General features: G+C 65.2%; 73 protein-coding genes (1 of these 73 only partly in view). 44 read left to right on the plus strand and 29 right to left on the minus strand.

Annotated elements, in window-relative coordinates; all coding sequences use genetic code 11:
• The 5 genes from GSQ83_RS04695 to GSQ83_RS04715 form a co-directional block, all read right to left on the minus strand.
• A protein-coding gene (locus GSQ83_RS04695; protein WP_158801720.1) for a phasin family protein crosses the window boundary here: on the minus strand, window positions 1-327 show its 5' portion. 51 nt of this gene lie to the left of the window's left edge; the window shows 327 of its 378 coding nt (coding positions 1-327); its start codon is at window positions 325-327; its stop codon lies off the left edge, out of view.
• A 213-nt stretch (window positions 328-540) separates the two neighbouring features.
• Complete coding sequence (locus tag GSQ83_RS04700; RefSeq protein ID WP_158801721.1) at window positions 541-1,200, minus strand: TetR family transcriptional regulator; 660 nt, start codon at window positions 1,198-1,200, stop codon at window positions 541-543.
• A 30-nt stretch (window positions 1,201-1,230) separates the two neighbouring features.
• Window positions 1,231-2,055: a pyrroline-5-carboxylate reductase gene (gene proC, locus GSQ83_RS04705; RefSeq protein ID WP_158801722.1), complete on the minus strand. Its 825-nt coding sequence runs from the start codon at window positions 2,053-2,055 to the stop codon at window positions 1,231-1,233.
• A gap of 67 nt (window positions 2,056-2,122) precedes the next feature.
• The gene (locus GSQ83_RS04710) at window positions 2,123-2,626 is read right to left on the minus strand and encodes a YbjN domain-containing protein (protein ID WP_254065504.1); all 504 of its coding nucleotides are present in this window, start codon (window positions 2,624-2,626) and stop codon (window positions 2,123-2,125) included.
• 190 nt (window positions 2,627-2,816) lie between these two features.
• A complete protein-coding gene (locus GSQ83_RS04715; RefSeq protein ID WP_158801724.1) occupies window positions 2,817-3,197 on the minus strand; it encodes an accessory factor UbiK family protein in 381 nt (126 codons plus the stop codon).
• Window positions 3,198-3,367: 170 nt separating this feature from the next.
• Between GSQ83_RS04715 and lgt the strand changes: the two genes are divergently transcribed.
• From lgt to GSQ83_RS04755, 8 genes are all read left to right on the plus strand, one after another.
• Complete coding sequence (lgt, locus tag GSQ83_RS04720) at window positions 3,368-4,195, plus strand: prolipoprotein diacylglyceryl transferase (RefSeq protein ID WP_158801725.1); 828 nt, start codon at window positions 3,368-3,370, stop codon at window positions 4,193-4,195.
• Complete coding sequence (locus GSQ83_RS04725; protein ID WP_158801726.1) at window positions 4,192-5,172, plus strand: class I SAM-dependent methyltransferase; 981 nt, start codon at window positions 4,192-4,194, stop codon at window positions 5,170-5,172. Before lgt ends, GSQ83_RS04725 begins: the two co-directional genes overlap by 4 nt.
• Window positions 5,169-5,942 (plus strand): peptidoglycan editing factor PgeF, encoded by a 774-nt coding sequence (gene pgeF / locus GSQ83_RS04730; RefSeq protein WP_158801727.1) that lies wholly within the window; start codon window positions 5,169-5,171, stop codon window positions 5,940-5,942. The genes GSQ83_RS04725 and pgeF overlap by 4 nt, the downstream gene beginning before the upstream one ends.
• The gene (locus GSQ83_RS04735; RefSeq protein ID WP_158801728.1) at window positions 5,939-6,868 is read left to right on the plus strand and encodes a hypothetical protein; all 930 of its coding nucleotides are present in this window, start codon (window positions 5,939-5,941) and stop codon (window positions 6,866-6,868) included. The genes pgeF and GSQ83_RS04735 overlap by 4 nt, the downstream gene beginning before the upstream one ends.
• A gap of 94 nt (window positions 6,869-6,962) precedes the next feature.
• Window positions 6,963-7,895: a ribose-phosphate pyrophosphokinase gene (locus GSQ83_RS04740; protein ID WP_158801729.1), complete on the plus strand. Its 933-nt coding sequence runs from the start codon at window positions 6,963-6,965 to the stop codon at window positions 7,893-7,895.
• A 41-nt stretch (window positions 7,896-7,936) separates the two neighbouring features.
• Window positions 7,937-8,521, plus strand: a complete 585-nt coding sequence (locus GSQ83_RS04745; protein ID WP_158801730.1) for a histidine phosphatase family protein — start codon at window positions 7,937-7,939, stop codon at window positions 8,519-8,521.
• Window positions 8,522-8,533: 12 nt separating this feature from the next.
• Window positions 8,534-9,373, plus strand: a complete 840-nt coding sequence (locus tag GSQ83_RS04750) for an SDR family NAD(P)-dependent oxidoreductase (protein WP_158801731.1) — start codon at window positions 8,534-8,536, stop codon at window positions 9,371-9,373.
• A gap of 100 nt (window positions 9,374-9,473) precedes the next feature.
• On the plus strand, window positions 9,474-10,094 hold the full coding sequence (locus GSQ83_RS04755) for a hypothetical protein (RefSeq protein WP_158801732.1): 621 nt from the start codon (window positions 9,474-9,476) through the stop codon (window positions 10,092-10,094).
• 75 nt (window positions 10,095-10,169) lie between these two features.
• Here GSQ83_RS04755 and GSQ83_RS04760 read toward each other — a convergent pair whose 3' ends face one another.
• The 3 genes from GSQ83_RS04760 to GSQ83_RS04770 are packed head-to-tail and all read right to left on the minus strand — an operon-like array spanning window position 10,170 to window position 13,497.
• Window positions 10,170-11,381: a cyclopropane-fatty-acyl-phospholipid synthase family protein gene (locus GSQ83_RS04760; RefSeq protein WP_158801733.1), complete on the minus strand. Its 1,212-nt coding sequence runs from the start codon at window positions 11,379-11,381 to the stop codon at window positions 10,170-10,172.
• A 2-nt stretch (window positions 11,382-11,383) separates the two neighbouring features.
• Window positions 11,384-12,148, minus strand: a complete 765-nt coding sequence (locus GSQ83_RS04765) for a DUF1365 domain-containing protein (RefSeq protein ID WP_158801734.1) — start codon at window positions 12,146-12,148, stop codon at window positions 11,384-11,386.
• The gene (locus tag GSQ83_RS04770) at window positions 12,145-13,497 is read right to left on the minus strand and encodes an NAD(P)/FAD-dependent oxidoreductase (RefSeq protein WP_158801735.1); all 1,353 of its coding nucleotides are present in this window, start codon (window positions 13,495-13,497) and stop codon (window positions 12,145-12,147) included. Before GSQ83_RS04770 ends, GSQ83_RS04765 begins: the two co-directional genes overlap by 4 nt.
• Window positions 13,498-13,611: 114 nt before the next feature.
• Between GSQ83_RS04770 and GSQ83_RS04775 the strand changes: the two genes are divergently transcribed.
• Genes GSQ83_RS04775 through GSQ83_RS04790 form a run of 4 tightly spaced genes read left to right on the plus strand, consistent with a single transcriptional unit; the run spans window position 13,612 to window position 16,962 of the window.
• A complete protein-coding gene (locus GSQ83_RS04775; RefSeq protein ID WP_158801736.1) occupies window positions 13,612-14,514 on the plus strand; it encodes an alpha/beta hydrolase in 903 nt (300 codons plus the stop codon).
• A 29-nt stretch (window positions 14,515-14,543) separates the two neighbouring features.
• Window positions 14,544-15,341, plus strand: coding sequence for a DUF1295 domain-containing protein (locus tag GSQ83_RS04780; RefSeq protein ID WP_158801737.1), 798 nt, complete (start codon window positions 14,544-14,546; stop codon window positions 15,339-15,341).
• Window positions 15,338-16,372 (plus strand): cyclopropane-fatty-acyl-phospholipid synthase family protein, encoded by a 1,035-nt coding sequence (locus GSQ83_RS04785; RefSeq protein ID WP_158801738.1) that lies wholly within the window; start codon window positions 15,338-15,340, stop codon window positions 16,370-16,372. Before GSQ83_RS04780 ends, GSQ83_RS04785 begins: the two co-directional genes overlap by 4 nt.
• Window positions 16,373-16,410: 38 nt before the next feature.
• Window positions 16,411-16,962 (plus strand): hypothetical protein, encoded by a 552-nt coding sequence (locus GSQ83_RS04790; protein WP_216849932.1) that lies wholly within the window; start codon window positions 16,411-16,413, stop codon window positions 16,960-16,962.
• Between the two features lie 769 nt (window positions 16,963-17,731).
• Here the strand turns inward: GSQ83_RS04790 and choX are convergent.
• On the minus strand, window positions 17,732-18,694 hold the full coding sequence (gene choX, locus GSQ83_RS04795; protein ID WP_158801740.1) for a choline ABC transporter substrate-binding protein: 963 nt from the start codon (window positions 18,692-18,694) through the stop codon (window positions 17,732-17,734).
• 26 nt (window positions 18,695-18,720) lie between these two features.
• Complete coding sequence (betC, locus tag GSQ83_RS04800; RefSeq protein WP_158801741.1) at window positions 18,721-20,244, minus strand: choline-sulfatase; 1,524 nt, start codon at window positions 20,242-20,244, stop codon at window positions 18,721-18,723.
• Window positions 20,245-20,338: 94 nt separating this feature from the next.
• Here betC and GSQ83_RS04805 point away from each other — a divergent pair, with 94 nt between their 5' ends.
• Window positions 20,339-21,280: a choline sulfate utilization transcriptional regulator gene (locus GSQ83_RS04805; protein ID WP_158801742.1), complete on the plus strand. Its 942-nt coding sequence runs from the start codon at window positions 20,339-20,341 to the stop codon at window positions 21,278-21,280.
• On the opposite strand, the gene GSQ83_RS04810 is transcribed toward GSQ83_RS04805, so the two are convergent.
• The 4 genes from GSQ83_RS04810 to argH are packed head-to-tail and all read right to left on the minus strand — an operon-like array spanning window position 21,277 to window position 26,658.
• Window positions 21,277-23,685 carry a DUF4175 domain-containing protein gene (locus GSQ83_RS04810; RefSeq protein ID WP_158801743.1) on the minus strand — a complete coding sequence of 803 codons (2,409 nt, stop codon included), beginning with the start codon at window positions 23,683-23,685 and terminating at the stop codon, window positions 21,277-21,279. The two genes, GSQ83_RS04805 and GSQ83_RS04810, sit on opposite strands and share 4 nt — an antisense overlap.
• A gap of 52 nt (window positions 23,686-23,737) precedes the next feature.
• On the minus strand, window positions 23,738-25,075 hold the full coding sequence (gene lysA / locus GSQ83_RS04815; protein WP_158801744.1) for a diaminopimelate decarboxylase: 1,338 nt from the start codon (window positions 25,073-25,075) through the stop codon (window positions 23,738-23,740).
• A 3-nt stretch (window positions 25,076-25,078) separates the two neighbouring features.
• Window positions 25,079-25,222 carry a hypothetical protein gene (locus GSQ83_RS29590; RefSeq protein ID WP_174246622.1) on the minus strand — a complete coding sequence of 48 codons (144 nt, stop codon included), beginning with the start codon at window positions 25,220-25,222 and terminating at the stop codon, window positions 25,079-25,081.
• A gap of 8 nt (window positions 25,223-25,230) precedes the next feature.
• On the minus strand, window positions 25,231-26,658 hold the full coding sequence (gene argH / locus GSQ83_RS04820; protein WP_254065505.1) for an argininosuccinate lyase: 1,428 nt from the start codon (window positions 26,656-26,658) through the stop codon (window positions 25,231-25,233).
• Between the two features lie 13 nt (window positions 26,659-26,671).
• On the opposite strand from argH, the gene GSQ83_RS04825 reads away from it, so the two are divergent.
• Complete coding sequence (locus tag GSQ83_RS04825; RefSeq protein WP_158801745.1) at window positions 26,672-27,265, plus strand: TlpA disulfide reductase family protein; 594 nt, start codon at window positions 26,672-26,674, stop codon at window positions 27,263-27,265.
• Window positions 27,266-27,398: 133 nt separating this feature from the next.
• Window positions 27,399-28,019 (plus strand): hypothetical protein, encoded by a 621-nt coding sequence (locus GSQ83_RS04830; protein ID WP_158801746.1) that lies wholly within the window; start codon window positions 27,399-27,401, stop codon window positions 28,017-28,019.
• 50 nt (window positions 28,020-28,069) lie between these two features.
• On the opposite strand, the gene GSQ83_RS04835 is transcribed toward GSQ83_RS04830, so the two are convergent.
• The 8 genes from GSQ83_RS04835 to GSQ83_RS04870 form a co-directional block, all read right to left on the minus strand.
• Window positions 28,070-28,798, minus strand: a complete 729-nt coding sequence (locus GSQ83_RS04835; protein ID WP_174246623.1) for an MgtC/SapB family protein — start codon at window positions 28,796-28,798, stop codon at window positions 28,070-28,072.
• Between the two features lie 3 nt (window positions 28,799-28,801).
• The gene (gene mctP, locus GSQ83_RS04840; protein WP_254065506.1) at window positions 28,802-30,355 is read right to left on the minus strand and encodes a monocarboxylate uptake permease MctP; all 1,554 of its coding nucleotides are present in this window, start codon (window positions 30,353-30,355) and stop codon (window positions 28,802-28,804) included.
• Window positions 30,352-30,579 carry a DUF3311 domain-containing protein gene (locus tag GSQ83_RS04845; RefSeq protein WP_158801747.1) on the minus strand — a complete coding sequence of 76 codons (228 nt, stop codon included), beginning with the start codon at window positions 30,577-30,579 and terminating at the stop codon, window positions 30,352-30,354. Before GSQ83_RS04845 ends, mctP begins: the two co-directional genes overlap by 4 nt.
• 45 nt (window positions 30,580-30,624) lie before the next feature.
• A complete protein-coding gene (locus GSQ83_RS04850; protein WP_158801748.1) occupies window positions 30,625-32,031 on the minus strand; it encodes an MATE family efflux transporter in 1,407 nt (468 codons plus the stop codon).
• Window positions 32,032-32,313: 282 nt separating this feature from the next.
• The gene (locus GSQ83_RS04855; protein WP_158801749.1) at window positions 32,314-33,243 is read right to left on the minus strand and encodes a hypothetical protein; all 930 of its coding nucleotides are present in this window, start codon (window positions 33,241-33,243) and stop codon (window positions 32,314-32,316) included.
• Window positions 33,244-33,575: 332 nt separating this feature from the next.
• Complete coding sequence (locus GSQ83_RS04860) at window positions 33,576-34,925, minus strand: AarF/ABC1/UbiB kinase family protein (protein ID WP_158801750.1); 1,350 nt, start codon at window positions 34,923-34,925, stop codon at window positions 33,576-33,578.
• A complete protein-coding gene (locus GSQ83_RS04865; protein ID WP_158801751.1) occupies window positions 34,918-36,771 on the minus strand; it encodes a M3 family oligoendopeptidase in 1,854 nt (617 codons plus the stop codon). The genes GSQ83_RS04860 and GSQ83_RS04865 overlap by 8 nt, the downstream gene beginning before the upstream one ends.
• Before the next feature lie 102 nt (window positions 36,772-36,873).
• Window positions 36,874-37,809: a crotonase/enoyl-CoA hydratase family protein gene (locus GSQ83_RS04870; protein WP_158801752.1), complete on the minus strand. Its 936-nt coding sequence runs from the start codon at window positions 37,807-37,809 to the stop codon at window positions 36,874-36,876.
• 350 nt (window positions 37,810-38,159) lie between these two features.
• Between GSQ83_RS04870 and GSQ83_RS04875 the strand changes: the two genes are divergently transcribed.
• The 4 genes from GSQ83_RS04875 (at window position 38,160) to GSQ83_RS04890 (ending at window position 45,713) form a co-directional block, all read left to right on the plus strand.
• Window positions 38,160-40,325 carry an EAL domain-containing protein gene (locus GSQ83_RS04875; protein WP_158801753.1) on the plus strand — a complete coding sequence of 722 codons (2,166 nt, stop codon included), beginning with the start codon at window positions 38,160-38,162 and terminating at the stop codon, window positions 40,323-40,325.
• 254 nt (window positions 40,326-40,579) lie between these two features.
• Window positions 40,580-43,057, plus strand: a complete 2,478-nt coding sequence (locus tag GSQ83_RS04880) for a hybrid sensor histidine kinase/response regulator (protein WP_158801754.1) — start codon at window positions 40,580-40,582, stop codon at window positions 43,055-43,057.
• A 198-nt stretch (window positions 43,058-43,255) separates the two neighbouring features.
• The gene (locus GSQ83_RS04885; protein ID WP_158801755.1) at window positions 43,256-44,908 is read left to right on the plus strand and encodes a Na/Pi cotransporter family protein; all 1,653 of its coding nucleotides are present in this window, start codon (window positions 43,256-43,258) and stop codon (window positions 44,906-44,908) included.
• Window positions 44,889-45,713, plus strand: coding sequence for a hypothetical protein (locus GSQ83_RS04890; RefSeq protein ID WP_158801756.1), 825 nt, complete (start codon window positions 44,889-44,891; stop codon window positions 45,711-45,713). Before GSQ83_RS04885 ends, GSQ83_RS04890 begins: the two co-directional genes overlap by 20 nt.
• A 61-nt stretch (window positions 45,714-45,774) precedes the next feature.
• Here GSQ83_RS04890 and GSQ83_RS29775 read toward each other — a convergent pair whose 3' ends face one another.
• Complete coding sequence (locus tag GSQ83_RS29775; RefSeq protein WP_216849933.1) at window positions 45,775-46,329, minus strand: hypothetical protein; 555 nt, start codon at window positions 46,327-46,329, stop codon at window positions 45,775-45,777.
• A 276-nt stretch (window positions 46,330-46,605) separates the two neighbouring features.
• Here GSQ83_RS29775 and GSQ83_RS04900 point away from each other — a divergent pair, with 276 nt between their 5' ends.
• The 6 genes from GSQ83_RS04900 (at window position 46,606) to GSQ83_RS04925 (ending at window position 54,071) form a co-directional block, all read left to right on the plus strand.
• On the plus strand, window positions 46,606-49,059 hold the full coding sequence (locus tag GSQ83_RS04900) for a DUF6600 domain-containing protein (RefSeq protein WP_158801757.1): 2,454 nt from the start codon (window positions 46,606-46,608) through the stop codon (window positions 49,057-49,059).
• A gap of 184 nt (window positions 49,060-49,243) precedes the next feature.
• Window positions 49,244-50,239 (plus strand): phosphogluconate dehydrogenase (NAD(+)-dependent, decarboxylating), encoded by a 996-nt coding sequence (gnd, locus tag GSQ83_RS04905; protein ID WP_158801758.1) that lies wholly within the window; start codon window positions 49,244-49,246, stop codon window positions 50,237-50,239.
• Complete coding sequence (gene zwf, locus GSQ83_RS04910) at window positions 50,236-51,768, plus strand: glucose-6-phosphate dehydrogenase (protein WP_158801759.1); 1,533 nt, start codon at window positions 50,236-50,238, stop codon at window positions 51,766-51,768. The genes gnd and zwf overlap by 4 nt, the downstream gene beginning before the upstream one ends.
• Before the next feature lie 147 nt (window positions 51,769-51,915).
• Window positions 51,916-52,710: an ROK family protein gene (locus GSQ83_RS04915; RefSeq protein WP_158801760.1), complete on the plus strand. Its 795-nt coding sequence runs from the start codon at window positions 51,916-51,918 to the stop codon at window positions 52,708-52,710.
• 11 nt (window positions 52,711-52,721) lie between these two features.
• The gene (locus tag GSQ83_RS04920) at window positions 52,722-53,219 is read left to right on the plus strand and encodes a cupin domain-containing protein (protein ID WP_216849934.1); all 498 of its coding nucleotides are present in this window, start codon (window positions 52,722-52,724) and stop codon (window positions 53,217-53,219) included.
• 126 nt (window positions 53,220-53,345) lie between these two features.
• Window positions 53,346-54,071, plus strand: a complete 726-nt coding sequence (locus GSQ83_RS04925) for a hypothetical protein (RefSeq protein WP_158801761.1) — start codon at window positions 53,346-53,348, stop codon at window positions 54,069-54,071.
• 6 nt (window positions 54,072-54,077) lie between these two features.
• Here GSQ83_RS04925 and GSQ83_RS04930 read toward each other — a convergent pair whose 3' ends face one another.
• Window positions 54,078-55,424 carry a UDP-glucose/GDP-mannose dehydrogenase family protein gene (locus GSQ83_RS04930; RefSeq protein WP_216849935.1) on the minus strand — a complete coding sequence of 449 codons (1,347 nt, stop codon included), beginning with the start codon at window positions 55,422-55,424 and terminating at the stop codon, window positions 54,078-54,080.
• A gap of 146 nt (window positions 55,425-55,570) precedes the next feature.
• Window positions 55,571-57,082, minus strand: coding sequence for a TSCPD domain-containing protein (locus tag GSQ83_RS04935; protein ID WP_158801762.1), 1,512 nt, complete (start codon window positions 57,080-57,082; stop codon window positions 55,571-55,573).
• A gap of 42 nt (window positions 57,083-57,124) precedes the next feature.
• Here GSQ83_RS04935 and GSQ83_RS04940 point away from each other — a divergent pair, with 42 nt between their 5' ends.
• The 5 genes from GSQ83_RS04940 (at window position 57,125) to GSQ83_RS04960 (ending at window position 61,500) form a co-directional block, all read left to right on the plus strand.
• A complete protein-coding gene (locus tag GSQ83_RS04940; RefSeq protein ID WP_371417965.1) occupies window positions 57,125-57,646 on the plus strand; it encodes an NADH:ubiquinone oxidoreductase subunit NDUFA12 in 522 nt (173 codons plus the stop codon).
• A gap of 1 nt (window position 57,647) precedes the next feature.
• The gene (mlaD, locus tag GSQ83_RS04945; RefSeq protein WP_158801763.1) at window positions 57,648-58,184 is read left to right on the plus strand and encodes an outer membrane lipid asymmetry maintenance protein MlaD; all 537 of its coding nucleotides are present in this window, start codon (window positions 57,648-57,650) and stop codon (window positions 58,182-58,184) included.
• Window positions 58,185-58,215: 31 nt separating this feature from the next.
• The gene (locus GSQ83_RS04950; protein ID WP_158801764.1) at window positions 58,216-58,773 is read left to right on the plus strand and encodes a DUF2155 domain-containing protein; all 558 of its coding nucleotides are present in this window, start codon (window positions 58,216-58,218) and stop codon (window positions 58,771-58,773) included.
• Window positions 58,774-59,091: 318 nt separating this feature from the next.
• A complete protein-coding gene (locus GSQ83_RS04955) occupies window positions 59,092-60,171 on the plus strand; it encodes an OmpA family protein (protein WP_158801765.1) in 1,080 nt (359 codons plus the stop codon).
• 228 nt (window positions 60,172-60,399) lie between these two features.
• Entirely contained in the window at window positions 60,400-61,500 is a 1,101-nt protein-coding gene (locus tag GSQ83_RS04960) for an OmpA family protein (protein ID WP_158801766.1), read from the plus strand.
• A 253-nt stretch (window positions 61,501-61,753) separates the two neighbouring features.
• On the opposite strand, the gene GSQ83_RS04965 is transcribed toward GSQ83_RS04960, so the two are convergent.
• Window positions 61,754-62,368, minus strand: a complete 615-nt coding sequence (locus tag GSQ83_RS04965; protein ID WP_158801767.1) for a hypothetical protein — start codon at window positions 62,366-62,368, stop codon at window positions 61,754-61,756.
• 339 nt (window positions 62,369-62,707) lie between these two features.
• Here GSQ83_RS04965 and GSQ83_RS04970 point away from each other — a divergent pair, with 339 nt between their 5' ends.
• The 7 genes from GSQ83_RS04970 (at window position 62,708) to gabT (ending at window position 72,271) form a co-directional block, all read left to right on the plus strand.
• Window positions 62,708-64,066 (plus strand): circularly permuted type 2 ATP-grasp protein, encoded by a 1,359-nt coding sequence (locus GSQ83_RS04970; protein ID WP_371417967.1) that lies wholly within the window; start codon window positions 62,708-62,710, stop codon window positions 64,064-64,066.
• Window positions 64,063-65,160, plus strand: coding sequence for an alpha-E domain-containing protein (locus tag GSQ83_RS04975; protein WP_254065507.1), 1,098 nt, complete (start codon window positions 64,063-64,065; stop codon window positions 65,158-65,160). The genes GSQ83_RS04970 and GSQ83_RS04975 overlap by 4 nt, the downstream gene beginning before the upstream one ends.
• Window positions 65,161-65,515: 355 nt before the next feature.
• The gene (locus tag GSQ83_RS04980) at window positions 65,516-66,166 is read left to right on the plus strand and encodes a hypothetical protein (protein WP_158801768.1); all 651 of its coding nucleotides are present in this window, start codon (window positions 65,516-65,518) and stop codon (window positions 66,164-66,166) included.
• Window positions 66,167-66,752: 586 nt separating this feature from the next.
• Window positions 66,753-67,334 (plus strand): bifunctional precorrin-2 dehydrogenase/sirohydrochlorin ferrochelatase, encoded by a 582-nt coding sequence (locus tag GSQ83_RS04985; RefSeq protein WP_158801769.1) that lies wholly within the window; start codon window positions 66,753-66,755, stop codon window positions 67,332-67,334.
• Window positions 67,335-67,345: 11 nt separating this feature from the next.
• Window positions 67,346-69,160 carry a sulfite reductase flavoprotein subunit alpha gene (locus GSQ83_RS04990; RefSeq protein ID WP_158801770.1) on the plus strand — a complete coding sequence of 605 codons (1,815 nt, stop codon included), beginning with the start codon at window positions 67,346-67,348 and terminating at the stop codon, window positions 69,158-69,160.
• Between the two features lie 11 nt (window positions 69,161-69,171).
• Window positions 69,172-70,902, plus strand: coding sequence for an NADPH-dependent assimilatory sulfite reductase hemoprotein subunit (locus tag GSQ83_RS04995; RefSeq protein WP_158801771.1), 1,731 nt, complete (start codon window positions 69,172-69,174; stop codon window positions 70,900-70,902).
• A gap of 82 nt (window positions 70,903-70,984) precedes the next feature.
• Window positions 70,985-72,271 (plus strand): 4-aminobutyrate--2-oxoglutarate transaminase, encoded by a 1,287-nt coding sequence (gabT, locus tag GSQ83_RS05000; protein ID WP_158801772.1) that lies wholly within the window; start codon window positions 70,985-70,987, stop codon window positions 72,269-72,271.
• 172 nt (window positions 72,272-72,443) lie between these two features.
• Here the strand turns inward: gabT and GSQ83_RS05005 are convergent, their stop codons facing one another.
• From GSQ83_RS05005 to GSQ83_RS30325, 3 genes are read right to left on the minus strand one after another with little or no spacing between them, the layout of a single operon-like run.
• On the minus strand, window positions 72,444-72,944 hold the full coding sequence (locus GSQ83_RS05005) for a CinA family protein (RefSeq protein WP_158801773.1): 501 nt from the start codon (window positions 72,942-72,944) through the stop codon (window positions 72,444-72,446).
• A gap of 16 nt (window positions 72,945-72,960) precedes the next feature.
• Window positions 72,961-73,425, minus strand: a complete 465-nt coding sequence (locus GSQ83_RS05010) for a phosphatidylglycerophosphatase A (protein WP_254065508.1) — start codon at window positions 73,423-73,425, stop codon at window positions 72,961-72,963.
• The gene (locus GSQ83_RS30325; RefSeq protein WP_158801775.1) at window positions 73,413-75,395 is read right to left on the minus strand and encodes a lytic transglycosylase domain-containing protein; all 1,983 of its coding nucleotides are present in this window, start codon (window positions 75,393-75,395) and stop codon (window positions 73,413-73,415) included. Before GSQ83_RS30325 ends, GSQ83_RS05010 begins: the two co-directional genes overlap by 13 nt.
• 398 nt (window positions 75,396-75,793) lie before the next feature.
• Between GSQ83_RS30325 and dapA the strand changes: the two genes are divergently transcribed.
• The 7 genes from dapA to GSQ83_RS05050 form a co-directional block, all read left to right on the plus strand.
• Window positions 75,794-76,672 carry a 4-hydroxy-tetrahydrodipicolinate synthase gene (dapA, locus tag GSQ83_RS05020; RefSeq protein WP_158801776.1) on the plus strand — a complete coding sequence of 293 codons (879 nt, stop codon included), beginning with the start codon at window positions 75,794-75,796 and terminating at the stop codon, window positions 76,670-76,672.
• A gap of 1 nt (window position 76,673) precedes the next feature.
• A complete protein-coding gene (gene smpB / locus GSQ83_RS05025; RefSeq protein ID WP_158801777.1) occupies window positions 76,674-77,165 on the plus strand; it encodes an SsrA-binding protein SmpB in 492 nt (163 codons plus the stop codon).
• Entirely contained in the window at window positions 77,162-77,821 is a 660-nt protein-coding gene (locus tag GSQ83_RS05030) for a phosphatase PAP2 family protein (RefSeq protein ID WP_158801778.1), read from the plus strand. Before smpB ends, GSQ83_RS05030 begins: the two co-directional genes overlap by 4 nt.
• Window positions 77,818-78,984, plus strand: coding sequence for a bifunctional diaminohydroxyphosphoribosylaminopyrimidine deaminase/5-amino-6-(5-phosphoribosylamino)uracil reductase RibD (ribD, locus tag GSQ83_RS05035; protein ID WP_158801779.1), 1,167 nt, complete (start codon window positions 77,818-77,820; stop codon window positions 78,982-78,984). The genes GSQ83_RS05030 and ribD overlap by 4 nt, the downstream gene beginning before the upstream one ends.
• Window positions 78,981-79,706, plus strand: coding sequence for a GTP cyclohydrolase II (ribA, locus tag GSQ83_RS05040; RefSeq protein WP_174246624.1), 726 nt, complete (start codon window positions 78,981-78,983; stop codon window positions 79,704-79,706). The genes ribD and ribA overlap by 4 nt, the downstream gene beginning before the upstream one ends.
• Window positions 79,707-79,821: 115 nt before the next feature.
• Window positions 79,822-80,706 (plus strand): formyltetrahydrofolate deformylase, encoded by an 885-nt coding sequence (gene purU / locus GSQ83_RS05045; RefSeq protein ID WP_158801780.1) that lies wholly within the window; start codon window positions 79,822-79,824, stop codon window positions 80,704-80,706.
• 8 nt (window positions 80,707-80,714) lie between these two features.
• A partial coding sequence (locus GSQ83_RS05050) for a tetrahydrofolate dehydrogenase/cyclohydrolase catalytic domain-containing protein (protein WP_158801781.1) occupies window positions 80,715-81,429 on the plus strand: 715 nt, incomplete at its 3' end.

Here is an 81,429-nt window from a genome sequence, read left to right on the forward strand (position 1 = left end):
GGCCAGGAAGCGCTTGTGGACCATGTCGAGCGCCTCGGTGCTGGAGTTGCGCATCAGATCCTCGAGTTCGCGGGCATCGCCTACGCTCTTCTCATAGGCTGACTTGACCAGCTCGGTCTGCTTGACGGCCTTGTCCTGAGGGCCGCCGGGAGCTGCCAGCGTCTTCGCCGCTTCGCTCAGATCCGAAACCTGGCGCTGCATGAGCTCCATCTGACGCTGCACGATCGCCTGCGCGCCCTCGAACATCATCTTATTGGCGGCCGCCAGGGTCGCGAGGTTGCGGCGGTGCATGTCGAGCAATGCCGTCGCTTCCGGGATCGCCGGCATCTTCAGGTTCGAGAATAGGCGCGAGATATCCGGATTCATTGCTCCGCTTCCGAAACGATAGGGAGTGTCCTTCGGACCGTCAGACATCGTCGTCTCCTCCTTGTCATTGGGCTGGCCGCCACTGGAGGGGCCATGCCCCCACAGAATTTGCACCGGCATCGCCGCTGCACCAGGGGCTAGAACGTGAAAAGGTTCCGCGAAGCGCAGAAAGCCTCAGATGGGTGGCACCGCCCCGTTCGCGGGCACCGGGGGCGGTTCATCCGGCGGCATGGTGTCTGATGCGCTTTCCGGGTCTGGAGGGGCATTGTCGTCGGACTCGCCCAGCCACCGGGCCACCTGAGCCGCGCGGTCTAGCGCCTGATCGAGCGCGCTCATCGTCGTCGCCAGGTCGGTACTGTCATCATTCCGCCAGGCGCGAACAACCCAAAGCCACACCGCGAGCAGGCCGCGCTTATGCCCCGCGCCGCGTAGCCCGGTCGTCGAAACCTCGGCCGCCTCCAAAAGCCAGCCCATGCTGCGCAGGCTGAGCCGGCTTAGCATCAAGCCGAGCAGCGGATCTCTCGGCGCGGCTTCTAGTACCGCGAGCACACCGGCACGATGCGCCTGCAGCACATCGATGCGGCGCATGATCATGTCGAAGAGCCGGTCCTTGATGGGGCCACTCGGCGGGGCCGCTTCCAGCGCCGCGCGGTCCGCCATCGCGCCGAAGCGCATGAGGACGGCGATGCGAGACGGGAAGCGGGTTCGGGTGCGGGCGACATCGAGTCCGGCATCGCGCGCCGCCTGGACCAGACTAACACTCCGCCACCCTCGGTCTCCCGCCTGCGCGAAAACCGCGGCAACTAACGCTTCGTCAAACTCTGCATCATTCATAAGCATATCTTTATGTGTTTATGCGTGGCGTCAGCCGGAAAGTTCACGAGAGCGGCGGGTGGCAGCCGTCACCGCTTCGTCGATGGCATGCGGCCACGCCTCGGGAGCCATTAACACCGCGAGAGCGGCTTCTGTGGTGCCTTTCGGGCTGGTTACCGCTCGCCGAAGATCAGCAGCATCCTCCGGACTAGCAGCCAAGAGCGCGCCGGCGCCAATCACCGTTTGCCGCGCCAACCGGCGCGCGAGGTTAGCGGGCAAGCCCTGTGCGACTGCCGCCGCTTCCAGCAGTTCGGCGAGCAGAAACACATAGGCAGGGCCACTGCCGGAAACCGCTGTCACCGGATCGAGCAGCGCCTCGTCCGTGGTCCAGGCGACCTCGCCGATCGCCGTCAATAACCGGTCACAGAGCGCACGTTCCGCATCGGCCACGCCCGCACCGGCGACGGCCACCGTTATGCCTTGACGAACGGCGGCGGGCGTATTGGGCATGGCGCGCACCACCCGGGCCTCGGCACCGAGCATGGCAACAACATCCGCCGCCGTCTTTCCCGCCATGATCGTGAGAAAAACCGCGCCGGAAGCGAACCGGCCATACAGCGGAAGTACGGTCGGAGCCATCTGCGGCTTCACGGCCAAAATCACGGCGGATGGAGCGAAATCTCGCGGTATCGCTTCCGGGCCGGCGAGTACCGTGACCTCGGCACTCGCGGCACTTGCTGCCTCCGGACTCGGATCAACGACGATCGAGGACGCGAGGCCGACCTCGCGCCAACCAGCCAGCATCGCGCGCCCCATCTTCCCGCCGCCGACGAGAAGAACGGAGGGCAGTTTGCCGCGGTCGCCTGGGACGGTCATTGGCGCGCTCCCCTCCCTGCAGGGAGGGGAGACCTGACCCGCTTGCTAAAATGCAACCCGGGAAGACTCACGCCTCGCCGACGCATTCCAGCATCGAGGCGGTCAGCGCCTCGGCCGGGGTCTTGCCGCCCCATAGGACGAACTGGAAGGCCGGATAGAAACGCTCGCACTCGGTAATGGCGATATCCACCATATCCTCCAGGCTCTCGGCCGAGGCGGCGCGGGCGCCGCGGAGCAGGACCGCATGGCGGAAAACCGGCATGCCGTCATCCGCATCCAGACCGAAATGGCCGATCCAGAGATGCGTATTGGCCAAGGCGAGCAACTCGTGCAGCGCGGCGCGGCGCTTCTCCGGCACCTTCATGTCGAGGGCGCAGGTGAAGTGCATCGCCGAGATTTCATGCGACCAGTTGAAGAACAACCCGTAGTCGCACCACCGACCAGGGGCCTCGGCGGCCATTTCGGCGTCGTTGCGACGCTCAAAGATCCATTCGTTTGAGGAGATTATCTGCTCGACCACGTCGAGCGGATTGGCGACGTCGGTCTCTGCGGCGAGGGAAAGATGGGTCACGCGAGGTCTCCTCGGGGCTGGAGGAAGGCCGGACATCGGGCGAAGCCGTCAATTGACGCCGGCTCCTCCTATACGCAGGAGCGGGCGGTGCGGATCGCCGAATCCGCGGGTTAGGCTTGGTCGCGAGGTCATTTGGCCGCAACCAAGCCTACTGTAGCAAGAGTCTAAGCGATGACCTTCGAACGAAAGTCTAACCGCCGGAGCCTAAAACGCCGGAAGCGGCATCTCCAAGGTCCGTCCGGACCTCAGTTGGGGGCGGCATGGCGATTGGCGGCTCCGTAGTGGCGCCGATTTTTGGCGCCGCCGCGCCAAGCCGCGCTTCAAGCGCCGCGACTCGGTCGGTGAGGGCGGCGAGCTTGGCTTCCGCCGCCTCCTGCGCCGCGCGGGCATTGGCCGCCATCTCCTGCACCGCCGCGAATTGCTCGCCGCGCACGAGGTCGAAGCGCTGGATGGCGTCATCGATGCGGGCACGCATCACGGCTTCCGCCTCGTCTCGCACGCCGGCGAAAGCGGACATCGCGCCCTGCGCGACTCCCGCCAGATCGTCCATGAAGCGGCTGCGCTCCTTCATCCCGTCCTCCTGCCTTCCGTGCCTGCGAGCGGTTGCGTATAAGCCCGGCCCATGCTTCCGGTCACTGTCTCCGCCGAGCGCCACGCCGCGGCTCCCGCATCATCATGCCATGATATGGGCGTGGCACAGCGTCCAACCAATGCGGCGCCCTGCGGGGAGCAGGAGACGGCATGAGCCATGTGTTGATTTTCCCCGATTTTGACCCGGTCCTGGTGCGTCTCGGCCCTTTCGCGATCCATTGGTACGCCATCGCCTATATCGCGGCGCTCGTCCTAGGATGGCGTCTCGTGCGGCGGATGGCGCTTTGGACCCCGGCCGTGGCGACGCCGGTTCTGGTGGATGATTTTCTTTCATGGGCGACGCTCGGCGTCGTGCTCGGCGGCCGGATCGGCTACGTGCTGTTCTACCAGCCGGGCAATTTCCTGCATCATCCGCTGAGCATCATCGCCGTCTGGCAGGGGGGCATGAGCTTCCATGGCGGCATGCTCGGCGTCACGGTCGCCATCATTGTTTTCTGCCTGCGCCACCGCATCCCCATCCTGGGCTTCGCCGACCGTATCGCGATCGTCGCCCCCATCGGGCTGGGCTTCGGGCGCATCGCCAATTTCATAAATGGCGAGCTGTGGGGCCGCCCCGCCCCGCCCGGCTGGCCCTTCGCGATGATCTATCCCCGCGTCGATATGCAGCCGCGCTTCCCGAGCGAGATCTACCAGGCTTTCCTGGAAGGGCTGGTGCTGCTGCTGGTGATGCTCTTCCTCGCGCGGTCGGAGGCACGCCGCGCCCGCTTCGGATTGCTCACCGGCTGCTTCCTGATCGGCTATGGCATCGCGCGCATTATCGGCGAGTGCTTCCGCCAGCCGGACGCGTTCCTCGGCTTCCTCTGGTCCGGCGTCACCATGGGTCAGGTACTGTCGCTGCCGATGATCATCGTCGGGCTGGGTTTGGTCTTCTACGCCCGGCTCCGCTCGCCGCGGCTCACCGGTGCCTTCGCGGCGTGACGAACACGGCGGAACGGCTCGACCGCTTCATGGCACGAGCCAATGCCGCCTATTACGCGAACCACGACCCCTTCGCCGATTTCACCACCTCTCCCGAGATCAGCCAGATCTTCGGCGAGCTTATCGGCGCCTGGGCCGCGGTCTGCTGGGACATGCTGGGTCGCCCTACCCCTGTGCTATTCGCGGAGGCAGGCCCGGGGCGCGGCACGCTGATGGCCGACGCGACCCGCGTGCTCGCCCGCGTGGCCCCTGCCTTCACCGAGGCGATGACAGTACATTTCATCGAAACCTCGCCCCGGCTGCGTGCCGAGCAGGCGATACGGGTTCCGATGGCCGCCTGGCATGACGCGCTAGAGGGGCTACCGTCCGGCCCTGTGATCCTGATCGCCAATGAGTTCCTCGACGCCCTGCCGGTCCGCCAGTTTCGCCTCGTCGCCGGCCGCTGGGTCGAGCGGTTCGTGCAGGATGGCGCTTTCGTCGAACGCCCGGCCTTCCCGCCGGAGAATGCGGAGGACGACCGCAGCGAGATCGAGATCAACGAAGCCGCCGACGCCTTCTGTGCCGACCTTGCCGCGCGGATCGTCACTGATGGCGGTCTCGCCCTGATCCTGGATTATGGCCGCGACGGCAATGCCGGCAACAGTCTGCAAGCACTACGCGATGGCGCGCCCACCGACCCGCTGGCCGAGCCCGGATCGGCGGATCTCACCGCCCATGTCGATTTCGCCGCCATCGCTCGCGCGGCGCGAGGCCAGGGCGCCGAGGTGCAGGGACCGGTGATGCAGGGTGTCTTCCTCCAGCGCCTCGGCCTCTTCGAACGCGCCGAACGTCTGGCGCGAGGCAGGTCCGAAACCGAGGCCGCGACGGTGATGGGTGCCGCGCGACGCCTGGCCGAGCCGCGTGGTATGGGCAGTCTGTTCGTGGCGCTTGCCATCGCCGCGCCCGGCACCCCCCCTCTTCCCGGATTCGCCGCATGACCCTCCCAAGCTTCGTCTCCGTTCCAGAACTGCGCGCCGCCCACGGCTTCTTCACGCGGGAGGGCGGGGTTTCCGCTGGCGCCTATGCCAGCCTCAATTGCAGCATTTCCGGCGGCGATGATCGCGCGGCGGTCACCGAGAATCGGGCGCGTGTCGCCCGCGCCTTGGATGTGGCGCCGGAGCAGCTCGTGGGGCTGCATCAGGTCCACGGACCGGACGTCGAGACCGTCCTAGCACCCTGGATCGCTGGTGCCGGTCCGCGCGCCGATGCGATGGTGACGGCGGTGCCCGGCATCGCCCTCGGCGTCGTCACCGCCGACTGCGCGCCCGTGCTCTTCGCGGATACCGAGGCCCGGGTCATCGGCGCCGCCCATGCCGGCTGGCGCGGTGCCGTCGCGGGCGTGCTGGAGGCAACCGTAGAGGCGATGGCCGCGCTCGGCGCGCATCCGGGGCGGATCATCGCCGCTATCGGGCCCTGCATCCGCCAGGACTCCTACGAAGTGGCGGGCGATCTGCGCGGCTCGGTGCTCGATCAGAATGCCGAGGATGAGCGCTTCTTTCTCCCCGGCCGCCCTGAGCGCTGGATGTTCGACCTCGCCGGCTATTGCGAAGCCCGCCTCGTCGCGGCCGGGGTCGCCAAGGTCATCATCGCCGAGGGCGATACGGCGGCGGAGCCCGATCGCTTCTTCAGCCACCGCCGCCGCACGCTCGCCGGTGGCGGCGCGATCGGCCACCAGATGTCGGCGATCGTTCTTGGAGCGCGCCTATGATCCGCCTGACTCGTCTCGCTTTCCTGGCGCTCGCCTTGCTGCCTGCCGCTTGCGGCGACTTTCCCCAACCCATGCTGGGCAATCCCGGCCGCATGGGCGCCCTGCTGGCGCATCCGCCGCCGCAGCGCATCGTGGTGCCGACGCCGCATGACGCACTGCTCGACGATCAGGCCGCCAAGCTTTTCGCGACCGACCTCGCCAATGCCCTCGTCAACCAGACCATTCCCGCCTTCGCCGCCCGTCCGCAGCGGGGGGATTGGGTGCTGGGCGTCCATGCCGTTCTGCAAGGCGACAGCGTGGTGCCGAGCTACACCATCACCGATCCGCGCGGCCACAAGCAGGGCAACTACTCAGGCCCGGCGGTATCGAGCGCATCCTGGGCCGCCGGTGATTCCGCGGCGCTCACCGATGCCGCCAATGCGGCGAGCCCCGGCATCTCCGACCTGCTCTCCAATATCGACGCGGTGCTGAAGCAGAACGACCCGAACAGCCTGTATAACCGTCCGCCCCGGGTGGCCTTCTCGGGTGTCACCGGCGCGCCGGGCGACGGCAACCAGTCGCTCGCGAAGGAAATCGGGCGGGATCTGCCGGGCATGGGCGTGGTCATGGTGCAGCAGAAAGACCAGGCGGATTATCTGCTCAGCGGCAAGGTAAAAAATTCGACGGTGAACCCGCAGACGCAGCGCGTCGAACTCACCTGGGTCGTCACCACCCCCGACGGCAAGGAGACCGGCCGCGTCTCCCAGGTCCATGACATCCCGACCGGCTCGCTCGACAGCTATTGGGGCGACGTGGCGGCGGCCGCAGGGAGCCAGGCCGCCTTGGGGATCAAGGAGGTCATCGACAATGCGATCGGCAAGCGGGTTCCGAAATCGGCCAGCGCGCCTCCGTCCAAAGCGACCACGACATCGGGCAAAACGTCATGAGCCGGAGAGTTGACATCCTTTACGCTGCGTGGACACCCCGCTTACGGGTTGATAGAAGCCGCCCCGCCGACCCGCACGCTCCGGAATCCGCCCAATGAAAATCGTCGCCTGCAACAGCAACCGCGCCCTCGCGGAGGCTGTGGCCGCCGCGCTGAACCTGCCGCTGACCAAGGCCTCCGTCCGCCGCTTCGCGGATATGGAGATCTTCGTGGAGATCCACGAGAACGTCCGCGGCGAGGATGTCTTCGTGGTGCAGTCCACCTCCTACCCCGCCAATGACAATCTGATGGAACTGCTGATCACCCTGGACGCGCTGCGGCGCGGCTCGGCCCGGCGGGTGACGGCGGTGATCCCCTATTTCGGCTATGCGCGGCAGGACCGGAAATCGGGTCCGCGCACGCCGATCAGCGCCAAGCTGGTCGCCAATCTGATCACTGAGGCCGGGGCCAATCGCGTGCTGACGATGGATCTGCATGCCGGGCAAATCCAGGGCTTCTTCGACATCCCCGTCGATAACCTCTACGCCGCCCCGCTTTTCGCGCGCGACGTGAAGGAGCGTTACGCCGGGCGCGATCTGATGATCGTCTCGCCCGATGTCGGCGGCGTGCTACGCGCCCGGTCGCTCGCCAAGCGGCTCGATGTCGATCTCGCCATCATCGACAAGCGGCGTGAGCGGGCCGGCGTTTCGGAAGTGATGAACGTCATCGGTGAAGTGGCCGGCCGCGACTGCATCCTGGTCGATGACATCGTCGATTCCGGCGGCACGCTGTGCAACGCCGCCGCCGCGCTGATCGCCGAGGGCGCGCGTTCCGCCAGCGTCTATACCACCCATGGCGTGCTCTCGGGCGGCGCGGTCGCGCGCATCGCCTCCTCGCCCATCGAGATGATGACGATCACCGATTCGATCCTGGCGACCGAGGCCGTGCGGCTGGCAAGCAATCTGCGCCAGGTCACCATCGCGCCGCTTCTGGCCGAGGCGATGCGCCGGATCTCCGACGAGAGTTCGGTCAGTTCGCTGTTTGATTGAGGGGCGCGCGGTCGCTTGCTCGGCTTTGTGAAGGACCACCGATGACGCTCATTACCCCGACCGCCTTCTGGTTCCTCCGCCATGGCGAGACCGACTGGAACGCTCAGGATCTGAGTCAGGGTGACATCGACATTCCGTTGAACGCAAAGGGCCGGGAGCAGGCGCTATCCGCCGCCGCCCTGGTGAAGGGCCATAAGATCGCGACCATCATCTCATCTAGTCTGTCTCGCGCGCTCGATACGGCGCAGGCGGTGTCGGATGCCATCGGCGTGCCGGTCCAGAGCGATGACGGGCTGCGCGAGGTGAAGTTCGGCGAGCAGGAAGGCAAGCCGATGGGCGACTGGTACGACGACTGGATCGCCGGAACCTATACGCCGGAGCGCGCAGAGCCTTTCGCCGTGCTGCGCGAGCGCGCAGTCGTCGCCGTCAATCGCGCCTTGGACAATCCGGCGCCGGTCCTGGTGGTGGCGCATGGCGCGCTGTTCCGGGCGCTGCGCTCCGCCATGGGGTTGCAGCCGAATGTGCGGACGGCGAATGCCGTGCCGATTTACTGCGAGCCGCCCGCCGCCGCCGGCCAGCCCTGGACGCTGCTGCCGGTGAACTCGGCCGGACCGGCCAAGAGCTGAGGGAGAGACTTCATGGCGCATGTAGCGATCGCGGCCGGCAAGACCGCGGTCATCACGGGTGCCGCGAGCGGCATCGGCCTGGCCGCCGCGCGGCGTTTCGCGCGGTTGGGGATGAATGTCGTGCTGGCGGACCTCCCTGGCGAGGCGCTGAACCAGGCGCACGCGGCGGTGTCCGATGAGGCCGCCGGCTCGGAAATTGTGGCGATTCCTACGGACGTGTCGCGCCCCGACGACGTGGAGGCGCTGCGCGAAGCGGTGGAGGCGGGTTTCGGGTCCGTAAGCCTGCTGATGAACAATGCCGGCTCCGGCGCCAATCCGGGGCGGTCCTGGGAGAATCCAGAGGGCTGGCGCAGGCTGCTCGACACCAATCTTTGGGGCGTGATCAACGGTGTCCAGGCTTTCCTGCCAGGCATGATCGGCTCCGCTGAGCCGGGTCTCGTCATCAATACTGGCTCGAAGCAGGGCATCACCTTGCCGCCGGGCAATAGTGCTTACAACCTGTCCAAGGCCGGGGTGCGCGCCTTCACCGAAAGCCTTGCGCATGAGTTGCGGAACACCGACGGCGCGCGGATCAGCGCGCACCTGCTCATCCCCGGCTTCACCCATACGGGCATGACAGGGGGCGCCACGAAGCCCGACGCAGCCTGGACGCCCGATCAGGTGGTCGATTTCATGCTGGCGAGTCTGGAGCGCGGGGATTTCTACATTCTCTGCGCTGACAACGCGGTGCCGCGCGCGGTGGACGAGAAGCGCATGCAGTGGATGGCCGACGACATCATCCGCAACCGTCCGGCGCTGTCACGCTGGCATCCGGACTACGCAGCGGAATTCTCGGCTTTCGTCGAATCGTAAAGGTGGAGTTCTCTCGGGCGGAACGATTCGGCTGAGATTTCAGCCCGGATTAACTTTGACTGCGTAGACCCTCCGACCTCAGCTTGGTCGGGAGGTTGCGGTGGCTATTGGTGGAACTGGCAGGGCGAATGCTCCGACTAAGCAACCATTGAAACTTGACGGTACTGCCAAAAATTTTCAGCCCGGCTCACCTTCTGGAATAAATGAGAAGGACGGGATACATCGATTTCACGACCCATTAGGCAAGCCCACGCCGCACTCCAGCCGCAGGGGTGCCGAGCATGCCATGAAGGAAATGGCCAAGACCACCCGGCAGAATTGCCTAAAGATTGTGCCCAAACCTGGATCGAGCGCTATCCTGGAAGACGGCCTGAAGCTTCTGCATACATTGCCATTTCCCGATGTGAACCAGTTTGGATCGAAAGCTCCGTATCGGGTGAGCCATGAACTCGATGGCAGTCTCAAGTTTACCTCGGCTAAAGCAGCGCCACCGGGTGAGAAAAACGATACCCTCACGCTCAAACCCGATGGTGAGATCAGTTATGCGGCCGGCCCTCATCGAATGGATCCCAAACTCAATCCTGCCCAAAGGGATCTGAATGCGAAACACAACATGCTGAGAATGTTTTGTGCCGCGACAAACAGGAAAGTCGCCGAGCCGACTGGGATATTCAGATTGGGCGCAGCACTGCAGGGGCTAGGACGGAAATTCCGGAAGTAGGGCTCCCACTCAAAATTCCTCAGGCCTGAAGAGCGTTCCCGCGGTCGTGGGCCAGCGAGCGATTTTCGTCGGCGTCTACGCCGGATTCGTCACCCGGTATAGCGCGACGTCGATCGCTCCCGCGCGGAAACCAGCCTCGCAATAGGCGAGATAGTAGTCCCATTTGCGGCCGAATATCTCGTCCAATCCAGAGGCGCGCAGCCGGGGCCAGGCATCGTGGAAGCGGCGGCGCCACTCGGCGAGGGTGCGGGCGTAGCTAAGGCCGAAGGTCTCCACCGTGTCGAGCGATAAGCCGGCGCCACCGATTTGTCTTTGCATGATCGAGGGTGTCGGCAGCATGCCGCCGGGGAAGATATAACGCTGGATGAAGTCGGGACTCCGTAGATAGGCGCTGAACTTTTCATCGGCGATGGTGATGACCTGCAGCACGGCAACGCCACCGGGCGCCAGGCAAGCGCGCAGCTTGGCGAAATAGGTCGGCCAATATTTCACCCCGACCGCCTCCAGCATCTCGATCGAGACAATGCGGTCGTAGACAGTGTTCACGTCCCTGTAGTCCTGGAGCCGTATTTCCGCTTTCGGACCAGGAGTGGAGAAGCGCCGTTGTGCATAGTCGAGCTGGGCTGGCGACAAGGTGATGCCCGTCACATCACACCCGCGCGCACAGATCCGTTCCGCGAGTCCGCCCCAGCCGCAGCCGATTTCCAGCACGGTCTCGGCACCCGTCACACCCAGGTGGCGCAACACGCGGTCCTGCTTGATTTCCTGCGCTTCCTCCAGGGATTGATGCGGGTCCGTAAAGAGTGCTGAGGAGTAGCTCATGCCACGATCAAGCCAGCTCTCGTAGAAGTCGTTGCCGAGATCATAGTGAGACACGATGTTCCGCCGGCTGCCACGTTTCGTATTCGCGTGCCACCGATGCATCACACGATTCAACAGACGCATCGCGGTGGTTCCAGTGATGCTATCGCCGAGCGCATCCTGGTTGCGTGCCGCAAGCTCGATGAGCGCGGGCAAATCCGGGCTGGACCAGTCTCCGTCCATGAAAGCCTCGGCGAAGCCTACATCGCCGCCGAGCACGAGTTGCCGCAGCGCGCGCCAGCGATGCAGGAAGAGCGTCGCTTCGGGTCCCGACCCTGCGCCGGCGCCGACAAGCTCCTCGCCGGACGGCAGCCGCACGGTCACTTGTCCCAGTGCGAGCTGGCGCAGCAACCGGGTGAGGAACAAGCGGCCGATCCAGTCGCCACGCACCGTAGGAGCGGATCCGAGAATTGCTGTTTGAGACATGCTCAGGCGCCTACGAAAGTCACAGCCGCGACAGGCGCCGCGGGGCGTGGGTGATAGCCGGCGCGCTTGCGCCAGATCCGCAATGCTTCCCAATGAATGCCAGTCACAACCTTGAACCCGAGGAGCGGCGCACGCACAAAGGCCCTCAGCAACGAACGGTCGGTAAGGGGTTCGCGGCGGCCTGACAGGCTGGCGGTAATGAGCCGTCCCTGAGCACCGATCCCCTCGATGGAGACGGAAACGAGAGGGCCGGGCGGGAGAACGCGGAAACGATATTCCATCTCCATCGGCATGAAGGGTGAGACGTAGAATACCTTGCGGCAGCTCTGGCGAATGACGCGGTGAGCGCCCTCGGTGGGGATGAGATAGGCGTGCCGCTGGCCGAAGGTGTTGTTCACCTCGTAAAGAACGGCGACGATCGCGCCGTCCGACCCATGGCAGAAGAAAACACTTAGCGGATTGAAGGCGTGGCCCAGGACGCGCGGCATGGCCAGCACGCAGATCGCACCGTCGGCCGCTAGACCCGCCAAGGCACATTGGCCGCGCACCCAATCGGCGAGACCGGTCCGCGTCCCGGCGCCGTGGTCGCTCTGTCGAAAGCTGAAGAGGTTGAACCGGTCGACCGAGAACAATTGCAAACCGTGATCGAGATCCGCCAATTCGTCGAGATCGAGCAGCAGCGAGAAGATGCGGTAGCGCAGCCGGTGCAGGCGCGGCCTGAAACGCTGGTGGATGACGAGCCCGGCATAAAGCGCGGAGTGGCTCATGATATGCCTGCCGCGACAGGCGTTTTCGCCTTTAGACGAATGCGGCCGGATTCATCGTCACACGCCCAAGGCCGTCGAACGTTGCCGAGGGCTTCGGCCACGGCGAGGCCCGCTTGCAGACCATCCTCATGGAAGCCCGCGCCGAACCAGGCGCCGCAGAACCAGGTGCGCCGGACGCCTTGCAGACTCCACAAGTCGCGCTGCGCCGCGAGCGCCGCGCGGTCGAAAAGCGGGTGCGTATATTGCTCGGTATGGAGAATCGTTCCGGCGGCGGGCGGTCGCGGCGGGTTGAGTGTGAGGAAATAATCGCACGGTCCGGGCAGCGCCTGGAGCCGGTTCATCCAATAAGTGACGAAGGGCGGCCCGCCTGCATCACCCGATTCCATGAAATTCCAGCTCGACCAGACGCGCCGGCGGCGCGGCATCAGCGTCGCATCAGTGTGCAGCACCGCGAGGTTGCGCGTATGGCCGAAAGCACCGAGCAGCGCGGTCTCTCGCTCATCGGGATCCGCCAGCATGGCAAATGCCTGATGAGCGTGGCTCGCGATCACAACATGGTCATGCCATGCGACCTCTCCGGCGATATCCTCGATCCGCACCGCATCCTGGGTGCGCGCCACGGAGCCAATCCGCCGCGCGAGATGGATTGGGCCCGAGACGCCATCGACAAGCCAACGCAGGTAGTTGCGCGCGCCGCCAGCAACGGTGCGCCATTCCGGCCGTCCCGAAACGCGCAACAAACCGTGATTGGCGCAAAAGCGGATAAAGGCGGCGGCGGGATAGTCACCGATCGCGGCGGTCGGTGTCGACCAGATGGCAGCGGCCATCGGCAGCAGATGGTCGTCACGGAAGGCAGCGCCATAGCCGCCTTCGATCAAGTATTCGTCGAGGGTGAGATCGAGCGCTTCCATCCGGGCGATATCGCGTGGCGCCTGGCGGTAGAAGCGCAGCAGGTCGCGCATCATCGCCCAGAAGCGTGGCCGGATCACATTTGCCTTTTGTGCGAGAAGCCCGCCGAGATCGGTGCCTGCATATTCGAGCGCGCCCGCGTGACGCGAGACGGCGAAGGACATCTCCGAGGGCTGCGACGCGACGCCAAGATGCGCGAGGAGTGCTGTGAAATTCGGATAGGTCGCCTCGTTATAGACGATGAAACCAGCATCGACGGCGATGCCGGGCGCGCCGCTGGGCGTCAGCGTATTGGTGTGGCCGCCGAGGCGATCGGCGCCCTCGTAGAGCGTCACGCGATGACGTTTGGACAGCAGCCAGGCGCAGGAAAGTCCTGCGATGCCCGAGCCGATGACGGCGATGTCCAAAGGGCTGTCATGAAGGCCGGGGCCAAGTTGCATCCATCCATCCTGCCGCTAACCACCTGACTACGGCTTGGAGGCTGCTTCGGATGCATGTGGTGTCGGCGCGAGAACTTGCTCGTTATCCCCGTCTCGCGGCCTATCTCTGGTCCCATGGCAATCGATACAGATACGGCGCCGCCGACCCGTGGCCGGATTGGCCGGCGGATCCTGACACTTGGCGGCCTTGGCGGCCTTGGCGCCGCGCTGAGTGCTTGTTCGCCGTTAAAGGTTCTGAACGGGCTGGCGCCGGGGCGGCGCGTCGCGCAGGGGTTGCCTTTTGGAGCTGGGCCGCGGCGGACGCTCGATGTCTACAGCCCAGCACGGCGAGACCCGGCGCCGATCGTCGTCTTCTTCTATGGCGGCAGTTGGGATAGCGGCGCGAAGGAGATGTATCGCTTCGTCGGAGGCGCTCTCGCCGCCCGGGGTTGCGTCGTGGTGATCCCCGACTATCGGGTCTATCCGGCAGTCCGCTATCCCGACTTTCTGGAAGACTGCGCCGCCGCTTTCGCCTGGGCCGCGACGAACGGCCATGCCTATGGCGGCGCTGGCAGCCCCTTCCTTATGGGCCATTCCGCCGGCGCGTATAACGCGGCGATGCTGTCTCTTCAGACAGACTACCTGGCGGCAGCGGGCGCGCCGGTTCCGGCCGGTATGATCGGCCTCGCCGGGCCATACGACTTCCTGCCGCTGCATGACGCGGAGCTGGAGAAAATCTTCGGTCCGAACCCCACCCCGCCCGCGACTCAGCCGATCAACCATGTCGACGGCCGCAATCCGCCGATGCTGCTGCTTGCCGGCACCAAGGACACGGATGTCCTGCCGCGCAATACGACGCGCCTCGCCGCGCGCATCCGGGCCGCTGGCGGGCCGGTGGCGGATCGGCTCTATCCCGGGGTCGATCATCGCGAGATCGTCGGCGCGATCGGCCAGCCCTTTCGCTTTTTGGCGCCGACCCTGCGAGACAGTCTCGCCTTCATCGCCGATCCTGCATCCGTAGCGCGCCGCGCCGCGTAGGCTGGGCAACTTGTGAGTTCCTGAATTTCATGACGATTTTACTAGTCGCGGTGCTGGTCGCCTGCAGCCTGGCGATGGTTTTCGCCTGGGTTGTCCAGCAAAGAAGCGGCAATAGCAGCTGGGTCGATGTCACCTGGACCTTTGGCACTGCTCTTGCGGGCATCGTGCTGATCCTGGGGCCCACCGCGCCTAGCCATTGGACGACGCGGCAATTGGTGGTGAGCGCCATAGCGGCGGCTTGGGCGGCGCGCCTCGGCGGCCATATCCTGCGGCGCGCGCTGCAGGGCCACGACGATCCGCGCTATGCGCAGCTCAAGAAGGATTGGGGGCCGAGCTACCGCTGGAAGATGTTCGGCTTCTTGCAGATGCAGGCTGCGAGCGTGTTCGTTCTCGGTGTCGTCATCATGCTCGCCGGACGGAATCCCGCGCCTGGTTTTGACTGGCTCGACTCCGATGCCGTTCTCCTTGCCGTCGCCGCGATCCTCGGCGAGGCGATGGCGGACCGGCAGGTTCATCGCTTCCGCCAGGATCCGGCCAACAAAGGCCGCATCTGCGATGTCGGCCTCTGGGGCTGGTCGCGCCATCCCAATTATTTCTTCGAGTGGCTGATCTGGGTCGCCTATGCGCTATTCGCGGTGGCGGGCCTCGGCTGGGCCTGGGGCTGGCTGGCCTGGATCGGGCCGGTGGCGATGTATCTCGTGCTGGTGCATGGTTCGGGCATTCCGCCAACCGAGGCCCATATGCTGCGCTCCCGCGGCGACGCATTTCGGGACTATCAGCGGCGGGTGAGCAAGTTCCTCCCGCTGCCACCGAAAGTCCGCGCATGAGCCTCGCCACATTCGCCGCCAGCGCCGCCGAGCGATGGCCGCTGCCTGATGCGCTGAGCCGCCTCGGTATCAGCATGATGGTCGGCCGCACGCGCCGCAAACTGGCAGTCATTGGCGATCGCGATGCTACTTTTGCCGCTCGGATGGGCGCCTTCCCGATCGCCGAACATGCCGACGCCGCCAATACGCAGCATTACGAGGTTCCGGCCGCGTTCTTCGCCGAGGTGCTGGGGCCGCGGCGCAAATATTCGAGCTGCCTCTACCCCACCGGGCGGGAGACTTTGGCCGAGGCTGAGGAGCGCGCTTTAGCCGAAACCTGTGCGCATGCGGCGCTGGTCGATGGGCAAGAGATTCTGGAACTGGGTTGCGGCTGGGGATCGCTCACGCTTTGGATGGCGGAGCACTATCCGGCGGCGCGCATCACCGCCGTTTCCAATTCGGCCTCCCAGCGCGCGTATATCGAGGCGGAAGCGGCGCGGCGAGGTTTCTCGCATGTCCGCGTCATCACCGCCGATATGAACGACTTCGCGCGAGATTTCGCGCCCCTCGCCAAATTCGACCGCATCGTCTCGGTCGAGATGTTCGAGCATATGGCCAATTGGCGCCCGCTCTTCGCGGCGATGCGGCGCTGGCTGCGGCCGGAGGGGCGGGCGATGATCCATATCTTCGCCCATGCCCGCGCGCCCTATCGCTTCGAACTCGGCGACAAGGCGGACTGGATCGCGCAGCATTTCTTCACCGGCGGCATCATGCCGAGCCATGGCCTCATCCGGCAATTCCCCGACCTCTTCGCGGTCGAGCGCGAATGGCAGTGGAGCGGGACCCATTACCGCCGCACGGCGGAGGATTGGCTGGCCAATTTTGATCGCAACCGCGCGAAGATCGAGGCGATCCTGCGGCCGGTCTATGGTGCCGACACCGCGCTGTGGCTTCGCCGGTGGCGGCTGTTCTTCCTCGCGACCTCCGGGCTTTTCGGCCATGACCGAGGCCGTCCCTGGGGCGTCAGCCACTACCTGCTGCAACCGGCATAACCGCTCCGCACAGGGCGAGCCCGACTGGGTTCACGTTTATGCTGCACTGCGATAAACTCGCGCGGATGAGAGTTGCGATTCTTTCCCTGCTTCCGCTCCTGGCGCTCGCCGGCTGCGGTTACGGCAATGCCCGGACGGCCCATGCGGCGCAGAGTGCCATGGTCGGCATGTCCTCGGCCGATCTCTTCGCCTGCGCCGGTCCGCCGGACAAGGTCACGCGGCTCAGTCCGTCCGCCGAGATCGACAGTTACGATTACAAGCCGCCGACCTCGACCGGCCTCGGCGTCACGTTGCCGCTTAGTCTCGGCGGGTTGACGCTTGGCAGCAGCGGAGGCGCCTGCTCGGCGATCATGCGAGTCGTGAACGGGCATGTGACCGAAGTGCACTATGCCGGCAGCACGGACGAAGCGGTCGGCCAGGATGGCACTTGCGCGCCGGTGGTGCGCGGCTGCATGAGGCAGCCTGAACCGACGATGAAGCCGTTGGAGCAGGTTTACGATCAGGCGTCGGCCTATCATTCTCCAGCGGTACCGCCACAGCCACCGGCCGCCGAAATCGTGACGCAGCCGGCGTTGACGACTTCGCCTTGAGCATCGCGCTCATCTAAGGCTCGTTTAATGTCCGTCACAGACAGTTCGAGGTCCCCGGACTGTCTCAGCAAGTCCCTTATCAACTGATCAAGTACGCTCTTCGGAAATGTGTAGCGCCCGAATGGGAGCGTCGCAACAAAACCCGCGGCTCGCGATCGTGCGACGAATGACGGCGCCCGGGGGATTCAAGTTCGACCTGGCCAGCACCATATCCTGGAAGAGCAAAGGCGGGACGTACACACCCGGCAAGATCTCGAACTCTTGGCCACAGTGCCGCCCGGTAATTGCACTCATCTCGAGTCGCTCCTTGTTCGACTGCCGACGCCATGCGCCGTGCTGACGGCCGCTCGCTTGCCGAATGGACTCCGTGGCGACGCCGTCAGCCAGCAAGAAACGCTTGTTAGATTGTCGCTAATAGTATGGACGTCCCAATATTCTCGAACATCTCCTTGTTAGGACCGCGCTAGCGCGTGATGACTTAATATCGAGCCGCGCCCCTACGATCCCGTCATGGCACGCGAAGGCGTGCCATCCACGTCTTCCTTTGGCGCCTTACGCAGAGGCGTGGATGCTCGGCCTTCGAGCATGACGTGGAGGAATGAGCACGGTTTAGACCGAAGGCAACGCCCGCGTTCGACACCGATCCCGGCGAAACTACCCGCCGTAGCGGGCCAGCAACGCGTAGACCACTAACAGCATCACACTGACGAGGATCGCCGCGACGATGGCGCCGAAGCGGGGCTCGGCGCCTTTAATGTTCGGTCTCACATCACCCACCAATGCCAAGTGAGGTTTTTACCGCCGGCAGTCCTGGCTTGCCGTCCTGCGTGGTGACGCCATCGAGCCAAGTCGCGAGCAGCTCGGGATGCGCCTTGAGATAGGCCGCCGCCGCTTGGGTTCCCGTTTGTCGCTCGTTATCGATTGCGTTCATCATCATGTTTTCAGCCGGGATGCTGAAAGTAAGCTGGCTGAAGAGATGGGCGAGATTGGGGCAGGCCTGCGCGAAGCCGCTGCGTGTTACGGTATTGACGGTCGCGCCGCCGAAGTTGGGGCCGAAATAGTCGTCGCCGCCCGCGAGATAGGTGAGGTTGAACTTCGTGTTCATCGGATGCGGCGCCCAGCCGAGGAACACGACCCAGCGCTTATGCGGCACGTCGCGTGAAACCTCAGACAACATGCCCTGCTCGGAGGACGGCACGACCTTCCAGCCGCTCAGCTTGAGCGCCGGGTTGTCGATCGCCTTCTGGATGTTCTGGTTGCCCGGCGAGCCGGCGTCGATGCCGTAGATCTTGTGGTGAAATTCCTCGCCATGCGCCGCGAGATCCGCGAAGCTCTTCACGCCGCCGGCCGCGACATAATCGGGCACCGCCAAGGTGTATTTCGCACCATCGAGATTCTGGTGCAGCACGTCGATCTTATTGGCCGCCACGAGCGGTTTCGTGAAGTGATCCTGCGCCGGTGCCCAGTTGCCGAGGAAGACATCGGACTGGCCGTTGCTCAAAGCCTGATAGGTGATCGGCACGGAGAGAGTCTCGATCTGCTGCTTGTAGCCGAGGCCCGTCAGCAAAAGCTCCGCGATTCCGTTGGTGGATTGGATATCGCTCCAGCCCGGTGTCCCCATGCGCACGGTCGTGCAACTCGCCGGATCCGCTGCGCGCGCCGAACTGGAAGCGACCGCCGCGACACCGAGAGCGGCGAAAGCAGTAGAAGCGAGCAGGCGAGAAAGGCGCATCGCGGATCTCCTGTTCGTGTTGTGCGTCAGTTGGTCGCAGGTGTGACACGCGGGAAGCGCGCCATGGCTTCGAGATCATCAAGCTTCATGTGGTTCCGCATATAGGATTGGCTGGCGTCGCGTTTCGGTTCGAAATCCCAGGGGTGGTATTGGCCCTGGTTCAGCGCATCCGACACCAGCCGCCGCCGCTTCTGGCTTGCGAGCACATCCTGTCGCAGCGTTTCCAGATTCCACCGGCGCGCGATTTCCTCACGAAAACCGGCAACGCGCGGATCTTGGGGTGCCAGGTTGTGGCGCTCGTCTGGGTCGGCCACGAGATCGTACAGCTGGTCAGGATCGGTCGGGCAGTGGATGAATTTGAGCGCGCCACGGCGGATCATCACCATCGGCGCGGTGACGCCCTCCGCACAGTATTCGCCAATGGCCTCGCCCGCATCGTCCGGCGCACCCTCGCAGTAAGGCAGCAGGCTGCGACCATCAGGCGTAGTCGCATATTCGGGCTCCCGCCCCTCCCCCGCGATGGCCGCCAAGGTCGGCAACACGTCGAGGAGAGAGACCGCGGCCTTTACGCGCCGCGCGGTGAAACGACCGGGCGCATGGACAATCATCGGAATGCGAGACGCACCCTCGTGGAAGTTCATTTTGAACCAGAGACCGCGCTCGCCAAGCATCTCGCCGTGGTCAGCGAGAAGCATGACGATCGTATCTTCCGCCAGCCGCGCGTCACGCAGCGCCACGAGAAGTGCGCCGACGTGATCGTCGAAATAGGAGACAGCGCCGTAATAGGCATGACGCGCGTCGCGGATCTGCGCCTCGGTCACATCCTGCAAATCCTGACCACATACATGGCGCAGCCGCGCCGCATGCGGATCGCGCTCGGAATTGGCAGCCGGGACGCGCGGCATGTCGATTTCTTCGCGGCGGTACCGTGACCAATACGGGTCGGGGATCGTGAAGGGATCATGCGGATGGGTCATCGAAACGACCATGCAGAACGGCCGGTCGTCGCGATCCCGCGCGATGTCATAAAGCTTCTGCCGCGCGGCGAAGCCGACCTCCTCGTCGAAATCCATCTGGTTGGTGCGCACGCAGAGACCGGCCTGCGTCACGCTGTCCATGCTGTGATACCAGTCGGGCCGCTCCTCCGGCCGCGTCCAGTCGGGGGTCCAGCCGAAATCGGCGGGGTAGATGTCGGTCGTGAGCCGCTCCTCGAAGCCGTGGAGCTGGTCGGGGCCGCAGAAATGCATCTTGCCCGCGAGGATCGTACGGTAGCCGTCGGCCCGCAGGTAATGCGCGAAGGTCGGCATCTGGGAGGGGAACTCGACGGCATTGTCGTAGGCGCCGGTGGAGGAAGGGAACTGCCCGGACATCAGGACGGCGCGTGAGGGCGCACAGAGCGGGCTGTTGCAATAGGCCGCCTCGAAGACCACGCCCTCGGCGGCGAGCCGGTCGAGGAAAGGCGTGCGCGCAACTCCGTTGCCATAGGCGGGAAGCGCCCCGGCTGTCAGCTGGTCGGCCATTAGGATGAGGATATTTGGCCGCTTCCGCACACTTTTGCCCTGTCGTCTCGAAACGCTGCACTATCAGCCACAAGCAACCGTTTGGTGAAGTCAACCATTACTTATGGTGATATAAGCACCACTGATGCCAAGCCGCCGGGCCCTACCACCCCTGCATCGCCTCGCGGCTTTCGAGGCGGCCGCCCGGCTGCTCAATTTCAGCCTGGCGGCGCAGTCGCTCGGCATGACTCAGTCGGCGGTGAGCCAGCAGGTGCTTTCGCTGGAGGAAGCTCTCGGCCGCCCGCTGTTCCAGCGGCTGCACCGCGGCGTGCGGCTGACCGAGGCGGGAGCCACACTCCTGGAAGCTGTGACCCGTAGTTTGGATGGGATCGCCGATGTCATCGCTATGCTGCGCCAGGAAGTGGCGCGCTCGACGCTCACCATCGCGACGGATTTCGGCTTCGCGTCATTCTGGCTAATGCCACGGCTACACGCCCTCGCAGACGCCCTGCCCGGCGTCGAGGTGCGGATCGTGACGTCACAGCTCGCGCCAAACGCACCAGCGGAAGATGCCGATATCACGATCCTCTTCGGCGATGGCGAGGGCCGCGGCGTCGTCATGCTATTCGGCGAGAGCGTGCGCCCGGTCTGTAGCCCGGCCTTCCTGGCGCAACATGGCGGAACAGGCCGGGATTGGCGGATGCTCGATTGGTCCCGCTTGCCGCTGCTCCATCTCGATGCACCGGACCCTGTCCGTTGGCTACGCTGGGCGGACTGGTTCGCGGGCCACGGTCTACCGCCTCGGAGTAGCCGGGACCGGTCGCTACGCTTCAACACCTATCCGCTGGTGGTGGAGGCGGCGCTGCTCGGCGAGGGTGTGGCGCTGGGGTGGGAGCCACTGGTCGACCGGTTGTTGAACTCGGGCGCCCTGGTGCCGGTGATGACGGAAGCGGTAGTGACCGGCCGAGGCTATTGCCTTGCCGAAGCGCCGCGCGGGAGAAGCAACCCCGCGACGCTCGCCTTCCGCGCCTGGCTGCTGACGGAATGCGCGGCGGGAATCAAAGCCTCGGCGCATGCACGCCCTTAGAAAGGCTGAAGTAGCCGGTCGATGTAGTCGAGTTCGGGCTGCGGGCGATCGTGCTCGCCGGCGCGGCGGCGGAGATCTTGGAGAATGGCGCGCAGTTGGGCCTCCGGCGACCCCTGCGGCAGGTTGAGATCGGCGCCAAGGCTCACGCCAGCGCCGGTCTGAAGGGGCCGCCCAAAAGGATCGGTCGGGCCGGAGGCGCCCCCGAAGCCTTCCTCCGGCAGGTCGCCCGGCTGCGAACCCATGGCTCCCTGGCCGGCGCCGCTGATCACCGTGCCGCCGGATTGCGCCGCCAGTTGACGGCCCAGGCGGCCGATCGCGCTTTGCAGACCTCGCATCGCCTGACCCTGGTCATTCGCGGCAATGCCATCGGCGCCCCCTTGCAAGGCGTGGGTCGCATCACCCATCGCGTGGCCGGCGGCGCCGAGGCTGGGGTCGCGGCGGCCAGCAAGCAACGATTGCAGCGCATGGTGCAGAGCGTCCTGTGCCGTCGCATCCTGGTGCTGGCCGTGCGTGTCGTTGCTTTCGGATTCGGCGCGGCGATTGGCGCGATCCATCAGCCCCGCCTGGCGATGCAGCATGGCCTGCAGCGCCGCCAAATCATGCTCCGCCCGGCGCCGCGCCGCTTCGCGCGCGGGATCCGGAGGCTGAACGCGGGCTTGTTCGAGCGAGCGCAGACTACGCTCCAGCGACGCGAGCGACTGGCGCATCGCCTGCGCGTCACCGGCACGCGCCGCCGCCTCCATCTGCCGCAGGGTCTGCGCCAGGGCGCCCATGTCGAGGCGCGGCGAATCGGGCGGCGTGGTGATCTCGCCGCCCTGCCGCTGCGCCATCTGCATGAGCGCCGAAAGATGTTGCAGCAAGGCGGCGCGCACCGCCTGCATGAGCTTCGACAGCTCTGTCGCGTTGGGAGCATTCTTGGCCTGGAGCGCTTTGCGCAAGGCGTCCTCGGCGGCGCGGAGCGATTGCGCGGTCTCGGCGGCGGGCCCCTGCTCGAAATGCAGCGCCACCTGCCACAGCTCGTCGGTCACGCGATTGATCTGGCTGGTGCTGGTGTCGAAGCGTAGCGCCCAGCCGACATCGGCCAGCGCCAGCGACCCGGCGGCCGGGCGGCCGGCCACCGCGGCGGCGGCACCGACCTTGAGTGCGGCCTCTCCCACCGTCGAAGCGTGCTCCGGCGCCGCGACCAGCAGGCGGCGCAGCGCCGCCGCCTGGCGCGCGAAGGGATCCGAGAAGCGCCGCTCCGGCAGGATCAGCATCACATTGCCCGTCGAGCCGGCCTGGCCGAGCGCGTCCTTCGCCACGAGACGGAGGGAGACCGGCAGGCCGGCCCAGCTGTTGGTCGAGAAGTCGATCGACTGCACGCCCTTTGGCGCCGTGGCCGAGCCATCGGGCAAGGCGATCGGCACCACCAGAGGCGGCGCTTGCGGCCGTGTCGCCAGCCGGGCCTCGAATTGCAGCGAGGTAACGCCGTAGTCATCCCCCCCGCGCCAAGCCAGACGCAAAGCGGTGGGGTTGTCGGTATCCGCTACCGGCGGCGCGACGAAAGCCACGTTCGGCGGGCGGTCGGGTATGACCTCGAGCTGCCATCGGGCCAACCGATCCCCGTTGCCGCGCAGAAGCAGCGGGCCGCTGGCCGCCAACATGGTCTCCGCCTGATAGGCGCCGGTGTCGAGGGCGCGGAAACCGGCGACCGGCGACCCGTCGCGGCGCAGCACCGGCGGCTTGCGGGTTCCCGCGACCGTCACTGTCAGGCGCGAACCGGCGGGCGCGGCGAAGGCGAGGATCTGCGGCGACACGAGGAAGGGCGCACGGCCCGTATAGGCGGGCGGCGTAACCCAGGCGGTGACGGTCGGCGGCGGCCCGCCGAAATGGGCGAAGGCAAAGTCGAGCGTGAAGGCGCGGCCCAGCCGTCCGGTGATCTGCGGTCCTGCAATAACCACGGCGGCGACAAGGGCCACGACAAGGGCGCCGCGCAAGGCCATGTGGTCGCGCGCTGCCAGGCCGGGACGCGGCAGGCCCAGCCGCAGGCGGCGGAGTTCGCGGCGGCTCCGGGCCTGATGCGCCAGCCACAAAGCTTCCGCCACGCGGTCCTGTTGCGCGGGACGGTCACGGAGGGCGGCCATCGGGGAGTGGCGCAGACCGGAGTCTCGCTGGAGCCGCGCCTCAGCCTGCGCGCGTCCCGGCCAGCGGAAGCGTCGGAGGCCCCAGCCTAGAACGCCAAGCGCGACAATCGCGCACACTAGAAGAAGGAGCGTGTTGAGCGATGGGCCGAGACGTTGCGGCAGATCGAGCAATGCGGCCAAGAGATACAGGCCGAGGATCCCGGCGGGTGGCCATAGAACGGGCCAGAGCCGCTCGAAGATGAGCACGGCCTGTGCGCGGCGCCGCCAGCCTCCGGGGCTCACGCTTCGAGGCTCCGCTTTGGAGCCGGCAGAATTAGGGGCGGGGCTGCCCGCGTCACCGCTCGCCCGCTATCCAATCGGGCACAGTTTCGCGCGACCACAAGTCGGCGATCTGCTGGCGGGGCGTGATCACGCTCCAGCGCGGGCCATCGACCAGGGCGGCGGCGGCGAAGGGGCGCGCGTTGTAGGTCGAGCTCATCACCGCACCATAGGCCCCGGCATCGAGGATCGCCACGAGATCGCCCGCTGCGAGCGGCGGCAGCGCACGGTCACGCGCGAAAGTGTCGCCGCTCTCGCAGACCGGCCCCACGACATCGACCAAAGCGAGCGGCGCCGTTTCGGGCGTCACCGGCACGATCGCGTGCCAGGCCTCGTACATCGCGGGGCGGATGAGGTCGTTCATTGCGGCATCCAGGACCACGAAACGGCGCGTCCCGGTCTGCTTCACCAGCACCACGGAAGCGAGCAGCAGCCCCGCCGGTCCCACCAGCCAGCGGCCCGGCTCAACCATGAGATCAAGGCCGAGGCCACCAAGCTGTTCGGCCAGCACCGCGGCGAAGGCATCCAGCGGTGACGGTGTGGCGGCGCCATAGGCGATCCCAAAGCCGCCGCCACAATCGACACGGTTGACCGCGTGACCACCTTGCCTAAGCGCCCGAACAAGGTCGGCGACGCGCCGATAGGCGGCGGCATAAGGCGCGGGCGAAAGGATTTGGCTGCCGATATGAACGGCGAGACCGACCGGATTGAGACCCGGCAGCGCGGTCGCGCGGGCATAGGCGGCGGGGGCATCCTCCCAGGCGATGCCGAATTTATTGTCGGCACGGCCGGTGGTGATCTTGGCATGGGTCGCCGCATCGACATCCGGATTGACCCGCAGCACGACATCGACCTGGCGGCCCTGCTCGGTGGCAACCACAGAAAGCATCGCGAGTTCTTCGACGCTCTCGGCATTGATCTGCGCGATCCCCTCGCCCACCGCGAGGCGAAGATCGGCGAGGGTCTTGCCGACGCCGGAGAAAACGATGTGGGCCGCAGGAATCCCAGCGTGACGCGCGCGAATCATCTCCCCCGCGCTCACCACGTCGGCGCCAGCACCCGCCTGGGCGACAAGCGTCAGGATCGCCTGATGGTCGTTCGCCTTCACCGCATAGTGAATCTTGGCTGCGGACAGCCCCGCCCCGTCGAGCGCGGCGCGCAGCGTGGCGAGGCGGTCGCGGAAGGTGCCAGCGCCATAAACCCAGGCCGGCGTGCCGAGTTCGGCCGCGATCTCGGCCAAAGCGACGCCCTCGAAATGTAGCCCCGCCGCGCTCAAGTCCCGCAGGGGCGGCCGGGTGGCGATCAGGGCGGCGCGATCCGGTTGGCCGGGCTCGGGCTGGTCGATATCGGCCATCGGCTAATCCGAGGGGTAAAGGTGCGGGTAGAAAATCTTGTCGGGCGGGCCCGGCGGCGAAGGCGAACCCATCTTCCCGCAAGCGGCGAGAGCCAGCAGCGCCACACCCCCCAGCACCAACGCGATGCGTCTCGCCTGAACCGTCATCCCCGACCTCACCCCAGGATCTCCTGCCACCGAGCGGCTTGCCTCGCGACATTGGCCGGCGCCGTGCCACCAAAGCTCGTCCGCGAGGCGACCGAAGCGGCCACCGTCAGCACGCCATAGACCGCCTCGGTTATCCCAGGCTCAACAGATTGCATATCGGCGAGGTCGAGTGCGGCGAGATCGATGTCCCGCGCCTCGGCCAGCGCCACCAGCCGGCCGGTGACGTGATGGGCTTGGCGGAAGGGTAGTTTCAGCGTCCGCACCAGCCAGTCGGCGAGGTCGGTCGCGGTCGCGTAGCCCTGCCCGGCGGCCGCCGCCATGCGCGCAAGCTCCGGCGTCATGTCCCGCACCATCCCGGCGCTGGCGGCGAGGCTGAGGGCGAGTGCGTCGGCAGCCTCGAAAACCGGCTCCTTATCTTCCTGCATGTCCTTGGCATAGGCGAGCGGCAGGCCTTTCATCACCGTCAGCAGAGCCACCAGAGAGCCCGCCATGCGGCCGGTCTTCGCCCGCACCAATTCGGCAGCGTCCGGATTGCGCTTCTGCGGCATGATCGAACTGCCGGTGGTGAAGGAGTCCGACAGGCGGATGAAGCGGAAAGGCGCGCTGCACCAGATCACAACCTCCTCCGCGAAGCGCGACAGGTGCATGGCGCAAATCGCGCCCGCCGCCAGGAACTCCAGCGCGAAATCGCGGTCCGAGACGGAATCGAGCGAATTAGCGGTCGGGCGGTCGAAGCCGAGTTCGGCGGCGGTCTCCTCCCGGTCGATCGGGAAGGAGGTGCCGGCGAGGGCCGCGGCACCCAGCGGGCATTCGTTGAGGCGGCGGCGGCAATCCGCCAGCCTGCCGCGATCACGCGCCAGCATCTCGACATAGGCCAAGAGGTGATGGCCCAGCGTCACTGGCTGCGCCGTCTGCAAATGGGTGAAGCCCGGCATGGGGTCGGCCGCGTGTTCAGCCGCGCGCCCCGCCAGCACCCGCATGAGGTCCTCGACTTGCAGGGTCAGCCCATCGATGGCGTCCCGCACCCAAAGGCGAAAATCTGTCGCCACCTGGTCGTTGCGGCTGCGGCCGGTATGGAGGCGACGGCCGGCATCGCCGATCCGGTCGGTCAGCCGCGCCTCGATATTCATATGGATATCCTCGAGCGCCGCCTCGAACGGGAACCGCCCCGCCTCGATCTCGGCGGCGATGGCATCGAGCCCGCCGGCGATGGCGCGCTCATCGGCGGAGGAAATGACCCCCGCGCGGGCCAGCATCGCGGCATGCGCGCGTGACCCGCGAATATCCTGGCGCCACATGCGTTGATCGAAACCGATCGAGGCATTGATGTCGCTCATGATCCGCGCCGGCCCCTCGGCGAAGCGGCCGCCCCATTGGGCATTGGCCTCCGATCCGTGCGAAGCTTGGTGCGGTCGCGGCTGAGTGCTGTCGTTCAAGGAGCCTGATCCAATGCGCTTGAAGGTTTCGCGCCGCGCGGCGCTTCGTCTCGGCGGCTTGCTGGCCGGCGGTGTCGCCGGGGGGTTTAGCACGCGCCCGGCCGCCGCACAGTCGCTCGGCGATATCTCTGGGCTGGAGACCGTGCCGCCCGGCCAGTCGCTGCCGCCCTTCCAGTTCTACACGGCCGACAACAAGGTGCGGACGCTGGCCGATTACCGCGGCCAGGGGGTGGTGATCAATCTATGGGCGACCTGGTGCGGCCCCTGCACCGCCGAGCTGCCCACCATGGACACGCTGGCGCAAACGCTGGCGAAGGACGGCATCGTGGTGCTGCCGGTCTCCTCCGATATCGGCGGAGCGACGGCGGTGCAGGGCTTCTACCGCAGCCACGACATCCGCCATCTGCCGGTGCTGCTCGACCATAACAGCGCCATCCTGCAGGCGTGGCAGGTGCCCGGCATCCCGGTAACGGTGATCTTCGACCGGGCGGGCCATCCGAAGGCACGGCTGATCGGCGGCGCCGATTGGGGCACCGAGGAGGCGGCCGCGAAGGTGCGGTCGTTGTGCGGACCGGATCTGGCGAAGGCGGCAGACGTTCGGATTTAGACGCCAACGACGCCCGGCTGGGTCAATCGTCCTGCAATCTTAGCTTCTAAAGCCCTCAGCTCTTCGATTAGCTTTCGAGGCCGGAAAACTTCGGCTTAGATTACAGTCGTTTCGAAGATTTAAGGGGAATGTGGTGACTCCAATTTTCAGATCGGTGGCTTTGGCAGGTCTAGTGGCCTGCTTCGGCCTTGGCGGCATTCAGGCCAGCCGGGCGGCGCAAGCCGTCTTGACGGACCCGCTGACATCCTGGCCGCTGAATTTCGGTGCCCAGGGCACGAGCATGATGCTGAAGGATGGCTTCGTGCACATCACCATGCCGACCTCCGGGGTCAACTGGGCGACCTATGCCGGGTTCAACTTCACTGACCAGGATTCGAGCGTCACGATCACGCCGAAGACTGCCGGCAGCGATGCCGGGCTGATCTTCTGGGCCACCGGGCCGAGCGACTTCTACTTCTTCGGCGTCTCGGATACCGCCGGAACCTTCGGCATCTATCGCCATGTCGCCGCCACCGGCTGGCAACCCATCGTGCCCTTCATGGCGAACCCGAACGTCAAAACCGGCGCTACCGCGGTGAACACGCTGCGGCTCGTCACCAAAGGCAATCTCGTCTCGCTCTTCGTCAACGGGCAACCGATCGGCAAGCTCCAGATCCAGGCGCCTCCCACGGGCGGCACTGTCGGAATCATCGGCGAGGGCAGCGCGAAGGCTCCGTTTGACTATGCCTATTCGAATCTCTCGGTAAGCCAATAGGCGTCGGCACGGTCGCGGAAGCCTGCATCAGCCGGTGCGGGCTTTCCCGCCTAGACCGTCCCCATGCCCTGCGGTTTCCAACTCACCGCCTGCACTTTCGGGAGCGCCGCGAGGACGCGCAGGAAAGCTGGCCCCGCCGGACTACGAACCAATCCCGTGCACCGCAGCTCGTAGCAATGCTCGCTGTAGCCGGCCGTCGGCGCGTGGGTCACTGACTCGCGCGCAACCCAGTAACCGTCGGCGGAGAAGCCCGCGATGACCTGCGGCTCGGTCGTGGCATCGGCTTCGCTGTCGATGGTTACGGTGAGCGTCGCGCGGTGCTCGCGATGTACGAAGACCTCGACGCGCTTCAGGCCCCATAGCGCGAGCAGCGCCAGAACCGTCGCGGCGATGCCCAGCACCAATTGGCCGCCGCCAAGGCAAAGCCCGATGACGGTGACGATCCAGAGCGTCGCGGCGGTGGTGACGCCCTGCACCAGGTCGCCCCGGCGAACAATCGCGGCGGCGCCCAGGAAGCCCATGCCCGAGAGGATACCGAGCGGCAGCCGCATCAGGTCGAGCATCACGAAGGAGCCGTCGGGCCGCCCCGCCAGTGGCAGCAGCAGATTCGCCTGGATCATCGCGACTGAAGCGGCGAGGCAGACCAGCAGAGTCGTGCGCAGCCCGGCGGGCCGGCCGTGTTCGTCCCGGTTGATGCCGATCAGCAGCCCCGCCGCCACCGTCAGCGCCAGCCGCAGCGTCAGGTCGCCGGGCGTGACGACGAGGGGCATCGGCTGCATCGGCTAGAAGCCGAAACGGGCGGCGGGGTCGCGGGCCGCGGCCTCCGCGCTGCGGAAGGCGTTGAGGATCGCGCTCAGAACGATGGCGACGGCGAGGTTCACGATCAGCCCGTACAGCGCCGCATAACCGGGCGCGGTGAAGGCGCCGAGATGCAGCGGGAAAATCGCGGTCTTGAAATGGGTCGAGGCGGCCATCGCGGTGCCGACCACCATGCCGCAGGCCCAGCCCAGCAGCAGTGCCCCCGGCCGCAGCCGCCAGCGCGACAGGCCGAGGAAGACCGACGGCAAAGTCTGGATGATCCAGATGCCGCCCAAAAGCTGGAACTCGATCGCCGCCGTCGCCGGCAATGCCAGGATGAAGATCAGCGCGCCGAGCTTGACGAGGAGCGAGACCAGCTTCGCCATGCTGGATTCCTGCGCATCGGTCGCGTTCGGCTTGAGGTAGGTCTTGTAGATGTCGCGGGTGAAGATATTGGCGGTGGCGATCGACATGATCGAGGCCGGCACCAAGGCGCCAATGGCGATGGCAGCGAAGGCGACGCCGACGAACCAGGACGGGAAAGCCGACAGGATCAGCGCCGGCACCGCGAAGTTCGGGCCGTAGTGGCGGAAACCGGCGGCGAATTGTGGCGCATGGCCCACGCCATAGGCCAGCGCCATGAAGCCCAGCATGGCGAGCAGGCCGAGGATGAAGGAATAGGCCGGCAACAGCATCGCGTTCCGCTGCAGCACGCGGCCGCCGCTGGCGCTCAAAGCCGCCGTCATCGAATGCGGATAGAGAAACAACGCGAGCGCGGAACCGAGCGCAAGGGTCGCATAGGCGCCGTAGCTGCCGAGGGTATGTGCCGTCGGCACCGGCAAAGTGAGCTTCGCCGCTGGGACCGCCGCGAAGATATGCGCCCAGCCGCCGAGCTGCATCGGGATCACGACGACCGCGACGATGACCGTCGCATAGATCAGCACGTCCTTGACCATGGCGATGATCGCCGGCGCGCGCAGCCCGCTGGTGTAAGTGAAGGCGGCCAGCACGAGAAACGCGACGAATAGCGGCACATCTGCCATGATACCGGAGCCCGAAAGTCCCAAGGCCGCGATCACAACCTGCATGCCGACGAGCTGCAACGCGATATAGGGCATCGTCGCCAGGATGCCGGTCACCGCGACCGCCAGGGACAAGGCACGGCTGTCGAAACGCCCGCGCACGAATTCCGGCGCGGTGAGATAGCCGTGCTGTTTGCAGATCCGCCACAGGCGCGGAAACACCATGTAGAACAGCGGATAGACGATCACCGTGTACGGCACGGCAAAGAAGCCGATCGCTCCGGCGCTGAACACCAAAGCCGGCACGGCGACGAAAGTATAGGCGGTATAGAGATCGCCGCCGAGCAGGAACCACGAGACGACCGTGCCGAAGCGCCGTCCGCCCAGCCCCCATTCGTGGAGCGTGTCGAGGTCCCCGCGCCGCCATCGGGCGCCCATGAAACCCATGACCGTGACGAGAAGGAAAAGAGCCAGAAAGACGACGATCGCCACCGGCTGGAGTGCGAGTTCGCTCACCCCTCATCCTCCGAAGGGCCAGACCTTCTTCGCTCGAAGAGAAAAACCAGCCCGATGATGGCTGAGGAAAGCGGCACCCAGAGGAGCTGATACCAATAGAAGAAGGGAAAGCCCCACAGCGCCGGGCCGGTGCGATCGAAGCTCGGCACCCAGAGGACGGCGATCACCGGCACGGCGAGAAGAACCCGCCAGGCAGTGGCGCGGGTTGGACCTGGGCTTTTCATTAGGCGTCCTCCGGCTAGCAACACCCTTGAGGGCGCAAGCCCTCCCTAGCGTGTTTCGCCGGGCGAGAGGAAGGGAGCGCCCGCCAGGCCGAGCCTCGGCCGCGTCGCGCGGAAGAAGCGGCCGGTCAGCAGCAGGGCGGCGACCGATAGACCGGCGGTGAGGCCGATCCAGATCCCCGCCGGGCCGAGCCTCCAACTGAAGGCAAGCCAGATGGCTACCGGCATGCCGACCGCCCAATAGGACAACAGCACCAGCAGCATCGGCATGCGGGTATCCGGCAAGCCGCGCAGCGCGCCGTTGGCGACAACCTGGGTGCCATCCGAGAACTGGAACACCGCCGCGAAGCCGAGCAGGAGCGAGGCGAGCGCCGCGACCTTGAGGTCATCCGTAAAGACGCCGGCGATGTTGTGCGCGAAGCACAGCAACACGACGAAGCTCACCGTTTGCGTCGCGAGCATCAGGATGAAGCCGGCCGTGCCGGCGCGACGGGCGCTTTCCGGATCACGTTGCCCGATAAACCGCGCCACCCGCACCGTGACACCGAGCGAGAGGCCGAGCGGCACCATGAAGAACAGCGCCGACATGGTCATCGCGATCTGATGCGCCGCCACCGCGACCGCACCGAAATGCGCCACAACGAGCGTCGCGGCCGAGAACATCGTGACTTCGAGGAGAAGCGTCACCGAGATCGGCAAGCCGATCCGCAAGAGGCGAAGGAGGATGGCAAAGTCCGGTCGCCAGCCACCGCTGTCCCAGTCGACCCCGCCATAGCGGCCGGAGAGGCGGATCCAGGCGAGATAGGCCAGCGCCTCGGCCCAAAGCACGGCGGAGAGGGCAAGCCCGTCGCCGGTCGCGCCGAGCCCGGGCAGGACGCCGGGGATGCCATACATCAGCCCGTAGCCAATCGGCCCCAGCATCAGCAGGCCGATGGCGCCGCAGATCATGGTCGGCCGGGTGCGCGACAGCCCCTCGGAGAAGCCACGGCAGGCCGAGAGCAGACCTAGCGCGGGAAAGGACAGCGTCGAGGCCAGCAGGAAGCCGCTTGCCATTGGTATCAGATTGATGGGCACGCCGACGGCCGCGGCAAGCGACCGCCCCGCGATGGCGACGATCACCAAGCAGAGAAGCCCGACGCTCAACCCGAGGATGACGCCTTGCCGGAACACGCCGGCCGTCGCGGCGCGCTGGCTGGCGCCGTCGAGCTGCGCGACCGTCGGCTGAACCGACATCATGAGCCCGACGACAACCACGAAGATGACGATCCAGAGGCTGGTGCCCACCGACACCGCCGCCAGTACCGAGGCCCCGAGATGCCCAGCCAGCAGGGTGCTCACCACATCCGTGCCGAAGCTGAAGAGCTGGCCGAGGATGAGCGGTATGGCGAGCGGGAGCAGGATCCCGATCTCGCGCAAAAGCGTCGCGCGTGATGCGGGGGGAGCGAGGGCGGACATGAAAGTCTCTTCTTGCCAGGCGGCGGCGTCAGGGTCCGGGGACATAGCATGAGCGTGCCGGAAATGCAGCAAGGCTCATTGCTAAAAGCTGACTACGCCCGTGGTATAGGCCCTCGACAACGAGTTTATGAATTCACGACGTATGCCATGCGGGACTTGTCATCCACGACTTTACGCGATTCACCGTATCGCCCGAGAATGTCGATGCTCCGCCTGGGCAGAAAGCAACCGGGTGGCTCGGTTGCTCAGCTCGCCGCGACCAGCAGCAGAGTCTTCGTTCTGTCAGTGCTGCACAGGGATATTGGCAACTTCGCCTAACACGCCTTCATAATAGAGGATACATACGAGCGCATCCGACCAACTCGTCGCAGAAGAGCGGCCCAACCAGCCGTCGAAAGAGTTGTCGATCCGACACCCGTTTCCGACCAAGGCTATCGGATCCCAGGAGTTGACCGTAATATCCTTGTTACGCATCCAGCGACCCGGCAGCGCTCCCACCCAGCGGATGGCTGATCCCTCCGGCAGCAGGCGATTCACATCGGTCCAAAATGGTCCGTTTTCCTCGATGTCGCTGAAGGCGACGTCGATGCCTCTGTGCTGCAGCTCCTTGATCGAACGAGCAAAAACATCCGCGCCGATTGCCCTCGCCCGCCCTTTTTCCTTCGGCGGCAACCCCTTGATGAAGTTCTCCATTCCAAAAGCCGACAAGACCACTCGATGGTCCGGATGCTGCGCGCTGCTTCTGAAGATGTGGCCCCACAGCGTCTCAAGCGAGTAGCGGTATGGCGCCTCGCGAAGCCGATTATCGCTGTTCACGTAGTGAGGCCACTCCGGCTGATCCGGCGAACCGAGGTCGGGGGCGGACACGCTGAGAATGACGGGGCGCACAACCTTCCCATCATCCCGCATGAAGGGCGAGCGCATCTCCAGCGACACTTGGTTGCCGGGGAGCACGCATTCAGCATTGGTCCGCGCGAGGCATTGCGCATTCCCAAGGACCGCCTGATTCACTTCGGGCGTATATGTGTCGTCGTCCATCGTCGTGAGACGGCGCGTGAACGCCATCCTGCGTGCCTTATGCGCGGGCATATTGCTGTAAATCCGCATGGATTCGATCGCCCTTACAACATCGCCAGGATAGCGCGTCACCAAGTGCCTTTGGACTGGGCCGCCTGCCTTGAAATATTTTTCGTAGTTCTTCAGCTTCTGCACGACGCGCTCATAAGCTTGAGGATCGCCGATCCGCCGCCGGAGCGTGTCGAAGAGAGGATTTGGCCGGGACTCGACGATGCGCCCACCGCCTGGAGCCCTACGCAGCCGCGCCGCAAAATCATGCGGCCCCTGATCCGTTGCTGCCGCAGTGCGTGCTGTCGGCACACCATCGAGCGGTTTTAGTGAGCTGAGCATTGAAGCGGTTCCTGAGGGTGGGTCGCGGCAGGCAGATCAAAACCGAGGAGTCCGAGGATGCGACCGCGTCCTCGACAACGACTGTGACCGGCCGCAGTTTACCGAATAAACCCTGTCGAACCGTTAGCGCCCCACGCTCACCGCGTCGGCGGAACTCCTGCCACCGCCAGCGCATCCGACTGCCGCCGCGCCAGTGCCGCCTCGTCGAAGCCGGCGACGACTTCCTGATAGAGCCGGCTCCAGTTCAGCTCCGCTTTGAGCCGCAGGAAGACGCTGCCGAGGCCGACCGCCGAGCGATCCATCAGAACGAATTCGCGCGGCGGCTTTACCCCGCCGATGCTCTTCAGGCCCGCATGCACTTTCTCCGCCACCGACCGGCCGAACTGTCCGTCAGTTTCCTGGATGCGGCGAACACGGTCCTGCAACAAAGGCTCGTAGAGGAAACGCGCCCATTCGTTGAGCACCTCCACCTTCGCCGGTGTAATGTCCTTGAAACCCCAGTTGCGATAGGCCGTGGCGGCCTTCTCGGCATTGCCGTCTCGCACCGCCTCGAAGAGGTCGATGACACCGCTGACGAAACGCGGCGGGAAGACACGGATGGCACCGAAATCGAGCAAATTCACCGCCCCATCCGGCCGCACCTGGTAATTGCCGAGATGCGGGTCACCGTGAATCACGCCAAACCGGTAAAGCGGCAGATACCAGGCGCGGAATAATGCCTCCGCCACGCGGTTGCGTGCTTCCAGCGGCGGATCCGTTTCGATCCAGCGTTGCAGCGGTCCGCCTTCGAGCCAGGTCATGGTGAGCAGCCGCGGCGTCGTCAGCTCGGCGATCGCCTCCGGCACATGCACGTCCGGCACATCATCGAGCATCGTGCGATAGAGGCGCATCTGCGCGGCCTCCCGCAGGTAGTCCAGCTCCTCACGCAGCCGCTCGGCGAGTTCCTTGTAGATCTCGTCGTGCTGGATGGCGTTGTCCATGCGGTGATAGACGGCCATGGCCAGCTTAAGCTGGCGCAGGTCGGCTTCCACCGTGCTGGGCATGTCCGGATATTGCAGCTTGCAGGCGACGTCGCGGCCATCGAGCAGCGTCGCGCGATGCACCTGCCCCAGGCTCGCCGCCGCCGCGGCTTCCTGGCCGAAACTGCGGAAACGGGATTGCCAGTCGGGACCCAGCTCGCCCGCCATGCGGCGGCGCACGAAGCCCGCGCCCATCGGCGGCGCATTGGCTTGCAGCTCGGAGAGTTCGGCCGCGTATTCCGGCGGCAGCGCATCCGGAATGGTGGTGAGGATCTGCGCCACTTTCATCAATGGCCCCTTCAGGCCACCAAGGATGGCGCGCAGATCCTCGGCATGCGCCGCGCGATCGGTCTTGAAGCCGAAGACGCGTTCGCCGGCGACGCGCGCCGCGATGCCGCCGACGGCACCGGACGTGCGGGCGAAGCGGCGGACGCTGCCGAAGAGACTAACCTCGTTGCGATCAGCCATTCGAGGTGGCAACGGGGGCATCCGCCTCCAGCTCGTCGATGAAGCCGGCTATGATATCGAGGCCGCGTTGCCAGAAGGCCGGTTCGGCGGCGTTCAGCCCGAAGGGCGCGAGCAATTCGCGATGACGCTTGGTGCCGCCGGCGCGCAGCATGTCGAGATACTTCTCCTGGAAACGCGGATGACCGGCGCGGAACTCCGCGTAGAGGGCGTTCACCAGGCAATCCCCGAAGGCATAGGCATAGACGTAGAAGGGCGAATGGACGAAGTGCGGGATATAGGCCCAGTAGGCCGCATAGTCCGGCGTGAAGGTGAAGGCGGGGCCGAGGCTCTCGCGCTGCACATCCATCCAGATCTCGCCGATCCTTTCGGGCAGCAATTCCCCGCTCCGCCGCTCGTCATGCAGCAGCGTTTCGAAGCGGTAGAAGGCAACCTGCCGGACCACCGTGTTCAGCATGTCCTCGACCTTGCCGGCCAGCATCAGACGGCGGCGGGCGGGGTCGGTCTCGGCATCCAACACAGCGCGGAAGGTCAGCATCTCGCCGAAGACGCTGGCCGTCTCGGCCAGGGTCAGCGGCGTGCCGGAGCGCAGGTAGCCCTGGGATTCACCGGCCAGAATTTGGTGAACGCCGTGGCCGAGCTCATGCGCCAGGGTCATCACGTCGCGGGCGCGGCCGTGATAGTTCATCAAGATATAAGGATGTGCTGAAGGGACCGTGGGATGGGCGAAGGCGCCGCCCGACTTGCCGTCCCGCAAAGCCGCGTCGATCCAGGGACGCTCGAAGAAGCGGCTGCCGAGCGAGGCGAGTTCCGGGCTGAAGGCGCCGTAGGCGTCCAGCACCCGCGCCTGGGCGTCGGGCCAGGAGACGCGGCGATCCTCGTCGGCGGGCAAAGGCGCGTTGCGATCCCAGTGCTGCATCGTCTCCAGGCCGAGCCAGCGCGCCTTGAGCACGTAGTAGCGGTGGGACAGGCGTGGATAGGCAGCGACGACAGCGCTCACCAGCGCATCGACCACCTCGTCCTCGACCATGTTGGAGCGATTGCGGGAACTGCCGGGGCGCGGATAGTGGCGCCAGCGGTCTACAGTCTCCTTATCCTTGGCCAGCGTGTTCGTGATGAGGGAGAAGAGGCGGAGATTGTCGCCCAGAGTCGCGCTGATGCCGGCGGCGGCCTTGGCGCGCGTGTCCCGATCACGGTCCGACAGGCGGTTGAGGGCATCGCTCACGGTCAGGCGCTCATCGCCCACCGGCACGCGTAGCCCGGCCATGGTCTCGTCAAACAGGCGGCTCCAGGCGGCGGCGCCACTCACATCCTTCTCGTGGAGAAGGGTTTCCAGCTCGTCCGACAACTGATGGGGCTGGAAGACCCGAAGGTCCTCGATCCAGGAGGCCCAGGGGGCAAGCGCTGGATCGGCGAGCTTGGCTTTCACAACATTTTCGTCGAGGCGATTGAGCTCAAGCGTGAAGAACAGCAGCTCTGTGCTGATCTCGGTCACCTTCTCGCTCATCGACTGATAGAATTTGGCGATCCGCGCATCGGAGGAATCGCCGCTGAAGAGGAGCTGAGCGTAGGACATGATCCGTCCCAGGCTCTCCTCGATCCGCTCGTATTCCGCCAGGGAACCTGCGATCGCCACCGGCTCCAGCTCCGCGAGCTTGCCCCGGTAGGTTGTCGCGAAAGCCTTGGCATCCCGCATCGCGCGGTCCAGATCGGCGGCGATGCGCGGGCTTTCCGGTGACTCGTAGAGGTCGCTCAGATCCCAGCTGGGCAACACCTCGGCATCGGCTGGCGTTCCCGCTTTCGGAAGTCCCTGGCCGTCGGGCAGGCGCGGCAGGTCGGCTGGACGCATAGCGGGCAATCTCCTCAGTCCGAGTATCTAAGAGTAGGGCATGCACAGGCCCACTCCTAGACGCGTTGCCCTTAACGTTCCGCCATCCGGCCATGCAGGCCCTCATTCGGCCGCCATCCGCGGCGCGGCATCACCATGGCGACGGGTCTGCGCGGCGATCAGCCGGCTCATCTTGCGCAGGTCGCTTTCCGACAGTTGCAGTGCGGCATCGACCCAGATTTCGACGACGTCGCGCAACTCCTCGTGGGTCAGCGGATTGACGCGCTGACGGGCCCGCAGCACCGCCTGGTGGCTGTTATGGCGGCGATCAATCTTGGCAAGGAAAGCACGCAGTGCCGTCTCGCCCTCCCCATCCTCGGCCAGGACATCGACCAGACCCATCTCGTGCAGTTCCTCGGCGGTATAGACCTTGCCGCTCATGATGAGCTTCTCCGCCCGCACCGCATCCAGACGCCGTGACAGGAAGGAATAGGCGCCCATGCCGGGGAAGAGGTTGAACAGGACCTCGGGCAGGCCGAAGCGCGCGCCGCGTTCGGCGACAATGTAGTTACAGGCCAGCGCGGCCTCGAAGCCGCCGCCGAGGGCGTCGCCTTGGACGAGCGCCACCGTCATCACCGACTGACCGTAGCCCAAGGCATTGTGATAGACGATGTCCACGCAGGCATGGGCATAGGTGGTGAGGGCCTTGCGATTCTGGTCGCGAATACTCTGCTGAAACAGGGTTAGATCGCCGCCCAGATTGAAGGCGCCATCGATCCGAGAGCCCACGACGACGTAGCGAAATGGGGCTGAGCCGCCGGCCTGGACGGCCTGATAGATTTGGCCCTGGATCGCCGCCATGTCCCGCAGAAGCTCGGGCGTGTAGCTGGGCCGTCCTTCGGGACGCATGAAGCAGAACAGTGCCTGCGCCGCCGCGTCATGCTCCACCTGCATTGTCGAGAAGTATTGGCTGGTGAGCTTTTCCAGCGGTCGTGGCTGGGGAAGCGCGGCGAGATTATCCACAGCGACGTGGGCTCTGATTTGTTGAACGTTGGTCATGATACTCTCCGGAAAAAGCCGTTTTGCTCGAGGCGCCAGAATCAGGCCTTACGGTTTAAGGCTTAACCATGGCCGCCAGCTCTATTTTGACGAGTTTTTTGGGCATGACAGGAATAATTTCCCGATGGCAGCCAAAACCAGCGGCAGTCTCGATTTGTGGAACGTTCCTATGCGGTTTACGCCATGGTATGTCTCAGAAAATGAGACGAGGCCGCCCGCCTCGAGCGACGACCGCCAGTTTCCGGTTCTAGTCTTGGCTCGCATGCTCTAGGTTCTGCGTCATGGCGTTCCGCATGCTCAGACCTTCTCGCGCGCCGTTTTTCCTCACCGTTTTGGCGTGGTGAGCGGGCATGCCGTTCATCATGATCATCGACGACCGCGCGACCAACCGCAGCATATTCTCCAAGCTCTCCGCCTCGCTCGCATCCGACGTTCAGGTCGAGGCATTCGCTGGGCCGGAAGCGGCGCTGGCCTGGATGGTAAACCAGACTCCCGATCTCATTATTACTGACTACAAGATGCCGCACATGACGGGCGCAACCTTCACCCAGCACATCCGCGCGACCCCGCACGGCGCGGAAGTGCCGATCATGGTCATCACCGCCTACGAGGATCGCGACTTCCGGCTCCAGGCGCTGGAAGCCGGGGCCACGGATTTCCTCCAGAGCCCGATCGACCACCATGAATTCGTCACGCGGGCCCGCAACCTCCTCAAGCTCGGCACTCAGCAGAAGCTCATCCGCAGCCGTGCCCATGCGCTGGCGGAGGAGCTCCACCACGTCGAGCGCGAGCGCGAGGAGTTGCTGCGCAACAACCGCGAGCGCCTGGCGCAGGTCATCGACACGGTGCCGGCGCTCATAAGCGCCACCGACCGTCAAGGCGTGTGCATCTTCGCCAATGCGTTCCAGACGAAACTGCTCGAAGACGGGGCGACCGAGCGCACCGATGAGGACGGGCTCGACAGGGAGCGCCGGAACCGCAGCCGGCAACTGGATGCCCGGGTCTTCGCGACAGGCATGGCCTTGCCCGATTTCGAGGAGGAAATCCGCGACGCGCAAGGGACCACTCATGTCTTCCTGACCACGAAGACGCCGCTGACCGACGATTCCAACCGTGTCACGGCCGTCTTGACCACCTCGCTCGACATCAGCGATCGCAAGCGGGCGGAGCGCTATCTCCACCACCTCGCCCATCATGACGTGCTGACCGGGCTGCCCAACCGGCTGCTGCTGCATCTTCGCCTCGAGGAGGCGGTGAATGCGGCGGCCGATAGCAATGCGGTTTTCGCCCTGCATTTCCTCGACCTGGACCGCTTCAAGAGCATCAACGATGCCTTCGGACACCATGTCGGGGATGCGCTGCTGACCGAGGTTTCCGAGAGGCTGCGTCGCACCATCCGCGCCAGCGACACCGTCGCGCGTCTTGGCGGCGACGAATTTGCGATTATCCAAGGCGGCATCTCCGGCAGCGGAGATGCCGAACGCCTAGCCGAGCGGATCGTGCAGCTTTTCGCCGAACCCTATGACCTCGATGGCCGCGCCATCAGCACGAGTTGCAGCCTGGGCTTCACGCTCTTTCCGGCCGACGGCAACTCGCAGGAGACCCTCCTCAAGACCGCCGATCTCGCGATGTATCGGGCAAAGGGGCTCGGCCGCAGCCGCTTCTGCGCCTTCGAGCCCGAGATGCAGTCAGCGGTGCGGGATGCGGCGCAGTTGGAGATCGATCTTCGCGCCGGGCTCATCCGCAATGAGCTCAGGCTGCACTACCAGCCGCAGATCGATACCCGCAGCGGTCGGGTGACCGGGGCCGAAGCGCTAGTGCGGTGGGAACAACCGGGCCATGGCCTTCTGCCGCCCGGCCGTTTCTTGCCGATCGCCGAGGAGGCCGGGCTGATTATCCCGATCAATACCTGGGTGCTGGAGGCCGCCTGCCGCCAGGCCGCCGCCTGGGCCGCGTCCGGCATGGCGCTTCGCGTCGCGGTCAACCTCTCCGCCACGATCTTCCAGCAGCAGGACGTGGCACAGGTCGTCATTGCCGCCGTCCGCCGTGCCAAGCTCGACCCCCGGCTGCTCGACCTCGAACTCACCGAGACGATGTTCCTGGAGGATCACGAGACGGCGCGGAAGCAACTCGTCGAGCTGCAGGAGCTTGGGATCTCCTTCTCGATCGATGATTTCGGCACCGGCTACGCGTCCTTCTCCTATATCGACAAGCTGCCGGTAAACCGACTCAAGATCGATCAGGCTTTCATCCATAACCTGACACACCGTATAGAAGGCCCTGCGGTCATCCGCGCGATCATTGGCCTTGGTCGCGGCTTGGGCTTGCGTGTGGTCGCGGAAGGCGTCGAGACCATCGAGCAGCTCCACGAGCTTGAGGCGGAGGGCTGCGACGAAGTGCAGGGCTATCTGTTCAGCCGTCCCGTTCCGCCCCTCGAATTCGAGCAATATGTGCGAGCGAACTGGGCGAAGACCGGGGTTGCGGAGCCCCTCATCGAGGCCCAGGTCTCAAAATAGGGATCGACTTCGCGCCCGCTCATCTTGCCAAAGGCATTGCGTTTGGCGCTCCGGGCATGTGGCTTGCATGGTCTTCGGGCACATTTAAGGACAAACGTCGGTTGTCGTTGAGGATTAAGCCCGGCAAAGACGAGGCGCCGAAGCCCGTTAGTCCTGCCCCCTCCCGGTCCACGCCCTCCTTGACGCCACCAGGTCTTTGGGCCGCGCGCGTCTCCGTTCGCAATGCGGCCAGGCAGATTTTCGAACGATTGAAGATGGGGCACGGTCTGGAATACCAGATCGTGCTGAACCGTCTGGTCATCGGCAGCGGCATCTTTGCCTATCTCCTCGCGCTCCGAATCGACGGATCCCTCGGCTCGCTCCGGCCCTTGGTGATGAGCGCGGCCTATGCCGCCTTCGCCGTGGCTTTTTTCCTCGACCTCGTTGTTCGCGCACGACCCTCCGTACCGCGGCTCGCCTTGCAGCTGCTGACCGATATCGGCGTGCTCTCCTTCGGCATGCATATCGGCGGGATGATCGCGGCCCCGCTCTCCCCCGCCTATCTCTGGGCCATCCTGGGTTACGGTTTCCGCTTCGGCCTCGGCTACCTCCGCGCCGCCACCTGCCTCGGCGTGCTCGGCTTTCTGCTCTGCGTCATCACGACGCCCTATTGGCGGGAAAACCCGTTTCTCTCCGGTGGCCTCCTGGTCGGGCTAATCGCCATTCCGCTTTATGCAGGCTCTCTCATTCGTAGCCTGTCAGTCGCCAAGCAGCAGGCGGAAGAGGCGAGCCAGGCCAAAAGCCTGTTCCTGGCGAGCGTCAGCCACGAGTTGCGGACTCCGCTCAACGCCGTGATCGGTATGAGCGATCTGCTCGTCGGCACCCGCATGGATGGCGAGCAGCGGGACATGGTGCGGACGGTCGGCACCGCCGCGCGGTCGCTGCTCTCGCTGATCGACGGCATTCTCGACTTCTCCCGCATCGAGGCGGGCGCGGTTCCGGTCCAGCTCGCACCTTTCGACCTGCCGAGCCTGATCGCCAATGTCGAGCGTCTGGTCGCGGCAACCGCGCAGGCGAAGGGCGTCGCCCTTTCCTCCCACATCAGCACGCGGACCCCGAGCTGGCTCGAGGGCGACGCCAAACATATCGCCGAGGTCGTGCTCAATCTCGCCAGCAACGCGGTGAAGTTTACCGCCCGCGGCTCCGTTCTGATCGCCGCCGATACGGTCGAGCAACCTGATGGCACGCCAGCCCTCCGCGTCGAGGTGATCGATACCGGCATCGGCATCGCGCCCGAGGCTCAGACCCGCATCTTCGACAGCTTCACCCAGGCGGATTCCAGCATCATCGACCGCTTCGGCGGCACCGGCCTCGGCCTCGCCATCTCGCGCAAACTCGTCGAACTCCATGGCGGCGCGATCGGTGTGGTCAGCGAAAGCGGCGCCGGCAGCACCTTCTGGATCGAATTGCCGCTGGTGATACCCGCCAAGCCGGCCCCCGCGCCGGCGGCTTTGCGTGTGGTCCTGCTCTCTGCCGATCCCGGCCGGGTCGAGCCGGTGGCGCGGCGGATGGAAGCCTGGGGCTCCGTCGTCCAGCGTCGTCCGCTTCCGGTCGAGGCGGATCTCCTCGCCATCGGTCGCGCTCTCGCGGAGGTCGGACCGGTCGATGCGATCCTCGCCGATATCTCGAGTTTCGGGCTCGGACAGCGGGCCGGCGCCGACGCTTTCGCGCGAACCCTCGGCCAGGCCCAGCCGGAGCCGACGCCCGTTGTCGTGATCGAGACGCCGACCGAGGGTGATGCCGAGGCCGCAGCACCTGATCTCGCATTGCGCCGCTCCTGCATCAGTATCCTGAGCGCGGCGGCGGGTCCGGCCGAGGTCGAGCGCCTGCTGCGCATCCTCGCCCCGCGCGCCGCCGCCGCGGCGCAACCCGTGCTCATCCGCAGCGCGACGCGGCCGCTCCACATCCTGGTGGCAGACGACAACCGCATCAACCAGAGCGTCGTCGCGAAAATTTTGGACCGTGCCGGCCACACGGCCCGCATCGTTTCGGATGGCGAACAGGCGCTGGACGCCTTGGAGGAGGAAAACTTCGACGTTGTGCTGATGGACGTGAACATGCCCGTGATGAACGGCATCGAAGCGACCAAGCTCTACCGCTTCGCGGCACTCGACAAACCCCGGATACCGGTCCTTGCTCTCACGGCGGATGCGACGCCACAGATGGCGCAGCGCTGCCTGGACAGCGGCATGGACGCCTGTATCGTCAAGCCGGTCGAGCCGGCTCGACTGCTCGACATCATCGACAGCTTCGTGTTTGGCGCGGCGCGCAGTAAGCCGAGCACGGCAAGCGTCACCTCGATCGCCGACCATCCGCGTTACCAGGCCGGCCCGTCTTCGGTGAATGCGAATATGCTGCGGGACCTCGAGGCGCTCGGCGGCCGGGACTTCCTGGTAGGAATCGCCCAGGACTTCATCGGGGACGCGGACAGCCTGCTACTCTCGCTGCGGGCCGCGGCTGAAGCCTCCGACATGAGCCTGTTCCAGGCCGAGGCCCATGCGCTGAGCAGCGCCGCCGCCAATCTCGGCGCCGAGGGCGTGCAGGCGATGTGCCGGCAGATGCGCCAGCTCGACCTCTCCGACCGGGTCGGCCAGGCCGCGCAGTTGCAGGCGCTCGCGGTCGAGCTGGAGCGCGTCAAGCGCGTGCTGCGGGCCGAATGCCTCCCACCCTCAGGCACAAACCTGCGGCGCTAGAAGAGCGTCCAGGGATAAAGCAGACGCTATTCGTTACGAATATGATTGGATTCCGCCGCGGCGGTTCTAACATCGCCACTGAATTTTCATCGAAACAATCCAACTCCGGTTCCCTCGGAAAGCGGAGTTTTCCCAGGCTTATGCTATCGCGAGCCCGACCTATTCGTCGCCGATGCTATTCTAGGAATTTCGCCGGGCATGGATTTGCCGCTTATACTGATCGATCTCGCCGGCTCCGTCGCCCTGCTGCTGTGGGGCGTCCATATGGTGCAAACCGGTGTGCAGCGGGCCTTCGGCGCTCGGCTCCGCGGCTTTCTGGCGACCGCGCTGCGCCACCGGATTTCCGCCTTCCTGGCCGGGATCGGTGTCACCGCGCTGCTTCAGAGCAGCACCGCGACCGGTCTTATGGTTACCGGCTTTACCGCCGGTGGACTCGTCGAACTCGTGCCAGCCCTCGCCGTCATGCTCGGCGCGAATGTGGGCACGACACTGATCGTCCAGGTGTTGTCGTTCGACGTGGCGGCGCTCGCCCCGGCCTTCATTCTGGCGGGAGTCGTGATTTTCCGCCGCGCTCAGGCGGGGATGCGCGACTTTGGCCGCGTTCTCATCGGCCTCGGCCTGCTGCTGCTCGCGTTGTCGCAGTTCGTCGGCTTGCTACGCCCCTACGCGTCTTCACCCGATGTCCACGCTGCCCTGGCGCTGATTTCGTCTCAGGGACTGGTAGATGTCATTCTCGCAGCACTGCTGACCTGGGCGGCACATTCCTCCGTCGCAGTCGTGCTGCTGATCATGTCCTTCGCGAGCCATGGTGATATCTCACCCTATGCGGCCTTTGCCCTGGTTCTCGGCGCGAATCTCGGCACCGCGATCAATCCGGTGATCGAGGGCGCGACCGGACATGATCGCGCCGCCAAGCGGCTGCCGGTGGGAAATCTACTCAACCGCCTGGCCGGCGTCCTGGTCGCCCTAGCCGTGCTTGGGCCGCTCGCCCCCCTGGTCTCGCGCTTCGGCGGCACGCCGTCCCACGCCGTCGCGAATTTTCACACAGCCTTCAACCTGGTGATCGGCCTCATCTTCTTTCCATTGCTCAGCCCCTATGCGCGGCTGTTACAGGCATTGTTACCTACCCGGATCGACAAGGCGGACCCCGCAATTCCCCTCTATCTGGTGCCGTCCGCGGCCTCGGCGCCGGTCGTGGCGCTGGGAGCGGCATCGCGAGAATCGCTGCGACTCGTCGATTTGCTGCTCGCCATGCTGCAGGGCTTGCGGGATGCGATGCAGAAAGGCGATCGGCGGCGGATTACCGCGACGAAACGCCACAATGCCGTGCTCAAGCGTCTTGAAGCGGCGATCAGCTTCTATCTGACCACACTTGAAACCGATTCGCTGAACGCCGCAGATTTCAGGCGTATTCGCGAGATTCTGGCCTTCTGTGTCGCGATTAGCCAAGCAGCCGATGTCATCCACCGCAGCTTGCTTGGAATTGCGCTGCGCAAGCTCAAACGCGGCCTCTCTTTTCCGATCGCGGGACAGACCGCGCTAATCGCAATGATCGACACACTCATCGCGGGTTCACGCGCGGCGGCCGCGGTCTTCATTTCCGAGCAGCGCCGTGGCATGGAGATCCTGACGGGCGAGCAAGTCGTTCTGGATGACCTCGAGGCCGCCGCGACCGCTGCCCATTTCGGCTATTTGCGTGACGGGAACAACGACGTTGCCGAGGCGAGTGCGACGCTGCTCGAAGCGATGCGGGGCCTCAAGCAGGTCCACGCCTATCTGGTCGCCGCCGTGGGCGTGGACCACGGCGAGCCGGGCGAGGTGCAGGGCGACGATGGCGAAGAAGCGGAATAACCCAGAATATTCATCCTTTCATCCGATAGTTGCACTAACACCCGCCAATGCTCGATTTGCCATTAAGCTGGAACATTGCTATCGATACTTCACAGGCGTGGTTTTCTACGCGCCGGGCGATCGGCCTGCCCTGACCGGCCATATTCCCAAGATGAGCAGTATCATGCCCCGCCGTTACCCCACCGATCCCGCCACGGACGCTGCCGATGCCTCTGAGGAGCGCATGCGAGAGGCGCTCGGCCTCGGCAAGCGCTCTGAGAGCGTCGCGCATCCGCAGCAGAATCATACGCCGCATACCTCCGATCCCAACCGCGTGCGCCGCCGCTTCGCGCAGGATGGTGATGTTCCAGTGGTTGTACTTGGGCGAAGCCGGGAGGCCGAAGCGGCTCAGGAATCGCGGGTCGCCGCACTCGAAACGAAACTGCAGGAAGAGCGCGCGGCACGCCAGACGGCGGAGCGAACCGTCGAAAGCTGTCAGGCCACTATTCAATCATTGCGTACCAAGCTCGCCCATTCGGAAATGGCGATCGACGAGGCCCGCGCGGCCGAGCGTCAGGCACGCGCAGAGGCTGCGGCAGCGATCGAGCGTCAGACCCAGGTGCAGACGACCCAGGCCCAACCGGAAAGCGAGCCAGTCAGCCAGGCGGAGCTCGTGGCTGAAGAGCCGCAGTCGCGTTTAGTGCGGGAGCCGCGCAAGGCCAAGGTCGTCGCCGACAGCAACGAACCGGAGCCGCAGCCAATCGAATGGTGGCTGCCGAGCTTCCGCGCCCAGACCCGCGGTCGCGGCCGTCCGCGTAAGACCTGACTGCACGACGCGGTCACTGAAAGCGCTGGGTCTTCGCAAGCGAAGACCACCTAGCGCTTCTTCAGTGGCTGTAGCCGCGTTGATTAACCGGACCGGCGCCCGGCACATATTGTGGTTGCCCTCCCGGAGGCGGACCCATCGGACGACCGGGCTGGCCGACCGGACCGGCATATCCACCCGGCGGCCGGGGCGGTTGCCCATAGCCAGGCGGAGGACCGCCGGGACCACCGTAGCGCGGGCCACCCGGAGGCGGACCGCCATAACCGGGCGGCGGCGGGTGACCCGGGCCGCCGTAACCAGGACCGCCGTAGCCAGGATGGCCGTAGCCGGGACCACCATATCTCGGCGGCGGTGGCGGCGGCCGATAATAGCCCCCGCCATAGCCGCAATTTCCACAACCGCCGCCGCCCACGATAATGGCCGATGAATAGCCATAGCCGGGGGCATAGCCCGGTCCGTAGTCGGGCGCGTAGACAGGTCCACCCGCGTAGCCAGGGGCCGCGTAGCCCGGTGCAGCGTAGCCTGCATAGCCAGGAGGGTAGTAGCAACCCGCGAGGAGCATCATCGACGCAGCCGCCGCAACCATGGCAGTCGCTCGTTTCATAGGCGTCTTCATGATCTTCCCCCGACTGCTGCGTTTCGCGAATGCACGTCATCACGGAACTGTGCGCGGACCGGATCGCGGTGCATAAAGCGAGGCGAAGAATTAAATATGGCCTAGGACTGCGGCTTTTCCATGCGGCCCGTAGGGCGCGGGCGTGGCACGTACGAAAGTGATCGAACGCTCGGACACGCGATTGACACAGAGGCGGTGCTGTTTTCGCCGCAAAGACACATGAAGTTACCCAGATTGTCGTCGCGCCTGATCGGCGCGCTAGAAAGGCTAACGATCATGAGCCTGCGTATTCGCTGGAGATTGCTGCCAACTCTGGCCGCGAGCTTCGGCTTGGCCACCAATTCGATCCTGCCATTCCCGGCTTTGGCGCAGACCGCCGTGCCTCCGCCACCGGCCCCGACCGCCGATGTGCCGGGCGCGACCTCAGGCGATCCGCCTGCGCGGGTCGGCTGGTTGTCGCAGCTTTCCGGTACTGTCTCTTTCCATAGCGCCGGCCAAGACCAGTGGGTGACTGCGACACAGAACTATCCTGTCACGACCGGTGACGCCGTATGGACGCAGCCGCAAAGCGCTGCGTCCATCATGGTCGATTCCAGCCGGATGGCGATGGCCGCTGGAACGGAAGTCACAGCACAGGAGATCAATCAGAACACGGTTGATGCGGTGTTGTCGCAGGGCGAGATCTTTCTAAATCTCGTCGCGATGCAGCCAGGCCAAACCGTGGTAATTCAAACGCCTCGCGGTACGGCACAAATCACCGGAAATGGCGAATACGAAATTTATGCCGGCGACACCACCACGCCAACTTATGTGACCGCGGTCGTCGGCTCGATTCAGTTCACCGGGCTGGGTTCGTCAGCGCCGCAGACGGTGGGGGCACAGCAGACGGCCGAGATTTCGGGCGACAATCCGGTACAGGTACAACTCGTTGCCATGCAGCAGGACGAGTTTCTAACGAACATGCTGCAACAGGTCGCGCCGCCGCCTCCGCCAACAGCCGCTCAAGCGCCGCCGGTCTGCGCGCAGATGACGGGCGCCGCCGTGCTCACGCAATACGGCTCGTGGAAACCGCAGCCGCAATATGGCACGGTCTGGTTTCCTCATGTCGCCTCTGGCTGGGTGCCCTATCGTGAGGGCCATTGGGCTTATGTGCAGCCGTGGGGCTGGACCTGGGTCGATAACGCGCCTTGGGGCTTCGCACCTTTTCATTATGGGCGCTGGTCGCAATTCGATGGGCAATGGGGCTGGATACCGCAACCCGTCGCGGAACCCGGCTACGGCCAAGGTTATGGCTACGGCTATAACTATAGTGAGAGCCAAGGGTATTACGCGCAGCCGGGTTATGTCGCGCCCGCCCCTGCCTATTCACCAGCACTCGTAACGTTTCTAGGCGCGGCCGCAGGGGCCGCCGTCGGCGTCCTTGCCGCCAATGCCTGGAGCAATGGCTCTATCGGCTGGGCGCCGCTTGGCCCTCGCGAGCCTTATTATCCACCTTACCGCGTAAGCCCGCGTTATTTCCAGTCGTACAATCAGCCCTATGTACCGAACTACAATCAATTTGTTCAGCGCAACGTCAATATCGTCAATAATCGCGTCGAATATCGCAATACGACCATTAACAACTTCAACAACGGCGCGGGCCAGGCCGGGCGGGAAGGGCAATTCGCCAATAGGCAGGGCGCAACCTTTGTCCCGACCGCCGCCATGATGAATTCGCGGCAGGTCCGTGGTGAGGTTCAGCCTGTTCCGCAAGGGGAATTGCGGCCATTCCGGGCAATCGACGGTCAGGCATTGCCGCGACCGACCGTGCAGACAGCGGGCGTCGATCCGGCGCTGGCGCGGCGGCTTAACCTGCCCCAGGTGCCGGGCGCCGCGCTCCGATCTGGAGCACCCGGCCCGGCGATCCGGCAGGTGCCAGGAGTGGAACGCGGTCACGCTCCGCCGCCGCCCTTGGTGCCCCATGCCCAATTCGCCCCGAGTTTCCGTGGCGGCGCACCTCAAGCGCCGGGCGTACCGGCTCCAGGGATCGTGCCCGGCGCGCCGGGCAATGCCCGAGGCGGTGTTCCGCTGCCAGGCCAGCCGCAAGCGCCTCGCATCGGCGAGCCGAACCTCCGGCCAAACGCTCCAGTTCCGGGCGTTCCTCAGCTTCCTCGGCCCGGCGTCACGAACTCGCGCCCCGGCGTAGTCGCCCCGCCCGTTATCCCCGGCGCGGCGGCTCCTCGTCCCGGCGTGACCGCGGCGCCTGCTATTCCCGGCGCCACGAACGGTGCGCCTCGGCCCCAGTTCCGGCCGGCGGCTCCCGGCGCGGCCCCGCGGGAACCCGGCTTGCGTAATCAACCCGCGCCGGGTGCCGTCCCCCCGAGAGGCACGCCACCGACGATGCCGGTCGCTCGTCCCCCATCGCCGAACCCGGCGGCGCCGCGTCAGGCGCTACCGCCAGCCGCTGAGGCCAGGCCGCAGGCGCCACGCCCACAAGCGCCGCGCATGCAGGCGCCGCAGGTCGCAGCACCCCGCCCGCCGCAACAAGCGCCACGCGCCGAAGCGCCTAGGCCACCCGCGCCGCAGCGCATGGAGGCGCCGCGGGCCGCGGCCCCTCGCCCCGTCGCGCCACGCATGGAAGCACCCCGCCCGCCGCCGCGCATGGAGGCGCCTCGCCAAGCGCCCCGTATGGAAGCACCTCGTCAGGCGCCACGCGCTGAGGTGAGGCCACCCGGTCCCCAACGGCGCTGAGCGATTTCGACCGACCCAATTCCGTAACCAACTCTTCTGACGCACGCGACGCACCCGGATGACGCAGCCGCCGTCATCCGGGTGTCCTTGTGACATTGCCGGTTGGCCTGAACGGGTCGGGTAGCCTAGGCGGCCATACGCCTATATCGTTAGCTCTCCGACGCGGCACGTCAGGGGAAGCAGGATGCAGCTGGGTATGATCGGCCTGGGCCGGATGGGCGGCAATATCGCCCGGCGGCTCATCAATAACGGCCATGAAGTGGCTGTTTACGACGTCAACCCAAAGAGCGTGGCGGAACTCGCCGCCGCGCAGGCCAAACCCGCTGATTCCCTAGAAGGCCTGGTCCAGGCATTGACCACGCCGCGCGCCGTCTGGGTCATGCTCCCGGCCGGGAACATAACCGAAAGCACAATCGAAACGCTGTCCGGCCTGCTCGAGGCGGGCGACACCATCATCGACGGCGGCAATACCTTCTACAAGGACGACATTCGCCGCGCGAAAGCGCTGTTGTCCAAAGGCATTCACTATGTCGATGTCGGCACCTCCGGCGGCGTCTGGGGCGTCGAGCGTGGGTATTGCATGATGATTGGCGGCGAGAAGGCCGTGGTGGATCGCCTCGACCCGATCTTCGGCACTTTGGCCCCCGGTCTTGGGAATATCGAGCGCACGCCCGGCTACAAAGGCGATCCGCGGGCCGAGCGCGGCTATATCCATTCCGGGCCACCCGGCGCCGGGCACTTCGTAAAGATGGTGCATAACGGCATCGAATACGGCCTGATGCAGGCCTATGCCGAGGGCTTCGACATCCTGCGCGGCAAGTCCTCGACCAAGCTCCCAACCGATGAACAATTCACCATCGACTTGCCTGACACGGCGGAAGTCTGGCGACGTGGCAGCGTGATCTCTTCCTGGCTGCTCGACCTCACCTCCATGGCGCTGACGGAAAGTCCGGCACTCGAGGAGTTCACCGGTGCGGTGGATGATTCCGGCGAAGGCCGCTGGACGATCAATGCGGCGATTGAGGAAGCGGTTCCGGCAGACGTGCTGACGGCCGCGCTTTTCGCACGCTTCCGCAGCCGCATCGACCACAGCTTCGGCGACAAGTTGCTGTCGGCGATGCGCAACAAGTTCGGCGGCCATGTCGAGGGTCACAGCAACGCACCGAGTATCCGTTCATGAGCACTGAAACCGCCACGGCTAAAAAGCCGCCTGTCGCTCCTCCTTGCGCTCTGGTCATTTTCGGCGCCGGTGGAGACCTCACCAAACGACTGGTCATGCCAGCGATCTACAATCTTTGCGTCTCCAATCTCCTGCCCAAGAATTTCGTGATCCTGGGTGTCGATATGGCGCAACAGGATGCCCCCACCTGGGCGAAGGGGATGCATGACTTCCTCGAAGCCAGCCTGAGCCGCGGTGGCGAAGGCACGGCTGCGAACGAGGTAATCAACGAGGCGGCCTGGAGCCATATCGCCAAAAACCTGAGCTATCTCCAAGGCGACCTGACCAAGCAGGATACCTTCGAGCAGCTCGCGCAACGTCTCAAGGCGCTCGACGCCGAGCATCAACTCGGTGGCAACGTTGTGTTCTACCTCGCCGTTGCCGAGCGCTTCTTTGGTTCGACAGTCGAGCATCTGGGGGCCGCGAAGCTCACGGAGGAACCGGAAGGCTCCTTCCGGCGCGTAGTCATCGAGAAGCCCTTTGGCCATGATCTCGCTTCGGCTACAGCGCTCGACGCCCAGGTGCTGAGCGTGCTGACCGAAGAGCAGGTCTACCGGATCGACCATTTCCTCGGGAAGGAGACGGTTCAGAACATCATGGCGCTGCGCTTCGCCAACGGGATGTTCGAGCCGATGTGGAACCGCGACCGCATCGACCATGTGCAGATCACGGTCGCCGAGACCGTGGGCGTCGAGCGGCGCGGCAAGTTTTACGAGGCCACCGGTGCGATGAGGGACATGGTGCCGAACCATGTCTTCCAGTTGCTCGCCATGACCGCGATGGAACCGCCACCGGCTTTCGACGCCGACTCGATCCGCGCGAAGAAGGCGGAGGTATTCTCCTCGATGCATCCGCTCAAGCTTGAGGATGCGGTGCGCGGGCAATACGCGGCGGGGACGCTCGGAGATCAGGCGGTGCAGGGCTATCGCAGCGAGCCGGATGTCGATCCCAACAGCAATACCGAGACCTTCGTCTCGATGCGGCTATCCATCGACAATTGGCGCTGGGCGGGGGTGCCTTTTTACCTCCGCACCGGCAAGCGGATGACCAAGCGCAAAACCGAGATCGCCATCCGCTTCAAGCAAGCGCCTTACGCGATGTTCCGGGATACACCGGTGGATACGCTGGGCGAGAATTGGCTGATCATCCAGATCCAGCCCGAGGAAGGCATGAAGCTGCGCTTCAACGCGAAGAAGCCTGGGCCGATGCTGACCTTCGAGAAAGTCGCCATGAGCTTCAACTACGACGACTGGTTCAGCCAGGCGCCGGCGACCGGCTACGAAACACTGCTGTTCGATGTCTTCATCGGCGACGCGATGCTGTTCCAGCGCGCCGACCAGATGGAAGCGGCCTGGAAGGTGGTGCAGCCTGTTCTCGACTCCTGGGCGAAACCTGAGACCGAGTTCCCGAACTATGCCGCGGGCAGCGCCGGGCCGAAAGCATCCGACGATCTTCTGGCGGAAGATGGCCGAAGCTGGCTGCCGATCTGAGGTGCGGGCAAGACCGGGCTCGCGAACAGGCGTGAGTACGCGAAGCCCGGTGAGCGCCATCAAGGCGGCGCGCGGCGAAGAATTCGGCGCAAGCCGCACACAGGCGGCATGTGATCGTTCGAATCACGCTGCATAAGGGAGGTCGAGATGGCGAAACGGAGCGAGGCGCGCCCGCAGGCTACCACGGAAGCGACCGATGCCGCGGGACCGGGCATTCTCGGCATCGACATCGGCGGCACCGGACTCAAAGCCTCGGTGATCGACAATAATGGCAAGATGCTTGCCGAGAAAGTGCGCGTGAGCACGCCGCACCCCTCTCCGCCCGGCGTGCTCGTAGAGGCGATCGCGCAGTTGGTGACGCCGCTGCCACCCTATGACCGCATCGCCATCGGCTTTCCCGGCGCCGTGCGAGACAACACGATCCTGACCGCTCCTCATCTCGGCGAGGAAGTTTGGCACGGTGTCGATCTTGCGGCACTCGTCACTGAGCGCCTGGGCAAGCCCACAAGGGTTGTGAATGACGCGGAGATGCAGGGTCTCGCCGTCATCGAGGGGAAAGGCCTGGAGTTCATCCTCACCCTCGGCACCGGCTGCGGCACGGGCATTTTCCACAATGGCGAACTCGCCCCGCATCTCGAACTTTCGACGCATCCCGTGCATGGCGACAAGACCTACGACCTTTATGTCGGCGCTGAGGCGCTCAAAAAGGTCGGCAAGAAGCGCTGGAACAAGCGGGTGCAGAAGGTCGTCGCGATCGTCGAGGCGCTGACGCATTACGACCATTTGTTCATTGGCGGAGGCAATTCGCGGCTCGTGACGTTCGATCTGCCCTCCAACATCACTCTGGTCTCCAACGAGGCCGGCATTGACGGCGGAGCGCGGCTATGGGGCGCCAATAGCGGCGACCGGCACCAGCACAGCGTGACGGCGGACAAGACCTAGCGCCACGCCAGATGCCGCCGCCGGAAGTCCTGCGTTTCGCGCTGAGCGGCGGCATGCCAAACCATCCGCATCTGCCTGCGCTGCTCTATCGTGGCGCGGTCGCGCCGCAAGCGGGCCCGGCGGCGCAGGAGACGCTTTTCGCGCGCAGCGGCTGGCCGCCGCAATGGCGTGACGGCGTCTACGACTTCCACCACTTCCACTCCGCCGCGCATGAAGTGCTGGGCATCGCTGGCGGAGGTGCGCGGTTGCTGCTGGGCGGCCCCTCCGGTCAGGCGGTGACTGTAACGGCTGGCGATGTCGTCTTGCTGCCCGCCGGGACGGGTCACCGTTTGCTGGAAGCGACCGATGAGTTTCTCGTCGTCGGCGCCTATCCACCGGGCCAGAGCGCGGATATCGAGCGCGGCCCCGCCACCCTCGCGATGATCAAACGCATCGCAATGCTACCGTTCCCAAACTGCGGCCCAGTCGGGCCGGACGAGACTTATGAGAGGTTGTGGTGCAAAGCCTGAGACTGCGCGCAGCCCGCTCATGCGGCGGCATCGGAGAGGGCTCGGTTTCGGAACGGCGTGTCGTATTAGCGTTTGGGTAAACCATTGCGATTACGCCTGAGACCCCGCGACCTCCTAGGCGATTCAATGACGCAGGTGCAGATGCCCGTCTGGCTCGGGCCTTATCTCATGGGCGATGCGTCCCCCCTCTCCGGAGGCGCCTTCTCGCGCGCTCTCGCCTCAGTCCAAAACTCGACACGCCATACTAACGGACGCGCAGAGCGTCGAGACCGCGCCGCCGAGCGGATCAGCAAATTCTCTCCCAAGCAGAGCAATCCCGAATCCTGCGCGTCGGCGGTTTTGCTATGCGCTTGCCTGGAGATGAAGCTCATTCCGCCCGTCAACCGTCACGAGCAGAAGGCTATCGAGGCCAGCTTCTTCCGGGAAATGGTTCGTCTAAAAGAGGCGCCCGCGAGGGACGGTGGCGTGACCAATCTTTCCGTCGCCCGCGTAGCTAAGATGATGGGGATAGAAAGCACGATCAGCCTGTCGACGACCACAAACCCCGGAAAAGACGGACACGAGCAGGCGTATCTATTGAGCCGTGCGAAAGCCGCTGGGATTAATGTGGAGGCAGGGCGGCCGATCGATCGGATCGACAATACATGCCGCCGAATCGTGATGGTCGATGCAAGCGTTAAAGGCGGCGACGTCTCGGGACACGCCTTGCTGGAGCGGCCCGACGGAAGCCTGATGGATCCGGCCGACGGCTCAAACCACCAAAGCCTCGCTCACCTCAACCGCACATTGGCTGATCGTGGGATCAGCTATCGGCCATTTGGCGTGACGATCAACCTCAAGCGCCCCAACTGATCCGGATCACGCCGCGCCCCGCCGCGCCGCTTCCTCGACCGGCGGTAGAGCGCGGCCGATCGCGTGATAGGCGAAGCCAGCCATGCGGATCGCGACCGGATCGAAAATGTTGCGCAGATCGACGATGACGCTTCCGCGCATCAGGGCCTTCAGCCGCAAGGGCGCAACCGCGCGGAAGACGTTCCATTCCGTCACCACCACCAAAGCATCGGCGCCAGTCACGGCCTCGATCGGATCGCTCGCGTAGATCACCCCCGGCGGCAGATGCGGCTTCGCCTGCTCCATCCCTTCCGGGTCGAAGACGTGCAATTCAGCGCCATCCTCGACCAGACGGCTGACGATGGGGATCGACGGCGCATCACGCATGTCGTCGGTCTCGGGCTTGAAGGTAAGCCCCCAGACCGCGATGCGCTTGCCTCGCACAGAGCCGCCGCAGGCAAGGATAACGCGCCGCGCCATCGTGCTTTTGCGCGCGTCATTGACCGTGACAACAGTTTCGACGAGCCGTTGCGGCGCACCCGCATCCTGGCCGATGCGTGCCATGGCGAGCGTGTCCTTCGGAAAGCAGGAGCCACCGAAACCCGGGCCGGGATGCAGAAACTTCCGCCCGATCCGACCGTCCAGCCCCATCCCGCGCGCCACGTCATGGACATCCGCGCCGACCCGCTCGCAAAGATCGGCAACCTCGTTGATGAAGGTCACCTTCATCGCGAGGAAGGAGTTGGCGGCGTATTTCGTGAGTTCCGCCGTCTCGATCGAGGTTACGATGATCGGCGTCTCGATCAGGAAGAGCGGGCGATAGAGGGTGCGCAGGATCTCCGCCGCACGGTCGCTCTCGACGCCGATCACCACGCGGTCCGGCCGCATGAAATCCCCAATCGCATTGCCCTCGCGCAGGAATTCGGGATTCGAGGCGACATCGAAGTCGAGATCAGGCCGCGTCTCACGGACGATCTCAGCGACGCGCCGGCCGGTCCCGACCGGAACGGTCGATTTCGTTACAATGACGGCGTAATTCTTGAGCTTGCGCGCGACCTGCTGGGCGGCCTGGTACACGTAGGTAAGGTCGGCGTGACCATCGCCGCGCCGCGTCGGTGTGCCCACCGCGATGAAGACGACCTCCGCATCGGCAAGGCCTTCATCCATGTCACCCGTGAAGGAGAGGCGTCCGGCAGCGACATTCTCGGAAACCAGCCGGTCAAGCCCCGGCTCGAAGATCGGGATGCGGCCTTCCCTTAGCGCGCCGAGCTTGCGCTCATCGGCCTCGACAATGGTGACCTCCATGCCGAATTCCGCGAAGCAGGCGCCGGACACCAAACCTACGTAGCCGCCGCCAATCATAGTGACACGCAAGCGCCCGCTCCTTTGGCTATGGCAGAGCCCGCCTTAACACATTGGACGGGGCCGCAACATTGCCGGCTCGGTTAGAATGTCTGACGGTACCGACTTAAAGATGGCGGATTCGCGTCTGGACCGGGGCGAGGCCGCAAGGAGTTAAATCAGGAGACCAATCGCAGTTTGCGGCGGCGCGGCGCGGTGTCCTGCGGCAGGTCGAGCGGCAGCCAAGGCGATGCCGGCACCGGCTCCGGCATCTCGACCATCTCCGGCTTGGGCAAGTTGCGGCCAAGATGCGCGGCGGCGAGGTGGCGGAAGACATAGTCGATCAGCGATGTCGCTGAAGCCACGGCGACATCGCCCTCCACCGCTCCGCCGGGTCCGAAGCGCAGCCCGACAAAGGCCTCGACATAGGCTTCGAGCGGCACGCCGTGCTGCAGCCCGAGGCTGACCGCCTGGGCAAAGGCGTCCATCAGGCCGCGGAACGCCGGCCCCTCCTTGTGCAGCGCGATGCCGATCTCGCCGAGGCGACCATCCGGATACTCGGCCGTCGTGAGGTAAAGCCGGTGACCGCCAACCGTCGCCTTCTGCAGCGTGCCGCTGCGGCGCGCCGGCAGTTCGACGGGCACAGCGGAGGGCGGCGAACCTGCGGCCGACAGCGCGGCCGGTGCAAGATCACTCAGCAGAAGAGGCGCGGCGATCGGCAGGATCGATTGTAGGGCGGCCGCCATGGCGGTCGCGGATTGCACTGAGCTTTCCGGCAAAAGATCCGCGCCGGTGAGTTGGGCCGCCAAGGCTGCCTCAACCGTCAGGCCGCGCGCGACGAGGAAGGACGCGGTGGCACGGGTGAGCCGGCCCGTGGCATCGACTGGCGAGAAAGCCGGAGCCAAACCCAAGGTCTCTGCGCCCAGCAAGGCCGCGACGACCGCATCCTCGCCGCCGAGCAGCGCTTCATGCGCGACGCGATTCAACGCCGCGGCATGGGCATGGGCGCGCGTGGCGGCAGCAGAGAGTGCCGGAAAGGCGGCCACACTCCGCGGCGCGGGCCAAGGTTGCGGGGAAATCTCGCGCTGGGTGACATCAACTAGGTGAGCTGACGCGGAATCGGCCGCGCCCCGCAGAAGGCTGGCAACCAATACCGCCGCCTGCCGCGCCGTCTCGCCGTCATAGAGCAGGCCGAGGCCGGCGAGCAGCCCATGCAGATCCGCGACTTCCAAGGCGAGCCTCGGCACGGAGGGATGGAGCAGCGTCAGGCATTCAACCGCCATGGCGACGTCGCGCGCGAAAGCCGCATCGTCGAAGCCGGTTACCGGGTCGAGGTAGGCGGGCAGGTTCAGGATGAAGCCGGGTTGTTCGATGGCGCCTGACCCGCTGGTCCATATCGCGCTCGAAGGCGCGGCTCGCCGCATGACAAGCGCCTGTTCGAGGCGCGTGGCGAGATCGGCGCCCGCCCCCGTCGCGCGACATTCGGCCGCCCGCGCCGCACGACGGATCCACGCCTCGGCGAGATTCGGCAGAGAAACTGCGCCGGACGGTGGCGCAAGCGCCGCGACTGCTGACGCTGCCGCATCGTCCCATGACGCGGGTAGAGTGACGCGCCGTGGCGCGTCATCCACCTCAGCGGCGGCATTAACCTCGCGCAGTCGTACGCCCTGCCAAGCTTTGGTCGTTCTCATGGGTCGGACCTTAATCGTGCCGGTTGTCGCTTGGAAGCGCATATGGTGGCGGATTCGCAAGTTACCCACATAATCTTGTGGTGCGACGAGCGTCGCGGCAATCCGGCCCCTGTCACAAACCGTCTGTTGGACCAGCGGCCGGGCATCGCCTATATGGGCGAGATGACCCTTGCGACGATCGGTTATCTCGGCACCCGCCTTTTCACCTCGCTGCGCGGTCGCGCTGTGGGGCAGGATAGCTTCGGCAATCGGTATTTCCAGGAGCGCGGGCTGAGCCGTGGACGGCGGCAACGTCGCTGGGTGCTCTATCGAGGCGCACCGGAGGCCTCGACCGTGCCGCCGGAATGGCACTCCTGGCTCCATTATACGACCGATGCGCCGTTGACCGATGTGCCGCGCCATCCCTGGCAAAAGCCACATCTTCCGAACCGCACCGGAACGCCTTTCAGCTACCGGCCGCCCGGCCACGATTACAGCGGCGGCACGCGCAGCCGGGCGACCGGCGATTACGAAGCCTGGTCACCCGAAGCGGGATCAACCGATGCCGGGACGCCAGGAGTTTAGGATGGCGCGCCGTAGTGTGGCCGAGCTCTCGGCCGGTTTTGTTGTACTCATCGTGGCCGCGGGTTTCCTGGCCTATGCGCTCGCGACCTCAGGTGCCGCGAGCGTTCCCGGCTATCCGCTGACCGCTCAGTTCGACCGCATCGACGGAATCTCCTCCGGTTCGGACGTGCGGATGGCTGGTGTGAAGGTCGGAACCGTCATCGGCACATCGATCGATCCGCGAACCTATCTCGCGGACGTCAATTTCACGGTTTCCAACGCGATCAAACTGCCCACTGACAGCAGCGCCGAGATCAGCAGCGACGGCTTGCTGGGAGGGAAGTATCTCTCCCTCGTGCCCGGCGGCGCCGATGCGATGATCAAGTCGGGCGGCCGGGTGACCATCACGCAATCCTCGGTCAGCCTCGAGGAACTGCTGGGCAAGTTCATCTTCAGCGTGACCGACCTCGTTTCCTCGCTGCAGAAATCGGGCGGAGCAAGCGGTGGCGCGACGCATGACACCGGCGCCGCTCCCGCCGGCGCGGGGTCGACTCAGTGAAGGCTCGCAGCGCCGTGCTTCCGCGCCATCCGTGACGCGCGTCATGCGCTTTTTCGCCGCCGCGGCCCTCCTGATGCTCTCTGGGAGCGCCCTCCTGGTCGGGGCGGCGATTGCCCAGACCAGCGGTGCCATCAGCGCGCAGGATCTCTCGGCGCCTGCCAATACGGATCCGAGCCGGGTCTTGGGAAACGGCGTTCCCGCCGCGCCCGGAGTTCCCAAGCCTCCTGCCCTGCCCCCGATACCCGAGCCGGACACCGCCGCCGCGACAGCATCAGGAACGGCCGCGCCGCCCGACTGGACACCGAAGTCCACGGCGGACCTCATCATCCTCGACAAGATTTACGGCACGACGAATCGCGTGACGGCGGCGCTGGGCAAACCATTCACCGTTCGCACCCTGCAGATCACGGTGCTCGCCTGTTACGTCCGGCCTCCCAATGTTCCGCCCGATGCCGCCGTGTTCCTTCAGGTTGTGGACCATCGGCCAGACGCACCGCCGCCCTTCTATGGCTGGCTACTGCGGGCCGAGCCGGGTCTCTCGGGTCTCGCCGATCCGGTGACTGACATCGCAGTCGGCCAATGCAGCTGAAGCGGCCGGATATCGGATGAGACCACCCGCGCGCGAGTTCACGCGTTAGTGAAAATACGCTTTGCAATGTTTCCGTTACGCCCGAAGCCTAACCAGGCGTCTCGGATGACGAAATGGCGAGCGTAGAGCGTTGCGAATTCCAACCTGGGGTTGCTGAGTGCCAACTGTTGCTAACATATCACGGTGTGTCGAAAACGCTGCGACATGTATGGGAATAGCCACGGAAGGTGGTAAATCAGCTGAACCGAACAGCAGGCAACGCCGCCGCGCGACCGCCCGGGCTGAATGGTATTGCGTCGGTCAGAGAGGAGAAACAGAATGAAGCTCCGCAGTGCGCTTCTAGCAGCGACTGTGATGGCGGTCCCGGCTTTTGCCCTGTCCCACATGGCAATGGCTCAGCCCATCAGCGGTCTCTACGTCGGCGCTGGCGCCGGCTATAACTACCAGAGCACCCAGAAGCTCGTGTACGCTCCTGGTGGTCTTGGTGGGAGCCGCACCTACTTCCAGGGCAGTGTTTCCGGCGAAGGTAGCGTCGGCTACGGCCTCGGCAACGGCCTCCGCTTCGAAGTCGAAGGCATGTATCTGCGCCAGCAGCTTAACAAGCTGAAGCCAGGGTTCATCGCTCCGAAGTTCGATTTCCACGGCTACACGCAGAAATACGGCGCGTTCGTTAACGCCCTGTATGACGTCGATGTGGGCCTACCCTTCTTCTATCCCTATGTTGGTGCCGGCGTCGGCTATCTGTGGACCAACATTGACAACGCCAGCATCAACTCCGCCGGCGTGGATAGCATCAACGGCACCTACGGCAGCATTGCCTATCAGGGCATCGTCGGCTTCTCGGTTCCGATCCCGCCCGCTCCGGGCCTCTCCATCACCGCCGACTACCACTACATCGGCACGACGGCTAAGGAGAAGTTCAGCGGTTCGTTCGAGGGCACGCCGTCCACCTACACCTTTGGCCCAGCTGTTAATCAGTCGGTCATGGTCGGCCTGCGCTATGCTTTCAACACGCCGTCCCCGCCGCCGCCGCCGCCGGCCCCTGTCGTGGCTCCCGCTCCGGCACCGGCACGCACCTACCTCGTGTTCTTCGACTGGGATAAGTACTACCTGACGCCTCGCGCCAAGGAGATCGTCGCCGAGGCGGCCGCGAACTCGACCCACGTCCAGTACACGCAGATCGAGGTCAACGGCTACACCGACACGTCGGGCACGCCGACCTACAACCAGGGTCTGTCTATCCGTCGCGCCAAGAGCGTCCAGGCGCAGTTGATCGCCGACGGCGTTCCCGCTACCGCGATCTCCATCGCGGGCTATGGCGAGACGCATCTCCTGGTGCCCACGGGCCCGGGCGTGCGCGAGCCGCAGAACCGTCGCGTGGAAATCATCATCAAGTAAGTTTCCTTTCCAGGAAGCTTGTCTCGACGATGAAAGGGGGCGTCCCAGCCGGGACGCCCCCTTTTCTTTTTTGCGGCATAACGTTGACGCTTCCCTGCCTCGGGCTGAAGCCTCGATTTAGTTAAGCCCGAGGTAACTCTCCACTGTCAGACGATGAATCTCATGCGGCAGCACGCGTCTCGGCGCGTGGCTTGCCGGGCGTGTTTCAGTCGATCGAGGAGAGCCGGAATGACGTTTCGAAGGGTGGCACTGACAGCGACAGTGCTCGCCGCCCCTACTTTGATCTTGGCGACAGAGGCCGCGGCCCAGCCGGTGACGGGCATCTATATCGGGGGCGGCGCCGGGCTCAACTGGCAGCAAAGCCAGAAGGTCCTTGCCGGTCCGGCTTTCACCGGTGACTCCGTCGGCGCCGGGAACAAGCTCAATTACGATAGCGGCGTCGCGGCCAGCGGCAGCCTGGGTTACGGCCTCGGCAATGGTTTGCGGCTGGAGGTTGAGGGCATTTATCTGCCGAGCGACGTCCACAATGCCTCCGATCCCTATTACGGCACGACGCGGGCCAGCGGTACGAACCGGAAATATGGCGCCTTCGTCAACGCGCTGTACGATATCGATGTCGGCACGCCGTACCTCTATCCCTATCTCGGCGCCGGCGCTGGCTACGCCTGGCAGGACCTCTCGCGGGTAACATACAATGTGAACCCCGTGACCGCGCAGGGCACCGAGGGCAGTTTTGCCTTTCAGGGTATCGCCGGGCTCGCCGTGCCGATCTTGCCTGTTCCCGGTTTGTCGCTCACGGCTGAATACCACTTCCTCGGCACCACCGACCAAAGCAAGTTCGACTCGAACGCGGCGATCGACAACCAAACCGTCGATGGCGAAACCAAGCTGTCGCCGGTCTATGACAATGTTGGGCTCATCGGGCTGCGCTACGCCTTCGACTCCGCGCGGCCGACGCCTCCGCCGCCCGTCGTGGATGTCGCGCCTTCGGCCGAGTCGGCGCGCAGCTATCTTGTTTTCTTTGGTTGGGACAAGGCGAACCTGACGCCGCAGACGAGGGACATCATCGCGGAGGCCGCGGCCGCGTCGAACCGCACCGAATTCACGCGGATCGCTGTTAACGGCTACACCGATACCTCGGGCTCGGCGGCCTATAATCTTGGTCTCTCGGCGCACCGGGCGGCCGTCGTCCGAACCCAGCTTGTCGCCGACGGCGTGCCCCCGAATGCGATCACGGATCTGGGCTTTGGGCAGACGCATCTGCTGGTCGTCACCGGACCAGGCGTGCGGCAAGCGCGCAACCGCCGGGTCGAGGTCATCGTGCGGTAAGCGTCTTCCTGTCGGCCAACAAAGAAGGCCGCCGTCGGCCTTCCCTAATCCGTTTTTCGCTCGAGGAAGGCGCGGGCGCCCGGGCTGGAGCAGGACGTCTTTGGATCGCACCATATGCGTTCCACCACGTCATGCTCGGCGAAGGCCGAGCATCCACGCCTTCGCTTGGGTCACGAAGGCAAGGCGTGGATGGCACGCCTTCGCGTGCCATGACGAGAGTTTGGGTCCCTGTTCAGACCAAAGACATCACGCCTTAGAAGATGCTGCCGATACCGTGGGCGATATTGCCGAAGAAATTGCCTTTCTTCCCGGTCGCCGGAGCAGCAGGCGGCGCGGCTGCCGTGCCGCCAGCAGCCACTGGCTTGCCGGTCTGATCCGCCACGGTCTGAATTACCGGCGCGGCCACCGGGACGCGATGGAAACCACAGATCTCCACTGGAAAAGGCAGGATCAGCGGCGCGTTGTTGGCGAATTCCGCCATCTGTGTGCCGGTCCTGAACTTGGCCACCTGATCGAACAGGCCTACGTTCTGCTGGCAGAATAAGGTGCCCTGCTTGATCCCCGCCTCGGACTGCACATTGGCGAGCTGGGTGATGTAGGCGTCATGCTCAGACCGCCAGTTGTGGCGGTAGTGGTGCGAGAAATAGGAATTGAGCGCGTTATCCTCACTCATCAACGTCGGTCGGAATGCCAGGATGAAGGTGTTGTAGCGGTCGCGGGTGTCGCAGGAGAGTGCGGTCACCATGAGCTGGCTCTTGAGCCCGGCCACATTGAGGGCGGTGCCCTCGTATGTTTTGAGACAGGCGGCGCTCGCCACGCCGGGCATGAGCAAGGCGGTTGCCATTAATCCAGCGATCAGGCGGCGCATGTCGAACTCCGGACGGATGAAACTCGTTGAAATCGGGGAGGAAGGAGCCTCCCGACCTCCGCGAGTTGGGTGAGGTAAAGCCGGTATTCCTCAGATTTGCAAATAAATTCCTGCCGGAAATCCATTGCTCCTGGGGCCTTTGGCGGACAGCGTTAGCCGAGCAAGCAGCCATTTCTAGGGGTCTGGCAGCCCTGCGGCAAACAGCTTATAGCCGAAAGGTCAACACGAACCGAGGAAGCCGATATTATCACGCAAGATCTGTTTGCAGACTGCGATCCAGGTGGCTTCGTCGATGAGCTCTCGGCCGGCCGCGCAGGCGATGGCGGAGCTGGGCAGGCGGTGCGCGATCGGATCTCGGCCATCGGTCTGGAGGGTCTGCGCGCCCGGGCGACCGCCGCCGAAAATGACCTGATGAGCCTCGGCATTACCTTCACGGTCTATTCCGAGGCCCGCGCGATCGATCGCATCCTGCCCTTCGACTGCATCCCGCGCATCATCACCGCTGCGGAATGGCGCAAGCTGGAAGCCGGCGTGCGGCAACGCGTCGCGGCGATCAACTGCTTCCTCCACGACATCTACCACGACCGGCACATCATCAGCGACGGAATCGTTCCCGCCGACCTCATCCTCGGCAACTCCAACTACCGCCCGGAGATGGAACATTTCCCGGTTCGCTTCGGAACCTATGCCCATATCTGCGGCATCGACATCGTGCGCGACGAGCACGGCGAGTTCCGCGTGCTGGAGGACAATGCGCGCACCCCCTCCGGCGTTTCCTACGTTATCGAGAACCGCCATCTGATGCGGCGCGCCTTTCCCGATCTGCTCGCCGGCATGGCGCTGCGGCCGGTCGATGACTACGGCATGCGCTTGCGAGAGGCGTTGACGGAGATCGCACCAGAGGGTGTGCTGGATCCGCAAGTCGTGCTGCTTTCGCCTGGCATCTACAACTCCGCCTATTTCGAGCATGTCTTCCTCGCCCGCGAGATGGGCGTGCCGCTGGTGGAAGGCGCCGACCTCGTCATCGAGAACGACCGCGTTTTCATGCGCACGACCTCAGGGCTACGCGCGGTGCATTCGATCTACCGCCGATTAGGTGACGACTTTCTCGATCCTCTGGTATTTCGCCCGGACAGCATGATCGGTGTGCCGGGGCTCATCGCGGCCTGGCGCAAAGGCAATGTGGCGATCGCCAATGCCGTCGGAACCGGGGTCGCGGATGACAAGGCGGTCTATGCCTATATGCCGCGCATCATTAAATATTACCTCGATCAGGAGCCGATCCTGCTGAACGTCGAGACCAATATCTGTCGCGAGGCTGCCGGCCTGGCGGTGACGCTTGACCGGCTGCATGAGCTCGTCATCAAGCCGGTGGGTGAATCCGGTGGCTACGGCATCACCATTGGTCCGCGCTCCACCCTCGCGGAGCTTGATGCCGCACGGGCCGCGCTGCTCGCCGATCCCTCGAACTGGATCAGCCAGCCGATGATCGGGCTTTCCGTGGGTCCCACGCTGACCCCCGAAGGCATCCGGCCGCGCCATCTCGATCTGCGGCCTTTTGCTGTGACCGGGCGCAGCACCTGGGTTTTGCCAGGCGGCCTCTCCCGCGTCGCGCTCAAGGCGGGGAGCCTCGTCGTCAATTCCTCGCAGGGCGGCGGGTCCAAGGATACCTGGGTGATCGCGGAGACAGCCGCGTGAGCGTGCAGGAGATGCCGCTTCTCGCCCGCTATGCCGAGGGACTGTTCTGGCTCGCCCGCTATATGGAGCGCGTTGAGAACCTCGCTCGCCTTGTGGATGTGACGCAGACTTTCGAAAGTCCAGGATTGGAGGCCGAGGCTTGGGATGCGCTCATTCGCATCCATGCCGACGAGGAGCATTTCGCCAAAAATCACACGGTGCTCGATCCCGAAGCGGTCAAGCATTACTACCTGCTCGACACTTCCAACCCCAGTTCGGTGATCGGCTCGATCGAGGCCGCGCGCACGAATGCCCGCACCTTGCGGCCGATCATCAGTACCGAGATGTGGAAGCACCTCAATGTCTTCCACCGCGAACTCGCGACGGTTCAGGATTGGGAGCTGCGGGGCGATGCGCTTTCCCGTCTTTGCACCCGCATCAAGGAAGCGGTACAAACCCATACCGGAATCACCGAGGGCACGTTCTTCCGTGACCAGGGCTGGCATTTCTACGAACTCGGCCGCCTTATCGAGCGAGCGGACCAGACCACACGATTGCTCGACATCAAGTTCCATCGCCTCGCGCCGAACGGCCGGGAGGAGCGTCAGCTTGAGGAGCGCACGCAGTGGGGCGGCATGCTGCGCGCGGTGGCGGGCTATCACGCCTTCCGCCGCATCGCGCCGGTGGATTTCAGCGGCGACCAGGTGGTCTCTTTCCTGCTCGCCGACCCGTGCTTTCCGCGCAGCGTGCGGCTATGCCTCAGTCAGGCGGAATGGCACCTCACCCAGCTCCGCACCAGCTACGGGCTGCGCGGGACGCTGACGGCGCTCGAGCAGATCGAGGAGATGCGCGGCGCACTGCTGGACCGCACCGCGAAGCAGATCATCCAGGACGGTCTGCATGATTTCCTCGACGCCATGCAGCGCGACCTCATTACGCTTGCCGCGGTAATCGGCCGCGCCTTCTTCCGCGACTGGCGTCCAGCCGAGCCCGAGGTTGCGACTGAGCAATCCCAAAGTCAAAGCCAGAGCCAGAGCGGCGGAGGCTCGCAATCGCAGAGCCAGTCTCAAGGCACGACTTTACGCTCCACGGCGGACGGCGGGATCACGAGCTAATCACGGCTCGGGACGCGTCAGGGTTCGCTGCGCTGAGTTTCGTCGCGGATTGGTTGTTCTGTGATCCACGAAGAGCCGAATATCGCGCTGCGAAGTCGTGTCTCTATTCTATGAGATGGATCGCATTTTCATCTTCGGTGAACAAAGGACGGTGCATTTCCTCGCTGAGCAGCTCGCTCAAGGCTCTCGACGAGAGAGAGAGGCCCGATCATTGCAGCCGGAGAGAACCGTGCCAAAAACGACAAACATGTACATCACCAACAGAAACGCGCGGGTTGGTTATACTCCCTACCACGCAGGTGTTTCGTACTCTGGGCCTGGTTCCTTTGAGGATACATTGCGTAGGTGCTTGCCGATGTCGGGGGACGCTCCCGTTTCGTCAATCCCGTACAGCCCGGATTTTACTCTCGTCAATTCAGGCCAACCTCAATCGAACGCGCAAGGAACTCCGCCCTTCATCCCGGCCCTTCCGCCACAGGCCATCAATCCTTCGCCTTTTACCGCCGTAAACCCGTTCGATCCTTGGCCCACACACTATGGGTTTCATCAGTATGAGCCCGCTCCGCACCAGCCGCCGCCTTCCTATGTGTTACGCGGGCTTCCAGCAGCGCAATGTGAGATGGACCCGAACAAACGACCAAGGGAGCTCCTGGCAGGGGAACTTCGACTGCAGAAGGAACTGAAAAAGGCGCTCCAACGGCAGCAAGAGCAGTTACTAACTTTCCGGGTACAGGAGCTGAAGGAGTGGGGGGAAACACACCTCGCAACTCAAGCTGTGCTCTTCCAGCCACGCGGATGGGTGAAGTTCCTTTTGGCCAATCCAGGACACGAGTTCTCCGCAGCAGAAATTTATGAGTGCATCACACACAGGCCATCCAATTCGAATGAATTGCTGACCGCAATGACTTATTTTATCCACAGGCATCCTGAGTTCAACTTTATGCGGTCCATCGATCCGAAGACAAAGCGTTCACCCTTGTTCGGTTACTTTGGACCGCAGAATTGATCGATTCTCATGCCCTTGCGACAAGAGGCTCGCCCTGCGCCCGCGGCTCAGTCTTCCGACTCAACCAAGGACTTACCCCGACATTATCTAAGGCTTGTTTTTTCGTGGAGCCGGCCTGGGCCGCGCCTAGACTCGATCCTTCGGCCGACGACCAGAGAGAATGTGACGGATTTCCTTAAAACATCCAGAGTTACTCACCCTTTGAACGAAGACATGAGAACGGCCATGACGCATGGTCCATTCGAATTCCGTTACATCGGGTATTAGCGTGATCGAGAAAGTGCGACGGGATAGGTCTTTTGCCGAATGGGGCAGGGCTCCGTCTCTCCTCGATTATATCAGGCTTACTCGCTCCTTCTTCCACCGCAAATTCATCGTTCGCCGTTAGAACATTGAAGTCACGTACGGGCCTGCGCAACGCCTCGGAACCGACACGCGCTGATAACGAGGTAAGAATCGAATCAGGCCGCACTCCTTTCTGCGCGAGATTTGGAAGGATTTTCTCTCCTTCCGACAGAGTTGAGCCCTCTCCTTCCAAATCCCGCCCGGATCTTGCCCGGATCGACGAAATCCTGCCTATGGCGGCATGAATCCGGTTTCTCTCGATCCATCGATGCTGCGGATGGCGCTTGCTGGCCATGGGCCGGCGGCCCTCCGGCGATGGCAATTGCTGCTGGCCGGGGGCGCCGAGGGCGCGCTCTGCTTTTGTGATGAGGCGGATGACGCGCTGACGGAGGCCGCCGGCGCACAGCTTCGGCATGGCCTGCCCGATGAGGCCGCTCTGGCGGCGCTCGATGTCCTCTGGGTAGTCGGCGTGCCGGAGCAGGCGGCGGCGGCCTTAGCCGTCCGAGCCCGAGCTCAGAAAGTTCTGGTCAATGTCGAGGACCGGCGGGAGCATTGCAGCTTCCACAATAGCGCTGAACTAAGGCGTGGGGCATTACTGCTTACAGTATCGACCGGCGGCCGGAGCCCGGGGCTTGCCCAAACGATCCGTGGGCAGCTGGCGCGGGAGTTTGGACCGGAATGGGGCGAGCGGCTGGAAACGATCAGCCGGAAGCGCGATGTGTGGCGGCAGGAAGGCCATGGCCTGCCCGCTCTCGCGGCGATGACCCGGGACTTGGTGAAGCAGAACGGCTGGCTGGATATGCCGGCCACGAACGAAGAGTGACACGAGCGATCATGCCCAGCTTGCCCCAGCTGCCGCCCACCGCGCCGTTCCGGCCGGAGGAGATCGCCGCGCTTAATGGCGTCATCACGAAAAGTTCGCCCGAACAGCGCGCCTGGCTGAGCGGCTTCCTCGCCGGCTATCAGGCCGCCACCGGCCCGGTGCTTCAACCCGCGCTCGCAGCACCGGCCCACGCTGCGGCCAAGAAGGTGCCGCTGCTAATCCTCTACGCCACGGAATCCGGTAATTCGGAAACACTCGCGGCGAATATCCGCAAGGCATCGCAGAAGCTCGGCTTCGCTCCGCGCGTCGCCGATGTGGCCGACATCACGCCCACCGAGGCCGCCAAGGCCGAGAACCTGCTGCTCATCGCCGCGACCTGGGGCGAGGGCGATCCGCCACAGCGCGCCACCGACTTCCTCCAGGCATTGCAGGCGGAGGATGCGCCACGCTTCGACAAGACGCGGTTCAGCGTGCTGGCGCTGGGCGACCGTGCCTATGTGAACTTCTGCTCGACCGGCCATCTCTTTGACGAGCGGCTGGCCGCTCTCGGCGGCACGCGCCTCGCGCCCGTGGTCGAGTGCGACGTCGATTTCGAGAAGCCGGCGGCGGCGTGGATCAAGTCCGCCCTTGAAACGCTTAAGAAAGAGACGATCGACAAGGCGGCGCCCGCGGATGAAAGCGCTGTCATCCATGTCGATTTCGCCCGCGGCGGTGCCGGCGAGGAAGATGAGGCCGAACCGGCCTATACCCGGAACACGCCGTTCGAGGCCGAGATCCGGGAACTTATCAACCTCAACGGCACCGGCTCTTCCGCCGAGACCTGGCATGCCGAACTGTCCCTCGAAGGCTCCGGCCTCGCGCATGAGCCGGGCGACGCGCTGGGCATCGTGCCACGCAACGACCCCGCTCTTGTCGATGAGATTTTGGTGGTCGCTGGCCTGGCGGGCGATGCCATGGCGCAAACCGCGCTGACCGAGGCGCAGGACATCACGACGCTGACGCGGCCGCAGGTCGAGGCCTATGCCAAGCTCACCGACAGCGCGGCGCTGAAAACTCTGGCGGCCGATGTTGACGCGCTGAAGGCCTGGCTGCCCGGCCGGCAGGTGATTGACCTGCTGGCTGCGGCGCCGATGAAGCTGGATGCGAGCCAGCTTACCAGCTTGCTGCGCCCCCTGCCCGGGCGCCTCTATTCCATTGCCTCCAGCCGCCTGCTCGCCGAGGACGAGGCCCATCTGCTGGTTTCCGCCGTGCGCTATGAGACGCATGGCCGCAAACGCAGGGGCGTGGCGTCGGTGGATGTGGCCGAGCGGCGCCGCGCGGGGCAGACGATCAAGGTCTATCTCAAGCCGAACCCGCATTTCCGGCTGCCCGCCGATCCCGATCGCGCGGTCATCATGATCGGGCCGGGCACAGGCGTGGCGCCCTTCCGCGCCTTCATGCAGCAGCGCGAGGCGACCGAGGCCAAGGGCCGCAACTGGCTGATCTTCGGCAACCGCCACTTCACGCATGATTTCCTGTATCAGCTGGAATGGCAGGACTGGCAGAAGTCCGGGTTGCTCACCCGCATCGACACGGCCTTTTCCCGCGATCAGCGCCAGAAGATTTACGTGCAGCACCGCATCTGGGAGCAGCGCGCGGAACTCATGCGCTGGATCGCCGATGGCGCCGCCATCTATGTCTGCGGCGACGCCAATGCCATGGCGAAGGACGTGCATGCCGCGCTGATCCGCGTGATCGCCGATCAGACCGGCAAAGACGAAACGGCGGCCACGTCGCAGCTGGATATGCTGCGGCGCGAGAACCGGTATCTGCGCGACGTTTACTGAAAGTCGAACCGATGGCTGACTCCACCGACAAGCCGCCGCTGTCCCGCAACGAATACATCAAGACCGAAAGCCACGGCCTGCGCGGCGGCATTGCCGCGGGCCTTGGCGACATCATCACCGGCCAGCTTGCCGAAGATGACACGCAGCTCACGAAGTTTCACGGCATCTACCAGCAGGATGACCGCGACGTGCGGGCCGAGCGCGGCCGCAAGAAGATGGAGAAAGCCTTCAGCTTCATGGCGCGCGTGCGGGTGCCGGGCGGACAGATGACGCCCGCCCAATGGCTGGCGCTCGACGATATCGCCGAGGAACGCGCGAACGGCACGCTGCGCATCACCACGCGCCAGGCGATCCAGTTCCATGGCATCATCAAAAGCAACCTACGGCCCGCCATCAACACCATCAACAAGGCGCTGCTCGACACCCTCGCCGCTTGCGGGGACGTCAATCGCAATGTGATGTGTGCCGCCAATCCCTATCAGAGCGCGATTCATGCGACCGCGCTGAAACTCGCCAGCGACATCAGCGACCATCTTTCGCCAAAGACGGGTGCGTATCACGAGATCTGGGTGGATGACGAAAAGGTCGTCGACACCTCCAGCGACGCCGCGAGCGATGAGGTCGAGCCGATTTATGGCAAGACCTATCTGCCTCGGAAGTTCAAGATCACCGTCGCTGTGCCGCCGCAGAATGATGTCGATGTCTATGCCCACGATCTTTCCTTCGTCGCGATCCTCAAGGGCAAGAAGATTGTTGGCTGGGATGTGCTGGTCGGTGGCGGCATGGGCATGACGCATGGCGAGTCCGATACCTTCCCCCGTGCCGCGGACCATCTCGGCTCCTGCACCATTGAGCAGGCGGTGGATGTGTCGGAGAAAGTCGTGCTGGTGCAACGCGATTTCGGCAATCGCTCAGTACGCAAACATGCACGTTTGAAATACACCATCGAGACAATGGGTCTCGACCGTTTCCGCGACGAGGTCGAGCAGCGGCTCGGCTACAAGCTCGGCCCCGCGCATGTGCCCGCTTTCACCGGTCGCGGAGATCGTTACGGCTGGACCAAAGGCGATGACGGCAACTGGCATGCGACGCTTTTCGTCGAGAGCGGCCGTATCAAGGATTGGCCGGAGAAGCGGTTGCAGACCGGCCTGCGGGAGATCGCGCGCGCGCTAGATGGAAGCACCGCCGTCATCATCCTCACGCCCAATCAGAACCTCATGATCGCCAATGTCTCGGCGGCGCAGAAGCCAGTCGTGGAGGCGCTTCTCGCCGAGCACGGCATGGCGACGAGTGCCGATACCGGGCTACGCCGCAATGCCATGGCCTGCGTCGCGCTACCGACCTGCGGCCTCGCGCTGGCCGAGAGTGAACGCTACATGCCCGAGCTGCTGACGGCGCTCGAGGGCGAACTCGAAAAGGCGGGACTGCAGCAGGATGACATCGTCATCCGCATGACCGGCTGCCCGAATGGCTGCGCGCGGCCCTACCTCGCCGAGATCGCCTTCGTGGGTCGCGGGCCCGGGACCTATAACCTCTATCTCGGCGGCAGTTTCGAGGGCGAGCGGCTGAACAAGCTGTATCGCCCAGATGTCGGGCATGACGCCGCCGTCGGCGCCCTCGGTTCGCTGTTTCGGGAATATGCGGAGGCACGCGAGGATGAGGAGAGCTTCGGCGACTATGTCATCCGCGCCGGGCATGTGAAGCCGACGACAGCGGGCAACACGTTCCACGCCGACGTCTAACGGCTAGGAGGCCGGGCCACCCCTCGCCTCCTCTCGCAAGGATTGGTAGTCTGACGCTTGGTAACAGCCAGCGAGCGTCATAATGTCCAAGAACACGGAGCTACTCGAACGGCGGCGGGCCGCGGTGCCACGCGGCGTTGCCAATGCCACGCCGGTCTTTGCCGAGCGCGCCCTGAATTCCGAACTCTGGGACAAGGACGGCCGCCGTTTCATCGACTTCGCGGGTGGCATCGGCGTGCTCAATACCGGTCACTGCCACCCCAAGGTCATCGCCGCCGCGACGAAGCAGATGGCGAGCTTCACCCACACCTCGTTCCAGGTCGTGCCCTACGAGCCCTATATCGAGCTCGCCGAGCGCCTCAACGCTCTGGCGCCCTTTCCGGGCCCGGCCAAGTCGATCCTCTTCACCACCGGCGCGGAAGCAGTCGAGAATACCATCCGCATCGCGCGGCTGGTTACCGGGCGTTCCGGTGTCGTCGCCTTTACGGGCGCCTTCCACGGCCGCACGCTGCTGACGGTGGCAATGACCGGCAAGGTCAATCCCTACAAGAAGGGCCTCGGCCCGATGCCGCCGGATGTTTTCCACATCCCCTTCCCGATCGAGCATCAGGGCGTCTCGGTCGCCGATTCATTGCGCGGGCTCGATCTGCTGTTCAAGGCCGACCTCGATCCCGAGCGCTGCGCCGCGATCATCATCGAACCGGTGCAGGGCGAGGGCGGATTCTACATCGCCCCCAAGGAACTGCTCGTCGCCTTGCGCGAGATCTGCGACCGTCACGGCATCCTGTTGATCGCCGACGAGGTGCAATGCGGTTTCGCGCGCACCGGCAAGATGTTCGCGATCGAGCATTCGGGCGTGGCTCCCGATCTGGTGGCGACCGCAAAGTCGCTCGCCGGCGGTTTTCCGCTCTCCGGCGTCATCGGCCGCGCCGAAATCATGGACAAGCCGGAGCCCGGCGCCATGGGCGGCACCTATGGCGGCAACCCGATCGCCTGCGCCGCCGCGCTTGCCGTGCTGGACGTGATCGCGGAGGAGAAGCTGCTCGCGCGGTCGGAGGCTTTGGGCGCCCGCATCAAGCAGCGGCTGGAGGAAATCGCGCGCGGCAATTCCTCCATCCCCATCGGCGCGATTCGCGGCCTGGGTGGCATGGTGGCCTTCGAGATCTTCAAGGAGAAGGGCGGCTTCGAGCCGGACGCCATAGCGACCAAGCAGGTCACGACGCGCGGCCTGGAGGAGGGTTTGATCCTGCTGTCCTGTGGCAACAACGCAAATGTCATCCGCGTTCTGGTGCCGCTGACGGTGTCCGATGCGTTGCTGGACGAAGGTATGGACAAGCTGGAAACAGCGTTGAGCGCGATCGCTGCTTGAACGTATGCGCAACGATGTCCTCTATGGCGTGATTCTTTGATATTGAGCGCGCCAAGAGATCCGTCATGGCACGCGAAGGCGTGCCATGACGTGATGGAGTAAGCGCGGTTCAAACCAGAAACATCACGCGCGCGATTTTCGACACTACGCGAAAACGTAAATCAACAAGTCCTCAGACGTAACGTCCCGCCTCGGCGGCCTTCTGCAAAGCCGCCATCGCGTGTCGCACCGTTTCCATCCGTATCGCCGTGCGATCACCCGGGAAAATGCGCGACTGCGTGGCGACGCCTGCCGGTGATGCCAACCCGAACCACACCAGACCCACCGGCTTCTCCGCCGTTCCGCCGCCCGGCCCGGCGACCCCGGTAACCGCCACCGCGAGATCGACGCCAGCGGTTCGCCGCGCGCCTTCCGCCATGGCGCGCGCCACCTCTTCGCTCACCGCGCCATGGGCGGCGATCAACGCAGCCGGCACGCCGAGCATGCGGGTTTTCGCGGCGTTGGAATACGTCACCGCTCCGCCATCCACGACATCCGACGAACCGCCGATCGCCGTCAGCAGCCCGGCGATGAGACCGCCTGTGCAGCTTTCAGCCGTCGTCACCTGCCAGCCGCGCGCCCGGCAGGCGCCGAGCACGGCCTCGGCGGCGGCAAGGAAGTCGGGTGGAAACATCGCAGCGGTCTCCTCTTCACCCCAGAAGCGTGGGCCGCCACTGCAGCAGCGCCCAGAGGATCGCCGCGCCGATCAGCCCCGCGATGACATCGTCCGCCATCACGCCGATCGCATTGTGCTGACGGTCCGCCCAGCCGATCGGGCCGGGTTTCGCGATATCGAGCAGCCGGAACAGTACGAAAGCCGCAACCAAACCGCCAAGCGACACATGGCGCAGACCGAGCAGCGCGATCCACTGGCCGGCGACCTCGTCGATCACCACCCAGCCGGGATCATCCGCCGCCTCCGCCGCGCGGATCGCCAGCACGCCGCCGAGCGTCGCCAGGACAGCGGCGGCGCCCAGCGCCGACCAGCCCTCGTAGCGCAGGATGACCGCGCCGAGCACGGCGGCGGCAGCCGAAGCGGCGGTGCCCGGTGCCCAAGGAAAGAAGCCGATGCCTGCCGCACTCGCGACGGCCCGAGAAACTCTCAGCGGAGCCACGCGGCGAGCGGATGGAGCAGGACCACGCCTTCTTTGGCGCGGTAGATCTCGATGCCCTCGGTCACCCGCTGGACGTAATTGCGCGTCTCGTCGAAAGGGATGAGCTCGATCCAGTCGAGCACATCGGGTCCGTTCGGCGTGCGGAAGTCGCCGTTCTGCCCGAGCCATTGGTCGACCCGGTTGGGACCGGCATTGTAGCCCGCGATGGCGCAGGGCAGGCAATTGTCGAAACGCTGCAGCAACCCGCCGAAATAGTCGGTGCCGAGCGTCATGTTGACGGAAGGGTCATTGGTCAGGGCGCCCGGCGTCAGCGCGACGCCTTGTTGGCCCGCCACAAGCCGCGCCGTCGCTGGCATAAGCTGCATGAGGCCGAGCGCCCCGGCCGGGCTGACAGCCGCGACATCGAAGCTGCTCTCCTGCCGCATGAGCGCCAGCAGAACGGCAGGTTCGACTGCACCGGCGGGCGGCTGCACCGGAATGGGCCAGCCGGCGGCGAGCAGCATCTGCCCGTGCAGCCCGGCATAGCGCGCGACGCCCACCGCGGCGGCCGGCACCTGGAAGCCGAGCGCGAGCTGCCCGGCCATCGCCATGTCGGGGCTGTCGGGCGCGATCGGCCCGAGATCCATGAGGAGGTTGTAGGCACGACGCGGCTCATTCCAGGCGACGAGGAAGGCGCTGGCCCGCGCCACCTCGCGCCCCGCGAAGTCGAGCGCCTCCTCGGTGGTCCAGCCCGGCGTTGGGACGTTGAGGATGCGCGTATTCAGCCCAGAGGGTCCCTGGCCGAGTGCCAGCGCCGCGAGCTGTCCGTAGAAGGTCGTCGGCCAGGCAGCGGCGCGGCCATATTCCGCCGTCGCCTGCATAGCGCTCCCTTGGGTGGCGAGCGCCCGTGCCAGCCAATAATGCGCCCGTGCCTGCGTGATGACGGAGGACGACAGGCCAGCGAGTGTCCGGAAATGGAGCACCGCTTTGTCCGGCTGATGCAGCAGCCGCAGAGCGATGAAGCCCGCAAGGAACTCCTCGTCGCCCCGATCGGCGGGTGCGAGCGGCTTGATGAGATCGGCCAAGGCGTAGGCTTGCGGCGCCTGGTTGTCGGTGATGAGCGCGCGGGTGAGTTTTTCGGCCTCGGTCCAAAGCGCGTGCTGCTGCACCGGCAGTCCAGCGGCCAAGGCGGGATTGCCGTCGCTCATCCACAGCGCCAGGGCCTGCGGATCGCCCACCGTCTTTCGCGTGTATCGCGCGGCGGCGAGGAACAGTCCCGGCTCCCGTCGCTGCGCCTCGGGCAAAGCGGCCAGCAGGGCTGCGCCGTCGGGCTGTTGATCATTGAGCGCCACCCAAACCAGGGCAACGGGCTGGTCAGCGGCGGCAAGCCGCTGGATCTGCGCCCCGGCGGCTGGTGAGGATTTCCGGGCGAGGGCGACGAAGCGCGCCCAATCATCCTCCGGGCGGATTTGCGAACCCCACTGGCCGAGAAAGACAGCGATTTGTGCGGGATCCGTCAGGCCCGTGGCGGTCCAGGCGCGGCGGGCGGCTTCGCTTGCATCGGCGGGATCGCTGGTGCCCGCGAACGCGTCGGTACAGCGTAGCAATGCCTGCACACCCTCCGGCCACCGGCCATGGCACTGCGCCACGAGTGTCGCGGGATCTGCCTCCTCGACAAGCGCCTGCTCCCAGCGGGTTTCGAGCAGCGGCTGCTGTGGCCAGTCCGGACTGCTCCGCATGAAGCCGTCGATCTCGGCGGCGGTCGCGGCACCGCGGGTCAGTAGCCGGTAATAGGTGACGAGCTTGCCCGCGACCGGATCGGCATATTGGCCCGCCATGGTGGAGGCCGCACTCCAGTCGTGCGCGGCGACCGCATCCATAGGCGAGGCATAGGTGGTCTGCGCGGCGGCTGGCCGCACGATCGCGACGAGGCACGCGGCGGTCAGGAGAAGGCGGTTCAGTCGTCGCGGGCCGCCCGATCTCGCCGTCATGCATAGCCTTCGATGAGCGCGGCGACGGTGTCTAGAACGGGATGACTTTGGTTTGAACCATCTTTATTTCTCCACGTCATGCTCGGCGAAGGCTGGTCATCCACGCCTTTTTGCGTGCGCGACGAAGGTAAGGCGTGGATGGCACGCGGGGGGCCGCCCCGCCTTCGCGTGCCATGACGGATCTCAAGAGCGCGGCTCAGCATCGGACTACCATGCCTTAAGCCCGATCGCTCCGCATCGGACGCCACGTCTTTCATCCGACTCCAACTCCCACTCAACCGGCTCGGCCGCGAAAGAATGATAGCGGAAAGCCTCCCGCTTGCGACAGGCACCGGCGGACCCTAGTTTCCCCGCCTCACTTCGCCCGCGCTCAAGGGCCAGCCGCCTAAGGAAAAGCCATGTTCTGGGGATCGCTCGTCGCCCTCGTCACGCCAATGTATCCCGATGGATCGGTCGACGAGAAAACGCTCGAGCGCTTTGTCGATTGGCAGATCAATGAGGGCAGCCACGGCCTCGTTCCGGTCGGCACCACGGGCGAGTCACCCACGCTCAGCCATGCCGAGCATCGCCGTGTCGTGGAAGTGACCATCGCGGTCTCCGGCGGCCGCGTGCCCGTGATCGCCGGCGCAGGCTCGAACAGCACGGCCGAGGCGATCGACCTCGCACGCCATGCGAAGGCCGCCGGGGCCGATGCGGTGCTGGTGGTGACGCCCTATTACAACAAGCCGACCCAGGAAGGGCTTTACCTGCACTTCGAGGCGATCGCCGATCAGGCCGATATCCCTGTGATCATCTACAATATTCCCGGTCGCAGCGTGGTCGATATGAGCGTCGCGACGATGGCGCGGCTGGCGCTCCATCCCAACATCATCGGCGTGAAGGATGCGACCGCCAATCTCGCGCGGCCGATGCAGATCCGCCGCGCCTGCGGCGCCACTTTCTGCCAGCTCTCGGGCGAGGACCACACCGCCATCGCCCATCTCGCGGCCGGGGGCGTCGGCTGCATCAGCGTGACCGCCAACGTGGCGCCGCGGTTGCTGAGCGAAATGCATGTCGCCTGGTCGGAGGATCGGGTGCGGGACGCCATCGCCATCCAGCACCGCCTGACGCCGCTGCATGACGCGATGTTCGTGGAGACCAATCCCGGTCCGGTGAAATACGCGGCGCATTTGCTGGGCTTCGGCGCGCCTGATTGCCGTCTGCCTCTGGCACCGGTGGCGCCCGAGACGCGCTCGGCGGTGCGGGATGCCATGGCCGAGGTGGGCCTGATCAACTGACATGGCCGAAGCCAAGGAAAAATCGAAGTCGGGCCTGATCTCGCACGGCATCGCCTCGCAGAACCGCAAGGCGCGTTTCGATTATGCGATCAAGGAAACCGTCGAGGCAGGCCTGGTGCTGAAGGGCGCCGAGGTGAAGTCGCTGCGCCATGGCCGCGCCACACTGACCGAAGCTTGGGCCGGCGAGCGCGAGGGCGAGCTTTGGCTCTTCAACTGCTACATTCCGGAATATCAGGCCGGCGTGCTGTCGCGCTTCGAGCCCAGGGCGCCGCGCAAACTGCTGCTGAAGCATAAGCAGATCAATCAGCTCGCCGGTGCCGTGGCGCGCGACGGGGTGACGCTGGTGCCGCTGCAAATCCACTTCAATGATCGCGGTGTCGCCAAGGTTCTGCTCGGTGTCGGCGAGGGGCGGAAGAAAGAGGATAAGCGGCACGCCATCGCCGCGCGCGACTGGCAGCGGGACAAGGCGCGGTTGATGCGCAACAAGGGGTGAGCGCGACCCTGCGGCCGCCACCGCCCACGGTCGGCGGCTTCTCCTTGGCGGTGCTGTCCGGCGTGGTGCTGGTCCTGCTCGCGGTGGTGGTTATGGATCGGCCGATCGCCCGCTTCGTGCATGATGCTTTCGGCCGCAGCCTGCTCTTCGTGCCGCTGGCCGGGGTCGGCCAGGTCCCGCTCAACCTTGCCGGTCCGGCATTGGTTTGCTTCGCGCTTGCAGCCTGGCGAGGCTGGCGTCCGGGCGAGGACGGCTGGACCGCGATCGCCTGTGCCCTGGCGGTGACGATCGCCATCGCCTTCAAGGATCAGCTCAAATACGCCTTCGGCCGCACATGGCCGGAGACCTGGAGCCACCACAACCCCTCCTTCATCCACGACGGGACATACGGTTTCTTTCCGTTCCACGGCGGCATCGGCTGGTCCGCTTTCCCCTCCGGCCACACCACAGCGATCAGTGCGATGGCGGGCGTGCTGTGGTGGCGGGCGCCAAGGCTGCGCTGGCTTTGGGCGGCACTTGTCGTGCTCACCGCTATTGGCCTGCTCGGCGGCGATTTCCACTTCCTCGGCGATATCGTCGCGGGCGCCTATCTCGGCGTCGCTTGCGGCCGGGCGACGCTGTTGCTGCCCTTCCCCGAATCGGTTGCCGCGCGATGACGGACTGGAGCGACCTCGACCGTGCCGGAATAGCGGAGGCCATAGCCCTCGCGCGCGGCGCACTCGGTACCGCGGCGCCCAACCCCGCCGTCGGCTGCGTCATCATGCGGGACGGCCGGGTCATCGCGCGGGGCGCCACGCAGCCGGGTGGCCGGCCCCATGCCGAAGCCGTGGCGCTGCTGGCGGCAGGCGAAGCAGCGCGAGGGGCGACAGCGTATGTCACGCTGGAGCCTTGCGCGCACCAGGGCCATACCCCGCCTTGCGCCGGCGCATTGATCGCCGCCGGAGTGGCGCGTGTCGTGGTCGCCCATGCCCATGATCCCGATCCCCGCGTCCAGGGCCGGGGGATCGAGAGCCTCCGCGCGGCCGGCATAACGGTCGATACCGGGCTGATGGCGGAGGAGGCGGAGGCGATCATCGCGGGCTTCGCCAAGCGTGTGACGCGCGGCCTGCCCTGGGTGACGCTCAAGCTTGGCGTCAGTCTGGACGGCTGTATCGCCATGCGCTCAGGCGAGAGCCGCTGGATCACTGGCCCCGCTGCGCGTGGGGTCGTGCAGCAGATGCGCGCCGCGCATGACGCCGTAATGGTCGGTATCGGCACGGTAGTGGCGGATAACCCGACGCTGCGTTGCACGCTGGATGGCTTCACCGACCGGCCGCGCTGGCGCGTGGTGGCCGACAGCACGCTACGCACACCACCCGAAAGCCGCGTCGCGAGCCAGGCGCGGGATCACGCGCTCATCCTCCTTACTGCCGAGGATGCGCAGGAGGAGAGAGCCGCTAGTCTCACCGCGCTTGGGGCGACGATCATCCGTGGCCCGCGCGACCAGGCCGGAAACCTCGATCTTGTCGAGGGCTTGGCGCGGCTCGCGCAATTCGGACTGACCTCGATCCTCTGCGAAGGGGGTGCCGGGATTGCCGGTGCCTTGCTGCGCGGGGGCCTGGTGGATCGCCTGGCCTGGCATCGCGCGCCGATCCTGCTGGGCGACAACGGCTTGCCTGCCCTGCGCGGCCTCGGCCTGGATAGACTGGCGGACGCGCCGCACCTGCGTATGATCGCGCGCGAGCAATATGACGACGACGTGCTGGAAACCTATGAGCCTCTCAATATTGCCCCCATCCGGGCCACGCCACCCAAAGCTCCGCCACCGGTGACGGCATGACACATATCCCCACTCGCCCGGCTTTGGCGGCTGTCGGCCAGCCATGCGTCGCACGTGCGCCGGTGCTGATCCCCATGGGTCCGGACGGCGTCGAGGCTGAGTTCATTGGTTTTGACGGACTCGACGGGCAAGAGCACGTGGCGCTTCGCTTCTCCGGCCGCCACCCGGACGCGACGCGCCCGACGCTCGTGCGCCTTCACTCGGAATGCCTTACCGGAGACGTCTTTGCCTCCGCCCGCTGCGACTGCGGCCATCAGCTGCATGAGGCGATCGGGCTGCTCGCCGAAGAAGGCGGGATCCTGCTGTATCTGCGTCAGGAGGGCCGCGGCATCGGCCTCTATGCCAAGCTCGATGCGTATCTTTTGCAGGATCGCGGCCTCGACACCTATGCCGCCAATCGCCGCCTCAACCTTCCGGAGGACGCGCGGGACTACGGCATCGCCGCCGCGATGCTTCAGGCGCTGGATGTTTCGCGCATCCGGCTGCTCACTAACAATCCCGACAAAGTCGCGGCATTGCGAGCGGCCGGGATCGACGTCGCCGAGGTCCGCCGCACCGGCGTTTACGTGACGGACGCCAACCGCGCCTATCTTCAGGCGAAAGCCGATCGCGGACACATGTTCGGCCCCGGCACATTCCGCCTTCCGGTTCGCGGCGTGGTCCGCGACACAGCGGAGATTGGCGCGGGCGGCAAAAACGGAGACAAGGAAGCGGATTACTAGCGGGACGGGTCAAGACAACGTTCGGGTCGCCGCCGTCCGCGCGCCATAGTCGCCCTGCCGTATTTAACCTGCTGCCCTCTCCTTCATCTCCGTCACATCCGGAGCCTCGCTCACAATGTCCCAGCCCACCCTGTCCCAGCCGCATTACGTGCTGACCATTGCCTCCCCGGACCGCCCCGGCATCGTCGCGGCCGTGACGACGCATCTGTTCGAGACCGGCGGCAATATCCTGGAAGCGCAGCAGTTCGACGACGAGGAGACCGATCGCTTCTTCATGCGCGTCGTCTTCGCCCCCTCGACGGAGAGCGGCACCGATTTCGAGCGTGAGTTCAGGGACGGCTTCGGCACCATCGCGGACCGTTTCGGCATGGAATGGACGCTGCGCGACCGCGCGGAGAAGAAGCGGGTCATGCTTCTGGTCTCGAAGTTCGATCACTGCCTCGTCGATCTGCTCTATCGCTGGCGCAACGGCGAATTGCCGATGGAGATCACCGCGATCGTCGCGAACCACTCGCGCGAGACCTATGCGGGGATCGACCTCAGCGGCATCCGCTTCCACCACCTGCCGATCACCCGCACGACGAAGATGGAGCAGGAGGCCGAGCTCTGGGGCCTGGTGCAGGAAACCCGCACCGACCTTGTCGTGCTCGCGCGCTACATGCAGGTTTTGTCGGACGGGCTCACGGCAAAGCTGACGGGCCGCTGCATCAATATCCACCACTCCTTCCTGCCGGGCTTCAAGGGCGCCAAGCCCTATCATCAGGCGCATAGCCGCGGCGTGAAGGTGATCGGCGCCACCGCCCATTACGTGACGAGCGACCTCGATGAGGGTCCGATCATCGAGCAGGATGTCGAGCGCATTACCCACGCCGATACGCCCGAGGATCTGGTCCGCAAGGGCCGCGACATCGAGCGGCGCGTGCTGGCCCGCGCCGTGCGCTTCCATCTCGATGGCCGAGTCCTCCTCAATGGCGGCCGCACCGTCGTCTTCACCGACTGAGGCTTGCCATGACTGCGACCAAGCTGATCGAGACCCGGCTGATCGACGGCCGCGCCTTCGCCGCGAAGATTCTGGCCGAGGTCACGAGCGAGGCAGCGGCGTTGAAGGCCGCGAGTGGTCTCGTGCCCGGCCTCGCCGTCGTGCTGGTGGGCGAAGACCCCGCGAGCCAGGTCTATGTCCGCAACAAGGCCCGGACCACGCTGGAAGTCGGGCTGCATTCGGTGGAGCACCGGCTGCCGGCGGAAACGGCGGAGGCCGATCTGCTCGCACTGGTGGCATCGCTGAACGCGGATCCCGCCATCCACGGCATCCTGGTGCAACTGCCGCTGCCGAAGCACATCGACAGCACGCGCGTGCTCGACGCCATCGATCCGGACAAGGACGTCGATGGCTTCCACGTCATCAATGCCGGGCGCCTCGCGACCGGGCTGCCGGGGCTGGTGCCCTGCACGCCGCTCGGCTGCCTACTGATGCTCAAGGCGGAGCTTGGTGACCTCTCGGGGCTGCGGGCGGTGGTGCTCGGGCGCTCGAACATCGTCGGCAAGCCGATGGCCGCCTTGCTGCTGCGGGAAAGCTGCACCGTCACGATCGCGCATTCCCGCACCCGCGACCTGCCGGCGGTTTGCCGCCAGGCGGATATCCTGGTCGCGGCGGTCGGCCAGCGGGAGATGGTGCGCGGCGACTGGATCAAGCCGGGCGCGACGGTCATGGATGTCGGCATCA

The organism is Acidisoma sp. L85 (assembly GCF_009765865.1).
In the GTDB taxonomy this organism is placed as follows: Bacteria; Pseudomonadota; Alphaproteobacteria; order Acetobacterales; family Acetobacteraceae; genus Acidisoma.

Excerpts from the sequence above, each read along its gene's own strand:
- GSQ83_RS04765 (WP_158801734.1), bottom strand. The coding sequence starts at position 12,148 with ATGAGCCACTCCGCGCTTTATGCCGGGCTCGTCATCCACCAGCGTTTC.
- GSQ83_RS04740 (WP_158801729.1), top strand. The coding sequence starts at position 6,963 with ATGAAAATCGTCGCCTGCAACAGCAACCGCGCCCTCGCGGAGGCTGTG.
- choX (WP_158801740.1), bottom strand. The coding sequence starts at position 18,694 with ATGCGCCTTTCTCGCCTGCTCGCTTCTACTGCTTTCGCCGCTCTCGGT.
- GSQ83_RS04825 (WP_158801745.1), top strand. The coding sequence starts at position 26,672 with ATGCGCTTGAAGGTTTCGCGCCGCGCGGCGCTTCGTCTCGGCGGCTTG.
- GSQ83_RS04955 (WP_158801765.1), top strand. The coding sequence starts at position 59,092 with ATGAAGCTCCGCAGTGCGCTTCTAGCAGCGACTGTGATGGCGGTCCCG.
- GSQ83_RS04865 (WP_158801751.1), bottom strand. The coding sequence starts at position 36,771 with ATGCGTCCAGCCGACCTGCCGCGCCTGCCCGACGGCCAGGGACTTCCG.
- GSQ83_RS04835 (WP_174246623.1), bottom strand. The coding sequence starts at position 28,798 with ATGCAGCCGATGCCCCTCGTCGTCACGCCCGGCGACCTGACGCTGCGG.
- pgeF (WP_158801727.1), top strand. The coding sequence starts at position 5,169 with ATGACCCTCCCAAGCTTCGTCTCCGTTCCAGAACTGCGCGCCGCCCAC.
- GSQ83_RS04990 (WP_158801770.1), top strand. The coding sequence starts at position 67,346 with ATGCCCAGCTTGCCCCAGCTGCCGCCCACCGCGCCGTTCCGGCCGGAG.
- GSQ83_RS04735 (WP_158801728.1), top strand. The coding sequence starts at position 5,939 with ATGATCCGCCTGACTCGTCTCGCTTTCCTGGCGCTCGCCTTGCTGCCT.
- GSQ83_RS04980 (WP_158801768.1), top strand. The coding sequence starts at position 65,516 with ATGTCGGGGGACGCTCCCGTTTCGTCAATCCCGTACAGCCCGGATTTT.
- GSQ83_RS04790 (WP_216849932.1), top strand. The coding sequence starts at position 16,411 with ATGCTGCACTGCGATAAACTCGCGCGGATGAGAGTTGCGATTCTTTCC.
- GSQ83_RS04745 (WP_158801730.1), top strand. The coding sequence starts at position 7,937 with ATGACGCTCATTACCCCGACCGCCTTCTGGTTCCTCCGCCATGGCGAG.
- gnd (WP_158801758.1), top strand. The coding sequence starts at position 49,244 with ATGCAGCTGGGTATGATCGGCCTGGGCCGGATGGGCGGCAATATCGCC.
- GSQ83_RS04995 (WP_158801771.1), top strand. The coding sequence starts at position 69,172 with ATGGCTGACTCCACCGACAAGCCGCCGCTGTCCCGCAACGAATACATC.
- GSQ83_RS30325 (WP_158801775.1), bottom strand. The coding sequence starts at position 75,395 with ATGACGGCGAGATCGGGCGGCCCGCGACGACTGAACCGCCTTCTCCTG.
- GSQ83_RS04845 (WP_158801747.1), bottom strand. The coding sequence starts at position 30,579 with ATGAAAAGCCCAGGTCCAACCCGCGCCACTGCCTGGCGGGTTCTTCTC.
- GSQ83_RS04850 (WP_158801748.1), bottom strand. The coding sequence starts at position 32,031 with ATGTCCGCCCTCGCTCCCCCCGCATCACGCGCGACGCTTTTGCGCGAG.
- GSQ83_RS04780 (WP_158801737.1), top strand. The coding sequence starts at position 14,544 with ATGACGATTTTACTAGTCGCGGTGCTGGTCGCCTGCAGCCTGGCGATG.
- lgt (WP_158801725.1), top strand. The coding sequence starts at position 3,368 with ATGAGCCATGTGTTGATTTTCCCCGATTTTGACCCGGTCCTGGTGCGT.
- GSQ83_RS04985 (WP_158801769.1), top strand. The coding sequence starts at position 66,753 with ATGAATCCGGTTTCTCTCGATCCATCGATGCTGCGGATGGCGCTTGCT.
- purU (WP_158801780.1), top strand. The coding sequence starts at position 79,822 with ATGTCCCAGCCCACCCTGTCCCAGCCGCATTACGTGCTGACCATTGCC.
- GSQ83_RS04935 (WP_158801762.1), bottom strand. The coding sequence starts at position 57,082 with ATGAGAACGACCAAAGCTTGGCAGGGCGTACGACTGCGCGAGGTTAAT.
- GSQ83_RS04700 (WP_158801721.1), bottom strand. The coding sequence starts at position 1,200 with ATGAATGATGCAGAGTTTGACGAAGCGTTAGTTGCCGCGGTTTTCGCG.
- GSQ83_RS04760 (WP_158801733.1), bottom strand. The coding sequence starts at position 11,381 with ATGTCTCAAACAGCAATTCTCGGATCCGCTCCTACGGTGCGTGGCGAC.
- GSQ83_RS04965 (WP_158801767.1), bottom strand. The coding sequence starts at position 62,368 with ATGCGCCGCCTGATCGCTGGATTAATGGCAACCGCCTTGCTCATGCCC.
- ribD (WP_158801779.1), top strand. The coding sequence starts at position 77,818 with ATGACGGACTGGAGCGACCTCGACCGTGCCGGAATAGCGGAGGCCATA.
- GSQ83_RS04920 (WP_216849934.1), top strand. The coding sequence starts at position 52,722 with ATGCCGCCGCCGGAAGTCCTGCGTTTCGCGCTGAGCGGCGGCATGCCA.
- GSQ83_RS04890 (WP_158801756.1), top strand. The coding sequence starts at position 44,889 with ATGGCGAAGAAGCGGAATAACCCAGAATATTCATCCTTTCATCCGATA.
- ribA (WP_174246624.1), top strand. The coding sequence starts at position 78,981 with ATGACACATATCCCCACTCGCCCGGCTTTGGCGGCTGTCGGCCAGCCA.
- GSQ83_RS04715 (WP_158801724.1), bottom strand. The coding sequence starts at position 3,197 with ATGAAGGAGCGCAGCCGCTTCATGGACGATCTGGCGGGAGTCGCGCAG.
- GSQ83_RS05005 (WP_158801773.1), bottom strand. The coding sequence starts at position 72,944 with ATGTTTCCACCCGACTTCCTTGCCGCCGCCGAGGCCGTGCTCGGCGCC.
- GSQ83_RS29775 (WP_216849933.1), bottom strand. The coding sequence starts at position 46,329 with ATGAAGACGCCTATGAAACGAGCGACTGCCATGGTTGCGGCGGCTGCG.
- GSQ83_RS04915 (WP_158801760.1), top strand. The coding sequence starts at position 51,916 with ATGGCGAAACGGAGCGAGGCGCGCCCGCAGGCTACCACGGAAGCGACC.
- proC (WP_158801722.1), bottom strand. The coding sequence starts at position 2,055 with ATGACCGTCCCAGGCGACCGCGGCAAACTGCCCTCCGTTCTTCTCGTC.
- GSQ83_RS04750 (WP_158801731.1), top strand. The coding sequence starts at position 8,534 with ATGGCGCATGTAGCGATCGCGGCCGGCAAGACCGCGGTCATCACGGGT.
- GSQ83_RS04870 (WP_158801752.1), bottom strand. The coding sequence starts at position 37,809 with ATGACCAACGTTCAACAAATCAGAGCCCACGTCGCTGTGGATAATCTC.
- smpB (WP_158801777.1), top strand. The coding sequence starts at position 76,674 with ATGGCCGAAGCCAAGGAAAAATCGAAGTCGGGCCTGATCTCGCACGGC.
- GSQ83_RS04940 (WP_371417965.1), top strand. The coding sequence starts at position 57,125 with ATGGTGGCGGATTCGCAAGTTACCCACATAATCTTGTGGTGCGACGAG.
- GSQ83_RS04900 (WP_158801757.1), top strand. The coding sequence starts at position 46,606 with ATGAGCCTGCGTATTCGCTGGAGATTGCTGCCAACTCTGGCCGCGAGC.
- GSQ83_RS04875 (WP_158801753.1), top strand. The coding sequence starts at position 38,160 with ATGCCGTTCATCATGATCATCGACGACCGCGCGACCAACCGCAGCATA.
- lysA (WP_158801744.1), bottom strand. The coding sequence starts at position 25,075 with ATGGCCGATATCGACCAGCCCGAGCCCGGCCAACCGGATCGCGCCGCC.
- GSQ83_RS04925 (WP_158801761.1), top strand. The coding sequence starts at position 53,346 with ATGACGCAGGTGCAGATGCCCGTCTGGCTCGGGCCTTATCTCATGGGC.
- dapA (WP_158801776.1), top strand. The coding sequence starts at position 75,794 with ATGTTCTGGGGATCGCTCGTCGCCCTCGTCACGCCAATGTATCCCGAT.
- GSQ83_RS04770 (WP_158801735.1), bottom strand. The coding sequence starts at position 13,497 with ATGCAACTTGGCCCCGGCCTTCATGACAGCCCTTTGGACATCGCCGTC.
- GSQ83_RS04775 (WP_158801736.1), top strand. The coding sequence starts at position 13,612 with ATGGCAATCGATACAGATACGGCGCCGCCGACCCGTGGCCGGATTGGC.
- GSQ83_RS04860 (WP_158801750.1), bottom strand. The coding sequence starts at position 34,925 with ATGGCTGATCGCAACGAGGTTAGTCTCTTCGGCAGCGTCCGCCGCTTC.
- GSQ83_RS04785 (WP_158801738.1), top strand. The coding sequence starts at position 15,338 with ATGAGCCTCGCCACATTCGCCGCCAGCGCCGCCGAGCGATGGCCGCTG.
- GSQ83_RS29590 (WP_174246622.1), bottom strand. The coding sequence starts at position 25,222 with ATGACGGTTCAGGCGAGACGCATCGCGTTGGTGCTGGGGGGTGTGGCG.
- gabT (WP_158801772.1), top strand. The coding sequence starts at position 70,985 with ATGTCCAAGAACACGGAGCTACTCGAACGGCGGCGGGCCGCGGTGCCA.
- GSQ83_RS04805 (WP_158801742.1), top strand. The coding sequence starts at position 20,339 with ATGCCAAGCCGCCGGGCCCTACCACCCCTGCATCGCCTCGCGGCTTTC.
- GSQ83_RS04880 (WP_158801754.1), top strand. The coding sequence starts at position 40,580 with ATGGGGCACGGTCTGGAATACCAGATCGTGCTGAACCGTCTGGTCATC.
- zwf (WP_158801759.1), top strand. The coding sequence starts at position 50,236 with ATGAGCACTGAAACCGCCACGGCTAAAAAGCCGCCTGTCGCTCCTCCT.
- GSQ83_RS04960 (WP_158801766.1), top strand. The coding sequence starts at position 60,400 with ATGACGTTTCGAAGGGTGGCACTGACAGCGACAGTGCTCGCCGCCCCT.
- mlaD (WP_158801763.1), top strand. The coding sequence starts at position 57,648 with ATGGCGCGCCGTAGTGTGGCCGAGCTCTCGGCCGGTTTTGTTGTACTC.
- GSQ83_RS04885 (WP_158801755.1), top strand. The coding sequence starts at position 43,256 with ATGGATTTGCCGCTTATACTGATCGATCTCGCCGGCTCCGTCGCCCTG.